Annotated in this window: 110 protein-coding genes and 2 riboswitches (1 of these 112 running past the window's edge); of the genes, 17 read left to right on the top strand and 93 right to left on the bottom strand. The window is 53.0% G+C overall.

Annotation, left to right across the window (positions count from 1 at the left end):
* Positions 1-63: 63 nt before the first annotated feature.
* The 9 genes from glpK to ACULM0_RS02310 all read right to left on the bottom strand — a co-directional run bounded on the left by glpK (position 64) and on the right by ACULM0_RS02310 (position 9,615).
* On the bottom strand, positions 64-1,560 hold the full coding sequence (gene glpK / locus ACULM0_RS02270; RefSeq protein ID WP_463678840.1) for a glycerol kinase GlpK: 1,497 nt from the start codon (positions 1,558-1,560) through the stop codon (positions 64-66).
* A gap of 41 nt (positions 1,561-1,601) precedes the next feature.
* Positions 1,602-1,934, bottom strand: coding sequence for a Lin0368 family putative glycerol transporter subunit (locus ACULM0_RS02275; protein ID WP_463678841.1), 333 nt, complete (start codon positions 1,932-1,934; stop codon positions 1,602-1,604).
* 14 nt (positions 1,935-1,948) lie between these two features.
* Complete coding sequence (locus ACULM0_RS02280; protein WP_463678842.1) at positions 1,949-2,296, bottom strand: Lin0368 family putative glycerol transporter subunit; 348 nt, start codon at positions 2,294-2,296, stop codon at positions 1,949-1,951.
* An 18-nt stretch (positions 2,297-2,314) separates the two neighbouring features.
* A complete protein-coding gene (locus ACULM0_RS02285) occupies positions 2,315-2,881 on the bottom strand; it encodes a glycerol-3-phosphate responsive antiterminator (protein ID WP_463678843.1) in 567 nt (188 codons plus the stop codon).
* Between the two features lie 678 nt (positions 2,882-3,559).
* Positions 3,560-4,723 carry a M20 family metallopeptidase gene (locus ACULM0_RS02290; RefSeq protein WP_463678844.1) on the bottom strand — a complete coding sequence of 388 codons (1,164 nt, stop codon included), beginning with the start codon at positions 4,721-4,723 and terminating at the stop codon, positions 3,560-3,562.
* A complete protein-coding gene (locus tag ACULM0_RS02295; protein WP_463678845.1) occupies positions 4,692-6,092 on the bottom strand; it encodes an N-acyl-D-amino-acid deacylase family protein in 1,401 nt (466 codons plus the stop codon). The genes ACULM0_RS02290 and ACULM0_RS02295 overlap by 32 nt, the downstream gene beginning before the upstream one ends.
* Before the next feature lie 62 nt (positions 6,093-6,154).
* Positions 6,155-7,333 carry a M20 family metallopeptidase gene (locus ACULM0_RS02300; RefSeq protein WP_463678846.1) on the bottom strand — a complete coding sequence of 393 codons (1,179 nt, stop codon included), beginning with the start codon at positions 7,331-7,333 and terminating at the stop codon, positions 6,155-6,157.
* A gap of 3 nt (positions 7,334-7,336) precedes the next feature.
* Positions 7,337-8,743 carry a YfcC family protein gene (locus tag ACULM0_RS02305; protein ID WP_463678847.1) on the bottom strand — a complete coding sequence of 469 codons (1,407 nt, stop codon included), beginning with the start codon at positions 8,741-8,743 and terminating at the stop codon, positions 7,337-7,339.
* A 119-nt stretch (positions 8,744-8,862) separates the two neighbouring features.
* The gene (locus ACULM0_RS02310) at positions 8,863-9,615 is read right to left on the bottom strand and encodes an IclR family transcriptional regulator (protein ID WP_463678848.1); all 753 of its coding nucleotides are present in this window, start codon (positions 9,613-9,615) and stop codon (positions 8,863-8,865) included.
* A 316-nt stretch (positions 9,616-9,931) separates the two neighbouring features.
* On the opposite strand from ACULM0_RS02310, the gene ACULM0_RS02315 reads away from it, so the two are divergent.
* Complete coding sequence (locus ACULM0_RS02315; protein ID WP_463678849.1) at positions 9,932-10,177, top strand: hypothetical protein; 246 nt, start codon at positions 9,932-9,934, stop codon at positions 10,175-10,177.
* 68 nt (positions 10,178-10,245) lie between these two features.
* Here ACULM0_RS02315 and ACULM0_RS02320 read toward each other — a convergent pair whose 3' ends face one another.
* On the bottom strand, positions 10,246-10,611 hold the full coding sequence (locus ACULM0_RS02320; RefSeq protein WP_463678850.1) for a helix-turn-helix domain-containing protein: 366 nt from the start codon (positions 10,609-10,611) through the stop codon (positions 10,246-10,248).
* 136 nt (positions 10,612-10,747) lie between these two features.
* Between ACULM0_RS02320 and ACULM0_RS02325 the strand changes: the two genes are divergently transcribed.
* Positions 10,748-10,945 (top strand): helix-turn-helix domain-containing protein, encoded by a 198-nt coding sequence (locus ACULM0_RS02325; protein ID WP_463678851.1) that lies wholly within the window; start codon positions 10,748-10,750, stop codon positions 10,943-10,945.
* Positions 10,946-11,015: 70 nt separating this feature from the next.
* Here ACULM0_RS02325 and ACULM0_RS02330 read toward each other — a convergent pair whose 3' ends face one another.
* A complete protein-coding gene (locus ACULM0_RS02330; protein WP_463678852.1) occupies positions 11,016-11,939 on the bottom strand; it encodes an N-acetyltransferase family protein in 924 nt (307 codons plus the stop codon).
* Positions 11,940-12,057: 118 nt separating this feature from the next.
* Positions 12,058-12,255: a cold shock domain-containing protein gene (locus tag ACULM0_RS02335; RefSeq protein ID WP_463678853.1), complete on the bottom strand. Its 198-nt coding sequence runs from the start codon at positions 12,253-12,255 to the stop codon at positions 12,058-12,060.
* A gap of 363 nt (positions 12,256-12,618) precedes the next feature.
* Between ACULM0_RS02335 and sdaAB the strand changes: the two genes are divergently transcribed.
* The 3 genes from sdaAB (at position 12,619) to ACULM0_RS02350 (ending at position 15,607) form a co-directional block, all read left to right on the top strand.
* On the top strand, positions 12,619-13,290 hold the full coding sequence (sdaAB, locus tag ACULM0_RS02340) for an L-serine ammonia-lyase, iron-sulfur-dependent subunit beta (protein WP_463678854.1): 672 nt from the start codon (positions 12,619-12,621) through the stop codon (positions 13,288-13,290).
* Between the two features lie 9 nt (positions 13,291-13,299).
* Positions 13,300-14,169 carry an L-serine ammonia-lyase, iron-sulfur-dependent, subunit alpha gene (gene sdaAA / locus ACULM0_RS02345; RefSeq protein WP_463678855.1) on the top strand — a complete coding sequence of 290 codons (870 nt, stop codon included), beginning with the start codon at positions 13,300-13,302 and terminating at the stop codon, positions 14,167-14,169.
* Between the two features lie 247 nt (positions 14,170-14,416).
* Positions 14,417-15,607 carry an anaerobic nitric oxide reductase flavorubredoxin gene (locus ACULM0_RS02350; protein ID WP_463678856.1) on the top strand — a complete coding sequence of 397 codons (1,191 nt, stop codon included), beginning with the start codon at positions 14,417-14,419 and terminating at the stop codon, positions 15,605-15,607.
* A gap of 71 nt (positions 15,608-15,678) precedes the next feature.
* On the opposite strand, the gene ACULM0_RS02355 is transcribed toward ACULM0_RS02350, so the two are convergent.
* The 6 genes from ACULM0_RS02355 to ACULM0_RS02380 all read right to left on the bottom strand — a co-directional run bounded on the left by ACULM0_RS02355 (position 15,679) and on the right by ACULM0_RS02380 (position 20,468).
* Positions 15,679-16,167, bottom strand: a complete 489-nt coding sequence (locus tag ACULM0_RS02355; RefSeq protein ID WP_463678857.1) for a YtxH domain-containing protein — start codon at positions 16,165-16,167, stop codon at positions 15,679-15,681.
* A gap of 75 nt (positions 16,168-16,242) precedes the next feature.
* Positions 16,243-17,028: a MerR family transcriptional regulator gene (locus ACULM0_RS02360; protein ID WP_463678858.1), complete on the bottom strand. Its 786-nt coding sequence runs from the start codon at positions 17,026-17,028 to the stop codon at positions 16,243-16,245.
* Positions 17,029-17,043: 15 nt separating this feature from the next.
* Positions 17,044-17,958 carry an aldo/keto reductase gene (locus ACULM0_RS02365; RefSeq protein WP_463678859.1) on the bottom strand — a complete coding sequence of 305 codons (915 nt, stop codon included), beginning with the start codon at positions 17,956-17,958 and terminating at the stop codon, positions 17,044-17,046.
* Complete coding sequence (locus tag ACULM0_RS02370; RefSeq protein ID WP_463678860.1) at positions 17,958-18,752, bottom strand: MBL fold metallo-hydrolase; 795 nt, start codon at positions 18,750-18,752, stop codon at positions 17,958-17,960. The genes ACULM0_RS02365 and ACULM0_RS02370 overlap by 1 nt, the downstream gene beginning before the upstream one ends.
* A 31-nt stretch (positions 18,753-18,783) precedes the next feature.
* Entirely contained in the window at positions 18,784-19,185 is a 402-nt protein-coding gene (locus ACULM0_RS02375; protein WP_463678861.1) for a DUF2177 family protein, read from the bottom strand.
* A 71-nt stretch (positions 19,186-19,256) separates the two neighbouring features.
* Complete coding sequence (locus ACULM0_RS02380; RefSeq protein ID WP_463678862.1) at positions 19,257-20,468, bottom strand: GNAT family N-acetyltransferase; 1,212 nt, start codon at positions 20,466-20,468, stop codon at positions 19,257-19,259.
* A gap of 146 nt (positions 20,469-20,614) precedes the next feature.
* Between ACULM0_RS02380 and ACULM0_RS02385 the strand changes: the two genes are divergently transcribed.
* Entirely contained in the window at positions 20,615-21,538 is a 924-nt protein-coding gene (locus ACULM0_RS02385; RefSeq protein ID WP_463678863.1) for a DMT family transporter, read from the top strand.
* A 61-nt stretch (positions 21,539-21,599) separates the two neighbouring features.
* On the opposite strand, the gene ACULM0_RS02390 is transcribed toward ACULM0_RS02385, so the two are convergent.
* The gene (locus tag ACULM0_RS02390) at positions 21,600-22,028 is read right to left on the bottom strand and encodes a ParB/Srx family N-terminal domain-containing protein (protein WP_463678864.1); all 429 of its coding nucleotides are present in this window, start codon (positions 22,026-22,028) and stop codon (positions 21,600-21,602) included.
* Between the two features lie 112 nt (positions 22,029-22,140).
* Here ACULM0_RS02390 and ACULM0_RS02395 point away from each other — a divergent pair, with 112 nt between their 5' ends.
* A complete protein-coding gene (locus ACULM0_RS02395) occupies positions 22,141-22,422 on the top strand; it encodes a hypothetical protein (protein ID WP_463678865.1) in 282 nt (93 codons plus the stop codon).
* A 3-nt stretch (positions 22,423-22,425) separates the two neighbouring features.
* Here ACULM0_RS02395 and ACULM0_RS02400 read toward each other — a convergent pair whose 3' ends face one another.
* The 24 genes from ACULM0_RS02400 to ACULM0_RS02515 form a co-directional block, all read right to left on the bottom strand.
* Positions 22,426-23,463 (bottom strand): ADP-ribosylglycohydrolase family protein, encoded by a 1,038-nt coding sequence (locus tag ACULM0_RS02400; protein WP_463678866.1) that lies wholly within the window; start codon positions 23,461-23,463, stop codon positions 22,426-22,428.
* Between the two features lie 80 nt (positions 23,464-23,543).
* Positions 23,544-24,392, bottom strand: coding sequence for a DUF6544 family protein (locus ACULM0_RS02405; protein ID WP_463678867.1), 849 nt, complete (start codon positions 24,390-24,392; stop codon positions 23,544-23,546).
* Between the two features lie 25 nt (positions 24,393-24,417).
* Positions 24,418-24,810, bottom strand: a complete 393-nt coding sequence (locus ACULM0_RS02410) for an FMN-binding protein (protein ID WP_463678868.1) — start codon at positions 24,808-24,810, stop codon at positions 24,418-24,420.
* Positions 24,807-25,394, bottom strand: coding sequence for a TetR/AcrR family transcriptional regulator (locus ACULM0_RS02415; RefSeq protein ID WP_463678869.1), 588 nt, complete (start codon positions 25,392-25,394; stop codon positions 24,807-24,809). Before ACULM0_RS02415 ends, ACULM0_RS02410 begins: the two co-directional genes overlap by 4 nt.
* Positions 25,395-25,516: 122 nt before the next feature.
* Positions 25,517-27,742: a glycosyl hydrolase family 65 domain-containing protein gene (locus ACULM0_RS02420; protein ID WP_463678870.1), complete on the bottom strand. Its 2,226-nt coding sequence runs from the start codon at positions 27,740-27,742 to the stop codon at positions 25,517-25,519.
* Between the two features lie 163 nt (positions 27,743-27,905).
* Positions 27,906-28,913, bottom strand: a complete 1,008-nt coding sequence (locus ACULM0_RS02425; protein WP_463678871.1) for a LacI family DNA-binding transcriptional regulator — start codon at positions 28,911-28,913, stop codon at positions 27,906-27,908.
* A gap of 78 nt (positions 28,914-28,991) precedes the next feature.
* Positions 28,992-30,923 (bottom strand): HD-GYP domain-containing protein, encoded by a 1,932-nt coding sequence (locus ACULM0_RS02430; protein WP_463678872.1) that lies wholly within the window; start codon positions 30,921-30,923, stop codon positions 28,992-28,994.
* Positions 30,916-31,386, bottom strand: a complete 471-nt coding sequence (locus tag ACULM0_RS02435; RefSeq protein WP_463678873.1) for a ferritin family protein — start codon at positions 31,384-31,386, stop codon at positions 30,916-30,918. The genes ACULM0_RS02430 and ACULM0_RS02435 overlap by 8 nt, the downstream gene beginning before the upstream one ends.
* A 116-nt stretch (positions 31,387-31,502) precedes the next feature.
* Complete coding sequence (locus ACULM0_RS02440) at positions 31,503-32,828, bottom strand: GrpB family protein (RefSeq protein ID WP_463678874.1); 1,326 nt, start codon at positions 32,826-32,828, stop codon at positions 31,503-31,505.
* Entirely contained in the window at positions 32,821-33,330 is a 510-nt protein-coding gene (locus tag ACULM0_RS02445) for a nitroreductase family protein (protein WP_463678875.1), read from the bottom strand. The genes ACULM0_RS02440 and ACULM0_RS02445 overlap by 8 nt, the downstream gene beginning before the upstream one ends.
* Positions 33,331-33,412: 82 nt before the next feature.
* Positions 33,413-33,667 (bottom strand): MoaD-like domain-containing protein, encoded by a 255-nt coding sequence (locus tag ACULM0_RS02450; RefSeq protein WP_463678876.1) that lies wholly within the window; start codon positions 33,665-33,667, stop codon positions 33,413-33,415.
* A complete protein-coding gene (locus tag ACULM0_RS02455) occupies positions 33,652-34,143 on the bottom strand; it encodes a MogA/MoaB family molybdenum cofactor biosynthesis protein (RefSeq protein ID WP_463679844.1) in 492 nt (163 codons plus the stop codon). The genes ACULM0_RS02450 and ACULM0_RS02455 overlap by 16 nt, the downstream gene beginning before the upstream one ends.
* Positions 34,140-34,589, bottom strand: a complete 450-nt coding sequence (locus ACULM0_RS02460) for an MOSC domain-containing protein (RefSeq protein ID WP_463678877.1) — start codon at positions 34,587-34,589, stop codon at positions 34,140-34,142. Before ACULM0_RS02460 ends, ACULM0_RS02455 begins: the two co-directional genes overlap by 4 nt.
* Complete coding sequence (gene moaC / locus ACULM0_RS02465) at positions 34,582-35,067, bottom strand: cyclic pyranopterin monophosphate synthase MoaC (RefSeq protein ID WP_463678878.1); 486 nt, start codon at positions 35,065-35,067, stop codon at positions 34,582-34,584. The genes ACULM0_RS02460 and moaC overlap by 8 nt, the downstream gene beginning before the upstream one ends.
* 1 nt (position 35,068) lies before the next feature.
* Positions 35,069-36,025, bottom strand: coding sequence for a GTP 3',8-cyclase MoaA (moaA, locus tag ACULM0_RS02470; RefSeq protein WP_463678879.1), 957 nt, complete (start codon positions 36,023-36,025; stop codon positions 35,069-35,071).
* A complete protein-coding gene (locus tag ACULM0_RS02475) occupies positions 36,025-37,923 on the bottom strand; it encodes a molybdopterin biosynthesis protein (protein ID WP_463678880.1) in 1,899 nt (632 codons plus the stop codon). Before ACULM0_RS02475 ends, moaA begins: the two co-directional genes overlap by 1 nt.
* Positions 37,920-39,155 carry a molybdopterin molybdotransferase MoeA gene (locus ACULM0_RS02480; protein WP_463678881.1) on the bottom strand — a complete coding sequence of 412 codons (1,236 nt, stop codon included), beginning with the start codon at positions 39,153-39,155 and terminating at the stop codon, positions 37,920-37,922. Before ACULM0_RS02480 ends, ACULM0_RS02475 begins: the two co-directional genes overlap by 4 nt.
* A gap of 2 nt (positions 39,156-39,157) precedes the next feature.
* On the bottom strand, positions 39,158-39,826 hold the full coding sequence (locus ACULM0_RS02485; RefSeq protein ID WP_463678882.1) for an ATP-binding cassette domain-containing protein: 669 nt from the start codon (positions 39,824-39,826) through the stop codon (positions 39,158-39,160).
* Entirely contained in the window at positions 39,823-40,515 is a 693-nt protein-coding gene (locus tag ACULM0_RS02490) for an ABC transporter permease (RefSeq protein WP_463678883.1), read from the bottom strand. Before ACULM0_RS02490 ends, ACULM0_RS02485 begins: the two co-directional genes overlap by 4 nt.
* An 18-nt stretch (positions 40,516-40,533) precedes the next feature.
* Positions 40,534-41,340, bottom strand: coding sequence for an ABC transporter substrate-binding protein (locus ACULM0_RS02495; protein WP_463678884.1), 807 nt, complete (start codon positions 41,338-41,340; stop codon positions 40,534-40,536).
* Between the two features lie 31 nt (positions 41,341-41,371).
* A riboswitch (molybdenum cofactor riboswitch) is annotated at positions 41,372-41,484 on the bottom strand.
* A gap of 86 nt (positions 41,485-41,570) precedes the next feature.
* Positions 41,571-41,691, bottom strand: a riboswitch (molybdenum cofactor riboswitch).
* Between the two features lie 3 nt (positions 41,692-41,694).
* Entirely contained in the window at positions 41,695-42,369 is a 675-nt protein-coding gene (locus ACULM0_RS02500; protein ID WP_463678885.1) for a HesA/MoeB/ThiF family protein, read from the bottom strand.
* A complete protein-coding gene (locus ACULM0_RS02505; RefSeq protein ID WP_463678886.1) occupies positions 42,370-42,594 on the bottom strand; it encodes a MoaD/ThiS family protein in 225 nt (74 codons plus the stop codon).
* A 32-nt stretch (positions 42,595-42,626) separates the two neighbouring features.
* Positions 42,627-44,417 carry an aldehyde ferredoxin oxidoreductase family protein gene (locus ACULM0_RS02510; protein WP_463679845.1) on the bottom strand — a complete coding sequence of 597 codons (1,791 nt, stop codon included), beginning with the start codon at positions 44,415-44,417 and terminating at the stop codon, positions 42,627-42,629.
* A 166-nt stretch (positions 44,418-44,583) separates the two neighbouring features.
* Positions 44,584-46,467 (bottom strand): sigma-54-dependent Fis family transcriptional regulator, encoded by a 1,884-nt coding sequence (locus tag ACULM0_RS02515; RefSeq protein ID WP_463678887.1) that lies wholly within the window; start codon positions 46,465-46,467, stop codon positions 44,584-44,586.
* A 274-nt stretch (positions 46,468-46,741) separates the two neighbouring features.
* Here ACULM0_RS02515 and ACULM0_RS02520 point away from each other — a divergent pair, with 274 nt between their 5' ends.
* On the top strand, positions 46,742-46,894 hold the full coding sequence (locus tag ACULM0_RS02520) for a CDIF630_02480 family spore surface protein (protein ID WP_463678888.1): 153 nt from the start codon (positions 46,742-46,744) through the stop codon (positions 46,892-46,894).
* Positions 46,895-46,941: 47 nt separating this feature from the next.
* Here ACULM0_RS02520 and ACULM0_RS02525 read toward each other — a convergent pair whose 3' ends face one another.
* On the bottom strand, positions 46,942-47,781 hold the full coding sequence (locus ACULM0_RS02525) for a pirin family protein (protein WP_463678889.1): 840 nt from the start codon (positions 47,779-47,781) through the stop codon (positions 46,942-46,944).
* A 207-nt stretch (positions 47,782-47,988) separates the two neighbouring features.
* Between ACULM0_RS02525 and ACULM0_RS02530 the strand changes: the two genes are divergently transcribed.
* Positions 47,989-48,858 carry a methyltransferase domain-containing protein gene (locus ACULM0_RS02530; protein ID WP_463678890.1) on the top strand — a complete coding sequence of 290 codons (870 nt, stop codon included), beginning with the start codon at positions 47,989-47,991 and terminating at the stop codon, positions 48,856-48,858.
* A gap of 41 nt (positions 48,859-48,899) precedes the next feature.
* On the opposite strand, the gene prxU is transcribed toward ACULM0_RS02530, so the two are convergent.
* From prxU to ACULM0_RS02610, 16 genes are all read right to left on the bottom strand, one after another.
* Entirely contained in the window at positions 48,900-49,616 is a 717-nt protein-coding gene (gene prxU / locus ACULM0_RS02535) for a thioredoxin-dependent peroxiredoxin (protein WP_463678891.1), read from the bottom strand.
* A gap of 109 nt (positions 49,617-49,725) precedes the next feature.
* Entirely contained in the window at positions 49,726-50,811 is a 1,086-nt protein-coding gene (locus ACULM0_RS02540) for a bifunctional chorismate mutase/prephenate dehydratase (RefSeq protein WP_463678892.1), read from the bottom strand.
* Entirely contained in the window at positions 50,792-52,063 is a 1,272-nt protein-coding gene (gene aroA, locus ACULM0_RS02545) for a 3-phosphoshikimate 1-carboxyvinyltransferase (RefSeq protein WP_463678893.1), read from the bottom strand. The genes ACULM0_RS02540 and aroA overlap by 20 nt, the downstream gene beginning before the upstream one ends.
* Positions 52,060-53,142, bottom strand: coding sequence for a prephenate dehydrogenase/arogenate dehydrogenase family protein (locus ACULM0_RS02550; protein ID WP_463678894.1), 1,083 nt, complete (start codon positions 53,140-53,142; stop codon positions 52,060-52,062). The genes aroA and ACULM0_RS02550 overlap by 4 nt, the downstream gene beginning before the upstream one ends.
* On the bottom strand, positions 53,129-54,130 hold the full coding sequence (gene aroF / locus ACULM0_RS02555) for a 3-deoxy-7-phosphoheptulonate synthase (RefSeq protein ID WP_463678895.1): 1,002 nt from the start codon (positions 54,128-54,130) through the stop codon (positions 53,129-53,131). Before aroF ends, ACULM0_RS02550 begins: the two co-directional genes overlap by 14 nt.
* A 129-nt stretch (positions 54,131-54,259) precedes the next feature.
* Positions 54,260-54,424 (bottom strand): hypothetical protein, encoded by a 165-nt coding sequence (locus ACULM0_RS02560; RefSeq protein ID WP_463678896.1) that lies wholly within the window; start codon positions 54,422-54,424, stop codon positions 54,260-54,262.
* 196 nt (positions 54,425-54,620) lie between these two features.
* Entirely contained in the window at positions 54,621-55,784 is a 1,164-nt protein-coding gene (locus ACULM0_RS02565) for a sensor histidine kinase (RefSeq protein ID WP_463678897.1), read from the bottom strand.
* A complete protein-coding gene (locus ACULM0_RS02570; RefSeq protein WP_463678898.1) occupies positions 55,772-56,851 on the bottom strand; it encodes a cobalamin B12-binding domain-containing protein in 1,080 nt (359 codons plus the stop codon). The genes ACULM0_RS02565 and ACULM0_RS02570 overlap by 13 nt, the downstream gene beginning before the upstream one ends.
* Positions 56,852-56,934: 83 nt before the next feature.
* Positions 56,935-58,386 (bottom strand): S-layer homology domain-containing protein, encoded by a 1,452-nt coding sequence (locus ACULM0_RS02575; RefSeq protein WP_463678899.1) that lies wholly within the window; start codon positions 58,384-58,386, stop codon positions 56,935-56,937.
* A gap of 106 nt (positions 58,387-58,492) precedes the next feature.
* Positions 58,493-59,260: a nitroreductase family protein gene (locus ACULM0_RS02580; protein ID WP_463678900.1), complete on the bottom strand. Its 768-nt coding sequence runs from the start codon at positions 59,258-59,260 to the stop codon at positions 58,493-58,495.
* A 413-nt stretch (positions 59,261-59,673) separates the two neighbouring features.
* Entirely contained in the window at positions 59,674-60,072 is a 399-nt protein-coding gene (locus ACULM0_RS02585; RefSeq protein WP_463678901.1) for a response regulator, read from the bottom strand.
* A 198-nt stretch (positions 60,073-60,270) separates the two neighbouring features.
* Complete coding sequence (locus ACULM0_RS02590) at positions 60,271-60,936, bottom strand: M15 family metallopeptidase (protein ID WP_463678902.1); 666 nt, start codon at positions 60,934-60,936, stop codon at positions 60,271-60,273.
* A 74-nt stretch (positions 60,937-61,010) separates the two neighbouring features.
* Positions 61,011-62,042: a GGDEF domain-containing response regulator gene (locus tag ACULM0_RS02595; protein WP_463678903.1), complete on the bottom strand. Its 1,032-nt coding sequence runs from the start codon at positions 62,040-62,042 to the stop codon at positions 61,011-61,013.
* Positions 62,039-62,626, bottom strand: a complete 588-nt coding sequence (locus ACULM0_RS02600) for a chemotaxis protein CheB (protein WP_463678904.1) — start codon at positions 62,624-62,626, stop codon at positions 62,039-62,041. Before ACULM0_RS02600 ends, ACULM0_RS02595 begins: the two co-directional genes overlap by 4 nt.
* A complete protein-coding gene (locus ACULM0_RS02605; RefSeq protein WP_463678905.1) occupies positions 62,626-63,468 on the bottom strand; it encodes a CheR family methyltransferase in 843 nt (280 codons plus the stop codon). The genes ACULM0_RS02600 and ACULM0_RS02605 overlap by 1 nt, the downstream gene beginning before the upstream one ends.
* Positions 63,465-67,274, bottom strand: coding sequence for a hybrid sensor histidine kinase/response regulator (locus ACULM0_RS02610; RefSeq protein ID WP_463678906.1), 3,810 nt, complete (start codon positions 67,272-67,274; stop codon positions 63,465-63,467). Before ACULM0_RS02610 ends, ACULM0_RS02605 begins: the two co-directional genes overlap by 4 nt.
* 1,075 nt (positions 67,275-68,349) lie before the next feature.
* Here ACULM0_RS02610 and ACULM0_RS02615 point away from each other — a divergent pair.
* The gene (locus tag ACULM0_RS02615) at positions 68,350-68,787 is read left to right on the top strand and encodes a DUF6431 domain-containing protein (protein WP_463678907.1); all 438 of its coding nucleotides are present in this window, start codon (positions 68,350-68,352) and stop codon (positions 68,785-68,787) included.
* A gap of 281 nt (positions 68,788-69,068) precedes the next feature.
* Here ACULM0_RS02615 and ACULM0_RS02620 read toward each other — a convergent pair whose 3' ends face one another.
* The 3 genes from ACULM0_RS02620 to ACULM0_RS02630 all read right to left on the bottom strand — a co-directional run bounded on the left by ACULM0_RS02620 (position 69,069) and on the right by ACULM0_RS02630 (position 74,154).
* Complete coding sequence (locus tag ACULM0_RS02620; RefSeq protein WP_463678908.1) at positions 69,069-70,544, bottom strand: Na+/H+ antiporter NhaC family protein; 1,476 nt, start codon at positions 70,542-70,544, stop codon at positions 69,069-69,071.
* Between the two features lie 184 nt (positions 70,545-70,728).
* Entirely contained in the window at positions 70,729-72,114 is a 1,386-nt protein-coding gene (locus tag ACULM0_RS02625) for a sigma-54-dependent transcriptional regulator (RefSeq protein ID WP_463678909.1), read from the bottom strand.
* Between the two features lie 60 nt (positions 72,115-72,174).
* Positions 72,175-74,154, bottom strand: a complete 1,980-nt coding sequence (locus ACULM0_RS02630; RefSeq protein WP_463678910.1) for a transporter substrate-binding domain-containing protein — start codon at positions 74,152-74,154, stop codon at positions 72,175-72,177.
* Between the two features lie 313 nt (positions 74,155-74,467).
* Between ACULM0_RS02630 and tnpB the strand changes: the two genes are divergently transcribed.
* Both tnpB and ACULM0_RS02640 read left to right on the top strand, forming a co-directional pair.
* Entirely contained in the window at positions 74,468-75,619 is a 1,152-nt protein-coding gene (gene tnpB, locus ACULM0_RS02635) for an IS200/IS605 family element RNA-guided endonuclease TnpB (RefSeq protein ID WP_463678911.1), read from the top strand.
* A 438-nt stretch (positions 75,620-76,057) separates the two neighbouring features.
* Entirely contained in the window at positions 76,058-76,198 is a 141-nt protein-coding gene (locus tag ACULM0_RS02640) for a hypothetical protein (RefSeq protein ID WP_463678912.1), read from the top strand.
* Between the two features lie 513 nt (positions 76,199-76,711).
* Here the strand turns inward: ACULM0_RS02640 and ACULM0_RS02645 are convergent.
* The 5 genes from ACULM0_RS02645 to carA form a co-directional block, all read right to left on the bottom strand.
* Positions 76,712-76,906 carry a YwbE family protein gene (locus ACULM0_RS02645; protein ID WP_463678913.1) on the bottom strand — a complete coding sequence of 65 codons (195 nt, stop codon included), beginning with the start codon at positions 76,904-76,906 and terminating at the stop codon, positions 76,712-76,714.
* Between the two features lie 4 nt (positions 76,907-76,910).
* Positions 76,911-77,489: a hypothetical protein gene (locus tag ACULM0_RS02650; protein ID WP_463678914.1), complete on the bottom strand. Its 579-nt coding sequence runs from the start codon at positions 77,487-77,489 to the stop codon at positions 76,911-76,913.
* 20 nt (positions 77,490-77,509) lie between these two features.
* On the bottom strand, positions 77,510-77,929 hold the full coding sequence (locus ACULM0_RS02655) for a hypothetical protein (RefSeq protein ID WP_463678915.1): 420 nt from the start codon (positions 77,927-77,929) through the stop codon (positions 77,510-77,512).
* A 568-nt stretch (positions 77,930-78,497) separates the two neighbouring features.
* Complete coding sequence (gene carB / locus ACULM0_RS02660; RefSeq protein WP_463678916.1) at positions 78,498-81,686, bottom strand: carbamoyl-phosphate synthase large subunit; 3,189 nt, start codon at positions 81,684-81,686, stop codon at positions 78,498-78,500.
* Positions 81,668-82,744, bottom strand: a complete 1,077-nt coding sequence (carA, locus tag ACULM0_RS02665) for a glutamine-hydrolyzing carbamoyl-phosphate synthase small subunit (protein WP_463678917.1) — start codon at positions 82,742-82,744, stop codon at positions 81,668-81,670. Before carA ends, carB begins: the two co-directional genes overlap by 19 nt.
* A gap of 349 nt (positions 82,745-83,093) precedes the next feature.
* Here carA and ACULM0_RS02670 point away from each other — a divergent pair, with 349 nt between their 5' ends.
* Positions 83,094-84,548 (top strand): helicase HerA-like domain-containing protein, encoded by a 1,455-nt coding sequence (locus ACULM0_RS02670; protein ID WP_463678918.1) that lies wholly within the window; start codon positions 83,094-83,096, stop codon positions 84,546-84,548.
* A 60-nt stretch (positions 84,549-84,608) separates the two neighbouring features.
* On the opposite strand, the gene ACULM0_RS02675 is transcribed toward ACULM0_RS02670, so the two are convergent.
* Positions 84,609-85,829, bottom strand: coding sequence for a DEAD/DEAH box helicase (locus ACULM0_RS02675; RefSeq protein WP_463678919.1), 1,221 nt, complete (start codon positions 85,827-85,829; stop codon positions 84,609-84,611).
* A gap of 395 nt (positions 85,830-86,224) precedes the next feature.
* On the opposite strand from ACULM0_RS02675, the gene ACULM0_RS02680 reads away from it, so the two are divergent.
* On the top strand, positions 86,225-87,097 hold the full coding sequence (locus tag ACULM0_RS02680; RefSeq protein WP_463678920.1) for a universal stress protein: 873 nt from the start codon (positions 86,225-86,227) through the stop codon (positions 87,095-87,097).
* A gap of 67 nt (positions 87,098-87,164) precedes the next feature.
* Here the strand turns inward: ACULM0_RS02680 and ACULM0_RS02685 are convergent, their stop codons facing one another.
* Complete coding sequence (locus tag ACULM0_RS02685; protein ID WP_463678921.1) at positions 87,165-87,812, bottom strand: DUF6199 family natural product biosynthesis protein; 648 nt, start codon at positions 87,810-87,812, stop codon at positions 87,165-87,167.
* Complete coding sequence (locus tag ACULM0_RS02690; protein WP_463678922.1) at positions 87,809-88,210, bottom strand: FxsA family protein; 402 nt, start codon at positions 88,208-88,210, stop codon at positions 87,809-87,811. The genes ACULM0_RS02685 and ACULM0_RS02690 overlap by 4 nt, the downstream gene beginning before the upstream one ends.
* Positions 88,211-88,316: 106 nt before the next feature.
* Here ACULM0_RS02690 and ACULM0_RS02695 point away from each other — a divergent pair, with 106 nt between their 5' ends.
* A complete protein-coding gene (locus ACULM0_RS02695) occupies positions 88,317-91,322 on the top strand; it encodes an HD domain-containing phosphohydrolase (RefSeq protein WP_463678923.1) in 3,006 nt (1,001 codons plus the stop codon).
* Positions 91,323-91,369: 47 nt separating this feature from the next.
* On the opposite strand, the gene ACULM0_RS02700 is transcribed toward ACULM0_RS02695, so the two are convergent.
* The gene (locus ACULM0_RS02700) at positions 91,370-92,542 is read right to left on the bottom strand and encodes an MFS transporter (RefSeq protein WP_463678924.1); all 1,173 of its coding nucleotides are present in this window, start codon (positions 92,540-92,542) and stop codon (positions 91,370-91,372) included.
* Positions 92,543-92,923: 381 nt separating this feature from the next.
* Here ACULM0_RS02700 and ACULM0_RS02705 point away from each other — a divergent pair, with 381 nt between their 5' ends.
* Positions 92,924-95,311 carry a beta-glucosidase gene (locus ACULM0_RS02705; RefSeq protein WP_463678925.1) on the top strand — a complete coding sequence of 796 codons (2,388 nt, stop codon included), beginning with the start codon at positions 92,924-92,926 and terminating at the stop codon, positions 95,309-95,311.
* Positions 95,312-95,325: 14 nt separating this feature from the next.
* Here ACULM0_RS02705 and ACULM0_RS02710 read toward each other — a convergent pair whose 3' ends face one another.
* The 14 genes from ACULM0_RS02710 to ACULM0_RS02775 form a co-directional block, all read right to left on the bottom strand.
* The gene (locus ACULM0_RS02710; RefSeq protein WP_463678926.1) at positions 95,326-95,643 is read right to left on the bottom strand and encodes a phosphoribosyl-ATP pyrophosphohydrolase; all 318 of its coding nucleotides are present in this window, start codon (positions 95,641-95,643) and stop codon (positions 95,326-95,328) included.
* A 176-nt stretch (positions 95,644-95,819) separates the two neighbouring features.
* The gene (locus ACULM0_RS02715; protein ID WP_463678927.1) at positions 95,820-97,868 is read right to left on the bottom strand and encodes a putative bifunctional diguanylate cyclase/phosphodiesterase; all 2,049 of its coding nucleotides are present in this window, start codon (positions 97,866-97,868) and stop codon (positions 95,820-95,822) included.
* Positions 97,869-97,974: 106 nt separating this feature from the next.
* Positions 97,975-99,987, bottom strand: a complete 2,013-nt coding sequence (locus ACULM0_RS02720; protein WP_463678928.1) for a methyl-accepting chemotaxis protein — start codon at positions 99,985-99,987, stop codon at positions 97,975-97,977.
* 453 nt (positions 99,988-100,440) lie between these two features.
* Entirely contained in the window at positions 100,441-101,076 is a 636-nt protein-coding gene (locus ACULM0_RS02725) for a lactate utilization protein (RefSeq protein ID WP_463678929.1), read from the bottom strand.
* A gap of 21 nt (positions 101,077-101,097) precedes the next feature.
* Positions 101,098-101,247 carry a hypothetical protein gene (locus ACULM0_RS02730; protein WP_463678930.1) on the bottom strand — a complete coding sequence of 50 codons (150 nt, stop codon included), beginning with the start codon at positions 101,245-101,247 and terminating at the stop codon, positions 101,098-101,100.
* The gene (locus ACULM0_RS02735) at positions 101,234-102,298 is read right to left on the bottom strand and encodes a DmpA family aminopeptidase (protein ID WP_463678931.1); all 1,065 of its coding nucleotides are present in this window, start codon (positions 102,296-102,298) and stop codon (positions 101,234-101,236) included. The genes ACULM0_RS02730 and ACULM0_RS02735 overlap by 14 nt, the downstream gene beginning before the upstream one ends.
* Before the next feature lie 96 nt (positions 102,299-102,394).
* Positions 102,395-102,961 carry an isochorismatase family protein gene (locus ACULM0_RS02740; protein WP_463678932.1) on the bottom strand — a complete coding sequence of 189 codons (567 nt, stop codon included), beginning with the start codon at positions 102,959-102,961 and terminating at the stop codon, positions 102,395-102,397.
* Complete coding sequence (locus tag ACULM0_RS02745; protein ID WP_463678933.1) at positions 102,948-104,063, bottom strand: GNAT family N-acetyltransferase; 1,116 nt, start codon at positions 104,061-104,063, stop codon at positions 102,948-102,950. The genes ACULM0_RS02740 and ACULM0_RS02745 overlap by 14 nt, the downstream gene beginning before the upstream one ends.
* Positions 104,064-104,091: 28 nt before the next feature.
* A complete protein-coding gene (locus tag ACULM0_RS02750; protein ID WP_463678934.1) occupies positions 104,092-104,550 on the bottom strand; it encodes a DUF1801 domain-containing protein in 459 nt (152 codons plus the stop codon).
* 32 nt (positions 104,551-104,582) lie between these two features.
* On the bottom strand, positions 104,583-105,977 hold the full coding sequence (locus ACULM0_RS02755; protein ID WP_463678935.1) for a dihydrolipoyl dehydrogenase family protein: 1,395 nt from the start codon (positions 105,975-105,977) through the stop codon (positions 104,583-104,585).
* A 97-nt stretch (positions 105,978-106,074) separates the two neighbouring features.
* A complete protein-coding gene (locus ACULM0_RS02760) occupies positions 106,075-106,248 on the bottom strand; it encodes a DUF6440 family protein (RefSeq protein WP_463678936.1) in 174 nt (57 codons plus the stop codon).
* A gap of 12 nt (positions 106,249-106,260) precedes the next feature.
* A complete protein-coding gene (locus ACULM0_RS02765; RefSeq protein WP_463678937.1) occupies positions 106,261-106,866 on the bottom strand; it encodes a GNAT family N-acetyltransferase in 606 nt (201 codons plus the stop codon).
* Positions 106,863-107,276 (bottom strand): GNAT family N-acetyltransferase, encoded by a 414-nt coding sequence (locus tag ACULM0_RS02770; protein ID WP_463678938.1) that lies wholly within the window; start codon positions 107,274-107,276, stop codon positions 106,863-106,865. Before ACULM0_RS02770 ends, ACULM0_RS02765 begins: the two co-directional genes overlap by 4 nt.
* A complete protein-coding gene (locus tag ACULM0_RS02775) occupies positions 107,273-107,956 on the bottom strand; it encodes an MBL fold metallo-hydrolase (RefSeq protein WP_463678939.1) in 684 nt (227 codons plus the stop codon). Before ACULM0_RS02775 ends, ACULM0_RS02770 begins: the two co-directional genes overlap by 4 nt.
* Before the next feature lie 305 nt (positions 107,957-108,261).
* Here ACULM0_RS02775 and ACULM0_RS02780 point away from each other — a divergent pair, with 305 nt between their 5' ends.
* Positions 108,262-108,651 carry a hypothetical protein gene (locus ACULM0_RS02780; RefSeq protein ID WP_463678940.1) on the top strand — a complete coding sequence of 130 codons (390 nt, stop codon included), beginning with the start codon at positions 108,262-108,264 and terminating at the stop codon, positions 108,649-108,651.
* A gap of 105 nt (positions 108,652-108,756) precedes the next feature.
* Here the strand turns inward: ACULM0_RS02780 and ACULM0_RS02785 are convergent, their stop codons facing one another.
* The 7 genes from ACULM0_RS02785 to ACULM0_RS02815 form a co-directional block, all read right to left on the bottom strand.
* A complete protein-coding gene (locus tag ACULM0_RS02785) occupies positions 108,757-109,359 on the bottom strand; it encodes a TetR/AcrR family transcriptional regulator (protein ID WP_463678941.1) in 603 nt (200 codons plus the stop codon).
* Positions 109,360-109,461: 102 nt separating this feature from the next.
* On the bottom strand, positions 109,462-110,280 hold the full coding sequence (locus tag ACULM0_RS02790) for an alpha/beta fold hydrolase (protein WP_463678942.1): 819 nt from the start codon (positions 110,278-110,280) through the stop codon (positions 109,462-109,464).
* Between the two features lie 3 nt (positions 110,281-110,283).
* A complete protein-coding gene (locus ACULM0_RS02795; protein WP_463678943.1) occupies positions 110,284-111,597 on the bottom strand; it encodes an acetyl-CoA hydrolase/transferase family protein in 1,314 nt (437 codons plus the stop codon).
* Between the two features lie 79 nt (positions 111,598-111,676).
* Positions 111,677-112,945 (bottom strand): ABC transporter substrate-binding protein, encoded by a 1,269-nt coding sequence (locus ACULM0_RS02800; RefSeq protein WP_463678944.1) that lies wholly within the window; start codon positions 112,943-112,945, stop codon positions 111,677-111,679.
* Positions 112,946-113,069: 124 nt separating this feature from the next.
* Positions 113,070-113,795, bottom strand: a complete 726-nt coding sequence (locus ACULM0_RS02805; RefSeq protein WP_463678945.1) for an ABC transporter ATP-binding protein — start codon at positions 113,793-113,795, stop codon at positions 113,070-113,072.
* The gene (locus ACULM0_RS02810; protein ID WP_463678946.1) at positions 113,796-114,599 is read right to left on the bottom strand and encodes an ABC transporter ATP-binding protein; all 804 of its coding nucleotides are present in this window, start codon (positions 114,597-114,599) and stop codon (positions 113,796-113,798) included. It lies immediately after the preceding gene.
* Positions 114,596-115,343: the 3' portion of a branched-chain amino acid ABC transporter permease gene (locus tag ACULM0_RS02815; RefSeq protein WP_463678947.1), read on the bottom strand. 248 nt of this gene lie beyond the right edge of the window; 748 of the gene's 996 nt are visible here — the last part of the coding sequence; the start codon falls outside the window, past its right edge; the stop codon is at positions 114,596-114,598. The genes ACULM0_RS02810 and ACULM0_RS02815 overlap by 4 nt, the downstream gene beginning before the upstream one ends.

Below are 115,343 nucleotides of genomic sequence, written 5' to 3' on the forward strand. Positions count from 1 at the left end.
TTCATTATATCAAGCTGGGAAAACATTTGCAAGCCAAATTTTTAGGTGAAAGTTACCGTTGGCTTACTTTTCCCATCCTTTTGAACATGCGACAGCCTTCTGCCAACCGGCGTATTTTGCATGGCGATCGTCATCGGACATCGATGCATCGAAGGTGCGGTCGATTGCCCACATTTGCTTGATCTCATCTGTGGACTTCCAGAAGCCCACAGCGAGTCCCGCGAGGAAAGCCGCTCCGAGAGCCGTCGTTTCGGTTACCATGGGGCGATAGACCGGAACACCCAAGATATCCGACTGGAACTGCATTAGGAAATTGTTAGCAACGGCACCGCCGTCTACCTTGAGCGTTTCGAGATCGATACCCGAGTCATTCTGCATAGCCTCGAGTACGTCGCGTGTTTGGTAAGCCATGGACTCGAGTGTCGCGCGAATGATGTGGTTGCGATTCGCACCGCGGGTCAGACCAACGATCGTACCGCGCGCGTACATATCCCAGTAAGGAGCGCCCAGACCAGCGAAAGCGGGCACAACGTAGACACCGTTTGTATCCTCTACTTTTGAAGCGAAGTACTCTGTGTCGGATGCATCGGAAACCATCTTGAGTTCGTCTCGGAGCCACTGAACAGCTGCGCCTGCGATAAAGATTGAGCCCTCGAGTGCGTATTCCACCTTACCATCGAGACCCCAGGCAATCGTCGTGAGCAAGCCGTGGTCAGAAGTGACCATTTTTTCGCCCGTGTTCATCAACATGAAACAGCCCGTGCCGTAAGTGTTCTTCGCCATTCCTGGTTCGAAACAAGCCTGTCCGAAGAGTGCGGCCTGCTGATCACCTGCGATACCCGCGATCGGGATCATAGCCCCGCCGAAGGTCTGCTCATCCGTGTGTCCGTAGACGGCTGAAGACGGCTTTACCTCCGGGAGCATGGCGGCGGGAATTCCGAGTTCACCGAGGATCTTCTCATCCCACTTCAGCTCTTTGATGTTGAAGAGCATCGTTCTCGAAGCGTTCGAGTAGTCCGTCACGTGCACTTTGCCACGCGTCAGATTGTAGATCAACCAAGTGTCGATATTTCCGAAGAGCAAATCTCCCTTTTCAGCCTTTTCACGGGCGCCTTCCACGTTGTCCAGGATCCACTTGACCTTGGTGCCACTGAAATAAGCATCCACCACGAGACCCGTGTTCTTCTTGATGTATTCTTCCAGACCACGCTCTTTCAGATCGTCGCAGATATCGGCCGTACGGCGGCACTGCCAAACGATGGCGTTGTAAACGGGTTTGCCCGTGTTCTTATCCCAAACCACTGTGGTCTCTCGCTGGTTGGTGATTCCGATCGCGGCGATCTCCTGCGGGCGGATATCGGCCATCTCGAGTACTTGGCGGGCCACACCTGACTGGGTTCCCCAAATTTCCATTGCATCGTGCTCGACCCAACCTGCCTTGGGGTAAAACTGGGTGAACTCCTGCTGGGCTGTTTTCACGATCTGTCCATCTTTAGTGAAAATAATTGCTCTAGATGATGTGGTCCCTTGGTCGAGTGCTAAGATATACTTCTTTTCCATTTGTTGTACTCCTCCTTCAATTCGTTAAAGTCAGTAGATGATTAACCCAAATGCGAAAGAATGAAGCCACCGATAACACCACCGAGAGCAGCGTAACCGGCATTAATGAGACCTTTACCAAAGTGATCCTTCGAGATAGCCGATGCAAAGAAGAGACCTGCACCTGCTGCCCAGGCCATATCCACCCAAGCGCCGGTCTGCACGATCATACCCACACCATGGTTCAAAGCCCATGAGGTTCCCACGATGAAGCCTGCTGCCAACCAACCACCGAGTCCGCCGTAATCATTGGCCAGTTTACCCCACAGCAGTCGAATGAGAAATGGAAAGATAAAAGCGCCACTGAACGTAGTAATTGCTGCTGAAAATGTCATATTCATTCCCTCCCTTAAGCCTTGATGACGTGACGTTCCATAAGTACAGCTGCGTATCCTCCAACAATGCCGCCGAGCATCACGACGAGAAGTGTAGGGATAGCGTCGATGCCCACCTGGATACCGCTTCTGAAGATGGGTGCCATGGTTCCTGCTACACCGATGCCGAGGGCCATATCCACCCAAGCGCCATCGTTATTATGAATGCCGATAAAGTGATTGAGATACCACATGGTACTGATGATGGCAAAACCTGCGAACCAGCCGCCGCCGATACCATATTCTGTGGCGAAAGCACCCCAAACACTCATTACGAAAATACCTGCGATTGCTGCGCCGAGAATTGTTCCTAAATGTTTCACCGGTACACCTCCATAGTTTTACAACTTCCATACCTCTCGATTCGTAGAGGAAACGCCTACTGCGCCAGCTTTCAAAGCCGCCATGACCTCATTCTTCTCCTTGATCAACCCGCCGGTGATCACCGGAATGTGAACGGTGCCGGCAATCTCAGCCGTTACCTTGTTCATGATACCGGGAAGAAGTTCCACAGCATCGGGTCGATTTTCTTTTAAAGACCTGATGCCCGTATCCAGACTGAGGGAGTCGAGAACGAATAATCTCTGAACCACAAAGACTTTTCTTTTCCTGGCGTGCTTCACAAGACTAGCTCTTGTGGTGATGATGCCATCGACCGGAATCAGATCCAATAGATAATCCAGACCCACCGCATCTTTCGAAAGACCGTCCATAAGATCGAAATGGATAAATACATGCTTCTCTCTCGCGTGGATTCGCTCCACAACCTCTTTAAGATTGAGAATCGTACCCGCGAGCAGAAAGATGATTTGACAGTCCGACGCAAGTGCTTCGTCGAGATTCTCCAGATTCTTGATTGCCGCGATGATCGGATGTTCATGGACCCCTTGAATCAATAAATTCCCCATGATGACCTCCTGCCTTACTATTACGCAAATGACATGCCAACTTAAAAACGTTGCAAAATGACCTTAGGCAAATGTTTTCTTGATGATTTTTATCAAGCGATGATGTCAATCGCTCTCCCTCTGATGGTATTCGACAGCGAGATTCAGAATATTCTCAAGTTTATGCGATGGAATTTGAGCGTCAGTATTATTTTAGCACAATTTGAAATCCAAGTTACATGGTTACGAAAAAAAGACGTACATTGAACTACACATGACTAAAGTTACGAGTGTGCGGACGCTAGATCATCAAGAAAAGCGCACGTGATCGTCTTTTGTATACTCTCTAATCGTCGTCAGCATATGCCCCGCCCCAGCTGTTGACTGAGAGCCAAAAAAACACAAAAAAATATACGCCCCTAAGGACGTATATGGCGGAGCGAGAATCGGGTAACTTCGTTACTAGCGATCCTAAACGGTACTCAAGCTAAACTCTACCTAATTTAAGCTTTACTGCCGATTGAAACTTCACTTCACTCAGTTTAAACCATTCACATACTAATACTTTACGATTCTCTGCGAACGACCAAAGCGCTGGGTTACCTAATTCTTTGGTAAAGCTACCGATTCTCTCCGCCTGTGAGGAGCTTTCGATCTCTCCTCACTCATTAAATACCCAGCGCTTCTCTTCTTAAACACTTATTCTGAATGATCAAGAAATTCTTTCTTAACGGCTTTCAGTCGACCGGGATGCACCATCAGATCATAACCTGTCTTGGCGAGTGATGCTACCGTGCGCACCGCCTCCTCCATTGCGTAATCCGTTAATGTGGCTGCAGCGAACTCTACCGTATGGCCAGTCAGGCTCTCTTTGGAGATGGGGAAGTAGGGATGGATCGTCGGACAGAAATGACTCACGTTCCCCGCATCGAGGGAACCATAGCTCGAACGGGCTTCATTGACTGCCTCAGCACCAAAGTACAAGAGATTCTCTGTATAAAGGTCCGAAAGGGCCTCATTGGTGATCAGATTGTCATAGGAAGACTCGTAGTGTGAAATTTCCAGCTCACAACCCGTACCGAGCGCTGCTCCCTTCGCACAATTCTTCACCTTTTCCACTAGCTCCAGCAGGTAGACTTTCGTAGCAGCGCGCACGTAAAACTGACTGATCGTCAAATCGGGTACCACATTGGCCGCTCGGCCACCTTCTGTGATCACACCGTGGACCCTCGCATCGTCCTGCATATGCTCCCGTAGGGCGTTGATCATATTGAAGGTCGATATCGCCGCGTCCAGTGCATTGACTCCCTTGTGTGGATGTGAAGCGGCATGGGCCGTTTTACCCGTGAACTGAAACTGGATCGCCTGCATGGCCAGGGACTTTCCACTTTTGAAGTGGCCGTCGGCAGGATGGGCCACCATGGCCACGTCAATATCGTCGAAGGCTCCACCTTCGACCATTTCCACTTTGCCCCCACTCGTTTCCTCGGCAGGCGTTCCCAAAACAACGACCCGTCCGCCTTGGTCACCCATGATCTTTGAGAGCAGAATGCCCGAGAAAGTGCTCACTGTGCCCAGCAGATTGTGGCCACAACCATGTCCGATCCCGGGTAGCGCATCGTACTCCGAGAGATAGGCGACGGTCGGACCGGGTTTGCCAGAATTGTATGTCGCGCGGAAAGCCGTTTCCAAACCCATGTAGGGCTGCTCCACATCAAAACCGTGGGCTTCTAACACCTCGCGGTGGGCCTGCGAGGAATACTCTTCCTGGTGACCCAGCTCGGGATGCTCATAAATCCTCCGGCTGAGCGCTTCCATTTCAGGTTTCAGTTCACTCTGTAGTGCGTTGATCTGTTCTTTCATAACGGCCGTCCTTTCTTCGTCTGAGCGGACCACCTAATCTGGCCCGAATGATTTCATTGTGTTTTACCGCCACCTGTCCACCGATCAGTACCCGGTCGATACCCACCGGTGGGGCCGTCGGAGCATCAAAGGTAGCACCATCTCGTACCGTGTTGGGATCGAAGAGCACCACATCAGCATCAGCGCCGGGCGTCAGGCGTCCCTTGCGCTCCAACCCGAAACGATCGGCAGGCAGGCGCGTCATCTTGTAAAGCGCTTCTTCAAGACTTAATACGCCCCGCTCTATCGCGTAGTGGCCTAACACCCGTGGAAAGGTGCCTGCACCCCTGGGGTGGCCTTGACCCGATCGATAGAGCCCATCACTCGCTACACTGACAAAAGGTGCCTGCAGACAGAGGGCCACATCGGTCTCGAGCATCACATGGGCGACCACGAGCATTTCGGGATGCTCGGCGCGAACCTTCTCAAAAAGCGCCCGATCGCAACGCTGACCGGCATAAGGGGCTTCGGTGAGCGCAATGGCCTCAGGTCCAACACCCCATCGCTCGAAACACCCCTCATCAAAGACTGCCGATCCGATATAGGTGGAAAAGGCTGCGTAGGGATAACAATCAACGGCCACGTCCACACCCGCATCACGAGCTGCCTGTATGAGGTCCAGCGCCTCGCCCATCATCCCGAAGGCCGTACAGCTTCCGAGGTGGGAAATCTGCATGGGCAGCTGCATGTCCCTAGACAAACGGATCAGTTCGCGCACGGAGTCGAGCCCGGCGTCGGCGTCACTTCGAAAATGTGCCGACAGGTAAAGGCCACTCCCCTCGAGGCCCCTTAATAGCTTGGTCATCTCTTCATAGGGGATCCCTGGAGAGTACTCGAGACCAAAGGACAAGCCGATAGCCCCGAGGCCTATGGACTCGGACAGCAGTCTGCGCATCTTCTCAATCTCTTCATCGGTGGCCGCTCGGTAGCGATCTTGAATACCCACCTGTTCTCGAAGGTAATTGTGCCCGATGAAGGTCGCGTACTGGATGGGTGAACCGTTCTCCTCAATAGCCTCCAAAAAGGAGGCCACGGACTGTCGATTGTTCCCGCAGTTGCCTGCAATCGCAGTGGTGACACCCATGCGGACCATCTTCTCCGCGATATCAAAAACCAGTGCACCTTCCCTGTACCCCAGTACCTCTTCGTGCATGTGTACATCGACGAACCCTGGTGCCACTATGAGTCCCGATGCATCGATCCGCTCGACGTTCTCCGGTACCTCCCCACGCTCTTCGATCACACGCCCCTTCTCGATCCATAGGTCTTTACGGACCAACTCTTTCGCAGAGCCGTCGTACAACAGCCCCTTTTCAATGATCGTTACCATCTGACCACCTCCTGTAGGTGAAAAAAAAAGAAAACCGGGGCCACTCGAACCCCGGTATGTTGTTATCTGCAGAATGCTTCGGCCACGTCGCGATAGACCGCCACCATCGCATGGAGATCGGCAATCGGTACACGTTCGTCCTCCGTATGCGAGTAAGCGATCCTACCGGGTCCCGCAACCACCGTGGGAATCTTGGCGAAGTGTGAAAGGAGTGCTGCATCGGTCCAGCCCCGATCGGTGGTCAAAACGGGCTCACGTCCGATCACTCGAGTCATGGCCTTGACAAGACAGGTCACAATCTCTGCATCCGGCGCCGTGTTGAGGTATACATGATCGAGGGTCAGCATATTATTTGGCATTCGGGAGAGTGTAGCTTCGAAGGTCGGGTCCCTCTCTTTCATCCCATCCAAGATCTCCTGATACTCCGCAAGGACCGTCTGGACACTTTCCCCAGGAATATAACGCCGGTCAATCTCGATACGACAGTGATCGGCTACGGAGCTCGGTTGTGTTCCACCTTCGATCCGCCCGAAATTCATCACCGATCGACCCATCGTTGGATGGGATCTGGTGGACAGTTCCGGCTGGAGGTTAGTCTCGATCTCCGAAATGACACCTGCGGCTTTGGAGATCGCGTTGACCCCCAAGTGGGGCATGCCACCGTGGGCCGCCACGCCTTGGATATCGATAGCGAGCCACTCGAGTCCACGGTGCCCGATGGCATAGGCGTCGCCGGAAGGTTCTCCGACGATCGCACCATCTGCTGTGAATCCCGATTTCACGAGATACTCCGTTCCTTCGGATCGTTCCTCTTCGCCTATGACCCCACTGAAGACGACATCACCTTTCAGCGGGACGTTCCGGCGCTTGAGATCGCCCATCGCCACAAGCATGGCGGCGATGGCCCCTTTCATATCATTGGCTCCGCGACCCCAGATGCAACCGTCTCTGATCTCGGCTGCAAAGGGATCGATGGTCATTCGGTAAGGTGGCACCGTGTCCGTGTGTCCGTTGAAGAGTAGTGTCTTACCACCACCGGTACCCTTGAGTCGTACCATCACATTGGGACGCTCCCCTTCGACCTCGATGCATTCTGCATCGAGACCCAGGGTATCACGGGCATACGCTTCAATAAAGAGAGCCACCTCCCTTTCACGACAGGCTACATCCTTATGACTAGGTCGTCTGACGAGCTCTTGGGTCAGTACCGTCACCTCTCGCTTAAGCGCACCACTGATCATGACTTAGAAAGGTCCGTAGTTAATCATATTGGCAACGATCAAAATGACTGAACCAACGATCAACCAGATGACCATCAGGGGCCAGAGAAACTTGACCCATTTCTCATAACTGATCTTAGCCACGGAGAGTACACCCATGAGGGCGGCTGACGTGGGGATAATCGAGTTGGTGAAACCATCACCAAGCTGGTAAGCCGTTACGGCAACCTGACGATTCACACCGATCAGATCCGAGAGCGGTGCCATGATAGGCATCGTCGCAGCAGCCTGTCCGGAGCCCGATGGAATGAAGAAGTTGATAACTACCTGCACGGCATACATGCCGAGTACAGAGATGGAACTCGGTAGGGTCTGAATACTTGCGGCCAGACCGTTGATGATCGAGTCGACGATAAATCCATCCTGCATCACGACGAGAATACCGCGCGCGATACCAACGACCAAGGCACCGAACACGATACCACGGGCGCCCGCAACAAATTCCTGGGCAATTTTCGTCGGTCCAAGTTTGCCGAGGAAACCACCGATGATTCCCATAGCGAGAAAGGTGCTAGCAATCTCCGTGATGTACCATCCCGCGTTGAATACGCCCCAGATGATGAAACCAAAACCCACGGCGACATCGAGGAGCACCAGGTAGTGTTGGCTTTCAAGTTTAGGAATATCAGAAAGGTCGATGATCATGTGTTTTTCCTCTTGTTCAAGAGCATAGACGATAGATTGCGATGGATCGGCCTTGACTTTTGACGCGTAGCGCATCACGTAAGCCGTGGTGATGACCAACATGACCACGAGGATCACCAATCGGAAGGTCATCCCGGAGAAAAGCGGCAGTTCCGCTATCCCTTGTGCCACACCAACGGTGAAAGGATTCATGAAGCCCGAGGTGAACCCACAGGCAGCACCGAGGGTGATCATAGCCGTTCCCGTGATCGCATCGTATCCCAGCGCACGCGCCAGTGCAATACCAATGGGGACGAAAACTATGGCCTCTTCGGCTAGACCGAATGTACCACCGGCGATCGAAAAGATGACCAAGAATACCGGGATCATAAGCGTTTCTTTCCCTTTCATGGCCAAGGCTGTTTTGGCGATACCACCCTCGATAGCTCCTGTGGCCGTGATGATTTGGAAAGCCCCGCCCACGATAAAGATAAAGAACACGATGCTCGAGGCTGCGTTCATACCCTTGGGCACCGATTGGAAGAGATCAAAGAAACTGGTCGGGTTCGACTCTACTTCATGGAAAGAATCGGCAGCAACGACGTTTCTCCCAGTGTTTGGATCTTCAACCCGGTCGAACTCACCTGCTGGTACAATGTACGTGAGTACCGACATGATCATGATAACGATAAATAAGATGACGTAAGTATGCGGTACTTTGAAGATTTTCTTCTTACCTTCACTCAATTTGAATACCTCCCTACTTTCACCCACCGGTCTCGGCGGGTAGCGATTGACAGACCTCTTCTGAACCCGGTCTGGTGGGTCTTTTACCCCTCTTTCGAGTCACCTCCTTCTTAGCAAATTTATGGCATCAACCGACGAATACGTTCGGCACCATCCATTAGTTCCCCCAGGATGTTGTCGATCAACTCATCGGTGAGCGTCTCTTTGATTGCAGCGGCGGCCACGCTACCGACCACCCGTCCCTCCCTGTTCCGTACGGGCACGCCGATCCCGAAAGCCCCGATCATATTCTCCTCATCGCTGATCGCATACCCTTTCTCCCGGATCTTAGCGTACTCCCTGAGTAGCTCATCGGGATCGGTGATGGTATGGCTGGTTCGCGGTGTCAGGTCCGCCGTGCGAACCAAACGTTCGAGCTCAGCGTAAGGTTCGTAAAAAGCCATGATAGATTTTCCATAGGCCCCGCAGTGGATGGGATAGTAGGTCCCTGGTCGATACCCCAAGCGAAAGGGAATATGGCTCTCCACTTCGAAGACATTGATAATCTGGGTACCCTCTAACTTTGAGAATCCTACGGAGACCCTGATCTTTTTCGCCACATCATTCAAGACGTAGTTGGCATAGACACTGAAATGATCGCGGTTGATGTACGCGGCACCGATGTGATAGGCCTCCGGGCCGATCGCGTACAATTTGGTCTCGGGATTTTGCAAGACGAGATTCTCCTGGATGAGGTTGGCCAGCAATCTGTGCGTTGTCGAACGATTGATCGCCAACACTTCAGCCAATTCCTTGGCCGTCCTACCTTCGTCATGGTTTGAAAGATCTTTGAGTATATCGATTGCCTTTTCAAGAGCATTTCGCTTCATCATTCGGGACTCCTTCGTTTTGTTCATAATATGGACAATTGTTCGTTATTTGAACTCATATAGGTGATATTCGACATAACTTTCTAAACTCCTTCTTTTTTTCTGAATTTTTTAAAAATATTTTTTTGAAATCTCCCCTTGTAACACCCCGCTTCACACCCCCACATCTTGTACGCTCCCAAAGACAAAACCACCATATATCCGCTCCATTTGTAATATTCCCATAAATATGCTATAATGGTGTCAACCCTTTCGCGCGCTAATGAGCAAGAAAGCGTGAGGTTTGACGAATACAGCTGAATGGAATAAGGAGGCTTTCATGGCTAGACTGCCTAGAAAAAGTACAGCGACCTTTACCCGATCCGATGTTCACGAGTATGATTTCCCATCGTTACACGAGCAGATCATCATCAAGGAAACCCGCGGACGGAAGAAACGCCGGATCGTAGGAACCGTTCATCAGGTCTACGATAATTTTATTTCGGTTCAATTGAAGGGTAAGGAAATCTACGAAAGTTTTTTGAAGGTTGACTTTATGACAGGTCGTCTTGAACTGATTTCATAACACTAAAAAAACCCACCGCCATGGCGGTGGGTTTCTTCATGGGGGTAATACCACCGCATGATAAATAATTAATCATTTTCGTTCAAAAAAAAGCCTTCCTCTAACAGGGCAGCATAACGCATCAAGCGTTTCTGTCCCCCTTCATCGAGCGAGCGATAGAGGGTGATCAAATGGGCTTCCGCCTGACTAACGTCACCGTAAGCCCCAGGGGATTCCCGCGCCACAAGCTTCACATCGCCTCCATAGAGAAACCAGTCGACAGGCGCATCGTAACAAAGGCCCAACCGGTTCAACGCCTTAGCGGAGGGCTGGTAGCGATTGTTTTCGATATCACTGAGGTTTCCCGTGGAAAGGCCCGTCTGCTCCTTCACTTGACTCAAGGTCAATCCTGACGCCTTTCTAGCCGCTTTTATTCTTTCGCCGATGGTCGACATGTCATCACCTTCTTCGGATAATCGAGATTTTATATGACTACATCTTGATATTATCGGATATCTGAGATATTATTATGGAGATTCATGGATTATTTTTCTAGATTTTCAACCGATAACCCACTCAGGAGGACTCCACATGATCAAGCGAAAGCTGACTCCCTTCGGCGCGAAGGTGAAAGATCGCCTCATCGAACGTAACATGACCCAGAAGGACCTGGCTGAACAAGTGGGTACCTCAGCGGTCTACTTGAGCATGGTATTGCACGGTCAACGCTCCGGCAGAAAATACCTTCAATCGATCTGTGAGATCTTGGATCTCGAGATGCCCGATTAAGAATTAATCATATTGTATCAAATCCAGCCACCGATTGCACGCTCTAGGGCGTTTCAACCGGTGGCTATTTTTATAACCGCTGGTCAAAATGACGGATGAGCTCATAACTAACAGGCTCGAAATACCGCAAAAAGAACCGCCGGCCTCCTTTGTTAGCCGTTCGCACGGTGACGCTCACACGCTTGAAACCGGACTCCGATGCTTCGCGAATCAGCCGACGGATCAAAAAGTCGCCGATTCCTGCCTCCCTGTGACCCATGTGGGTAAAGATCATGAAAACCCCCAGCGTCTCTTCATCCTCGAGCAGGACAGAACCGCGATCCGGTGAGGAAATAGCTTGAACCGAGGCGATGACCCGATCGTCACGCTCCACGACATAGCCCAATTTCATTTTCTTTTGCATTTGCTCATAGGGCTTGCGATCCACCAGCTGGTAGACTGGTGAAGCACTTAAGTAATGAAGAAAGGCAGTCAGTTGATCATCAAGAACCGGGCGATCAGACCTTGTGATCGGTCGAAAATGCAATTCTTGAGGTGTTGGCACCAGGTCTTTTGTCGTTCTCGTCACGCCATCCATCTGCCGGATACCATACTCATAGCGAATGAAATGATCGATCAGTCGCTGATCGTCCACGATCATACGGACGGCATGTTCACGAAAACCCTCGGCCACCCATTTGCGCGTGATGGCCTTGTACATGACATCGTAAATCGCCACCGCTTCCTCACCATCTGCGCCGTGTGCCCACTCTGGAGTCAAGATCCCGCGGCGGCCTGAGGCCAAGCCCTCCACTGCCATGCCCATCATATAACCGACGATGCGATTTTGATCACGTACAATCACGCCTTTCCCGTGTTTCAGCGCATAACGCTGTAAGGCCACGATCAGCTCCGCATTGAGAAACCTCCTGGGCAGGTAGTTTCTTTCCTTCAACACCTTCCGATAATGCGCAAGAAATAATTCCGCCGTTTCCGGAAGGTGAGATAACGCCATTTCCTGAGCACTCCACTTAGACTTTGGCACGCTGACATCCCCCTCTCTTCTATATGAGAAGATACCCAATCTACGCATAAAAAAAAGCACCGGATAATCCGGTGCTTCTTAATTCGTCTTAAACAGGTGTCACATCTTCAGCTTGAGGGCCTTTAGCGCCTTCAGTTACTTCAAATGTTACAGCTTCGCCTTCTTCTAAAGATTTGAAGCCAGGCTTGTTGATCTTAGAGAAGTGTACGAACACGTCGTTGCCGTCTTCAGCTTGGATGAAACCAAAGCCTTTTTCAGCGTTGAACCATTTTACGGTACCTTTCATGATTTTGCCTCCTTTACTTATTCATTTACTACATTACTCAGAGGAAATCATGGAGCTCCGACGTGCTTCTAACAGATCTTCACTATGTTTCCTTGATGAAATGAGCTTACAAGTAGAGTATACAGGTAATCGATCACTTTGGCAAGTGTTATTTTCAAACACTCCTTTAGCTCTCCGCCTACGCTGTTCTCTTGCTCTCAGTTACTTACTATATAGCAGTTCATCACATAAGTCCAGTCTTTTCGCTATGAAAACGTTCCCTATTACTCCACTAGCCGTGAAAGTGTTGCACCGCTTGCACTGAGGTGCTAAGATACTGTTATTCGTATACAGATTACTATTCATGCTCCAAAGGAGGAAGTCATGACACACTTTGGTTTATTTGATATTTTAGGCCCCGTGATGATCGGTCCTTCTAGTTCCCACACAGCGGGAGCCGCGAGAATCGGTTTTATCGCCAGACGCTTGTTCGGGCGTCAGCCCGAACAAGCGATTCTCACGCTTCATGGCTCCTTCGCCAAGACCTATAAGGGACATGGTACAGACAAAGCACTGGTCGGCGGTCTCCTTGGGTTCATGCCCGACGATCCACGGATCCGAGATGCCGAACAACATGCAAAAGCGCACAACTTCACCTTTGAATTCGTCTGCACCGACCTCGGGGAGGTACATCCCAATACAGTGAAAGTTCATATGTCCGATGCACAAGGACAAATGGAGATTATCGGATCCTCCATAGGAGGCGGGCGTGTGAATATCATCAAGATCAACACGACGGATGTCCTCTTCACCGGTGACTACGCGACGCTGATCACCAAACATGAAGATCGTCCCGGTATGGTCGCCCGTATCACCACTCTGATCGCCGAGCACCAGATTAACATCGCAACCCTCAGTGTCTTTCGCAATGACCGTGGTAAGCGAGCAAGACTTATACTGGAGTCCGATGATACGATTCCAGCTACTGTCCTAGAAGCCCTCGGGTGTCTCGAGTACGTAGTGGAAGTCAAATACCTGCCTAAGATGGAACGATAGGGGGACACTATGCATAAGAACCTAGCGGAGATTCGCGCTTACTGTCAATCGAATAACATGAGCTTTTCAAGCTACAGCCTACAGATTGAAAAAGATAGCAGCGATATGTCGATGGCTCAGATCCATTCCCTCCTTGACGAGCGCTTTGATGTCATGATGGGCTCTATCGAAGAAGGACTCGAGCGGCAGACTGCCGGCAAGATCATCGGTGGCGATGCCCAACGCGTGATGAAACGCGCCCAGGCCGGCCTCAGTCTCGGCGGAGAACTCCTCGGCCGGGCGACAGCCTACGCTTTGGCCGTCATGGAGCTTAACGTATCCATGGGTCGGATCGTCGCCTGCCCGACGGCGGGCTCCTCCGGCGTCTTACCCGCTGTCCTAAAAAGCCTGACGGACAAACTGGATGTGGATCGCCGACAAATTCGAGAAGCGCTCTTGACTGCAGGTCTCATCGGCATGGTAATCGGCCGCAACGCCTCTCTCTCGGGCGCTGACGGTGGTTGTCAAGCCGAGGTTGGCTCTGCCTCGGCTATGGCCGCTGCGGCGGCCGTGGTGCTTTCTGGGGGGTCTGACGACCAAGTCGCTCATGCCGCCGCCATCTGCCTGAAGAATCTCATGGGTCTTGTCTGTGACCCGGTGGCCGGACTTGTGGAGGTACCCTGCGCAAAACGCAATACGATCGGAACGGCCAATGCCCTGATCGCCGCCGATATGGCCTTGGCGGACGTCCCCAGCTATATCCCTTTCGATGAGGTGGTCGCGGCCATGCATCGGGTCGGTCGCCAGATGCCCGCGTCCCTGAGGGAAACCGCCGAAGGAGGCATCGCGATCACACCCACGGCAAAACGATTCGAAAACCGAATTTTTCAGACGCTTTGATGATTGATCGCCCGCACACTCACGACGAAAGTCACGAGTATGCGGGCGATCTGTCGTTCAACGCAGAAGATGTATCCTACACGGACATATTGGGGCTAGCATGAGAATACCGCAGTGCAGGCAATGTTTTTTCCTCACAGCCGATCATGACGGTTTCCGTTAGATGAAATTTTGTGATGCATGTCACGGTGTCCTTTGGATCATGCGTGGTATACTCAGACCAACAAAAGGAGAAAGGAGATGTCGTATGGCTAGAAAAATTACTGAACACATTTCATGGGTGGGTAAAATCGACTGGGATCTGAGAACTTTCCACGGAGAGGAATACTCCACCCACAGAGGATCCTCCTACAACAGTTTCTTAATCAGAGATGAAAAAGTTGCGTTGATCGACACAGTCTGGATGCCCCATGACGATGATTTCGTTGCATCTTTGAAAAAAGAAATTGATCTCGACAAGATCGACTACATCATCGCCAACCATTCGGAGGTCGACCACTCCGGTGCACTGCCAAAGATCATGCGTGAAATCCCGGATACCCCGATTTACTGTACAAAGAACGGGGCACGCATCTTGAAAGCCCACTATCATCAGGACTGGAACTTTGTCATCGTGAAGACCGGCGACACCTTGGATTTGGGCGAAGGACAACTGGTATTTGTCGAAGCACCGATGCTTCATTGGCCTGACAGTATGTTTGAATACTACACGGCCGACGAAGTGCTTTTCACGAACGACGCCTTCGGTCAGCATTACGCCACCGAGCATCTCTTCAATGACAAGGTAGATGAGGCGGAACTCTACCAAGAAGCGCTCAAGTACTACGCCAATATCCTAACACCCTTCAGTCCGCTTGTTACAAAGAAAATCGAGGAAGTACTTTCGTTCGAATTACCCGTGCAGATGATTTTACCCTCTCATGGTGTTCTCTGGCGAGAAAACCCCACACAGATTGTCGAATCCTACCTCAAGTGGGCAGACGGCTACGCGGAAGACCAGATCACAATCCTGTACGACACCATGTGGGATGCCACGCGTACGATGGCAGAGGAAATCGCCGCCGGCATCCGTGAGATCAATCCTGAGGTCACCGTCAAACTGTACAATGTGGGTAAGACAGACAAAAACGACGTGATCACAGAGGTCTTCAAGGCCAAAATGGTCTTGGTGGGTTCCTCGACGATTAACAAGGGCATATTATCCGGTATGGCAGGAGTCCTGGAAATCATCGAGGGACTTTCCTTCAAAAAGAAAAACGGAGCCGCCTTCGGTAGCTACGGTTGGAGCGGGGAAGGCCTGAAGATTCTGACCGAACGGCTCGAGAAAGCTGGCATCGGCGTCATCGACGAAGGCCTGCGCCTCCTCTGGCAACCCGATGAAGACCAGAAGGAAGCCTGCCGCGCTATGGGTCGACGCGTAGCCAAGCAACTGACCTGATCCAAGAGATCCACTTGCACACCTAAAAGAGCGTGGTCGCCTAGGCGACCACGCTCTTTATCATACTTACGTTATTTCTTGGCCTTTTCGACATCTTCTTTCACGTCGTCAGCCGTTTTTTTAGTAGTTTTCTTCACGTCTTCTGAGGCCTTCTTGACCGATGATTTAACATCTTCGGCGCCCTCTTTCACGTCTTCGGCTACTTCCTTTGAAACTTCTTCCACATCTTCAGCTACCGCTTCTGCTTCTTTTTTCTTGCCTTCAATCAGTTCGGAAGCCTTTGACTTGAGTTCAACACCTTTTTCCTTCAGGTTCTCACCCTTGGCCTTGACGTCTTCAGCTGCACTTTCGGCCGCATCTTTCACTCGGTCTACACCCTCACCAACGGTCTCCTTCACATCACCGCGTAACTCTTTGCCTGATTTCGGTGCCGTGAACAGTGCTGTGACACCGGCGATCAAACTACCGACAGCAAAGCCTTTACCCACATTTTTAGCCGTCTCAATCTTTTGCTTGCGTTCATGCTCTTTTTTCTTCTTCTCAATCATTTTTAACAACATGCAATCACTCCTTTGTCCGAAATTCGTTTCATCTAATTGATATCCAAGTATAGGGAGCTTTAAACAGAGACTTCCCTATCCCTTGACCAGTACTTGTAATTCCGTGATCGCAGGCTCTACACCCAGCCTCCCATCCCGAGTCACATGGTAAACCTCTAGAATGGGTCCCGCCTGCCTGTAGTCGTTGCGAGAGAGCCACCCCTGGAGCGCCTTATGTGCCTCGCTCTCAAGAGCTTCCTGATCACCTTCAAACATGAGAGACGCATAAAGCCCGCCCTGCAGTTTCAAAAGATGTTTAGAAGCCATAGGGATGTTCTGGCTCAATTCAAACCCGAACTTCATGTACTTAGCCCCCTCTACAATCGCCATCTTAACACCCTTGTGGATATACCTGCGCCGGTAGGCCAAACGGGTCAACTCATGATAGGCCTCGCTAAAAGTCGTCTCTCCTGCCGTTAAGAAGAAAAGGTAGCGTTCTTCGAATAATTTCAGATGCACCGGGTGAAAAACGCCATCACCATACGTACCGTAGGTACTGATCAGTCCGTTGAGTTGTCGTTCGACCTTTCGCAGCTCCTCCATTTTTTGCTCGACCTCTTGCTTTTTCTGGTAGACCAACCCGAGGAGTCCTCCCTCTTCCTCTTGATCCATCGCCTCCTTGATCGACTCCGGAGAAAAGGAGAGGCCTTTTAAGGCATTGACCAGGAGGAGGCGTTCCATCTCTTCCACACCAAAGGCTTCTTCGCGATCATCAATCACCGCGGGTTCAATGAGTCCCCCCTCACGGTATCGTTCGAGTGTTTTGAGTGGTAAATCGCAAATATTCGCCAGTTGTCCTTTCGTCAGTAGATTTCGTTTCATGAGATGACAATCCTCCTAGGGTAGCGGATGCCCAGCGGCAGCCGTCCAGAGACCGTACCACTCATCTCTGCTGAGTCGACAATCGATTGCGCGACAAGATCGGTGAATGCGATTCGGATCCGTTGACCCGATTATCGGTCTGATCTCTTGCGGATGTGCCAACAACCAGGCGAGAACAATCGCCTCGACCGAGCAGTCTTTCGCCTCGGCAAGTGCCCTGATCCTCTTGACCGCCGCAAGATCGTTCAATGAAGCGTCCGCACCGGTATAACGTCCCTGTGCCGAAGATCCCCAGGCCTGCAGTTCGATCCCTTCCCTCTCGCAATAGGGTAAGGTTCCCGGTGAGAAGTGAATCGGATGACTAGGCCGCTGGTTGAATAAAAGTGTGGTCTCCACGAATCCACGGTGGGCAAGACTCATCTCGAGCTGCAGAGCCTGTGGGCGCAAACCGGTGAGCGCCGTAAACCGTTCCATTTGATACTCATCCATATTTGAAAAACCCATGGATCGGATCCATCCCATGGCCAACAATTTTTTCAAGGTGGCACCCAGACCCTTCATGTCCGTTAAGACGTCGGGTCGATGGAGAATGAGACGATCCAGGTAATCGGTCCCCAACCTTTTCAGACTGCCCTCCACGGCAGCCAGCAAGTGTTTCTCAGAAAAATCGTATCGCTTCTCCACGATGATACCGGCTTTTGACTGCAAAAAGACCTCGGATCGCTCGATATTTTCGCTCTTCAGATAGCGACCGAGCAAACGTTCCGATCGTCCCTCCTGGTAGATATCCGCCAGATCGAAGAATCGGATTCCCTCCCCGAGTACAGCGTCAAGGGTCGCCGAGGTACGACGTTCATCTTCTTTCGTCAAGGGGCCCTTCCCCCAACCACCGAGCCCCATTGTGCCGTAAATCAGACCTTGAAATTCCATCAGAATCCCTCCCAGTTTAATGCCATACCACTGAATAGGGTCTCCACGGGCATCTCGAGATGACGTCTCATTTCTTCGATCACCCTGTCATCGGTACAGTGTCCCGTGTAAAGATGCTGGACCCCTCGCTCTTCTAGGGCGTCGGTGGTCCACTTCGCCCGTTCATCCCATTGCAACAGGTGAAACCCACCCACTACAGCGACGAAGTCCTTCCTATGCGTCACCTCCATGGCATAATCGAGCATATTGATCAGGCCCGCATGTGCGCATCCCGTCAATAGGACCAAGCCTTCGGAGGTCCTCATGACCATGGCGGAATCATCAGGCATCATGTCTGTCCGTCCCTCACCATTGACAAAAGCCTCCGATGGTTGTTCCTGCTCGTGGCGACGAGGGATCTCCCCGAGAAACAGCAACTCCTGGTTGATCCAGTAGGGTTCTTTGCGAAAAAGACAATCGAAATCTTGTTTTAAGCGTACGGGGGGATAGGCGAGTCCATTGGTCGATCCATCGCGTCGTCTGAACTTGCCATCGAGTGCCTTGGGATGGCAGAGGAGCCGTTTGCCCTTCAATCGCCCAAGGCCGCCCGTATGGTCCCAGTGACCATGACTGAGGGTCACGAGATCCACATGATCTAGGTCTTTGCCCAGCCGCTCGGCGTTTCTCGCAAAAGCGCCAGATGCGCCGGTGTCGAAAAGCACAGAATGGATGCCCTCGACCAAAAAGGCCAAACCGTGTTCCGATTCCATCGGTTCCTTTGCATGGTTTTCCATCAGGACCGTCAGTTGTATCATATGTCTCTCCTATCTCTCGTCCGCTGTCTGTTTACCAACCAAAGTAACTAATGATGCCATAGGCAATCGAGGTGGTGCTCGCCGCCAGTACCGTTCCCCAGCTGATATCCACGATCACCAGCTTGAACGGCCATCCCTCGAGGGTGGCTAGGTTGGTCAGATCGTAGGTCGCATAGGTGATCATACCGAAAAAGCCACCCAGTAGCAGGGCCTTGCTGAGCGACTCACTCCGTAGCGCGGGCAAGAGGGCGAAAACCATGATGCCCACGATGTACAGGCCGTAAAAAATGAGGGCTGCCGGCCAGTTCACCTGCTCGGCCATCAGGGGCCCCAACTGCTTCCTGTAAAAACCTCTTGCCACAACGCCCAGCCAGACCAGATCGATCGACATGAAAACAACAAAAGCAACGACCCATATTCTCAAGTAGCTCATATCCTTCAACTTCCTTTCTGCTATTTATTCTCCATTATATCATGAATCACCCAGCCGTTTGATGATGGCCCTCAGAAGCGCGTTAGACATACCGGTTGCTCCAGTCCCAGCGCCCTGTCGATGCGCCGGAGGACACCGGATGAGGTCGTCTCCAATCGGCCATAGTTTTCCAATGATTCCAGGCGGACGGCCCCGTGATAAAATCGCGAGAACTCCGCCAGATCCATGCGAATCTCCACCTCAGAACCCACACCCTCCAATCGGGCTTCTATGGGTGTGCTCTCCCGAGGTATGTCGACAACAAAGCGCACAGGGGGTCCCTCGTATCCCCTAAGGGCATCTAATGCTCCCTGGACATCGAGGACACGGTAACTGATGCCAAGGCCCTCTCTGGCCATCATGTGGGTGATCATGGGCATCATCCTGTGAGCACCCGCGAACTCGATATCCTCGAGCAGGTGGTGGAAATCCGGGGAAAAATCACCAATAGCCACGCGTTCGGTCTGGTCCGCCTGAGACGATAGAAAATCGACCATTGCGAGACGCGATGCCGGTGTCTTGTGCAGCTGTTCCTTGACCACGAGGGTCTGGTCCCGTAGGTAGTGTCCCCCCTTGGCCTCCATGGAGAAGGTAAAGTAGCCGATAAGGTCCCCGTCTAATTCGATCACAAGACGTCTATCGATGGTATCGGCGAAGAGTTGTTTCTGCATCATGCCAGGGTTCCCGATCATTCCGTTTCGCTTTTCCGCCAGATCCGCGTAGAGCGCCATCACCCTGGGCTCATCCCTCTTTTCGAAACGGCGGATGAATTTCTTAAGCCCCGTTTTTCGAAAGTGAAGCGGGTTAACGTAGAAGTGGTGATAGGGTGTGCCTGTGCCGAAGCCAAAGGCACGGTAAAACTGGTGCCTGAAGGGATAGAGAAGCATGGTTTTGACCCCGCGCTGCTTTGCAGAGGTGATCATCTCTCCAATGAGGAAGCGGGCGACGCCTTCTTTTTTTCTCGTGAGATCAACCGCTAGAGACCCTAGACCCACCGCCGGGACAAAGCGACCATGTAGATTCAGTTCGAGATCGTACTGCACGCCTGTACCCACGAGGGCTTCCCCATCATAGACTCCTAATAAAGTGCTCTCCAATGATGTGATCACTCCCCTGAAACGTTCTATCACTTTCTCTCTCACGTCTTCCGATTCCTCGTAGAAAGACGGGTATGCCTGCATCTCTAGTCGCGCGACGCGCTCGAGTGCACCTTCATCCAGGGGAATGACTTTAAACTTTTCCATGGCAAGACTCCTTTCCCAACGACAATAATTCCTGGGCTCTCAAATGTAGGGTTCTCCTTATCCCATTTGTACCACTAGAGCTGGTTCTGAATCTTATCTCGTGCTACAATAACAACATCTTGGTTACTCGAAAGGATGAATCTACCATGTCATCAAAGAAGACCTATCTGCTCATGTTGATCGGCACATTCTTCTGGGCAGGCGCTTTTATCGCCGGAAAATTTGGCGTCGCGACCATGAGTCCTGTGCTTCTCACCTATTTCAGACTGCTTATCGCGGCCGCCATCCTGTACCCCATCGTGGCCAAAAGAGAAAAGAATCTCCTACTGCTCGATCGGGCCGGCTGGCGAAAAGCCCTGGCCACGGGTCTCGTGGGTATGATCGGTTATCATCTGTTCTTCTTTACCGCGCTACGGTACACGAGCGCTACGAAGGCTTCTGTGATCAATGCCATTAATCCGCTGCTCACAGCCGTTCTCGCTGCTCTCTTACTGGGTGAAGTCATTCCACAAAGGAAACGACTTTTCATTCTAACCGCTTTCGTGGGTGTTCTCCTGACCATTACGGGATGGCAACCTTTGATCTTGTTAAGCGAAAGACCCAATATCGGTGATCTTCTCATGCTCTGCGGTACCTCAGCATGGGCATTTTACGGCATCCTTGTCAAGCGAGCTCTGGTCGATCGTTCGGCCCTGACCTTCACCGCCGCCACCTTTTTATCGGCCGTGATCCTGCTCACACCCTTTGCTATCTTTGAAATGACTGCACCGGGTTTCGAATGGCCAGATCCCCTGGCCTGGTGGGCAGTCCTGTACATGGCCATCTTTCCCACTGTGATTGGTTACTCCATCCAGCAGGTGGCCATCTCTTCAATCGGTCCCTCGCGCACAGCCCTGTTCATTAACCTCGTCCCCTTTTTCTCCATGCTCTTGGCCTTTCTCATGCTGGGTGAGACCATCGATCCGTTGAATCTGGCCAGCGGTCTTGTAATCGTCACTTCTGTCGTCCTCTTCTTGAGGCGTAAACCTATCCTGGGTAAAGGCTTGCAGATCCGCGCAAAAAAAGCGTGACCCCGGGGTCGATCGACCTCAAAGTCACGCCTTCGCTGCTAAATGGCAACAGGGTGTTACACTATGCTCTTTTTAATCTTTCTCTCTTCTCGTGATGATTATGGTAATGGACAAAAGCCTCGTGGGCTTCTAGTGTTGTCATGAAATGGGCGTGAATCGCAGCAGGTACTTTATAGGCCAGGATCCGCTCCCGCTCCATTCGAGATGCCTTGGACAGGCGATGCTGCCCGTCGATCACCACGTACTCCCCGGGGTATAGTTCCGCTAGGATCACGGGTGACAAGACGTTGACCTGCTCCATATGCTGTTCATCGACCTGTAGATAGGGGTGCATATAGCGTTCCACCCGAACAAAACGCAAGTAGCGCAGGGCGAACACTTGCCTCAGGTACTGCTTGAGAGCTGTGATGTGCCATTCGTAGGGACCGATGGCCAAGTACTCCTGACCGGCCTGTAGAGGAATCGGTGAGAAAGCTCTTTTCTTAATCATATATATCAAACTCACTCTCTATTCAAATAGAATGAGGTAAGTATATAATAAGCCAGGCCTTTTGTCATCTTTTTTGTCGAATTCTGTCGACCATTCTCATCAAGGAGGAGTTATGAAGAGAACGATACCCCCGATCATCGCCATACTCGTGGCCTTCTACATTTTTTACCCGCTCGCCCAGTTGTATGTCTTCGATCAATCGGTCGTCGAGCTACCGATGACCTCTTATTACCTCGTCCGTGTTCCCGAGTCGTCGAATGAAGTCGCCGTCTTCTCTCGCTACATGGAAGAACGAGGTTTCGAGCAGATTACCCAACTGGGCGGACTCCACCGATACCAGCGAGGCCAAGAGATTCTTTCGGTGACCAACAACCAGCTCAAGACGATGCCCTGACCCTTAGTGGTCAGGGTATTTTTTCATCCATTCCATTGTCATGCCGAATCCTTGTTCCAGATCATCAGCCAGTTCAACCAGCAGTGCCTGTTCCTCGAGTCGATCCAACCATGGACCGATTCCTTCGATTGCAACCCCACCCGCGCCCAATAATCCGCCGGTCATTGCTCCCATCAGAGCGCTGTCTCCATCAGCATTCACGGCCATAAGGAATTTTTCCCTCAGGGAAACCTGGCGCTCGCTACAGTAATAGGCATAGAGAAGGGGGGCCACACGCTCCACACGTCTCCGTAGACGTTTCTCGACCCTTCTCGGTCCACCGTCGCTCTTGACGATCTTCATTCCCTTCTCCAAATGGTCGTGCAAGCGGTCACCACGCTCATCTTCTTTCAAGATCCCCAGGGCCTTGCCAAAGGCTTGCTCTCCACTGGTTGTCTTCCGTCTGCAGGCGATGAGGAGCGCAAAAAAGCCAGTGAGACAACAAGCATAATCATCAGCTGTCGTGAGTCCAGCCACTCCCTTACCATAGCGATAGGCTTCTTTGCCTTCAAGACATAGCCCCACGCCCATCGCCCGGGGAACGAGGGATCCCTCTGCATCGGAATTCCCGGAGGCCTTGAACTGAAGGGCAACTTCACGCGATAACAACAGTCGGCCCTCGGCTGTGGAAAACCCCCTGTGGTCGTATAGGGCCTCCGCTTCGAGCAAACAGCCGTCGTAGACATAATTGTAATCGTAAGTCTTCGGGTACCCTTGGGTGTACAATCCGCGAAGGTAGGCAAGGTAAATCATTTTCAAAAGATCGGCCTTACGATTGTGGACGCAGCGTGAGCGGTAGCGTAGGAGGGCCTCCACGGTAAAGATCTGGGCCTTTGTCAAGTCGGACCAAATAGCTCCTTTCTCTTTCCTAAAGTATAGCTTCTCGACTCCCAGATCCCCGTACTTTTTCTTCAATTTTCTGTAACTGTGCTTGCCCGCTGGTGATCCCAAAGCATCCCCCAGGGCGAATAGCAATAGGCAGTTTCTGCGTTTGTTCTCCACGATTCACTCCTTTCCCCCGATGATTTATTATACCATATTTTTCCATATAAGTGCAACAGAAGACCCGCCACTCGGCGGGTCTACCATTTTTCAGGTCTGTTCACCTCAACATCGGTTACCGTGACGTGGAACCAATCATAAGGACCTTCGGGTAACTGCCAGATCACCACAGCCTTTGAAGGGAGGTAGTAGTCACCGTACTGCCGGTAATCTGATACGGGAATCTCCCAGGGGCGCAACTCGCTGCCTTCTTCTGTCACCATGAACCGAAGGGTTCGAAAGGAGTCCACAAGTCCCGTTTCCGCGTTAAAATAGAACCGACCCGAAACGGTGACGCCCCCGTAAGACATCGTGGCCTTGGCCGTGGTCGCATCCTCGGCCTCCCAGGTGATGTATGGGGAGATGGCCGCGGTGGGGACCCATACCAGCTCACCGAGATACCGCTGCATGCTCCCCTCATCGATCTCTTGCCCCCTGCTATCGACGGCTTTGAAGAGACTCAGGGGCTTGATCAACATGTGTCCACGACCTTCGGTAAAGAGGTCGCGACCCGAGATATGAATCCCCGGGGCCGCCTTGATTTGCGCCTGCCAAAGGAATCCGGGCGCCTCCGTCCGGTCGTATTGATCGGCTGTCGCTTCCAGCCAGCGGCCGTCGGGTTTCAACTTCATCTGAATGTCTTGTTTGATCCGCACCGACCGTATCACAGGCGACCCCACCACACCACTCGCGCGCAACCACCGCTGGACCGGTTCAGGTAGGTCCTGGAGTTCAGTTTCCGAAACGCGCGTGAGTTCTCCCATGGAACCCGAGAAGAAATCTTCGATCTCCCTTTCTACCTGCCGTTCGAACTGCGACTTGGCAACCGTTGATAGGATCAGAATGAATACTAGTAGTGCGATCACTCCACCGAACAGAATTTGCAACATCAGTTTCCCCCTCCTTTGTCCTCTTCTACTTTTCATCGGCCTTCTCCACTGCATCTACGATGGCGTACATCAGCGCCTTGCTACTGGCCGTGGCGCCCGACACCACATCGACGGACAATCGGTTCGTCTCGATCACGCGGTCAAGTACCAGCTCCGCTCCTTTTCCAAATCCGTGCTCGTGATGCAACAACACAATATCCGTCACTCGCTCCGATCCAATGGTCACGACCAGTTCCACTGCAAGGTAAGGGTCCAGTACGTACTCACCCGTATACGACCCATCCTCAAGACCGGTCATGGACATGACGGGGAGCGGTAGTTTCTCGACCCGCTCGTTGAAGCCTCTGAGCTGAAAGGCAAACACTGCACCGATCACCAATAGCAACAATAACAACAGCAACAGTCCTTGCTTCTTCATTGGACATCGATCTCCCACTTCACCAAACGATCGAGTTCCCTCAACACCTGGTTTCTCAACATACTGTAGTGCCGGTATCCCCTTCCGGAGAAATAAAAAAGGAGTTTTCCATGGAGCGACGAGCCCAAGAGCTCCGCAATTTCTTCGGGCCTTCCAACGAGCTTGGCGCCCGCATCTTCGCACGCTTCGATCAGACCGACCATCGTCCGTGTGATCGCCGGTACCGCCGGTTCACTCTGTACCTTGGGCACCGGATGGACCATCGCTAGATGAAATCGACGCGGATGCATCTCAAAATAATCGAGGTAGGCCTCGATCCCCAGAACCAGTTTCGCTCTAGGAGCCCGTTCTTCTTCGGTCCTTTCTACGATCACCATGTGAAGCTCTTCTAGGGTTTCAATCATGGCAGCAAGAATTAATTCGTTCATATCTGAGAAGTAATTGTAGAGCGTGGCATAAGAGTAGCCAGCCCTCGTGCCCACTTTTCTGGCGGACAAGGAGGCCACCCCTCCCTCATCGATCAGATCTCGCGCCGCGGCCACAAAGTAACGCGCCCTTCCTGTGGGCCCCCTCGGATCCTTCATCTATAACAACCTCCAATTTTTAACGATGTTCATTATGTTAACAGTGTTAATTTTAATATATCATCCTCTATCTAAATGTCAAGAGCAATAATAAGAAAAGATGCCTGTGTAGGCATCTTTTCTTATAGTTTCAGTTGCTCCCTCTCCATCAGCGGATACGATCGAGCTTCATAAACCAAGGCCAAGGGTTCGGACCCCTTCTCCAGGACCGTGATCTCCTGTCCACGATGGCTCAGGGACAAGTACAGGTGGTAATCTCTGAAACGTAGCTTGAACGAAATGGTCTCCCACTGCTCGGGCAAACGCGGTGAAAGCGCGATTGCGTTGTGTCCAAAGGTCACACCGGCGAAGCCATAGACCATCATTTGCCAGAGTGCACCGCAGGCAGCCGTGTGGATCCCACCGATAAAGGTACCTCCGCTAATGGCTTTGTTCGTGTTGAGCAGATCGATCGTAGCAGACTTCCTGAAATAGCGGTAGCTTTCCTCGTCGTAACCGATTTGACTGGCGATGATACTGTACATGGAAGGGCTCAGGGAGGAACCGTGTTCTGTCAACGGCTCATAGTAATCGTAGTTGGCCTTGACGATCTGGGTATCGTATTCATCGTGCAGGACCATCATCTGGATGACATCCGCCTGTTTGATCACCTGTGTGAAGACAGCGATCCCATTGGGCCAGCCCCAGTACTCTCCCGGATCCTGGAGACGCTCTTTCAAAGCGGACGGTGCAATCCGCTCGAGATCAAAATAACCGTCGAACTGTTCGATTACGCCCTGGCCATCGGGCCTTCTGAGAAAGAGATGATCGCGCATATCCTGCCAGACCTCGATCTCCCTTTCCGTCAGCCCCACCTTCTCTTCAATCTCCTGCAGGCGACCTGCCGATTCTTGACGCATACGTTCGTAAACGTAGAGTGCCTTGTCGAGAACAAAGTGCGCTTGCTTGTTCGTGAACACATTGTTGTCCACATTCTCATGGTACTCATCGGGCCCGAGCAAGCGTATATACTCGTAGCGCGATCGATCCACATTATAGTGAGCCCTCGACATCAGGAAAACGGCGATTTCAAAGAGCATCTCTGCTCCTTTTTCCACGATAAAAGACCAGTCTCCCGTCGCTTCGTAGTATTGCCACAATGCATAGCCGATATCCGGGGAGATGTGAATCTGCCAGTCGTTGAAGTGGTTGCGGATCTTTCGGCCGCTGAGCACGTCTATGAAGAAGAAATCCGGACACAGCTCCACACCTTTACGCCCACTGATCCAGGGATAGAAGGCACCGCGGTAACCCAATTTCTCAGCTTTCTCCTTAGCACCCGCTAGTGTATTGACCCGATAGGACAAGATGTTTTTGACCACTTTGGGGTTCGTATAGAGAAACATAGGGGCATTGAAAATCTCCTGATCCCAGAAGGCAGCCCCTTGGTAGGCCTGACAGGACAGGCCGCGGGCACCGATGGGCAATTCCTTATGAACTGGTGTGGCAATGATGTTGTGGTAGAGATTGAAACGGACGAGAACCTGGTCCACAACATCGCCCGTCAGGGTGATGTTATACAGGTCCCAGTAGTCGCCCCAGGCCTTCTCCTGTTCTCCGTAGAGGGCATCATAGCCGTCTTCGGCGGCCTTCCGTAGCAGATTAATGGTCGAAGCCCTGGGGTCCTCCACATCGTTACTCGTAAAGATAGCCGCATATTGTTCGATCGCTACCGTCGCACCGGTGTGCACATCAATCTGGGCCGTCTGCAAGAAGCCACCCTCCACTTCCGTCGCTTTTCCGCTCCAAGAGGTCTTTGTACCGACCACAATAACCGTTTGCTCCTCGCGGGTGACCGCCGTGGCCAGAAGCAAATCACCCTCCTGCTCATAGGTCAACGACGCGAAATGATCGCCATTCAAACTCCACACATCGCCATCGATACCGCCAGTGAGGTGAATCTGTCCACCGGCTTCCGAAGAGACCTCGAGTCGCATGGTCAGCAACTCTTTTCTCTTCAGACTGGAGAACTTCTCTTCGCGAATACGAACCCCATTGCGATAGGTAAGATCCGATCCGTAGACCCCTCGTTTCAGATCCATGGTCCGCTCATAAGCAGTGGGATTTGAAGTAAGCGGACTATAACGGTGGCTCTGATCATGCAACTGGAGGAAGAGACCATTGGGCACATTGCAGAGCTCACGCCATTTCCCATCGGCATTATCATAGGTATCCGTCACGATACAGGCCGTAAACTGACCTTTTCGATAATCCGGAAAGGTCCCACGATAACCAAGGTACCCGTTGCCCAATAGAAAATTACTCCCCGACGTGATAATCTGCTCGCGATCGAAGCAGGTCTCGATCAACTGCCAGCCATCTCGTGTTTGTAACGTCTCGTTGATTTTCATAGGCTAGCGGTGGCCAGCGCACCATGGTCCCCATCGCACGGGTGCCCACCGTATTCACATCCTTTCTTTCACATTCGTTGGTCTTTGGCCCCGAGGCGAACTTGCATCCGGACCAAGGTGTTCAGGTCGAAGACCTGAGCACAAGGGTGTAGGCAAGCTGTTTTTCCTCGACCGGCCGTCTTTTTTCTCTCATTCGGGCAATCAAAAGCCGAACGCCCTGTCTTCCCATCTCCTTTCGGTGTTGTTCGACGGTCGTTAGCGCGGGCACTGTGTAGGCGCCGATTTCCAGTCCATCGAAACCCGCGATGGCCAGCTCATCAGGTACCTGCAAACCGAGGTCGGCAGCCGCCCGTATGGCACCGATCGCCATAGAGTCCGACGTAGCAAAAATGGCGTCGGGTGCATCCGCCTGAGAAAGCAATATCTTCGCAGCGCGGTATCCTGAAGCCAGCGTATGATCGCCGCTGGCGAGCCACGTGGGATTCTCCGTGATGCCCGCCTTGTCGAGCGCCTGTCGATAGCCTGTGCGACGCGCCACATCGGTATTCGGATCCCCACATCGACCTGTGATCAGACCGATCTTTCGATAGCCCCGCCCGATCAGATGCTCCGTCATCTCTCGGGCAGCCGCCTGATTGTCAATGGAGACGCGGTCGACAAAGGGCACTTCGGTCAGCGTTGCCGTGGACAACAAACAGGTGGGGCAAGCGATGCTCTCCAAACCCACTCCTACGGCTTCATCTACAGCGGTGCCCATGAAAAGCAAACCATCGATGTTCTGGTTCCGCATGAGCTGAATCTGCCGATCGAATCGATCCAACTGGCCATCCAGATGTGCAAAAAGCAGTCCGTAACCCGCCCGTTCGGCCTCTTCCTCGATCCCCGACAGTACGTCCGTGTAAAAGGGATTATTAAAATTCATCACCAAGACCCCTAGGGTTCTCGTCTCGTTGGTCTTCAGACTCCTGGCTTGTTGATTCGGCCTGTAATCCAATTTTCGCATGGCATCCAAGACCCTGGCACGCTTCTCGTCACTCACGTTGGGTTGATTGTTCAAGACGCGCGAGGTGGTCCCCAGACCCACGCCGGCCTCCCGGGCGACATCCTTGATCCCAATTTTCTTTGCCATGATATCCCCTTTCTTTGGAAACGTTTCCAACCACCTTCATCATAGCCCCCTCAACGTCAAGTGTCAAGGGGGCTATGGTTAGTGATTCTCACAAAAAATCGCGCGAATTTTTTCTTTCTCTTCTATAAACACGCTGACGAGCACGGGGTCCAGGTGATTACCAGCCGATTCGCCTATGATCGCCAGTGATTTGTCGAATCCGAAGGCGGGTTTGTAAACGCGCTCGGACGTGAGCGCATCGAAGACATCGGAAATCGCCACAATCCGTGCCGCGAGCGGGATCGATTCTCCCGCGAGGCCATCCGGGTAGCCACTTCCATCCCACCGCTCGTGGTGATGGCGGGTGATCTCCTCCGCCATCCGGTAAAAATCTGGATTGAACCCCTGAAGTCCCTCGCGCAGGGAGGTAAAGATGTCCGCGCCTTCGGCCGCATGGGTCTTCATGATTTCCCACTCCTCGGGATCCAGCTTTCCAGGCTTCTTCAAAATCTGATCGGGTATAGCCACCTTGCCAATATCGTGTACCGAGGCGTGGCGCTCAAGATTCTTTACGAAGTCCGAGTCGATCCGATAGTTCTCCTCATGATGGTGGCGAAGTGCCTCGGCGATCACTACGGAATAACGGACCATTCTCAGAATGTGACCACCGGTCTCATTGTCCTTCTTGTCCACTAGCTCAGCAAAGGTATTGGTGATCTTTGAGAAGATTGTTTTCACCAGGTAAGACTTATCAAGGAGCGGGGCCAGCTCGTAGGCCACTTTCTCCGCGATGCGCAAATCGCCGGCACCAAAGGCATCGACCTGTCGTGAGCTAAAGAACAGCAAACCGAATGTCGTCTCCTCCATCACGAGCGGCACCACGATATTCGACCGGACACCCTCTTCCACGATCAGCGACATGGACTGGCTATCCGGTTTCTTTTCGAAGTTACTGACAAGATCACGGGTGATCAAAGCCTCCCGCGAGTGGATGGTACGGGTGAGACTCGTCTCATCAAAGGAAACTGAAAAACCCGGTCCCAATAGGATCTCCCCGTAGTTCGTTACCCCGTGCTCTGCCATGATCCGGCGCTGCTTGTGATCGACAAAGGCGATGCCAATCCGGTCCACCGGAAGTGTCGGGCGGATGCTGTGAAAAAGATCCTCGATCACTTCGTCCATCAGATAGCCACGGGAGGCGATCACCTTGATCTTGGTGACAAGTCGCCTCTCCTCCAGGATGCGGTGCACCAAGTCAACGATTTCCTTCTCCTCGGCGAAAAAGGCGGTCATCTTCGGCAGGTGTTCTCTCTGGAAATCCTGATCGTCCAGCATGCGAAAGCCCTCGAGAATAAATCGAAAATCAATCCGCATGAACTTCACGAGCAGTACGGCCAGAAAGGAGAGGAGTATGAACAGAAAGTAGAAGAGTCCGTTCACGAGTCCAATGTAATCGCGCTTGGTGCGCACGTCGATCCGGTCGTACTGTTCACCCAGCTGATCGATGCCGATCTCGAGACTACCATGCATCTTGGATAGCGTTCCAGGATCGATTTCCAGATCTTCAAAGGAAGGGGGATAGATCGAACGCACCTGGGTTTCTAGCCCCACGATGGCCTCGCGAAGCACCAGAACCCGATCGTTTAAAATAATCAGTTCATCCTCGTACGCCCCACGATGATTGAGCAGCGAGACCGCCATTTCTCTCGATAGATGATCCAGCGTCGACCGCATCATGAGCAACTGGCCCAGTAGATTCTCCCGGTTTCTGCCGTAGGCCTCCGACAGCGAGGCGAACCTTTCTTGATCATCGCGCGATAGATCCGGCCGTTGAGTTGCCAGGTTATCGAGCACGCGAAGCGGGAGGGTGCTCGCTACATAGTCTTTGTCTAGTTCGTCGATCCGCGTACCCATCGAATCCAGCTCAATGTTCACCTTGGCCACGAAGAAATGATTGTAACCCACTGTGAGCACCAAAAGCAAAAGCACAGAGGCCACCACCAGGATGACCAGATTCTTCACACTACGCACGCTCTGGCCTCCTGCGCCTCAGAATCCCGTCCAAATGGTCCACATGGCTCTCTTCTTCTTTCACGATATCATCAAGCCGTTCGAGTAGCTCCTCTTGACCCTTCCGCTCCCGAAACAAATCACGCAAGCGGATGACCAGCGCCAGGTTCTCACGCTCGAGATCGACGGCGAACGATAGGAAGGTTTCGATCGTGCTTGGCGGGGATTCGAGCGTCGGTTGAAAACGTGAAAGCAATTGGCTCGTCTTATGGTAGAGATCTAGTGGGACATCGCTGTGTGCATAGGACACCATCATCTGCCTGTACAATTTTTGATGTCTGCGCTCTTCGGCGGCGAGCACCAGGGCCAGGGTCTTCAAGTCCCGCTCGATCTTTTCGGTTTGTGCGAACATATGGTAAAACGAAGTGGCTCTTTCCTCCACCCGTATAATCATCTTAAATACATCTTCAGTCGTGTACAACATGGATCCATCCTTTCAGGGTCTAATGTTATCATTATACACGAAGCTGTTCCTAGAAAACAAGAAAACCGGAGATGCCGTTCACCCGCACCTCCGATCTCCCACGCAATACAATTTTTCTATTGAAAGTGACTGCGCTTTCTCACGATCTTTTCGATCAAACGTCTCTGTTTCCCACACACCACAGGATCCAGGCGGAAGTACAGGCTACCGAGTAAACGCTTGATATTCTCTTCGCGGTATTGTTTCTGAGGGTAGGATAACTCGTCGCTTACACCCGCGAATTCATCCAGCCAGCGAAAGAACATCCCGTCATCGAGTTTACCCGCTGTGCGCAAACGGAACACACCGCTGACAATTCGATCTGATTCTTCATTGATCAGCACATGGGTCTCATTAGAGAAGTGATGGGTAATCGCAGCCAGAATCCGCTCGACATCTTCTTTCTCGAGGTTCTTGAGTCCGGACAATGCTCCAATGGCATCACCGCCATGGGCGATGCTATGTGCCCAGCCGTAGGCCGCATCGTAGCCACGACGATCGACTTCGCCTTCGAAGTAATGAAGCACTGCCGCCACGAGTCCTTTTTCCTCGCTAACAGTCAGAATCGATGCGGTTGTCGCTAATCCGATTATTTCCGTGAGCAGCAAGAGGGAGAAAGAACGGCGGAACACAGCCTCCTCCTCTGCTTCCCCCAACCCATGTAAAAGGTAACCGCTGCCACAGAGCTTTCTCGCGAGCTCCTTTACGTAGGTATCCGGTAACAGACCCCTTTCGATCAATGTCCCCACAACAGGGTAGACCATCCCATCGCGAAGCTCAGGGTCCAGACTCCCGATAAAGGGTAAGATGTCTTCTGCCAGACCAACCGCTTCCTCTCCCTCGGGTAGTGGTAGACATTCTGCCACTAAGGGTTGGAGTCTGCGCCGCACCTTTTCTTCCATCCAAGCGAGTGCCTCCTTCTCCACGCGAGAGATCCAAGCTTGCTTTCCCGCACAGTAGGCCTCGATATCCTCTGGATACTGGGCGGCCAGGGTTTTCTTCAGATCGGCGTAGGTCTTTGCCTCCTCGGGGTGTGCCCTCAAGAAGTCCCTGAAGGCTAGGTGCCTGAGTACATGGGGGTCACCATCGACGAATACATGGAGGTGATGCGTCCGCTCTTTCACCCCCTTGATGAAGAAACGCCTCCCTAAGATACCGTAGGGTCCCATGGCTTTGTAGCCGAGGGTCTTTAGGTCTTCCTCCAGCTCTTTCTCTTTTGAAAAATCATACACAGTGAGCATCAGATCGATCACCGGTTTTGCCTCGAGTCCCGGTACTGAGGTGCTACCGATGTGGTGGAGGGATAAAAAGAGCTCCTGAACGCACGAGATGATCCGCTCCTCCTCCTCCCGAAATGCCTCTACCCAGCCATGTTGATAGGGAACAACACGGACTCTACGCATGGGACCATTTTTCTTGGTGGATCCGTCTTTCATCGTAGCGATCTGGGACTGTTTTCTTCTCTGCAGGGTGACCGATTGACAGGAGGGAGAAGGGCCTATAGGCCGATGGAATCTCGAGAATATCGCGAATTCGTTCCATCCGTTCTGTGAAAGGAGCCACGCCCAGCCAGACGCCCCCGAGACCTTCCTCGGCAACGGCGAGCAGCATATTTTCCGTCGCAGCGGCGCAATCCTGTTGCCACACCTCCGGATACTTCAGTCCCTCTTCCCCGGCCACCACACAGATGGCCAGTGGCGCTTCTTTGAGCATCCCTGCGTAGGGGCTCATCTTCGAAAGCGCATCGAGGCGTTCACGTTCCGTCACGACGACGAAGTGCCAGGGACGTTGGTTCCCCGCAGAGGGAGCTTGCATCCCTGCAGCCAGAATTCGACGGATCACTTCCTCCTCCACCCACATTTCTTGGTATCGGCGGATGCTTCTTCTCTTTTCAAAAATGGTCATGAAATCACCCTTCCTTTCTACGCTTATCATACCAAAGTTCGGTGCTACGAAGGTTGTAGAGGGGTACGATTTAAGATTAATCTCACCCTCCCATGCGCAGAAAACACTGACGGAAGTTTTCCGCCAGCGTTTCGATGAGAGGGTCCTTGGCCTTTAGGGAGATCCTCAGCTCCGTAATGGAAAAAGATCCGAGCGGGGCGCAGCGCTCCGACAGGATCTCCCCAGTGAAATCTGGATGGACAAATCGTCCGTCTATCTTCTCCGCGCCCTGTTTCAAGAAGTAATCGACCACTTGACGACGGGCGATTCCCCTCAGTTCGATCACGATCTCGCGCATTCCGAAGCCTCTCCCGTCAAGATGTCCAAACCGTGTGCCATGGGATCGAGAATTAGGTCGAGGCACTCGCGCACCGCCTTGGGACTCCCAGGTAAGTTCACGATCAGTGTGCCGGCCCTCAGACCAGCGGTCGCCCTGGACAGCATCGCCCGTGGTGTAATCGCCATGCTCAGCGCTCTCATGGCCTCGGGGATTCCAGGCACCAGTCGTTCTACGACAGAGAGCGTCGCCTCGGGGGTCACATCTCGACGCGAAAAGCCCGTGCCGCCGGTTGTCAAAATCAAATCCACCTGGTGTTCATCTGATAGTTCACACATAGCAGCCGCCAAAAGCTCCTTTTCATCGGGCAGGATCCTGCTGTCTACAATAGTATACCCACGCTCTTGGAGCATCGTGGCAATGATTTTGCCGCTCTCATCTGCCCGTTCACCACGCGATCCTTTGTCGCTCGCTACGATGATCGCCGCTCGCATCAGAGACTCTCTCCCATGATCTCGATGGCATCGCCTACTACGATCTCTCCGGTTACGATCACACGCGTGAAAATTCCTTCGCGCGGCATAATGCACTGGCCTACCTGCTGCTTGATCGCACACCCTTCATGGCATTCTTTACCGATCTGAGTCACCTCGTGTACGGTGCTACCGATCTTCAATCGGGTGCCCACGGGCAGGTTGTGAAGGATCAGGCCCTCTGTGGTCAGGTTCTCGGCAAATTTTCCCGAACACAATCCCTCCACTCCCTGTTCACGCATTTTTTGGACACTCTCCTCAGCCAATAGGCTCACCTGCCGATGCCATTTTCCTGCATGGGCATCACCCTCGAGCCCATGTCCCTCGATAAACCGACCCTTATCGATTGGGGTCTTGATCACGCCTTTTTTCTCTGAAATATTGATTGCCTTGACCCATCCCTTACTCATGCTCATCCCTCCTGTAGTGGCCGCTTTTGCCGCCTTCTTTCTCTAGTAACTGTATACGCTCGATGACCATCCCACGATCAATCGCCTTCACCATGTCATAGATCGTCAGGGCCGCTGTGCTCACAGCCGTCAGCGCCTCCATTTCCACACCGGTCTTCCCTTCAGTTCTCACGCGGGCCTCGATGCGAATGCGCGCTTCTTCCAGGTCAGTCTCAAAAAGCAGATCCACTCCCGTCAGCATCAAGGGATGGCACATGGGGATCAAATCGGAGGTTCGCTTGGCACCCATCACACCGGCCACCTGGGCTACGCTGATGACATCTCCCTTTTTGAGTCCACCCTCCACAATGCGTCGAAGGGTCTCGGGTGCCATGCGCAACCACGCCTCAGCCACCGCCATGCGCTTCGTCTCTTTCTTTTCCCCTACCTCTACCATCGTGGGTAGGCCCCGCTCATTAAAATGCGTGAGTGAATCCATTCTAACCTCCGATCTTGTACATGTCTCGTGTAATGGGCACAAAGCCAGGGTCGTCAATGAGATGACGTTCCGGCTTATCCAGTATGGCGCGCGCCAGAGACCACCGGATCTCCTCTATATCGCCCACTGCCTTGGCAATGTTGATCTCTCGGTTATCGTGGAGGCAGGGCTTCAACCGGCCATCGGCCGTCAGGCGGATTCTGTTGCATGTTGCGCAGAAGTGATCGGAAATCGGGTCGATCAATCCCACTCGTCCCGTGCCATCTTTTTTCTCATAGTAGCGCGCTGGGCCGTCGCCCACAGAGTCAGAGGCCACAAGGTCCTCCCGTCCGTCGAGTAAGGCCTTGCCAGATAGGAAGCGATCGACGGACCATGACGCGGCCTCTCCGATAGGCATGAGTTCGATAAATCGCACCTCTACACCGTCTCGCGAGAAGGCGATGAATCGGTCGATCTCGTCATCATTGAATCCCTTGATCAGCACCGTGTTGATTTTGACAGGTGTCAGACCTGCCTTTTTCGCCGCCTCGATACCATTGAGGGCATCCTCCAGATGGCCTCCCCGCGTCATGGCCTCATAACGCATAGGATGAAGGCTATCTAGACTGATGTTCACCCGATCCAGACCGGCATCGGCCAATTCATCGGCATAGCGAGCCAGGAGAATCGCGTTTGTCGTCATCGAGAGAGTGCTGATGCCCGGAATCGATTTCACGCGTCGCACGAAATCCACGATCCCCTTTCTCACCAGCGGTTCCCCTCCTGTGATCCGCACCTTTTCGATACCCATCTTAGCGGCCTCTTCGACAATTTCACATAGCGCTTCGTAGGACAGGATACCCTCGTGCTCTTTCTTCTCGATTCCTTCAGCCGGCATACAGTAGCGGCACCTTAAGTTACACAGATCCGTTACGGAGAGTCTCAAGTAATTGATCTTCCTTCCGATACGATCTTTCATCAGTCACTTCCCCCAATCCTTTCTACGGTGATCTCATCGAGTCGATAGCCACCGATTGTATCGAGCCGTGCTGCAAAAGCATCGCTTTTCATCACAGCTAACAGGCGGTCGATCCTTTCTTCTTTTAGATCCTCGCACCGCAGGACGAAGTCATAATCCTCTTCCGCGACCGGTATGAACCTTAGACCATAGCGCAAAGCCACGCTCTTGATTCCGAGTCCGACGTCGGCTTGTCCCGACTGGACGGATAAACCCACGGCCGTATGGGTGGTCAGAACAAGATCACCGGTGGCAGCTTCACTACGATCGATCTCCCCGCTCTTCAACAAATGATCGAGAAGCACACGGGTACCGGCGCCCCGTTGCCGATTGGCAAAGCGAAGTGTTTTGCGTGCAAGATCTGTGATACCGCTGATCTTTTCTTCGAGATCCTCGCGGACGTACAGACCCTGTTCCCGCTTGATCCCACGGATCAGACAAAAGCCTTCCCCAAGGTACTTCTTGACCGCCTCCCGGTTGTATGTCCCCTGCTCAGGATCGAGCAGGTGGATACCGGCCAGGTTTGCCTCCCCGCGCTTCATGGCCATGATCCCGCCCATGGAGCCCACATGGGTGGCATTCAAAGCATAGGGGTTCATCAGTTCGGAGAGCTCATCGATCAAAATATCGTGGGAACCCATCACCAAGAGCTGGTGGTCGATCTGATCGATCGGCCTGAGGAGGGTGATTGTCACCTCTGTCCCCTGCTCGATTCCTTCGGAGGCGAGCGGGACCACGAGGACCCCATCGGCTCGCATCAGGCTCATCGTGGAACCCGCTCCTCGGTCGAGGGGCGTGGCCAGCAGTCTGCCATTGACCCGTCCTAGTTTCACGCGGACATACTCGCGATGCTTCAGGGACGAATGCACGCGTCGGGTCAACGTTGCCCGTACATCTTCTTCAGGTGGTAGCTCACTGTTCGATAGGGCTGCAATTATCGGTCGGGCGAAGAGACGGAATGCCAGGTAGCAGGAAACGGGATACCCCGGCAGGCCCAGGATGGCCGCTCCTCCCACCTTCCCGAGCATCACGGGTTTTCCGGGTTTGATCGCAACACCATGGAAGACCAGGTCGCCCAGCTCTTCGATCACCGATGCAGTGTAGTCCTCTGTACCGGCCGACGAACCGGCGTTTACGATCACAAGATCGCTCCTTTCCAGTGCTCGCTGCAGGGATTGCCTCAAAATCACCGGGTCATCGGCAACGGCCTCGAGTCTGTCCACCGTTGCCCCTTCTCTTAGCGCCAACGCCTCGAGCATTGGACCATTTCCATCTAGAATCTCCCCCGGGGCCACGTCGGTACCCGCGGGACGGATCTCGTTGCCCGTTGGGATCACTGTGACATGGGGTTTCTTGTACACGGTAAGATGGGTGATCCCCCCGGCCACGAGAGCCCCGATGGATTCTGGTGTCACTCGCTGGTTCGAAGGTAGGATCAAATCACCCTCAGCCATATCCTCCCCGGCCAAACGAACGTGTTGCCAGGGATGGGCCCGGCTGATAATGACGAAGTAGCCGTCGCCATCACGGGTTACATCTTCAATCATCACCACGGCGTCGCATGCCTCGGGGAGCACGTCACCCGTGTCCACGACGTGGGCGTCGATACCCGGGCTCAGACGCAGAGGGTTTCGCTCGTGCACATCCTCCGTAAGGGATGCCCGCAGAGCGATGCCATCCATGGCCGATGCGTGGTAATGGGGGTTCGACCGTTTGGCGTAGACAGCTTCTGCCGTCAATCTGCCGAGGGCCTCTCCCAGCGGTAGTATTTCCGTCCGACGTCCACCGCCAAAGGTCTCATTGATCTTAACCAGTGCCTCATCATGGGTCAGTGTCTTCAAATAGATGCGTCTCTTCATCGTTCATCTCCTCCGAATAGTGTGACCCAGAGCTGATCACCCTGTGCGATTCCTTCCTGCGACTTCGGTATGACCGTGTAACCGTCGGCTTCCGCTAGCAGGGAAACCATACCCGATTTTCCGCGGACCGGGTAGGCAACCATCTGTCCCGCCTCTTCCTCCAGTTGAACCGTGACGTAGGCATCTCGCCCATGATTGGTATGATCGTTAAAAGCTGCCGTCGCCACCATGCTGATTTTCGACCGCTCACGGTGAAAGAAAAGCCGCTGGATCATGGGAGCCACCACAGCCTCGAAGGCGATCAGACAACTCGCAGGATGACCGGGCAGACCGATGATCGGTTTGTCTCCCATCCCAGCTCCTAGCGTGGGTTTACCGGGCTTGATGGCGGCCCCATGAAAGAGAACACCGGGAGGGCCCAGGCGATCGAGCACTTCTGACGTGTGGTCCTTGGTGCCCACGGAACTTCCCCCGGAAAGCAGAACGAGGTCCGATCGTTCTAGCAGGTCGCGGAGGGTCTTCTCCAACACCTCTGGATGATCCTCCGCATGGGTGGTCATGGTGATCACACAGCCCTCTGCTTCTAAAAACGCGGCCAGCATCGGGCTGTTGGCATCTCGCACTTGTCCCGGTTCCAGCGTGCTCTCGACGGGTACGACCTCGTCACCGGTGGATAGGAGCCCCACTTTGGGCTTTTTGTACACCCATAGCGCCGTGATACCCAGACCTGCGAGTAGACCGATGTGCTGGGGACGAATTCTCGTCCCGACGGCCAGCACCTCTGCGCCGGCCTTCACGTCATCTCCCCTCATGATCACATTGTCCCTCGCCTGCAGGGGGGCGAGCACTGCCACTTCGTCGCCGAAAAGTTGTGCATCCTCGATCATGGCCACTGCGTCGGCTCCCTTCGGGAGTGCGCCTCCGGTGGGGATGTATAGGGTCTCTTCTTCACCCACCGTCTCCTCTGTCACGGTGCCCATGGATAGGCTCCCCTTGAGACTAAAGAGGGCCGGTAGCGCTTCAGATGCTCCTTGGCAGGAGGCTGCCTTCACAGCGTAACCATCCACGGTCGACCGATCGAATCCCGGAATATCCTCCGGTGCCTGGATCGGCCGCGATGTGTAGCGACCCACCGCATGATAGAGGGAGATCTGTTCTTCCCTCACCTCGTCCTTACGAAAATGATGTTCTAGAATCGCTGCTATCTGTTGTGTCGTTTGTACTGTCAGCATGATTACCTCCATAGCACGAGATGTTTGTGTTGTTTTCCATGGTCCGTAATGCCCTGTCTCTCCAGCAGCAGGTGTCTACTGCCGATTCTTTCGGCCTGGTGCATGTGGTGGGTAACGGCGATGACCGTACAACCCGTTCGCTCCTGATGGGACAGGAGTGCACTTTCAATGGCTTCGGTGGTCGTGGGGTCCGCATTGGCCGTTGGTTCATCGAGCAGTAGCAGATCGGGCTCAAAGACGATAGCTCGGGCGAAGGCCACTTTCTGTGCTTCACCGGAGGAGAGCCGTCGGTTACTCTTGTGACTGAGATCCGTGATCTGAAGCTCTTCCATTACACGCTGGACGCGCTTCTTTCGATCCGTTTGCCCAACACCCCTGAGCTTAAGCGGTAGTGCGATGCTGTCGAAACAACTCATGTCCAGGCGGTGCGCCTGGGGACCCACATAGGTCACCCTGCGGCGTATCGTATCGTCGATCGTCTGTTCATCGTACGCGATAGACCCATCGTCTGCTTCCTCTAGTCCGGCGATCATACGCAGCAACGTGGTCTTCCCTACGCCATTGGGTCCCACAAGCGTGTGGATCTTCCCCCCCTCGAAAGCGATGTAACCGATATCAATCACGAGGCGATCACCTTTGGTTTTCTTAAGATTTCGGATGTTAATGTTCATGTCCTATCACCCAATCGGATGTGTATCAATACATTGATGATCAATGAGAGCGTCAGGAGAATCAGACCCATGGCGATCGCACGTTCATATTCTCCCATGCTCTGGTGCATGGCGATGTAGGTTGTCATCACCCGTGTGTGGTGCTGGATGTTGCCCCCGACGATCATGACTGCACCCACCTCACTGATGGCCCTGCCGAATCCTGTGGTGACGGCGATCCCGATGGTTTTTTTAAACTCCCTGATCATCAAGAACAGACGTTGTCTGCCGATGGCACCGAGGGTTACGGCCACATCCTTTACTTCTTGCCCGTGTTCCGATACGGACTGGTAGATGATTCCCAGGATAATCGGTGTGATCAAAAGCGTCTGGGCGATGACCATCGCCTCGATACTGAAAAGTAGCGATAAGGAGCCCAGTGGTCCTCTTCGTGAAAGAACAAGCGCTACGGTGAGACCCACGACAACGGGCGGCAGTCCCATCAGGGCATGGAGCAAATGTCCAAAATGTTTTTTGCCCTTGAACTGCGCGAGCCCAAGACCTACACCAGTGGGTACGGCGATAGCCGTACCCAACAATGTAGATAAACCGGAGACCACAACGCTTCGCCACAAGATGTTCATGATCTCAGCGTCGGCCGAGAGAATCAACACGATAGCTTCCTTGATCCCTTGCCAGATATAAATCAATGTGGTCCCCCCTACTATTTACTCTGCGCTCGGGAAGAATAAGGACTGTCCGAAAGACGCCTTGCCGAATGCTTCGATTTGTGTTTGCACTTCTTCCGATGTGATCCAGGTGACAAATGCTTCTGCAGCTTCAGCATTGACCTCAGGATGCAAGTCGCTCGAGACGGGAAGGACGCCGTAAGGGTTGAACAACCTTTCATCACCGTCATAAACGATTGTCATGTCCAGATTGTCCTGCATACTCAGATACGTAGCACGATCCGACATCGTGTAGCCTTCCATTTCATCGGCCATGAGAAGCACATCGCCCATCCCTTTTCCAGCCGACAGGTAGTCCGCCCATTCGGGTGTGACGGCGAGGGATGCCCAGAGGCTCATTTCTTTCTTGTGTGTACCGGAGTTGTCGCCGCGTGAGACGAAGGTCAGCTCATCCTCCTGGATGGAGCTGAGGGCCTCTTCCAGAGATTCGTATGTACCCGCTCCCTCGGGGCCAAGGATCACGAAATCGTTGTACATGACATCAGCGCGATAGGGTGCATACCCTTCTTCTACCATCAGGTCCTCGTCGGGACGGGCATGAACGAGCAGAACGTCCGCTTCGCCATCTCTACCCATTTGCAGCGCGTTGCCCGTTCCTACTGCGACAGTCTTCACCGTGTAACCGCTGGTAGCTTCGAAGTCCGGTAGAATCTCGGCGAGCAGACCGCTGTTTTCCGTCGAGGTGGTCGTTGCCAGGATCAATTCTTCATCGGCCGGAGAACTGCAGGCTGTCGCCGTGAGTAAAACCACTAGTATCAATCCTAGGATCACATTTTTCTTCAACATCTTATTTCCTCCTGTAAGTAGCATCCAATCTATGGACGCTCATCCTTTCCAAAGTGGGAGGCGATCTCCTTTCGAAGGGTCGCCCATCGGTCTGGCAGCCATGACCAACGCTTTAGGTCGACAGACTCGGAACCAGGTGTGCATGGTCTTTCGATGAACCTTTCGATCCACGGTTTTTTCGGTGATTTCTTATCTTGATAGTAGGTTGAAAAAATAGCAGACACCATGAAAGGTATCTGCTAGAGGATTTCCTTTCCAAAGTGGGAGGCAATCTCCTTTCGAAAGATCACCCATCGGCTTGCAAACCATGGCCTGGGCGTTAGGTCTGCAAACTCGGAATCATGTGATGAAGTTTTATAGGGAGAAGATTGTCATTTCCATCTCGAAAAGATCGATGTGTAGAATCCGCCTAGAGAGAAGTGTCCCTTTTCCAGCCAGTATTTTTACCACTTCTGCCACTTGAAGGGATGCGATGGTGGCCGGTGAAAAGGATGGATTCCCGGTCCCTGTCTCTACGCCATGATCGGCGCCTTCAGGGTACACGTGATCCAAGGTCCGATCACCAGGCAGAATAGTTGTCACTTGACCCCACCAACCGGCGATCGCCCCGTGAACCAAGGGAATCTGTGTCTCCTCAGCCGCACGTTGTAGGATCTTCCGCGTTGGGATGTCATCGAGACAATCCACCACAACCTGATGACCTTCGAGAAAGGTCGTTGCATTCTTTGCATCGAGGTTCATGTAAACGGGTTCGAGCTCGACCTCGCTATTGATCAGCTGAACGCGACGTGCTGCTTCGAGCACCTTGACTTCGCCGATATTCTCCTCCGTCGCTAGGATCTGACGATTGAGATTCGTCTCATCAAAGGTATCCCCATCCATAACCGTCAGGTGTCCGACACCGAGACGCGCAAGCATCTCGATGACGTAACCACCCAATCCGCCGGATCCGATAACGAGAACCCGCGCGTTTTTTAGCTTCACTTGTTCTTCAGTGGTCAGGATGCCATTGCGATCATATCGTTGCAATCAACCACCTCCCACCGGTGGGAACACCGAGAGGTAGTCTCCCGGCTCTAGGTGCGAATCGAGTGCTCCGGTACGTCCATTGATCAGTAGGATCGCCACTTCTTCCTTTGGAATACCGAGACGATCGATCAGTTCGGCCGGTGTAACACCCGCTTCGGCCTCAAGCTCCACGCGCTTCCCACGATCCTTACGGAGAGTAGCGAAGAGACGGATTTCTACCTTCACGTGTTGTTCCTCCTTTGGCGTTTAGAGATAACTTATACGTTCAATTTGCTGAGCGTTTCTTCCGTTGGAATACCCTCGACTGACCAACCGCGAACACTGTAGTACTCCGGTAGCATCTGATCGAGTTTGGTAACCCAACCCTTAGATGGTCCCGAGGTAATCGGCTCTTCTAACAGACGCTTGGGTAAGGTATCTTGAGAAGGATCGACCCCTGACTCCAGGTTGAACATCTTCTCGAGGTTCCAGATGCGATCCCCAGATTCTAAGATTGTATCTCCCGTGTGTTCCGTACCACAGACAGCATTGAGCAGTTCCGCGTAGTCGTCGGCACCCAGTGCAAAGGAAGTGAACAGGCACAGGCCCATCGAGTCGATAGTAGCGGTCAGATCTTGGAAGATCTTCGTCCAAGTGGCCTTTCCTTCGAGCGAGAAACGATCGAGACTCTGTGGAAGCGCCAGGATCTCAGGAGAGATCAGATATCCGCGTACGTGACAACCGCCGCGATTCGACGTAGCATATTGGAGACCTTGTCCCTGGATACCACGTGGATCGTAAGCGGGCAGCTCTTGTTTCTTGACGCTCATAGACAGTTCCGGTACACCGTAAGATTCACAGAGACGGTAGGAACCATCGCTCATCTTGTCTCCGAAGCCTTCGCGAAGACCCATGCGCTTGACCCATTCGACAATGGCTTTCTCATCGCCAAACTTCAGCGAAAGACCCTCGAGATCTTCTTCTTTGATAAAGCCTTTCTGGAACAACTCCATGGCCGCAGCGATCGTCGTACCGGCCGAGATTGTATCGAGACCCATCTCATTACACCAGTAGTTCGCCTTGATCACGGAGGCGAGATCTCCCACACCACAATCGGCACCGAAAGCCCAGATTGTTTCGTACTCAGGTCCACCGCTCTCGATGCCATCCACCTTCGTGCGACGACCACAGGCGATCGGACAACGGTAACAGCCTTCACGTTTGATCAGGTATTTATCGGCAAGCGTCTCGCCACTGATGGCTTCAGCATGTTCGTACTCGGACGTCTGGAAGTTGTCCTTAGGAAATACACCGTTCTCATTGATGATGTTCACGAGGACAGCTGTACCGTATGCGGGAAGTCCCTGGCCCGTCACGCCGTTTTCCTTGATCTTTTTCAACGACTCGGAGAAGATCTTCTTCAGACCCTCTGGATCGGCGATCTCAACCGTTCCGGTCCCGTTGACGGCTATTGCCTTCAGGTTCTTCGAACCCATGACTGCACCGACGCCAGAACGTCCTGCGGCGCGGTCCTTATCGTTCATAATCGCGGCCATGCGCGAGAGTTTTTCACCGGCAGGTCCGATCGTCAAGACCTTGGTCTTGGCTCCGTGTACATCCACCAGAAGATCCGTAGTTTCCGAGACAACTTTACCCCAGAGATTCGAGGCATCCTTGATTTCCACTTGATCATCCACGATATTGAGGTAAACGGGTTTGTCCGATTTACCTTCCACAATAATGTGATCGTACCCGGCGTGCTTCAGCGCTGCACCCCAGAAGCCACCTGAGTTTGAAGAAGCGACGGTGTCGGTAAGCGGTGATTTTGTGATCACCATGTAACGACCACCCGTGGGTGTAGGTGTACCGGTGAGTGGACCTGTAGCAACGATCAGCTTGTTCTCTGGACTGAGTGCATCGATCTTGGGATCGATCTCATCCATCAACACCTTCGAAGCAAATCCTCTTCCCCCAATGTACCTTGCCGCTAGGGCTGCGTCGAGCTCTTCGACGCTAGTTGTGCCTTCAGTGAGATTCACGCGTAAGATTTTCCCTTGGTAACCAAACATCATTAACATCCTCCTTTTCTCAACCTACCCCCTATATGTGCAACATCGATGCCAAGTAAGAACATTCTGAAAATACAACGTGTGTAGCCCTGCTCATTTGCGCTATGTTCCATTTGAGAACAACGAAGGAGCGCTAAAAGCGCTCCATAATCGAACAGTGTTCCTTTTAAGAACAATCTATATCGTATTTGCTCATCTTGCGGTAGAGTGTGTTACGTCCAACACCCAAAATTCTGGCTGTTTCCGAAACATTGAAATCACAAGTACGGAGCATATCGCGAATATAATGATGTTCTACTTCCTCTAGACTCATCAGCGGTGCAGAGGACATGTGCCCCGATGCAGGCCGATCCGTAGAGGACTTGAGGTCCACAGGGATACGCTCGGTGTTGATCATCAGCTCGACAAAATTCTCCAGCTCACGCACGTTACCAGGCCACTCGTAGGCCATTAGGTGCTCCATGATCTTGTGTGGAATCGGGATCGGCTTCTTATTCAGCTTCTTACTGATCTTCTCCACGAAGTAATCGATCAAGAGAGGAATGTCCAGGGCTCTTTCCCTGAGGGATGGCAGGTGGATAGGCAGAACGTTCAGCCGATAGTACAGGTCGAGTCTGAAGTTTCCTCGCTCCACCTCCTTGGCCAGATCCTTATTCGTCGCTGCGATCAGTCGCACGTTCACGGGAATCACTTCATTGCCGCCCACCCGCGTGACGATACCCTCTTGGATCACACGGAGCAGTCTTGTCTGCATATCCAGGCGCATCTCTCCGATCTCATCGAGGAACAAGGTCCCTCCGTCTGCAATTTCAAATTTACCCGGCTGCCCACCGGTCTTGGCACCAGTGAAAGCGCCTTCTTCATAACCGAAAAGTTCGGATTCGATCAGATTCCTCGGGATCGACGCACAGTTGACCACAAGAAAATTCTCATCTTTCCTGGCGCTCTGATTTTGGATCGCATGGGCAAAAACTTCTTTGCCGGTGCCGCTTTCTCCAGTGATCAAGATCGTCGAACGGCTGTCCGCTACCTTCTTCGAAAAACGAATGGCCTCTAAGATAGCCGGCGATTTTCCTATGATTTTATCGAAGGTGTAAATCGCACGGCGACCGACGATTTGGTTGGCCATTTTCCTGACTTTCTTGACATCACGGAAGACAAAGATCAATGCATTGATCTTTCTACCATCGCGCACGGGATAAGCACTGACATTATAATGATGGACATTGATCTTGGCACTAACGGTTACCTCTTCGCCCGGAAAAAGATCATCCTTCAAACACTGTGTCCTGATTTCTTCGAAACGTCCGACGAGGTCCCCTAAATTCTTCTTGATCAATTCCTTCTCTTGGTATCCAAACATTTTCTGGACCACTTTGTTCACGGTACGTATCTGCCCCTCTAGATCGCAGGCCACAATCCCTGCGCCGATGGCATCCATCAGGGTACTGATGAAATGATGACGCTCTTGGAGTACCATGTTCTTTTCCTCGAGCACTAGGTGGTTCTCAATGGCATGAACAGCTGAAACGACCATACCCAGCGTATGTGCGTGGACACTTCCCTCGTTCCCCGTCATATCCAGAGATCCAATGATCTTGCCCTGCGGATTTCGGATTACCGCGCCGCTACAGGTCCAACGGTGGTAGGCCTTGATGAAGTGTTCATCTCCCGTGACCTGTAGCGCCACACCTTCCGCCAATGCGGTTCCCATGGCATTCGTGCCTATATGCTCCTCGCTCATGTAGGCGCCCGGCACCATCTTCAGATCCTGGGCACGTCCCATGTTCTCAGGATCACCTACGATGTACAGGATACACCCCTCCTCATCCGTCAAGATCAAGAAGAAGTTGGTTCCCTTAACGAACTTGTAAAGCTCATCAATGCAAGGTCGGGCACTATCGATCAACCACTGATTCCGCTTCAGGTGTTCGGCCAGCTCTTCCTCGGAAAGTATCAGACCTGAAAATTCACGTTCGTTATCCACCCCAAACTGTCGACATCGGTCGTGTGACCTGGTGATCATGGGTGAAAAGACTTTCTGTTGCATCTAGTTCACTCCCCTTATCTACGTGCGATACTGCTCGCCTCTCGCCAATTTCTTTGCCCCTGGGATTGAAACGGCTCACTTTTCACATTACGTTAATTGTAGTTAGTATAGCAAACATTGGCACGGAATGATATCGATTTCCCAGGATTCACATCGATACTTTTTTAACATTTTCTAGTGGAATCATTCGAATGACCGCCCCCCATACCAATTGACACATGTTATCATTTGTGCTATAATTATCTTAATAAACTACTTTCAAGGAGGCTCACAAATGAAAAAATCAATTGATAAGAAGAAGCTCGGCGACACAAGCACGGAAGCTTGGGCTGATCAAGAAAAACTCAAGAAGGAAACCAACGTGAACATCCCCTCCGAACAGGCAGTTGAGGATGCGAAAGAATGGGTAGAAGAAAACGAAAAATAAGCTAAAAAGGACCGCGGTCATGGGATCGCGGTCCTTTTCTCTTATTTCTATTTTTTTACAAAGGTCCCGCGATCTAAATCATCAAAGGCCTGCTGGAGCTCATCCCTAGTGTTCATTACGATGGGTCCACCCCAGGCTATCGGTTCGTTGAGTGGTCGTGCGGCCATCAGAAGACATCTCAAACCTTCTGCTGAGGAAAAACGCACCCGATCCCCCTTCTCCAGTAAAATCCCCCTGGCCGAATCCGTTGTATAGGTCTTACCCTCGTCAAAGGTGATCTGCCCCTCAAGAAGCAACAGCAACACTGTGTCCTCCGTCGGAAGAATGTACTCAAAAACACCCGATGGAGACAGGGTGATATCGAGATACACGGGGTCGACAAAAGTACCCGAGACAGGCCCCTTCTTTCCTTTGTACGTACCGCACAATACCCGCACCAGCTCGTCTTCTCCCTCGTAGATGACGAGATCCTCCACTGTGATATCCCGGTATGTCGGTTCTGTCATCTTATCTTCTCGGGGGAGATTCAACCAAAGCTGGCATCCATTGAGATAATCCGAGGGAATCGGCATCTCCTGGTGCAAGATACCACCACCAGCGGTCATCCACTGGCAACCCATGGGTTCGATCACGCCCTCGTTGCCGAGACTATCACGGTGCTCCAACTGCCCGGCGAGCAGATACGTGATCGTCTCGATCCCCCTGTGCGGATGCCAGGGGAAACCCTTCCGGTATTCTTCGGGATCTGTGGAATCAAAGTAATCGAGCAACAAGAAGGGATCGAGCTCCTCCACGTCGCGATGACCGATCACGCGGGTTAAATGGACGCCGGCTCCATCGATGGAGGCCTGGCCGTTGTAAATATTTTTCACTTTTCTCGTCTGCATGTACTCATCACCTTCCTCCTTTCACCTGTACCCCGATCTGTGCCTTGAATCCCAAGGAGGTGCAAAAATTTGTTATACTTGTAAGCGTAGAATCATGTGTGAGCTGTTTATATGAAATCCAAAGAAGAAAACAGTGCCCTATCTCACGACTGAAGTCACGAGTGTGCGGGCACTAAAGCACCAAAGCGAGAGAGAGGATTGAGTTATATGTCCACGGCTATCGGAAAAAAACGAGAACGGGCGGCCATCGCATGGCGGTCCCTGGACGGGGCCTTGAGTTGTCCCCATTGCGGGTCGTCCATTTCACTGACCACGGCAGCGGCCGTCTGTAGCGCCGGTCATGCCTTTGACCTGTCTCGAAAAGGAACCTTGCATCTGCTCGCTTCCCCCCATCAAACGCAGTATGATCGCGCGCTCTTCTTATCACGAGAGCGGATTATCGCCACGGGTCTCTACGACCGGGTCCTCGACACCCTCGCGGACGAAATCTCCTGTTCGAGCGAAGTCCCCCTTCGGCTGGTCGATGCCGGTTGCGGAGAAGGTTCCCACCTCCGACGGTTAAAAACACGCATTCCACCCAAGCAAGAGCCCATCTGCGTGGGAGTCGACATCGCTAAAGCGGGAATCGAAATCGCTGGCACCGGTGAGCCCGACGTCCTCTTCGCCGTCGCCGACCTGGCCAAACTCCCCTTCGCCGACGGCTCCTTCGGGGCCATTATCAATTTTCTATCACCTGCGAACTACAACAGTTTCCGTCGTGTGCTCACGAATAGCGGTAGACTGTACAAAGTGGTCCCCGGTCCAGATTACCTACATGAAATCCGCGTGGCCCGATCGGAAACAACCGAGGGACACTATCGTAACGACGCGGTAATCGAACAGTTCCAGGGACAGATGGAGCTTGCCAAGCAGATTCATCTCAACTACACCTTCCCTTTGGAAGTAGCGCGACTTGAAGACCTCGTGCGTATGACACCCTTGGGCTGGCACGATGATGGGCAGGTGACCGAGCGACTGAAGGAAGCATACGGAGGATCGATCACCATTGACCTGACCATTCTGATCGGGGAATCATAAGAAGAAGAGCGGTGCCGCGGCACCGCTCTTCTTCTTATGATCTATTCGTCGAAGGCTTCAGAAACCTTCCACTCTTTCCACACGTTTCCCACGAGGTCGGGGCCGGGCCTTAACGTCTTCTTGCCGGGTTTCCAACCGGCAGGTGTTGCCTCTGTGCCCTTCTTCTCGCGCACGAGCTGGAAGGCCTGTAACTGTCTTCTCGTCTCCGCTACGTTTCTTCCTACCGGCGGAGTAAGCACTTCGTAACCTTGAACGATGCCATCGGGATCGATGATGAAACGCCCTCGCGTCTCAACGCCTCCCTCTTCATCGTAAATACCGTAGCTTGTTCCGACACTACCGCCGGAATCCGAGAGCATGGGGAATGGCACCCCACCCTCAACCATCTTTGAAAGTTCATGCTCATTCCACATTTTGTGGACGAATACACTGTCTACGCTCACTGACAACACTTCGCAACCTAAAGCCTTTAGGTCGTTGTATTCGGCGGCTACCGCCGAAACTTCAGTCGCTCAGACGAATGTAAAATCACCTGGGTAGAAACACAGGAGTACCCATTTCCCCTTGAACTCCGACAAACTGATGTTCACGAACTCACCATTGTAAAATGCGGGCAGCGTGAAATCAGGAGCCGGCTTACCGACTTTGATCATGGAACGCTTCGCCTCCTTCACCTCCACCGTCTGGACTGCCGACGGTGCTTCCTCTGTCTTTTTAACCGCTGGTCTTTGACATCCTGGTTTAAAAGGTTCGGGCATCTGCACTCACCTCCTCGTGAGAACCTCATGGTATCAATACCCATATTTCTCAAGAGTGAATCGGCAGGCGCATGGCATTAGCCTAGGGATTACCAATTGATCACCTCGATCATTTAACCCGCGAATAACGACCGAGCACTTGGAAGGCAGCTGTCTCACGTCGGACCTTGGCCAGCGTCCGCTCGAGAGTGCCCTCTTCTGAGCATCCCTCGATGTCCACGAAAAAATGATACCCGAAATCTTCGTGCTTGTTTGGTCGAGAAGCGATGTGGCTCAGGTTGAGGTTGCCCTCGGAAAAGAGCGAGAGGATATTGGCAAGAGCACCCGGTTTATGCGGCGTTTCAAATACTGCCGTTACTTTCTCCCCCTCCTCTTTTTGCTCTCGACTGATGATGATGAACCGGGTCCTGTTCGCCACTCGGTCTTGGATAGGACCCGCGATCAGCTCCAGCCCATGGGTTTTCGCCGCATGGGGGCTGCCGATCGCCGCGGTATCGCTGCACCCGATCTCAGCCGCCTTTCGGACAGCAGCGTCGGTACTGGCCATCGATAGGTGGTCGGCGTGTAAATGCTCCTTCAAGTAGGCCTCGCACTGGGCGAAACCCTGGGGATGCGAGTAAATTGTCCGTAGGGACTTTGGATCCGCCCCCTTCTTGCCGATCAGATAGTGAAGAATCGGCCGGTAAATCTCCCCGACGATATGAACCTCACGGTCGACGAGCAAATCGTACACCTCATCAATGTTTCCCGTCGTGGAATTCTCAATGGGCAGGACGGCCTCATCGAGTTCGCCAGAGGCAACGCGATCGATCAGGTCGCAGAAATGGTCGGCACCGACGAGCGCCGCACCCTCCGGGTAGATGGCTCGTGCCGCCTCGTCGGAGTGTGATCCCTCGCCACCGAGGTAGCCCACTGACTTCCTACCCTCGCGCTGACGTTGGTGCTGGCGACTAAGGGTGAATAGCTGTCCGTAGAGCGACAGAATCATCCCTCGTCTTTGCTCGTGCTGTACAGTTGAGGCGATTCGCTCCCGGATGGATGCCTCCCGGTTTTCATCGGTTATGGTCAGATGGTGTCGGCTCTTGTGCTCGCCGATATGCTCAACCAGTTGAAGGCGCCGATCCATCAGCTTGATGATTTGATCGTCGATGCTATCGATGGCAGTCCGTAGCTGCTCAAGCTTCTTCTCTGGCATACACGTCACCTCCTAAGGCTATGTAGTCGTTAAAAAAGGTCGGGTAGGATTTGGACACGGCTTCACTTCCGTGAATGCGCACAGGATCCTCCGAACGCGTGGCAGCGATAGCCAGTGCCATGACGATGCGGTGATCATTCCACCCTGACACCTCGCCCCCCTGCAGCCGATCGACACCATGGATCACGAGACCCTCGGCTTGCTCTTCGATCCGTGCTCCGAGCTTATTAAGCTCCGTGGAAATGGCCCTGAGCCTATCGGATTCTTTGATCCTCACACGAGCAGCTCCCACGATCGTCGTGACACCCTTGGAAAAGGTAGCGAGCACTGCGAGAATCGGTACGAGATCGGGGCACTGGCTCACATCGATCTGACACCCGACGGGTGTCGTGGGCTCAGCCCAAAGAGCCTCGGCCGATCGGTGGATCCGCACCCCGGCCGCTTCCAGGATCTCTAAGATCCTGCGGTCTGCCTGCGCCGAGTTCTCGTCCAAACCGCGGAGTTTTAAATCAGAGCCCAGAGCACCGGCCACGAGATAGAAAGCTGCCTGGGAGTAATCCGCGTCAGCCGACACTGCTTGTGGGCGGTACTGCTGTCCACCGGGGATAAAGAAACTGCGGTTACTGTCCCTTTCGACCGTGATGCCAAAGGTTTCCAGCGTTTGGAGCGTTAAGGCCACATAGTCCGCTGACTCCAGGTCCGTAGTCAGGACGATTCTACTGTCCCCTTCCAGTAGGGGGAGTGTAAAAAGGAGCCCAGAAATAAACTGGCTGCTGACATCCCCTGTCATCGAATAGATGCCGGGAGACAATCGTCCCTCCACCGTAAAGGGCAGCTCTCCACCGCTCTCATAGGCGATATGCTTCTCATCAAAGAGCGTTTTGTAGACCGATAGGGGACGTAGGGAAAGCCCGGGGCTACCCGTAAAGGTCACCGGGCCCGACACCAGACCTCCTAGCGGAAGGAGGAATCGGATCGTCGAGCCGGACTCCCGGCAGTCGAGGGCCTTCGATGGAAGCAAAAGGTCCCGTCTGCCCGTGACTCGAGGGCAAGAGAGCGTACCCTGCACCTCGACACCGAAGCCCTCAAGTACATCTCTTGTCGCCTCCGTATCCTCGGAGACCAGCAGGTTCTCCAGATGAGACGTTCCATCGCCAAGCGCCGCGGCGATCAGCAGACGATGGCTGACACTCTTCGAAGGGGGAACGTCGATGGTTCCTTTGAGTTTCCTTGGTCGTATGGTGGTGATCACTGGCTCTCCTCCTTTTCGTCGAACAGTTGCCGGGCCGCCCGATAGGCTTCATCGTCGTAGAAACCGATTTTCAAAACCCCTGGGACGCCTTCGCGGACGTGCAGAATCTCGATGTCGGCTATATTGATCCCCGCATCGGCCAGGCGACCGGTGACCTGTGCGATACCGCCGGGCGTATCCACCAGATCCACGTGAATCGCGCGGTCACCCATGAGCGTATCCTTAGCCCCCTTTGGAATCGCCTCGCGCAGCTCGCTAGCACGCTGCAAGAATCGACCGAGTCCATCCGGAGATCCCTCCGTCAGGAGCCTTTCCACCTGGTCGAGCAGACACCGGTGTTCATCGATGGCCGTGAGAATCTCTTTCTCATTATAACGCAAGATGTGGCGCCATAGCACGGGATTACCCGAGGCGATCCGCGTCGTATCTCGAAAGCCCCCGCCGACGTAATAATCCGCACTGCCTTCGAGCTGGTGAACGAGCAGGGTCGCCATCAGGTGGGGGAGATGGCTCGTGCGGGCCACGATAGCATCGTGCTCAGCAGCATCCAGGCGGACACCCTTAGCACCGATAAAGGCAACGAACTGCTCGAGGGTAGCGCTTGCTTCCTCCTGGTCTTGTGTACCCGTGAGGAAATAGTAGGCGTTCTCAAACAAATGGGCGCGTGCGGCACCAAATCCCGAGTTCTCCGACCCTGCCATAGGGTGTCCACCGACAAAACGTCGGTGCGAGAGGTGCTTTTCGGCCAGGCTATGGGGCCATACTTTCACGCTTCCCACATCGGTAATCAGGGCTGTTTCCTTTGTGAGACGACCGAGCATGGAGAAAACCTCATCGTAGCACTGCAGCGGTACGGCAACGATCACCAGATCGGCCGCGGCCACCATCTCCTCGAGGGAGGCTTCCGAAGACTCGATGGCACCGATGGCCTCCGCGGACCCTTGGGCCTCCGCATTCAGGTCGTAACCCAGCACCCGACCCCCGAAGCCATTCTTTTTTAGGGCCATTGCCAGGGATCCGCCGATCACACCGAGCCCCCAGATCAAGATTGTTACCTTGTTCTCATCAAAGGACTGCATGCAAACGTCTCACAGATTCGGCTAGTTGGTTGAAGTTCTCGGGCTTAAGCGATTGCTGGCCATCGGAAAGCGCGTGCTCCGGATCATGGTGGACCTCGATCATAAGACCATCGGCGCCGATGGCCACGGCCGCTCGCGAGAGTGGTGCCACCAGAGACCATTTTCCCGTAGCGTGGCTTGGATCGATGATGATCGGGAGATGACTGAGCTCTTTGATCGCCGACACGGTCACCAGATCGATGGTGTTCCGTGTGTAGGTCTCGAAGGTGCGGATTCCCCGTTCACACAAGATGACGTTGGGATTGCCCTCGGACATGATGTACTCTGCAGACATGAGCAGGTCTTCGATCGTCGCGGCCATCCCCCGCTTCAAGAGAACAGGTTTGTCCTGCTGACCGGCGCGTTTGAGCAGGGAAAAGTTCTGCATGTTTCTGGCTCCAATCTGAAGGATATCCGCGTATCGGGCGACCACATCGAAATCATCGGTGCTCATGACTTCGGTCACAATTGGAAGGCCGGTCTCTTCGCTCGCCTTCGCGAGGAGTTTGAGACCCTCTTCCCCGAGTCCCTGGAAGCTGTAGGGGGAGGTCCTGGGTTTGAAGGCTCCCCCGCGCAGGAAGGTCGCACCCGAGGCCTTGACAGCCCTTGCGATGGTCATCAGCTGTTCCTCATTCTCAACCGAGCAAGGACCCGCGATCATCGCCAGGTTCCCACCCCCGATACGGTGACCACGGATATCGATCACCGTGTCCTGCGGGTGGAAAGAGCGACTGGCCAGCTTAAAGGGTTCCTGGACCTTCATAACCTTCTTGACCAAGTGATGGGCCCTCATGTGATCGATATCGATCTTGGTTGTGTCGCCGATGATCCCCAATACATCGAGTCGTTCGCTACCTGCATCCTTCACCGTAAAACCCTCTTCCTCGAGCTCTTTGACAAAAGCAATTTTTTCCTCTTCTGTAGCCTTCTTTTCCATAACGATAATCATATCGCATCCTCCTTTTTTGTTGTCCCCTTAACCTTCGATTCGCGCTTTCACCCAATAAAAAAGAGGCTCCCCTTCTCTAAGAAAGGAAACCCCCTTTAAGCTTCATCATTTGATGGACGGAATATCGCCTCACCAACCGAAATCAGGTGTTCTTCTTTCAAAAGTGCTGAGAAGTGGTTCTTTATGATGGCATGTGAAAAAGCCGGCGCTAAAATAAGCATAGCCCAGGCTAAAATAATCATATGCAAAATAAGAACTCATGGTGACCTCTTGCATCATTTTTTTAATCATCATGACGTCGTCCCCTCACTTTTGAATAATCTGTAATAATTGATATTGAGTATACTGTATCTCACCCTATGGGTCAACCCCCCTATAGGAGGTCTTATGATTCTAAGGCAGATCCACTGTTTCACCGACGAAAATAGACGGGAAATCGTTTTTTGAATTTTATAAAAATTTCACAAGGACTCTCGATCCTTTGGCTTTGCTATGGCCTGAACCTGTGAAGATGCACTGTGAAGAGCGACCCCTTGCCAAGTTGACTCCTTGCCTCGATTCGTCCATCCACTTGTTCGAGCAGTTCTCGAGAAAGTACCAGACCCAGTCCGAGCCCTTTCTCTCCGCGCACCCCACGTTCGCTGTTGTCCGGGGCGATAGCAAACAAGCCCTGGAGTCTTTCCTCTGTCATACCCACACCACTGTCGCTCACCGTGATCTCTACTCCCTCTTCGCGATCACGGGCCGATATCTGGATACGTCCTCCCGCTGGGGTGAACTTGATTGCATTCGACACTAGGTTGCGGAGGACCGTTTCCAGCACGCGTTCATCGGCTTCGGCGTACGGCTCACCCTCACAGGAGACCCTTAACTGGAGATGCTCACGCTTCACTATGGAACCGAAGTGTGATGCCATGCGGTCTATCATGTCGCTCACGGCTACCGGCACTCTCCTGATTGCACCATCCTCATGGGTGAATTTGTACCAGAGCGTCAGGTCCGTCAGGAGATCAAGGGTCTGTCCGCCCAACTGTCGGATACTCGCGATCAAGCCCATCTCCAGTATCTCGCTATAGGTCGTTTCCCCGAGTTCAAGCAAGGACACCAGGTCCATCATGCCGGCGATCGGAGAGCGTAGATCATGGCTAAGCAGGGAGAACAACCGGTCCTTCATCGCAATCGTCTCTTCCAGCCTCGCGTTTAACACCCGTTGCTGGTCGAGAAGCCGCGAGATCTCGGCGTTCTTCTGCATCACCTCGCGCTTGGCATTGATCACCTCGTTGTTGAGGCTGCTCATCTCGTCCAAGTGGCGGTGCATGTCCTTTTCAAGCGTGGCACGGTCTCCTTCCAGTCGCTTTCTCTCATCAAAACCTATGATCGTCACCTGGCCTCCCTCCTGTTTGCCGATGCATTGGAAAACCTTCTTTCTTTGCCCATCGGTAGTCATCACAAGGGTTCCGAGCACGTGCCTCTGGTTTTGTTTGAGCGCCAGTCTGAAGTCAAAGAATGAGGTCAAGCCCTCAGGGTCGATTATCGCGGCCAAGGATTTTCCCTCGGTTTTATGCCATTCACAACAAGGATCTTCTTGAACTGCCAGGACAACAAGCTCTTCATCACACAGGAGGACAAAGGCCTGATGCGCTATCCTTCCCATCCAACTCCCTCCTTTGCTGTCGTTGTTTCGAACAAGCGAAGAACCGCTTCAAATTCACCGGCCGATCCATCCGCACCCACCTTACGGTATAGCTCGGAATCGATGATGAAGGGATACCCTCCGACCAAAATCGGTATGTACGGGAGCTCTTCATGCAATCTCCGGATCATTGCTTTTAGCTTGGGCAGATGATAGGCCATGGTGCAGGATAGGGCTATGGCATCCACGGCTTTCTCACGCGCCAAATCCGCTAGTCCCCGGCCTGGCGTATTGGCGCCCAAGTAATAGGTGTGCCAGCCACTCGCCTCCATATAATCACAGACCATCCGCATGCCCATCTCATGCAGTTCACCACCCACGCAGGCACCGATCATACTCTTGTCCTTTTTCGGCGTGGCAAGCAACTCATCGTAGAGCAAGGACATGATGAACTGGGTGGCCGCTGTAGCGAGGTGTTCTTGTCCCACTGTAATTTCTCTGCGGTGCCACAGTTCCCCCAAGTTGATTTGAAAGGGATGAAAGACATAGCGGTAGAGCGCCTTGATCGGTACACCCTCGGCAAGAGCCCTGCGGATCACGCCGGTGGCCTTCGGGCGATCGGCGGCGAGCAGGGCCTCCCCATAAGCGGTCAAGATATCCTGATGCGGTGTATTCAGTCGTAGGGCCGCGTCCCCGGTCTCCCTCTTTGCGAGATGCACCAAACCTTCATCAATCCACTTCAGGAGCCCGTCGGCCAGCACCGCCTCGCAAGTGCCCTCGCTTTTCATTTGACCGAGATACGTGGCAATCGCGCGGTATGAACCCGTTAGCGTGTGCGCGGGAAGTCCCCTATAGTGGAACAGATCCTCGGCCCACTCCAGGTATTTGTGAAAAATTGACTTGCTCCCTTCCTCGTAAGAAGTGAGGAGGTAGTCCAGGTTGCTCGTTGTATTCTCGAGAGCACGTGCGTACTCCTGATCCTCTAGGGACTCAAAGGCCGGATATTGTTTGTGCTGGAGTGCAACGAGGGCCCGCGCGAGTAGCGCCTTGTCCCGTCGCAGTGATGCCACGTCATGATAATCGGTCATGATACAACCGCCCCTTTCTCTTTACATATCCCATCTAGTGTACCAGACCTTTTACAAAAGAAAAAGATGCCCCGGAAGGCATCTTAGAATTTTAGAAAATTTTGTCCGTAGTATACACCGTAATCGCCACCGAAACAAACACCGGTGCCCAGGGCTTCGTAGTCACCCACCAGGTTCGTCTGGTGTCCCGGTGAGTTGACCCATCCGATAAAGGCCGCGAAGGCATCAACCTGGCCAGCTGCGATATTCTCACCAGCGCCGCGGTAGGTGATTCCCTCTGCCTTGAGACGGTCGAATGGATCCGTCCCCTCCGGTGAGACGTGAGCGAAGTAGCTCCGCGCCGCCATATCCGCCGCATGAGCTTCGACAACGGCTGAGGCCGCAGCGTGTGCCCGCAGGGTATTCAGCCCACGATGGCGCCTATAGGTGTTCGTTAGATCAAGAATTTGTTTTGAATAGTCCTCGGCGAGTGTCGCGGATCGTTCACCGTAATAGCCATTGAGCTGTCGCTCCCAGGCGCCATCGATGATTTTCATCCCGATGATCTTATCCTGCTCTTCATACAGACTCACGTAGTCGCCATCCACTGTGTAGAGGGACAATCCAGGACCCCAATCATAGCGATAATGAACATTTCCGCGGGTGATCGTGCTTACCTTCTCCGCCGCCAGTCGGTCTTCCGTGAGGGCGCCCTCGGCTGTTGTCATCTCACCATACAGCGTCATCAGGGCGACGACTTCACCATCATCCATACCGATGGCATAAAAGGCTGCCCCGGTGTAGATCCACCAATCGAAACCGTAGGGACTCACGTCCACGCGGTCGGGATCACCCAGGCTGGTCACCACCTGGTCCTCCATATCACCGAGCTGCAGGCCTCCAACGCGTAGGGACTCCGCAGGCATTTTTTCCGGAAGAACCGTTTCATCGGCGAGAAATTTCGCCAGTACCGTGGCGGATTCGGCGCGTGTTAGGGCGCCTAGGGGGCGATAGCATCCGTCGGGGTAGCCCGAGAGATAACCCAGGGCCATGGCCCCAGCAACCGCTTCACGATAGAGTGGTGTCACCTCGTCAAAATCCAGCGGCGCCTGCACCTCTTTGTCGACAGAGGACTCTACGGACTGAAGTTGGTGTAGGTTCACCAGCACACCGGCCATTTCTTGCCGCGTCATGGGTTCATCGAGCGCTTCACGCGATAGACTGACCAGAGCAGTGCCCTCGAACAACCCCTTCTTCTCGGCCAAATCCACAATTGGACCGGCCCAATAGCTCCCACTTGCAGCGACGGGGAGACTTTCGCCCATGACCTTGAGGGACATGGCCGTAAACTCGGCCCGCGTGGTAGTCGTATCCGGTCTAAAGGTACCATCGGGATAACCCGATAGCACCCCTCCTCTCACGAGTGTATCGATCGCAGACTCGCCCCAATGTCCCTCGATATCCGTCAGTCCAAAGGTCCCGATAACGGGCGTGGTGACGAGCACCAGCACCAATAAGAAGGTGGTGACCTTACGGTTCCAATCTATTCTCTTCACTTGATTACCTCTCTTTGCATTCTTCTCGTTGACATAATACCATCAGAACCATTGTATGTCATCCTTACAAAAGAGTGAATCCCCGTGGACCATCTGTCATATTTTTTTAATCAAAAGAAGGGTTTGCAACAAAATCCCGGTACATCTTCTCGATGGATCTTCTCATCTCCTCGTGAAAGGTCGATGCGATCTTGCGATCGTAGAAAGCCAGTGCGCGATTGGTATAGCCAGCGGGCGGTGAACTGTTCTCAAATCGATCGTAGCATGCCAGAATCTCCTCGTCGTTCAGATCCCTGTACCGCTCTTCAAAGACCACGAACCTGCGATCAAACCGCTCCCGAGGCGCTGGCTGCTCGTCGTGATGGCCCATCACGAGTAGGGTGAGCGGAAAGGTGTGCTCGGGTAGGTCGAAGAGATCCCTGTGGACCTCGACCTGCTCCATGATATCCCCTATGTAGCAACTACCTATACCCATTGATTCGGCAGCGATCACCGCATTTTGCGCAGCGATCAACCCATCTTGTATGGCCAAGGTGAAATCAGCAGCGTCTGGACCTGTGTATCGTTGCCCTCTTTCACGTTCGAAAGCTTCGGCGCCCTTTAATCGGAAATAGCGATCCCAACGCCGGAAGTCGCCCACAAACAAAAGACCCACGTCGGCAGACGCAATAAAGGGTTGATCGTCACAGGTTTCGGACAGTTTGGCCAGCATCTCGCGTTCGCGGATGACAATGACAGAGTAGAGCATCATATTACCGGCCGTAGGGGCCCTGAGGGCCGCTTCGATCACTCGATCGAGTTCATCCGGTGTGATGGGCTCCGCGTTAAACCGCCTGATGCTGGTGCGTTGGGCGATGAGTTGCAGGGTATCCATAGTATTTCTCCTTTCGATTACCATATTTGAAGCGACAACGACTGACAACAGATCTACTAAGAAGAGAAGCGGTACCTCAGCAGACGCTTCTGACTGGTCTGCACGCATGAATGAGGTAACCACCTTGCTGGGGACTTAGTGATGTCTAGGCCTATTGCCCGGCTAAATCAAATGCTACTTCGGTATTGACGATCACAAGGACCTTGGAAACCGCCGTACAACTTTCTACGAAGACCTTGAAATCTTCTTCACGACGTGGCTCGGCGAAGGGCTCGCGTTACAATTTCAAATTAGTGATGACCGGGGCCGATCTTACCTGGGACCGTTCAGGAACCAACAAAACAGATGATTCCAAATAAAGACGACCGTCTCCCGACGGTCGTCTTCTCCCATGGGAATCTCTTGCCGCGGGGTCATCCTTCGATCAGGTCCAGACTCACCATGATCTCTCTGAATTTTTCTAGGTCGATCGGCTTCCATGCGTAGGCGTGGCAACCGTACTCATAAGACTCCATCACCGTCTTCTTATCATTGATCGCCGAGGTCATGATGACTTTCACGCGATCCTCGTCTGGTAAATCCCGCTTCGTCTCAATTGCCCGGATCTCCTTGAGGACCTTCAGACCATCTAGTTTCGGCATCATGATATCCAGACAGATCAAATCAAAGGGCGATTCATCTTCAAGTGCCTGTTTATACAAGGTGACGGTTTCTGCACCGTCTACCGCAATGTCACAATCACCGTAAATCGACAAAAATTTCTTCATAAAGAAACGACTTGTCATGTCGTCTTCAGCAATCAAAATGCGCATGTTCTACCTCCTACTGGAGCGCCGGGTATGCTGTAGCCAGAGCTAACACTTGCTCCTCTTGCGAAACCCAGACGCCGTGATCCACACGATTCTGCCTGCTTGGCGCTCGTGTGCTCGCAACATGTTGGATATTTACCCATCGAAGGCTAGCTTAAGCGAGCGGTCGTTCTTTTTCAGTGTTTGAACGACAACTTTTTTCTAGAAAAGCCCTGTAATCTGGTGGTGGTCGGGTTCGAGATCCATAGGACCGACTTTCAGCTGTGTTTCCACATCATCAAAATGCCACCACTCATCTTCGAAAATGCGAAAGCCCACCGACGTCATTACCTCTTGCATCATAGCGAGATTTTCCAGTTGGCGCTCCGTGTAGATTTCCGGGTGCTCCGGGAAGGCATCGGAACGATCGCTGAGATCGAGATAGTAGGACGGCATTTTCAACTCTTCACCCGTATCGAGGTGTTCGAGAGTCACATCGAGAGCAGTGCCTTTTTGATGGTCACTCTCCCCCACCCTGGCCACGTACACATTGTCAAACTCAATATCCGATAGTTTGTTGACAATCGCATAATGCTCCCGCAACCTACGCTGCATCTCATAAGAGCGGTAGGCCTCGATGATTTTCAGACGCACATGATGCTCCCGCATAAAGCGTTCATTGGCCCTTCTGATTTTCTTGATCGTTGCCACCCTTGCGAGCGCACGTCTGTAGAGCTTGAGCCTGCGGTAACTGACAGCACCACCGTCAAGGGCCCATCTTCTCTCTGTATTGTTCTTTAGATCTACGGCGATATTCGGTACCGCTCGTTTGATCGGCACCAGGGCATCGTCCGGAAGGCCGGAGAGATCCAGATAGTATTTTCTCATGATTTCACCTCTGTTATCGCTCTTTTGTATGTCTCGGGGGTCATTGTATCATGTCCACCCGAACGAAGGAAGGGTCAATCGCGAGCTTCTCTCGGCTCGTGTGGTTCCCTGACCTCACCCAGCGCAACTTCTCTGCCCACACACCGGTTGCGACCGGAACGCTTCGCTTCGTACATGAGCCTGTCGGCCAGATCCACCAGCATTTCCGGTTCATCGCCCATCTGGGGCACCGTGGTTACCACGCCCATACTCACGGTCACACGTCCAAAATTTTCATTGTAAGCGTGTTCCAGATTCAGGTCGTCAAACTGTGACTGGATACGCTCTGCCACCTCCATGGCCCCCTCGTAGGTCGTGTTCGGCAGTACCACGATGAACTCTTCACCACCGTACCTGCCTACGAAATCCTCAGGTCGGTAAAGCGTTTCCCTCGCGTTTTTCGCAAGCTGTCGAAGCACTTCATCACCGGCTATGTGGCCGTAATGGTCATTATAGTTCTTGAAGTGATCGATATCGAACAAGATCACGGAGAGATCCAGTTGGTAGCGCATGCAGTTTCCGAAGTGTCCTGCCAAGAGCTGCTCTACTCCCCGGCGGTTGTAAATTTTCGTGAGCGGGTCCTCTAGGGAAATCGACTCCAGCGCTTCTTTTTCTTCTCTCATTTCAGAGAGTTCTCTGACCTTTCGCTCGAGGTCGATCCGCTGTCTTTCGATGGTACGCCGCTGACGGTAGAGGTCACAGAAGACACGGACCTTGCTCTTCAGGACGATCGGATCCACCGGTTTGAAGAGATAGTCCACCGCCCCTACTTCGTACCCTCGAAAGACAGACTTCTTTTCCTTGGAAATCGCCGTCACGAAAACAATCGGAATCCGGCGGGTTTTCTTGATGCCCCTGAGTAGTTCTGCCGTTTCAAAGCCGTCCATGCCGGGCATCTGCACATCCATCAGGATCAGTGCGAAATCATGGTCCACACAAAGGGCCAGCGCCTCGTCACCGGAAAACGCCTTGACGATCACCACGGGTTCCTCGGACAGGATGCTCTCGATCACGAGATGGTTCTCTTTTCGATCATCGACCACTAAAATCTCTACAGTCTCTCTCATCCTTCTTCTCCTTTGTCTTCCGGTGGATGTGTGTTCAACCATTCGGTGATGGCTTCGATCGACAGGATCATCTGGGGATCCGCACGACCGATAGCAGCACGTGGCATGATTTCTACTAGGGCTTCCTCTGGATCCTGCACGATGCACATACCACCGAGATCGTGCAGGTGCTTTAAACCAGAGGCTCCGTCGCTATTGGCGCCCGTCAAAATGATTCCGACTGTTCTTTCGAAAAACGCTTCGGCTGCCGTCTCGAAGGTCACGTTTACCGAGGGTCTAGCGTAGCATACCCGCTCATCGCTCGAAAGCGATAAGCTGTGGTCACGCTCGACCAGCAGGTGGTAATTCGGTGGGGCCACGTACACGGTGTTCTCCTCGATTTTTACCTTATCAACCGCTTCTAAGACTATGAGCTCCGCCGCTCTCCCGAGAATCTCGGGCAGTTGATTTTCCTGATGTGGACTCACATGTAAGATGAGTACCACCGCTCGGCCTTGAGCTGGTCGCAAACCTTCGATCAACCGGGTCGCTGCCTGGACACCCCCCGCCGATGCACCGATACAAACCAGTTGGCTTATGACCATCAGGCATCCCCTTTTCTACGGTATAGGCTCTGGGATTCATCGAGCACCTCAAAATGTGAGGCTTCCCTGGAGATCCGTATCGACTCCTTCAGACCGAGTCCGAGCACACCTCCGGTGGCCAAACTCTCCCGAAAAAGGCCGAATACTTGATCCTGGAGTTCCCTGTTGAAATAGATCAAGACGTTGCGACAGAAGATTGCCGACATCTCACCAAAAGTGCCATCGGTCACCAGATTGTGGGTGTCGAAGACAATGTGCTCCTTCAACCCCTCATCAAACATCACGTGATCGTACCGTAGCGTATAATAATCGCTCAGGGAGCCCGTACCACCGGCCTCATGATAATTCGTCGTGTACTGCTTGATCTTCTCAAGCGGGTAGACGCCCTCCCGCGCCTTGGTCACGAGATGCTCATTGTAATCCGTGGCATAGAGTGTCGTGTCAGCCAATAAGCCCTCTTCGGCCAGCAGGATGGCGAGGCCATAGACCTCTTCTCCAGTTGCGCATCCTGCCACCCAAATCTTTCGCCCTTTTGCCCGGTGGGGCAACCGACCCAACTGTCGTCGCAGCGCTCGGAAAAAGGTGGGATCTCGGAACATCTCCGTCACGGGTACCACCAAGTGGTCGAGCAACCGTCGGAAAACCTGCTCGTCGTTCAGGATGGCGTGTTGGTAGGCGCCAAAATCCGCATATGGCTCTAGGTTGAGGGCATGCCTAAGCCTTCTCGTCATGTGAGCACGTGCGTAATTTCTCAGATCGTGTCCATAACGACGCCAGAGCCCTTCCAAAAGCAGATCGATTTCAATCTGTTCCACCCCCAAACGCTCCTTCTCATCGCTCATGATAACCACACCTTCATCGTCGCCACGAGCTGTTCAACAGCAACGGGCTTGGTCAGATAGTCGTCGGCACCAGCCTCAAGGGCACGCTTTCGATCCTCTTGCATCGTCTTGGCACTTAGCGCCAAGATCGGCATATGTCCTTTCCCTTCCTTTTTTCTGATTTCCACGAGCGTTTGTAGGCCATCTTTTTTCGGCATCATCATATCGATCAACAGAAGGTCTACCGGATGGTGATCAAGCAAGTCTAGCGCCTCGTACCCATCACTCGCCGTATGAACGGTCATCCCCATGCCCTCGAGTAGATGCATCATCGCGAACAGGTTCCGCTCATCATCGTCTACGACCAGGACACTCCGGCCTTCCAGGTGTTCCCGGGAGACAGTCCCTTCAACCTTTCTACCCAGGCTCTTCAAAAACAGAACCACCTCGTTCATCATACGCTTATGCCTGTCGGCTTTCGTCATCTTCCCAGCCTTATCGATCGCTTCCTCGAAGATCCGCTCCTCTTCCACCCCAGAAGCATAGAGTACAATCGGTAGCGAAGCATGACCCGCATCATCCAGGCGCTTGACAAGGGTGAGCGCCGATGGCTCGTCGAGCGAGCGATCGATAATCAGCACTTCGGCTCCACGATTTTTCAGGATTTCGAACATTTCCTCACCAGTTTCCACACGGGTGAGCACGCAGTCCCCGAGTTTTTCGAAATCGGCAAAAGTCTCACCCTCACAGTCACCCACGACCAGCAGCCGGGTCTGCTCATCGGGTCTTACCGTCTCGACGGCGGCTAGGGTGCGGTAGACATCCTTGATCTGTAACGGCGGCCGCAGAATCTCCGTGATTCGATCGGACCGCCTCGGGGATTGCCCAGCGAGCAGGTGAAGGGGCACACCGGTCTGGTCGAGCACTCGCTCGATCTTGTGCTGAAAGGCATCCGGGGTCGCATCGGAAACATTGGGATCGAGAAGGATCGCTCGCGGCAATACCTTTTCTAGGTACGCCATGGACTCCTGGGCTCCTGAGAAGGATTGTGCTGTCATATTCTGTTGCACGATCGCCTCGAGAATCGCTGACTGCAGGTCCTCATCGTGCGTCACGACCAACAGCTCATCTACCGGCTTCAGTTCCCCAGGCCTCTGCTCTTCCACTTTCTCGAGATGGAGGGGTCTAGAAGGTGCATTTTCCAAGGTCTCGCTCTGCGCTACAAAGGGTAGGATCAAGGTGAAGAGACTCCCCTTTTCGGAGGATTTTTTCAACATCAGGTGACCGCCCAACCGTTCCGCCAGCTGGCGGCTGATCGCCAGTCCCAGACCCGTACCCCCGTATTCACGGCTTGTCGTTCCGTCGGTCTGGCGGAAGGCATCGAAAACCAGCTGTCGTTTATCCTCGGGTATCCCGATGCCCGTATCCTCCACATCCACGGCAAAGTATCGCTTGGGGTTCAAGGCCAATTCCTCCCCTTCATGCCCGGCCACTGGACGGATTCCCAGGGTAACGGTCCCGTGCTTCGTGAATTTGATAGCATTGGACAGGAGGTTTTTGACGATTTGACTGATACGGTATTGATCCAGGGCTACGGTCTCCGGGAGACCCTCCGCTAAAAAGGCATTGAACCGCAGGTGATGAACCTCGGCCATAGGCCCAAAGAGCCGTTCGTGATCCAGTAAGAACTGGGATAATTGAAAGGGTTCATGAACAAACTCCACTTTTCCCGCTTCAATCTTTGATAGGTCGAGCACATCGTCGATCATGCGCAATAAGTCGCGACCCGAACGGTGGATCGTCTCTGCAAACTCCCCTTCCTTTGCCGTCAGGGCATCTTGACTCCCCTTGTTCATCAAGAGTTCGGAAAGAACGAGGATACTGTTCAACGGTGTTCGCAACTCGTGGCTCATGTTTGCGAAAAATTCCGTACGATGGCGATTGGCTTCCTCAAGCGCCACTTTCTTATCGAGCACTTCCTGATAGACGTCCAGCAGCTCCCGATTCTTTTGGTCGAGGACCCATTGCTGTTCCTCGAGTCTCTTGCTCCTGGCTCCCAGCTCCTCATTGGACACGCGCAACTCTTCTTGCTGTGCAAGAAGTTCGTTTTCCGATGCCATTAGACTCTGTGCCTGCTGTTCAAGCTCTTCATTGTTCTGACGGAGCTCTTCCTGCTGTTGCTGTAGTCGCTCCGCCTGACGGGTCGTACGATCCAAGAGCCACTTCATCTCCTCCGATAAAAAGACCGTGTGCAACACATCACCGATCTCTTCTACCGCTTTCTCTAGGGTGTCCCTCTCCTCCTCTGACCAGGCTTTCAAGCGTCCGATCTCGATGAGACCATTCGGGCTGTCCTCGTACAGAGTTGGTTGAAGCGTTAGATATGGCGCCAACCCAGCGCCTGTGCCGGTTGAAAAAGCCGTCGTCATCACCTCGGTCGTCTCCAGGTATCTCCCTTGACCCTGGTCGATCGTGATGCCCAGAAGGCCCTCTCCTGGGCGAATGATCTCCTCGGGACACTCGGGTACCCCGTATCGCGACACAAGGCGGTAATCCCCCTCGTGGGTCACGAGATAGAAGGCTCCACTCACACCTTCGAAGTGATCCACCACCTGTTCGAGAAGCACACGGATCAAGGCGTCGAGGTCCATCTCGCGGCGCATGGTATCGTTCAACTCGTGCTGAAGGGTGACCACTTTTGCGCGGTGCTCGGCTTCACTGAAGAGCGCTTGAATCCTGTCCATAAAACGATTGAAGGCTCTCGACATGTCGCCAATCTCATCTTGCAGACGCGTGGACAACCGAAAGGTCGCATGAGCGTTACCCGAGGCAATCGCATCGAACTCCCGCGTCAAGGTGCCGATAGGGTCCAGGATCTGACGGGAGAGCCCGCGCGCCACCAAGAGGGCTGTGCCGATGGCGAGGGCTGCCATCAGACCCATCATGAGCCCTTTGGTACGCATTTGTCCGGAAGCCGCTGAGAGGAGGTCAGCGGACTCGATGCCAATCGATGCATTGATTGCACCGATGAGCGCAGAAACCTGTTCTCCGGTCGTGCCCATGCGAGCGACCAGATTGTTGTAGATCCGCGCCTGGTTGTGATAAAGATGCATGCCCTGATCATAATCAGCCATCAGGAGCCGCACCTGGGTGTAACGGTCGGTACCCCCTACGCGATCCGCCAAGGGACCCACCCCTGCGATCTGCACCATGAAGGCATCGAAGTGCTCGCGAAAGAGGGCGTAGGATGTAGCTCCCTGCGTCTCCACGTAGGAAGTGGCATAACGCCTTGCCAACAACAGCTCGATCTCGGCCGTGTGAACCCGTCGGAACATCTCGAGGTGTTCAGCGGCTAATGCTACTTCTGAAAGGGCCCCGAGCTCCGTCACGAGGAGGTCCCCTTTTTCTGTCAGCTCTCCCGATACCGCCAACAGTTCCCTTCCCAGTACAGTCAACTCACCGAATCGACGGTTGTAGAGGGAGAGCAAGCTGTGGATATCTTCCATATGTCGAAGTCTGGACGGATTGTCAGTCAAACTCTCGAAGCTGTCGACGAGACGATCAATTGTGAACTGTGCATCCCCCTCTGTGGTGGGTAGCTCCCCTATGGCCTGGTATGTGCGAAAGGCCAGCCGGTTCTCGAGGAAAGTCGTTTCCAGCCTTGCTGCAATCTCCGACTCTTGACTGAGTCTGTCGAGTCGCGTCATCTGTGCTTCGTTGCGACGGAAACCCAAGAGACCGATGCCCAGCGCCGCGCTCATCAGCAGGATGACGATCATAAATCCAATTGTAATCTTCGTCCTCAGCGTGGTCTTTCTTAAAAGCATGCTGCCCTACCCCCCTATATCCACAATTCCTGTTTCGATGGTTTTCTCCTATTGTAACAATTATCGGTGAAACTAGCGACTTTTTTCCAGAATCGATGGGCATGTAAACAGGACCAGTCTTCGCCACACTTCCATAGAGAAGGTGGTCGACGGGTCCTGTAACACGCGAAGGTACTTCAGCTTATCTAATACCGAGCTACATTCTCTGCAAGGAGACGATAGAGCTTGGGGATGATCTTGGTCACCTCGGGAAGGTAGACTCGTTCTCCCATTTGTTGCACCTGTTTCCCGGCGAGATCGACAGTAGACAGGGGGGTTATCAATTTGGCCAGGGCTTTCACCAGAATGTCGTACAGGTCGCGCGGTAGAACCCGACTGGATAAAGACGCCCGCTTTCCATACGAATCCGAACAGTTGAAAATAGAAGGAATCAGCCATGCCCGATAGGTAATCGCTGTGAGGAGCGACGCCAGCTCCCTGTCGGAAGTATCCGATTGTTCGGGTACCTCAAAGCAGCCCCTACACTACAAGCTTAAGAAGCATGACCTGAATCTCAAACTATAAAACTAGCGTAACATGCAGGTAATCGGGTAGGAGGGAGAATAGCATAATTCTCCCGACCTCCCACACCACCGCAATTACCGTACGGTATACGGCGGTTCCATAGATTTATACTCTTACAGTTTTGTAGTAATCGGAAAAGAATAGATATCCTGCTTCTCTCAGCAGGTTCTCTGTGATGCAGCAACTTAAGATTTGGCTACCGGCTACATGCCGGTAGCCTTTTCTCGTGTTCGCATATTTTATCGCGTTGTAGTGATTGTAGCCCAGTTGCCTTAACCGGCGTTACCTCGTTGTTTCTGCTCTCATGATTTGACTTTGCCTTGCTCTGTGGCATTGTCCAGGAGCAGACATTTTTGCTCTCTTGTGCTGCCGCAATCGGCATAGTAATCTATTATCAGTAATGATTAACTGGTAATGAGGTGAAAAAAGAAAACACCACTTCACAAGGACCCTCTGGCAAGATTGTCCCTCGTAAAGTGGTGTTCCAAAACCATGATAATGATATCACTCTATGAGGTTGAGCACAATCCTGAAATTGATACTTTTCGTTAGGAGTAAAGAGCTTTTACCATGCCCCATTTGCGGAGGCTACATGAAGGTCGGAGATACAAGAAATCGAAAGTGCATCATGGACAATGGAGAGCGCCGAACGTACAGAATCAGAAGGCTTCGCTGCATGGAGTGCGGTCTGATCCATCAAGAGCTACCTGACTTCATGATGCCTTTCAAACACTATGAATCGAAAGTGATCGAGAAGGAAATCGATGGTGGTCAGGATCATTGTCCAGCGCCACCTACCACGCGTCAGCGCTGGTTACTTTTCTCTCGGTCTTTCAGTAAAGTGGCAGAGGCCATTTTGCAACGTTCATGGTACTCCGATTATCTTAAGACCCCCCCGGGTAAGAACTCAATTTTTCGCTCCACCTATCTGCCACATCTACGTTGTTGATTCTGATTAGTTATGGGACTTCAGTTTGGAAACCTTATCCATCAACCTGCGCCAAATGTGCTTTCTGATCGTCAGACCAGAGATTTTTCGCCGGCTTCCTTCAGATTACCCGTCACCAGGGACACCCTTGTCTTAAGCTATGCACTTCCCACTACTAGGGTGTGCTCGGGACTTTCACCCGTTAAATTACGCCCACGCCGGGCGCACCAAAAATTGTAGACAGAGCTTGCTTGAGCAAGCTCTGTCTACTTATTGACCGAGAATAGAGAGCAAGGTGTCTATCATTCGGTAGTCTTTAGTTCAACTAACTTCTTAATCCCTTCATCATCAAAATCTGCGATCGTGCGACCCTTCATATTATCTTCTCGTCCTACACCTAAAATGGTACTACCGATCATCACAACGAGCATAGCAATCGCATAGAAGACGAAGGGGGTCACTTCCATTGCAGTCAAGGGATGTGCACTTCCTTGTGTGAACCCAATGGTATAGATGATCGCAGGTGTCCACGGTAAGGAATAAACCAGCGTACACGATGTGGCGTCCAGGAGGTTGGCTGTTCTGTAAGGACTAATACCATGTTTTCTAGAAAGCGGTTTCGCAAAGGAAGCGCCTATGGCAAGGATGGCCGGTGCATTGAGCCCCATCAGTGCGGATAGCGTGATAGTCATCCCCATGATGGAGAATTCAGCACCCCTGGCAGTACTAGCAACGCGGCCCAGTGACTTTAACAGTTTCACATCCCCTTCTCCATCTCTCATGATTGCAATGGAGCCGAAGAGTAAGATCGCGAGTAGCACAACTTGCATCATGCTACTGATTCCAGTGTAAACAAGACCATCCACAGTTCTGTCTAGACCAGAACCGGATACACGGAACAGAGCTTGTTGCGTTACACCCGCAGCCGGATCAACTTGCAAGAAATCAAATAGATTAAATACAACGCCCGTGAGCCCTGCGAGTACAGAACCCATAGTCGTGGCGATGATGATGTCGCCAGACTTTATGGCGATCCAGATGGTGAGCGCAACAGGAATTAGCATTACCAGCGTAATCGGATCGTAGGCGATCTCGCCAACAGCAGCTGTGCTCCCTGCATGGGTCATACCATAGGCGACAATACCCACGACAGTCATTGTAGCTGCGATCAATGCATACTTCAGGCGTGATTTCACAACACCTGGGACATCGACTCCCTGAGATGTCGCAGAGCAGATCGTCGTATCCGACACCGGAGCTAGGTTATCTCCAAATGCGCCGCCTGATACAATTGCACCTGCTAACAATGCCGGGTGCGCACCTAGAGCAACACCCGCAGGATAAAGAACGCCCATGCCTGCTGCGATTGTTCCGAAACCAGTTCCTGAAGCTGTTGCAAATACTGCTGATGTGACGAACGAAACGACCACGAATAATGTGCCTCCGATCCCCAGCGACGCAGCTGATCCGGCGAGGCCCATGGCCAGACCAGATTCTCTCAGAATCCTTGAGAATACACCTGCGAAAATCCAGCATACAACCGGTATGATCGCTTCTCTACTGGCCATGCCATCAATAATTGTCGTACTAAACTGTTTTTTGTCTTTCGCAAAGAAAAACGAAACCACAAGTGCCATAAACGCGGGTATCCAAAGTGCGCCATTGGAAATTGAGCCCCATACAAATGTTGTTTGTACGATAAGTACGAGGAATACGATGAATGGGATAAAAGACATCCATTCTCCGCCATAAAACTCTAACTTCTCTTTTTTGATCATAAAGACCCTCCTATCAAAATAATATATGAATTCCGACATCACATTATATGGCAATCTTCGTGCCAATTATTTTTAGATAATTTTGATCGGAATTGGTCGTGATTCCGTCCGAAATCTTTAAAAAACAAAAATCTGCTACGCACTTTTCTTCCAGGTAGGAAGAGAAATGCATAGCAGAAGACTACTATCTTTTTGAATCGGCTTTCAAGTCATACTCGACTAATTTGTTAAACAACTGTCTGCGACTCAAGCCGATTTGCTTAGCCGTTTGCGTGATGTTGTTGTCATTCATGCGAAGTGCCTTACTGATGTATTTTATTTCAAACTGCCTCTTTGCCTCTCGATATTCGGGGATCGCCCGTTCAACGGCACTATCCGTCGGATGCGCTTCCACCTCAAACCGAACTAGATCAGGCGTCATTTCATCTAGGCGTAAAACGCCATCTCTAGAGAACACAACGAGACGCTCGATGATATTCTTTAGTTCCCTTATGTTGCCCGGGTAATGATAGTTCATTAGCGCATGCTCTGTACCTGGTTCAATTCCACATACCTTTTTTTTCATTTCTTGGCTGTAACGTTTGATAAAAAATTGGATCATATCCTTCAGATCCTCTTTTCGTTCTCTAAGCGGGGGAATTTCGATTTGCACGGTATTGATTCGATAGAAGAAATCTTCTCTGAACCGTCCATTCTTAATCTCCTCAAATAGTACCTTGTTTGTTGCTGAGATCAGTCGAAAATTGATGTGGATTTGCTTATTGGACCCGATTCGCTCAACATATCTATTATCTAGGACCCTCAGTAATTTCACCTGGATATCCAGACGCAGATCCCCGATCTCGTCGAGAAAAAGGGTCCCACCGTGCGCTTCCTCTAGCCGTCCAATCCGCATAGCTGTGGCTCCTGTAAATGCCCCTTTTTCATGCCCAAACAATTCAGACTCGAGAACCGTTTCCGATATAGCTTGGCAGTTAACAGGCAAAAGAATCTCATTTGATCTTGCGCTTTTTTCATGGATCCACTTAGCAAAGATCTCTTTTCCAACACCTGATTCTCCAGTGAGCAGAACGTTGCAATCGGACTGACCGAGTGATTCCACTAGATCGAGAATACGCTGCATTCTAGGATTCTTGGATCGCGTTATAAAGAGTGAATCGCTGGATTTAACATCTGCAATACTCTTCTCTGTTTCAAAATGCACCAGGCGCTTAGCCTTTTCAATTTCTGCGATGAGCGCCTGTGGATCATGGCTCTTGATGAAGTAACCAAGGGCGCCGTTCTTCATCGCCTCTACGGCTCCGCTTACACTTCCGTAACCTGTTACAATAATCACTTCGACCCGACTTCCATAGAGTTCTTTTGTCCTCTTCAACAGGACCATGCCATCATCACCCGGCATCAGAATATCTGATAAAACGATAGGATAATACTCCTGTTCCAGTGCCATCAGAGCCTCGTCCGTACAGGAGGCTTCCGTTACGAGGAAACCTTTGTCTTCTAGCAGCATTCTGTATGTCTCCCGGTATTCCATCTCATCATCAACGATTAGGATTTTTGTGTATTCCATGGTTTCCTCCTGATGTCTACCCTCTTCAAACACGGTCTTTACTTTCTAGAACCATTCTACCTATCTGGGGATGGAAATCTCGAACATCGTCCGAGCGTCATCACTTTTTCTTAGAGTCAATTTCCCTCCCAGTTTTTTAGCTTCGTTGTAAGCAATATACAAGCCCAGGCCAGTACCTGATCCCACGGCCTTCGTCGTATAGAAGGGATTGAAAATATTTTCCGCTTCCTCTTCTTGAATCCCGCAACCTGAGTCGATGACTTGAATCTGTATCGTTTCTTGACCATCATACACGTGAATGGCTATGTTCCCCTCTTCTTCGATCGCATCAATCGCATTGGAAATTAGGTTGATCAGTATGTGCCTCAAGGACTCAGCATTTGATGTCACCTCGACCTCCTCGGGACATACCAAGTTGAAACTAATTTTTCGCTTTGACATGGGCTTATTCTCCAGTGCCACGATTTTTACGATGAGCTCTTTAAGATGAATCTTCCGCATCTCATTGTTGGTAAGTCTTGAGAATTCAAGGAGATTATCTATGGTTCGACTTGCTCGATCTACGGCACTGTTAATGAGTTCGAAGGATCGGATCGACCGATCGTCCTCTACTCGAGATTCTAGAATAAAACTCTGGTTTCTGATGATCCCCAGAGGATTTCTTATTTCATGGGCCATGCCTGCAGCCAACTGACCGATTGCAGCCATCTTGTTCGCTTGAAGCATCTGCCTTTCAGAGGTCTTTTCTGTCGTCATGTTCTGAATGATCAAGAGTAAATTCTTCATTTCTACATCCGCATTTCGAAGGGGGTAGATACGAACGAGATAATAGTGATTCGATTTCACCAGCTCTCGCGTGATGGATTCCCCGGTGTGTTGGGCGTACTTAATCATTTCATCAACCGACGTATAATCAAATGCCTCGAGTATAGTTCGAACTGGACACTGTAGGGTCTCCTCCTTACCACTTTCGAGAAAATTCAAAAACGACTGGTTGATGTTGACCACCTTGAAATCGAGGTCGATCAATGCAATATACTCTGCCATCCCGTCAAAAGTAATCTGCAAATCGTTCCTACTGTTGATCAGCTCAAACGTCCGCTTCTCCACTTCTTTTTTTAGGGATTTGTTCCATAGTGTCATAGAGATCAGAATCATTCCGATCAGACTGATGGAGACCACTAAGAGCCTGAGTAACAATACGTAATCGGGGGTTTGTACAATCGGGGTTGATATGCCGAACCATTTCTGCTGAATACGCTCAAGTTGTTCTGTTTTCGCAAGTGCGGCAATACCCTTGTTGATGACGGGCACCAGTTCTCTCTTGGCTTTTGGGATCCCGAGGACGACTTCATTATCATACAAAGCACCTCTGGCGATATGTAGCAAATGGTTGCTCTTCTTCTCGTTGATCTGGTAAAGAATAACAGGTTCATCACCGGCGACAGCATCCACCTCTCCATCCAGAAGCAAGTCGAGGGCGCTGCTCACATCGGATACGGTAACGATTTGAATTTGTGGATAATGGGTGAGCAGAAACTCATTGACGTAGTCGCCTTCCTGTGTGGCAAAGCGTAGGACACCCAGTTCTTCTAACCGAAGATGAGGATCTTTCGACACCACGACGCCTCGCAAATTATATATGGACTGCGTGAAAACAAAATTCTTTTTCCGTTCCTCACTAATGAACATATCACATAAATCCGTAGTTCCAGAAGACAACTCGCTCAGCGCTTCATCCCAGGGCAACGGATGCATTTCTATCGGTGTTTCTAACTGTAAAGACAATAAGTTCATATAATCGACTGCTACACCTTTGTACTGACCATCGGCTGGATCAACAAATCGAAGAGGTGGTGCGTTGTTATCTGCAGCATAAATCAGGGGCCAATGGTCTACAAGGAGCTGACGTTCCTCTTCCGATAGCATCGCCCCATCCCACCTACCAAAGGTCACACCCTTTTCAATGAATACTACACTCGAAACGAGGAGTACTACTGCTGATAAAATTAGAACCTGCCACCATCGATTCATTTTCATGATTACTCCTTCAATAGCTGTGCATTAATCCACTACGTTGATCTAAGATAAATCTAACGCAAAAACACTTCCAATATTTCAGACTCCCCGTCATCTGATCATCACGATTTTATTATACGGCAACTTACTCCATTGGCATACCGAATTTACAATAAGAAACCGTCATTTTCGATTGAAAAGTGGTTCTTTATGCAATAAGCGAGAACACCCGTGACTTTAGTCGTGGGATGAACCTGTGGACTTTGACCTAGAGTCACTGATAAACTAAAAATGAACATATATTCTCATAAATTCTTTACAAGAAGGTGGTTTTTTGTTAAAGCATAAGGCGTACAAGTTCAGAATCTATCCTGACAACGCTCAAAAAGAACAGATCGCAAAGACAATCGGCTGTAGTCGATACATCTTCAATCACTTCCTGAGCGAATGGGAAACCGCCTACAAAACCACCGGCAAAGGATTAACTCGCAGCATTTGTTCGAGTCAGCTTCCTTCGCTTAAGAAAGAGCTCTCCTGGCTAAAGGAACCTGATGCCATTGCTCTTCAAGCGTCAATTATAAACCTCCAAGATGCCTATACACGGTTTTTCAAAGGAGAATCAAAACATCCACGGTTCAAGAGCAAGAAAAATCCCGTCCAGTCTTACAAAACAAAATTCACCAATAACAACATCGAAGTCAAAGGCAACCGCCTCAAGCTTCCGAAACTGGGTTGGGTGAAGTTCGCCAAAAGCCGGGAGGTTGAAGGGCGGATCATGAATGCTACCGTCCGCAGAAATGCTGCGAACAAGCATTTTGTTTCAATTCTTTGCGAAGTCGACATTGAGCCATTAAAAAAGATGGGTTCTTCTGTTGGCATTGACCTTGGACTGAAGGATTTTGCCATTCTTTCCGACGGAACGGTCTATGACAACCCTAAATTCTTTCGCTCACTCGAGAAAAAATTAGCTAAAGAACAGCGCATTCTTTCTCGCAGAAAAGAGCGAGCGAAAAAAGAGAGACGGAAACTGTCCGAAGCGAAGAATTATCAAAAGCAGAAGCGAAAAGTATCTCTCCTTCACGAGAGAATTAGAAACAAACGTGAGGACTACCTTCATAAGCTTTCAACCGAGATCGTCAAAAACCACGATGTGATCGGCCTAGAAGATCTTCACGTAAAAGGTATGGTGAAGAACAAAAAACTTTCGAAGGCAATCTCCGAAGCAAGTTGGGGACTTTTCCGCGAAATGCTCGAGTACAAAACAGACTGGTATAGAAAGACCGTAGTAAAAGTTGCCCGTAATTTCCCTTCAAGCCAGCTCTGTTCATCATGCGGATACAGAAACAAAGCCGTCAAAGATCTCTCCGTGAGAACATGGACATGCCCTGAATGTGGCACCGCTCATGACCGAGATGTTAACGCAAGCATGAATCTTCAAACCGAAGCCTTACGGCTTCTAACCGTGGGGACCACGGGGCTAGCCTAATAAACAACTGCCCGTTAGGGCGGTCTTCCTAGGAATCTTGGCACTTCAATGCCGAGTAGTTCAATACAAGTCATTTCGCTCTCTCGATAACGAGATCAATCGATGAAAGTACTGTTCGTCACATCAATAGAGCTATCAAGTCGGGTATTGGGCCCTCACATCAGCCCTTATAAGACACAAGTTTTCTGTCGATCAACCTCATGAGCACTTCAGTCTTTGGACTGAGGTGATTTCCATGGATTCCAGGTGCCGATCTAATATGTAAAGGTCCATGATAATTCCCAATTCCACGCACCTTTTTGATGAGCTCATCGTAGCTGAAGTGATAGGTCTTCTGAGTATAGGCGAGCGGGTATTCTTCGAGGGTCAGCGCTCCGACCGGGACAAAAAAGCAGCACCTCACTCGCAAGATCCTTGCGCGTGATCGCGCAGGAGATATTGTCGAAGGGATTTGGTGTGACCTTTGGCACAGCGTTACTGAAGGCCGTGAGCACTATGTCCAGAAGGATCTTCTACCCACTCGTCGAGACGCTCGTGCTCTATGATAATCTCAACTATGATAAGGATCAACTGAACTGAACCATGGAACCGATACCACAACCCTTTAAATTCTCAAGGTTCTGAGGGGAAGTGATTTGATCTGATCGTGAATGATACCGTATCAGCCTCTTCTTCCCTAGATCTCATTAATACTCTCCAGAGCCTGCCCGATCACCACATCATCGATGTCATGGATGGTCGCATCTACACACCGCCAGTAAGAGCTGACTTGCGAGTTCCGACAGGGTATGGTTCATCAGGCCCTCTGATGTGGATCATCGGTGTAGGATCCCCTTGAGCATAGTCGTCTACGCAACTAGCGAATCGTCCAGGAGAATCTTCAAAGAGCCACGACGGGAGCGTGGACCTGGCAATCCAGGTGGCACCCTTGTCAACAAAGGATGCGAAGACCTCTGAGTTGCGGAAGTATCCGATTGTTCGGGTACCTCAAAGCAGCCCCTACACTACAAGCTTAAGAAGCATGACCTGCACTTAATATCTAGAGCCCCCGATCGCGAACGATCGAGGGCTCTCATCTAGCCGTGGACATGTCTATCCCATAATTTCTTTCACACGACCTACCGTGCCGTCCTCCAACCGCACCTTGATGCCGTGGGGGTGGCTCGGTGATTTCGTGAGCAGTTTCTCTACAGTACCTTCCGTGAGCTTACCCGTACGCTGGTCCTGTTTCTGGACGACGCGCACGCGCGTGCCTACCTTGATTTGACTTCTCTTTTGATGGTCCATTGTATCATTCGCTTCCTTTCTTTTTTCTGTTTCTAATGTATAGCCAACGACCCAAGAGGAGAAAGATAATCGCCACCAGGATCATCGGTCCGAAGATCACGATCATGAACATCGTTCCATAGCTGGGTCTGTACAGCATCACCGAAAGGCCCAGGGGGATCAGCAAGAGCCAAGCGGTCTTTCTTCTCTTGTAAAGGCTCAGTAGCAAAACCAAGAGCAGAAGAGATGCACCCCCAGCGATCAGGTTGTTTATCCCCCTGCGGTTGGTGCCGAAGGGTAGGCCCGATTTTTTTGCATAGGACAGGACCCAGGTCTCCGCAGGCAGGTTCTCGTACGTGCCCCGTTGGAGCGTTTCCGATACGCTGTCGAGGGGAATCGAGCTATCAAGGGCGAACGCCGATGGGTGCTCGACCTCCAGCACAGTCTGCGTCTGTCCTTCGAAGAAGGCTGCTGGTGAGAGGAAGTACACCTGTGCCTGGATCCTGTTGATCACCTCATCGCGATTGAAGTAGGCGGCCCTTGCTTTGAAACGGATCTCCAGGGTGTGATGTTCTCCACCTGCGAGCCAAATCGTGAAGGGCACGACGCTAGCCTCGTCTCCCATCACTTCGACAGGGTCGTCGAAAGTACGTCCGTCGATTGGATCACGAAAGAGAATCTGCTCATCGTGGTTCCAGTTGGCGATCTGGCCCTTTCCGGAAAAAGGCTCGCCCGCCGTGATTTTTTACCATCGAGGGCGACGGTGAACGCTTCTGGTACTCCGGCGTGCATGAAATACAAAAGCAGCTCACGGTCCATCTGCTCTAGGTTCTCCAGTTCATAAATCACATGTACAGCGGCCACATCCGACCGGGCCTCCTGAAGGGTGTATCGAATGTGGGCACGATGCAGGGCTACACCGTTCTTCCCATCGAAAACCACCACCCCGGACTCTCCGTCCCAGACGGGAGGAGCAGCGTTTGAGAAAACGGGACTCGACAGCAGACCTATGAGTAGGATCCATAGGATCCCGATCCTTCTCATCTTCATCACCTCTCTTGTACCTATAGTATAACAGATACACAGGGTATCCGTTTGAGCGCACTTAAACAGACAATATGAAAAGCCAAAATAGACGCCTTGTAGAACCAACGGCCCTGAAAGCGCCTTCGTGATGAGACGCTTGTCGTCCGCACTCACTTGACTTTCTCGTGAGTGCGACAAATATGTACTTTGCACACAAGCGATGCATCCATTGCAAAAAGGAGCACACTTTTTTAATGCGGGGGACTATCTTAGCCGCTGGCTTTCTTCCCGTCTAGCACGGCAAAAAACTTCCCCCTGGTCTGCCAACGGGGCCATGGTTTTCCCGGCAGACAAGGGATGATGTCCGTCTGTCTTCCTATCACCGCTCCGAATGGTCCCTTTTCCCGTGACTACGTAGAAAAGCACGTGTACCGACACACCGTGTGGTTGTACAGGATCCCCCACACGAAGCTCGTGGTTCAATTCTCCCTAACTCCTGAAAAACAACCCGTTGTCTTCCGAATACCACACTCATTATCATGCAAAGCAAAAGGAACCCGGTCAAACGGGTTCCTTTTCTTCATTTTCAAACCAACGATTGGAGTGAGTAGACCTCGAGATCAGACTCCGGTATCTTCAATCGGGCGATCTCCAGGAGCGCCCGGAGCGTATCCAGATTGGTCAGGCAGAGGAGGTTCTTCTCTAGGGCCGCCCTTCGGATTCTGAAGCCATCGCGCGTTGCATCTTTGCCCTTGCTTGGGAGGTTGACCACCAGGTCGACCATCCCCTTTCGAATCACCGCGAGCACATCGTGGTCTCCACCGATCTTATCGACCACAGCGGCCGGGATCCCCTGCTGTTTTAGATAATCTGCTGTTCCAGCGGTCGCCAGGAGCCTGTAGCCCATGTCCACCAGCTGGCGGGCATAGATTGCCGCTTCTTCTTTGGTCGGGTCGGATACTGAGTAGAGCACCGTACCGCCAGGTGGTAGATGGACGCCCGCGGATAAGAAACCCTTCTGAAGGGCCAGGTCCCTCGTCTTCTCGATGGCCAGGACCTCACCGGTGGATTTCATTTCAGGCCCCAGGGCTGTGTCCGTCTGCGGTATCTTCTCCATGGAGAAGACCGGTACCTTGACAGCGTAAAAAGATTTTTCCGGATAGAGCCCACTACCATAGCCCATATCCGCCAGGTCTTCTCCCAGCATGATCCGTGTCGCCAGGCTCACCATGGGCACGCCCGTGACCTTGCTGAGGAAGGGAACCGTACGCGACGCGCGCGGGTTGACCTCAATCACATAGAGTTCTCCCTCGGCTAAGATCATCTGGATATTCAGAAAGCCCACGATCCCGATGGCTTCCGCCAAACGTTCGGTGTAGGACAGAATCGTCTCCTTTAACCCATCGTTGAGGCTGGTCGCCGGATAGATGGCCGTGCTATCCCCGCTGTGTACACCGGCACGCTCGAGATGCTCTGTGATGCCGGGCACGAGCAGGGTCTTGCCGTCATAGAGCCCATCGATCTCGATTTCCAGACCCGTGAGGTAGCGGTCGATCAAAACGGTGTGCCCCGGAGCCCTGGCGAAGGATTTATCCAGATAGCTCTTGAGCGTCAACTCATCGTAAACGATCTCCATCCCCTCACCTCCGAGGACGAAGCTGGGTCTAACTACCAGAGGAAAGCCCAGGTCTTTTGCCGCGGTAATCCCCTCTTCTGTTTGTACAACGGAGGTTCCCTTCGGTCTGGGAATCTCACACTGGGTCAAGATGGTGTCGAAGGTCGCGCGATCCTCGGCCGCACGCATGGCCGGAGCTTTGGTGCCCAAAATCTCGATTCCCTCTGCTTCACAGAAATCCACGAGACGGATGGCGGTCTGCCCGCCGTACTGGAGGATCACACCCTCGGGCTTCTCCTTCTCTACAATCCCGAGGAGATCCTCTCCGGTGATCGGGTCGAAATACAGCTTATCCGAAAGGTCGAAATCCGTGCTCACCGTTTCAGGGTTGTTGTTGAGGATCAGCGCCTCATAACCCAGCTCGGCTAGTGCCATGACCCCGTGGACCGAACAGTAGTCGAACTCCACCCCTTGACCGATGCGGATAGGTCCGGATCCTACCACCAGAACCTTCTTGCGATCGGAAACCGTCACCTCGTCATGTAAGTCGTAGGTAGCGTAGTGGTAGTTTGAGGTCGCCTCAAACTCTCCTGCGCAGGTATCTACCGTCTTGTGAACCGGTAGGATCCCCATCGCCTTTCGCCTTGCGTGAACGTCGCTCGCCGTCGTCTGGTACCAACGCGCCAGCGTCTCGTCGGCGAATCCGACTTTCTTCAGGTAGCGTAGGCGATCGGTATCGATTCCAGACCATGGGCGTCCGATCTCTTCCTTCTCGATAGCCACGAGACCCTGGATCTTGTGGAGGAAGAAAGGATCGACAGTCGTCAACTCATTCAGTTCCTCCACACTGAAGTCCCGTCGCAGGGCTTCAGCGATCAAGAAGAGACGCTCGTCATCGGCCAATTTGATCCGCGCGATCAGCTCCTCTCGCGTCAGCGTGTCGATGCCCGGCATGGAAAGATCCGATCTCGTGCCCTCGAGAGAACGAATACCCTTGAGCAGAGCAGATTCAAAGCTGTTCCCGATGGCCATCACTTCTCCGGTGGCCATCATGGTGGTGCCCAACGTGCGTTTCTCGCTTCCCAGCTTCTCAAAGGGCCACTTGGGCATCTTGATCACGCAGTAATCGAGGGTCGGTTCGAAACACGCCATGGTCTTACCCGTGACATCGTTCGTAATCTCATCGAGTCCGTAGCCGAGGGCGATCTTGGTGGCCACCTTGGCGATGGGATATCCCGTGGCCTTGGAGGCAAGTGCCGACGAGCGGCTCACCCGGGGGTTCACTTCGATGAGATAGTACTGGAAGCTATCGGGATCGAGTGCAATCTGCACGTTACAACCGCCGATGATCTCCAGGGCCTCCACGATATCTAGGGAGGCCTTGCGAAGCATCTGGTACTCTCGGTCGCTCAGCGTCTGCGAGGGTGCCACGACGATGCTATCCCCCGTGTGGATGCCAACTGGATCCACATTTTCCATGTTGCAAACGGCAATGGCGTTTCCCTTGCCGTCGCGGATCATCTCGTACTCGATCTCTTTCCATCCCCTGATGCTCTTCTCGATCAGCACCTGACTGACGGGGCTTGCGGCCAGACCTCTTCCCGCCACAGACAACAGCTCTTCCGCGTCATCGGCAAAACCGCCACCGGTGCCGCCCATGGTAAAGGCTGGGCGCACGACCACAGGATACCCGATACGATCGGCCGCTTCTTTGGCTGTGGCTAAATCTCCGGCCACATAACTCTCGATGACCGGTTGACCGATGGCTTCCATAGCCTTCTTGAACAGATCCCGGTCCTCGGCACGTTCGATCGATTTGGGGTTGGTACCGATCAGTTCCACGCCGAATCTCTCGAGTACCCCTTCGTGCGAGAGCGCCACCGCCAGGTTGAGGGCAATCTGTCCTCCCATCCCGGCGAGCAGCGCATCTGGTCTTTCCTTCTCGATGATCTTCTCGATAAAGGGCACGGTGAGCGGTTCGAAGTACACCGCGTCGGCATAGGTTGTATCGGTCATGATCGTGGCGGGGTTCGAGTTGACCAAGATCACCTCGAGCCCCTCTTCTTTTAGCACCTTGCAGGCCTGCGTGCCAGAGTAATCGAACTCTGCCGCTTGGCCGATGATAATCGGTCCCGATCCGATTACGAGCACTTTTCGCATGTCACCACCCCTTTCACCAGGTTGTAGAAGGCATCGAAGAGATAGACCGAATCACCGGGGCCAGGGCTGGCCTCCGGGTGGTACTGTACGCTGAAGATCGGCAGATCTCGATGCTTGATTCCCTCTACTGTTCCATCGTTCAAATTGCGGTGAGTGATCAAGAGGTGCGCGGGGAGGCTTTTTTCGACAATGTGGTAGCCGTGGTTCTGGCTGGTGATCACCACGCGACCGGTCTCTAGATCTTTGACGGGGTGGTTGGAACCACGGTGGCCGAAGACCATCTTCTCAGTGGTCGCGCCGTAGGCATGGGCCAAGAGCTGGTGACCAAGACAGATGCCAAAGGTCGGCAGTTTGCTCGAGAGCACGCGTACGTGATTCACGACTTCCTCCAGGTGGGCTGGATCCCCAGGACCGTTTGAGAGAAAGAGACCGTCAGGGCCGTAGGACATAACCTCGGCCACCGAGGCGTCCGCAGGAAAAACGCGCAGCGAGAAGCCTCTTGCCTGAAGGGCCGTCAGGATGTTCCCCTTGATTCCAAAATCAAGCACCGCCACCTTGATTGGCCCTCCCGGTAGATCATAAGCCTTCGGAGTAGTCACCTGATAGACGGCTCCGGCATTGTCGAAAGGCAGTGGAGACCACTTTGCAGGGCTACCCTTGACGATCATACCGGGCATGGCCCCGTGGTGTCTGATGTGTCTGGTGAGGGCGCGTGTATCGATACCCTCGAGACCCAGGATCCCATGTTTCTTGAAGTAATCCCCCAGAGTACCCGTTCCACGCCAGTTCGAATAATGGTGGGTCAGTTCTCTCACGACAAACCCCTTGACCGTGGGACCACCCGACTGGTGATCCTCTGTGTTGATCCCATAGTTTCCCATGAGCGGGTAAGTCATCACAACAATCTGTCCATGGTACGAGGGGTCTGTCAATACTTCTTGGTAACCTGTCATCCCAGTATTAAAAACCACCTCGCCAAGGCTCGCATTGGTGGTATCACCAAAAACAAACCCCTCAAAGGTGGTCCCGTCCTCAAGTAACAAATATCCTTTTTCCATATCTTCCACTCCTTCACATTCTGCGTCTCCCGGACGCGGTTAAATCATGACGAGCCCTCTGACCTTATAGGTCAAATTGCCTTATGATAGCATGCCGGAAGAGAAAAATCAAGCGTACCATTTCGGATGTTTATACGCAGTTTTGTATATTTATTAATATAATCGCATATATTTCCCTTTTGCGCAAGTAGAAAACGTTTTCTACTTGATCTTTTCCAGCACTTTCTTACAAACAATGTGCCTTCTGACGCCTGCATATTTTTTAATGGTGACCTTCCGGGCGTATCCTGTCCTAACGGGGGTATACTCCCAGTAGAAACACAGAGAAAACCGCAAAGGAGGCAGCGCGATGTCACAACCCATTCTAGTTGGTGTCAGCGACCAACCACTTTATCTGCTCCCCCAGATGGCCAATCGCCACGGATTGATCGCGGGAGCGACGGGAACCGGCAAAACGATTACGCTGAAGGGATTGGCAGAATCCTTCAGCGAACAAGGAATTCCCGTGTTCATTGCCGATATCAAAGGTGACCTGTCAGGGACCGCTGTACCGGGAACGACAGGCCCGAAGCTTGTGGAACGCATCGAGAAAATGAATCTTTCGCCCTTTACCTACCAAGGCTATCCCTTGGTATTCTGGGATCTCTACGGAGAAAAGGGTCACCCCATCCGCACGACGCTCTCGGAAATGGGCCCCCTGCTTCTTTCCCGTCTGCTCTCCTTGAATGACACACAGACCGGCGTGATGCACATCCTCTTCCGTGCGGCCGATGAACGTGGACTGCTCATGGTCGATCTCAAGGATCTCAAGAGCCTGATTGCCTTTGCCACGGAGCACACCAGTGAACTCTCCAGTGCCTACGGGCACATGACCAAGCAGTCGCTCGGCGCCATTTCCAGGAGTCTTTTATCCCTTGAAGAGCAGGGCCTCGATTTATTCTTCGGGGAACCAGACCTACAGATCAACGATTTTATCCGACACGATGATTCGGGCCGAGGTATTATTAACTGCCTCGCAGCGGACCGACTCTTCCTTTCCCCGGGCCTTTATGCTACCTTCCTACTCTGGCTACTCTCTGAACTCTATGAGAACTTACCGGAGGTGGGAGATCAGCCACAACCGGAGATGGTCTTCTTCTTCGACGAAGCCCACCTACTCTTCAAAGACATGCCCACGATCCTGTACGATAAATTGCATTTGATCATCCGACTGATCCGCTCGAAGGGCGTCGGGATCTATTTTTGCACGCAAAATCCTGTCGATCTACCGGATGAGATCCTCGGCCAACTGGGCAATAGGATCCAGCATGCCCTGCGCGCCTATTCACCTAGGGAGCTGAGGGCGCTGCGAGCAGCAGCAGACACCTTTCGACCCAATCCCGCGATCAACGTGGAAGAAGAACTCACCACGCTTGGTGTCGGGGAGGCGCTGGTGAGTTTCCTCGATACAAAGGGAATTCCCTCCATCGTTCACAGGGCTTTGATTGTACCACCGCACAGTCGGATGGGCCCCTTGACCCCTACTGAACGCGCTATGTGGATCGCCGGTTCCTGGGCCGCCGGAAAGTACGACCAACGGGTCGATCGGCACTCTGCCCACGAGATACTGGCAGCCCAGGCAGAGGCCGCGGCCATGCCACCCCATGTCCCAGCACAAGAAACGAAGAGGTCCACCAACCGAACGACGCGCAAGCGCAAAACAGATTCTTCCTTCGATCGTCTGTTGAAATCCGCCGCTTCATCGGTGGGACGGCAGATCGGCAACCAGATTATGCGCGGGATACTAGGCTCGATGAAAAGATAAAGGGTAAAAAACGCAAAAAAAAAAAGAGGACGCGTGAGCGTCCTCTTTGATCAGGTGAACCTAGGATGTCTTTCGACGGCTGTTCGTCGTCCGACCCTGTCCACTTCTATTGCCTTTGTAGTTTCCGTGACGCTTTCGTCCGTTACCGCGGTTTGACCGCGTGGCAGATGTTAGCTTGTCGGATCCCTCGATGGGCATACCGATCGTTTTTTCGATCGTACGGAGCATCGCGTGGTCACCAGGGGCGATCAATGTGATGGCCTCCCCCTTCTGTCCGGCACGACCCGTACGGCCGATCCGGTGGATGTAACTCTCGGCATCCCCGGGGATGTCGTAGTTGTACACATGCGTGATGCCGTCGATATCGAGCCCACGGGCCACGACATCCGTCGCAACAAGAATCTGAACGCGGCTCTTGCGGAAGGCCTTCAGGGCACGCTCTCGCTTGGCCTGGGTCAGGTCCCCGTGAATTTCCTCGGCACGGATGCCCTTGAGGTTCAGTGCCTTGCCCAGCGCCTTTGTGCGTCGCTTCGTACGACAGAACACGATAGCCATGAAGGGGTTATCGTTCTTTATCGCCTGCATCAATGCCTCTTGTTTCATCCGATCAGAGGTTTCAATGACACGTTGGTCGATGGTGTCGAGGGTCACGTTCTTACCCTTCGCTTCGATCTCCTCTGGAGCGTTCATGTAACGCTTCGAGAGCGAGCGGATAGGTGCAGGCATCGTGGCCGAGAAGAACAGGGTCTGACGGCTATCGGGTGTCTGCTTGATGATCTTCTCCACGTCGGGGAGAAAACCCATGTGCAGCATCTGATCTGCTTCATCGAGCACCAGTGTGGAGAGCTTCGACAAGTTCAACGTTCCACGGTTCAAGTGATCGAGCAGTCGACCAGGTGTCCCCACGACGATCTGAACGCCACGTCGGAGTTTCTTGATCTGTCCGTCGATTCCCTGACCACCGTAAACAGCCAGTACCTGGCCACCACCGGCCTGAGTCAGTTTCTGCGCTTCTTTTGTGATCTGAAGGGCCAGCTCACGTGTCGGTGTGATGATGAGCGCTTGCACGCTTCTGTCTTTCACATCGAGTTTCTCCATGATCGGAAGCATGAAGGCGAAGGTTTTACCCGTTCCCGTCTGTGCCTGTGCGATCAAATCCTTGCCCTCGAGAAGATGCGGAATGCTCTTCTCCTGGATAGGCGTGGGTTCTACAATCCGGTTGCGCTGGAGTACGCTCCCAAGTTTTTCGTTCAGTCCGAGTGCTACAAATGCATTGTTCATCAAAATAGAAATTTCCTTTCATATGTCGCTAAAAGCTTCAAAAATTGGTTGCGTCGTCAAGCGTACCGGGGTGGATCGTCAACGGTTTCTCAAAAGATCAGCGAGTCTCTTATCGTTTTCATCGCATAAAAAAACGGCTTCCGTTCACATTGATCCCCCGGTCCCCATTGATAGGGGCACGCTTGGATGAACAAAAGCACAACTTCATACAATGATAGCACACCATGGTCTGTCCGTCACGTATTCTTTTTAGTACAATCGCACTTCTTTTTCCTTGTTTCGAAATGAACCCCTTGTGCGCCGGCCGGTTAACATAACAAGTTCTGGGTATATATTCATTGACAGAGACCGCCGATGCACTGCACCCACGGTGGTCTTTCGAAGGAGGGAATACCATGTTTGAAAAACTGATCGTAGCAACCGATCTATCCCCGGCATCACTGGCGCTAACCAGATCGCTGGGGGCACTGAAGCCCAAGGGTGCGCGTCACTGTCTGCTCCTCTATTGTTTTGGACTGCATCGAACGGGCTCCTTCGCACTTTCTTATGCGATGGATGTGGTCGAGTCCAGTCTCACCAAGCACCGCGAGATTCTCGAGGCCGAGGGCTTCGATGTGGAGACTCGCATCCTGCCCGGCGTCATGAAGCAGGAGATCGATCGCATCGCGGTCGATGAATCCTATGATCTGATTGTCGTTGGCGATCGAGCCCACACGCTCACGGGAGAGGCATACTTCAATGGCCTCGCTTACGAGTTGATTCACCACGCGAGACGCCCGGTCATGGTCGTGCGCCTCGAGGAGAAGAAGGAAGAAGAAAAGATCCACGTCCGTGCCAGGGGGAATCTATCCGGTCACCTGCTCTTCCCAACAGACTTCTCGGATAACGCTCACCATGCCTTTCGTCGACTGAAGGAACTGATCACACCAGAACTCGAACGGGTCACGCTTCTTCACATCGTCGATGAGGCCACGGCAAAACAAGATAGCACCCCCGACAGTAGTACCATGGTCAAAGAGGCTGAAGAGCGCCTCGCTGCACTGAAGATCGCCTTAAGCAAGGAGGCCGATGTACCAGTGGCCATCAAGGTCGTCACCGGTCATCCCACGGGAGAAATCTTGGATTTTCTCGCGAAGGAGCAGGTCGACCTCGTGGTCATGGGTAGCCAGGGCCATGGTTTCCTGAGAGACCTATTCTTGGGAAGCGTCAGTCACAACATTGCGCGACACGCACCCTGTTCGGTGCTCCTCATCCCTGCGGAACGATAAGACTTCTCGGGATGAAAGGACCACCCGTCTTCACGACGAGTGGTCCTTTTCTTCATCGGTCAACCGACTAAGTGATCAGGGCAAAACCTACCCCCAAGCACAGGAATCCGAGGCCACCGACGGCGTGAGTGAAGTAGAAAAAGGGCGTCGGCTTCCCACCCTTCTCGTGAAGATCACGCGAGAGATGCCAGAAGGTCTCGGGAAAGAAGAGGTAGGCCGATCCCACGGCCGTGAAAATCAGATTGAAGACCAAAGACAAGAACAAGCCTTCATCCCCCCGCTCGTCGATCTTACGCGTGAGTTCCATCACCAATCGTCCCTCTACCGTGTCGGTCCTCTTGGCCGTCACAGGATACCGATCGACGAAATCTCCCGATCGGTACACGCTATAGGCAGCGTTCTCCGCATCATACTCCCGTCGGAGCGCCAATCCTTCGGACCGGATTGTCACCTCATGGAAACGACCGTTCTCGCTTCGATCCTCACCAGGCAGTGCATAGAAGGGCTGCCCCTCTTCCGTTTCGAAGACATATCGGTCCTCTTCCCAGCCCCTGTATACATAGGTCGTCCCATCCACGTAGACCTGTCTTTCCTGTCGGTCTTCGCTCACGCTGATCATGGCGCCGATGAAAAAGAAGAATAGAAGAAAATATAGAAATGCCCGTCCAGCACCGAAACGTTCTTTCCACCTTGCTATCCTTCTGAAGAGAATCATTGATGCTCTCTAAATTGATGCGTCGGTGTGATCCGGTCGGTAGCCATCTCCTTCATCGTGGTCACGTACCAGCGGCGGGTCACAGGTAGGATCAGGCTAAATCCCACCACGTCGGTAATCAGACCGGGGGTGACGAGCAGAAGACCCCCGATGAGCACGCAGAGCCCATGCAGCAACTGGTCCGTCGGGACACGTCCGTAAGACAGGTCCGCTTGGATGGCACGATAGACCGCCACGCCTTCACCCTTGGCTAGATAGGCCCCGATGGCACCTGTGATCAGTACGATGGCGATAGCGGTGCCCGCCGACGTCATCTCCGCCAGCTTCATGAGCAGATAAAGCTCCACGAAGGGCGTGATGGTAAAGAGAAGAAAGAGTTTTTTAAACAAGTGTTTCATAAGCGCTTCACATCCTTTGTTTCATTGTAACAAACTCGTATGCAAAAGATATGAAGAAACTAAGAACATTTCATCATCGCGATCCCAGAAAAGAACGGAGGTCCCAATGGATCAGACGAGGTTAGAAGAAGGTCCTATGCTCGATCAGGTAGACATTGCCTACGCGCTCCACGAACTGAAGATCCATCCGACCACGGGGATCGAAACCCTTAGAATCCTATCCTGCAACGAACGTTTCGCTCAGCTCACGGATACACCCAAGGACCAGATACCAGGCAAATGCATCGACGAACTGCTCAGCGCTCGTGATGCAGGGGATGAGAGCTGGTTATCTCTCTTCCAAGAAGCCATGGAACAGAGGACTCCCGTGGCCTTCGAACGTCATGTCCATAGCTCCGATCGTCACTTTCGGATTCTCATTCACCAATTGGCACCACATCTGTTCACCACCTTGTTCGAAGAAATCACCGACCGCTATCTCATGGTTGATCTCTCCCGTCATCTCCTCGAGGTGACGGACCTCTCCTTTGACTATATCACCGAGCAGATTCGCCGGTTGTCAGGGGCCCGGTACGCCGCCTTTAACCAGTTTGAGAGGGATGGAGCCCACTTTTCCACCCGTGCTTTGGCCGGCTCTACCGAACACCTGAGAAGGATCAGCTCCTTGCTCGGGATCCCCCTTGTCGGCAGACGTTGGGAACACGATCCCTACCGCCTGGAACTACTGAAGAGAGAAGGCCTGGTGGTGCTCCCCACCCTAGAGGACCTCTCCAATGGCGAACTTTCCCGTCATACGATGGCGGTCGTTGCCAAAACGCTGGGTATCGGGTCTGTCGCACTGCTCCGGGTGGCCATCCACGGGGACATCCTTGGGGACTTCACCCTGTTATTCGGAAGAGATGTAGTGTTGAAAAACCAGAGGTTGATCATGACGCTCACCTCAGAAATCGCCTTGCGCCTTGAAATCGATCGCAAACACGATCGTCTCGAGAAAAGTCGCGAGCGCTACGCATCCCTTGCCTCGGAGGCGCCCGTGGGCATCGCCGTGATCGATACCATCGGTCAGATCCGATACCTCAACCAGAAGTTCATGGGCATTCTGACCGCTTACGATCCTAAGGCTGGTATTCCGGACAATCTCATCCACTACCCTCCCTTCGTCAAGGAGGGCCTTGCCGACGCCCTGCAGCACACGATGACGTCTCAGGAGACAACCATACAGGAATTCTCCTATCCCTCTGCCGAGAAGCGCATCCTCTACCTCCGCGTACACGTGAGTGCTGAGCTGCTCGAGAATCGCGTGACAGGAGCGCGGCTGATCGTAGACGATCTCACGGATCGCTACGAGGCCGAAAAACGTCTCTTGGCAAGCGAAAACAACTTCCGACATTTTTTCGAAAACAGCAGGGACTTGGTCGTCGTCTCCGATCTCTCCGGTTATATACTGAAGAGCAACGATACCGCCATAGATCGGCTCGGCTACAGTGCAGAAGAACTGGAGACCATGCAGCTAATTGATCTGCATCCCCCTTCTGCCCATACTGAGGCTGAAGCTTTAATCGATCACTTGCTCGCCGGAGAAAGAGATACCTGCCCGCTCCCCCTCATCACAGCGCAGGGGTATACCCTGCCTGCGGAGATACAGGCCTGGCGTGGACAATGGTCTGATGAAGAGTGTCTTTTCATCGTAGCAAAGGATCTGTCCTCAGAACAAGCGGCCCTTCAGAAGTTCAACCGCTTTTTCGAGAACAACCCGGCGCTCATGACCGTAAGCCTCCTGCCAGAGGGCAAGATCACAGAAGCCAACGCCTCCTTTTATGAAAAGACAGGATTCACACCCGATGAAATCATCGGGCACGCAACGAAAGACCTCGCCCTCTTCGCAGGAGACCAGACCGATGAGATCATCCATTCCCGCCTGGCCTCAAGTGAGGCGATTCATCATCTGCCCGTCAGACTGCGTACGAAGGAAGGTGATTTGCTCGAGGGTCTGTATTCCGCGGAGCGTATCGATAGCCAGGGGGAAAGCCTCCTCCTCTCCGTTTTCGTGGATATCACGGAGCTGAAAGAATCACAGGCGGCCATCACGCACCTCAGCTACCATGATCAGCTCACGGGCCTGTACAATCGACGATTTTTCGAAGAAGAAATGGCCCGATTGAACACCGCTCGTTCCTACCCCCTGTCGTTGATGATGATCGATGTGAACGGCCTGAAGCTAATCAACGATGCCTTCGGTCACAAACACGGCGATGACATGTTGATCGCTGTCGCCGACACACTGCGGGATGAGTGCCGTGCAGATGAGATCATCTCTCGGATCAGCGGAGATGAGTTCGTCCTCTTGCTACCCAAGACACCCCCCGCTGGTGCGGCCCACATCGCCTCGCGAATCAAAGAACGGCTGTTGGAAATCAATGTCCTAGGCCTTCCGATTTCTGTTGCCATCGGTCACGCTACGAAACGTGATGCGGAGCTCGAGTTGATCGCCCTGTTCAACCGGGCCGAAGAAGCGATGTATCAAGACAAACTGGCTCACGGGAGCAGCCACCGTTACCGGACCGTCGGTTTCATCCTGGCGACACTCTACCGCAAGCATCCAGAGGAAAAAGCCCACGCGAAGCGCGTCGGTCGTCTGGCCCAGGAGTTCGCCTTATATCTGGGCCTCCACCGAGAACACGCCGAGCTGCTGCAGATGGCCGGCACCGTTCATGACATCGGCAAGATCATTTTACCCGCCGAGATCCTCGACAAAAAAACAGCCCTCACACCCGAAGAAAAGCGACTGATGCACCGTCATCCCGAGGTCGGCTATCAGATTCTGCGCTCCGTCGACCACTACGCCCCTCTCGCCCCCATCGTCCTCACGCACCATGAGCGCTGGGATGGTACGGGTTATCCCGGTAAGTCCTCGGGTGAGCAGATTCCAAAGGATGCTCGGATCCTGATGATCTGCGAGGTCTACGACAAAATCACCCATGAGCGCTTCGACATGCCGCCGATGACCGAAGAAGAGGCCCTGGCTTTTCTTGCCGAAGGCGCAGGCGGTCATTTCGATCCGGAGCTGGTGACGGCTTTTATCCGGTGGAAACAAGAAGACACTCCAGAATAGAGATAAAGACGCGTGCGCGATCCTATCGATCGTTCACGCGTCCTCTCTTATGCGTTCTTTGTCTGTCTTCTCCAGTTGATCAAGGCCAGCACCATGGCGATCGACGCCATAATCAGGAAGGCCGCCGGTAGAGAATAGGCTTGGCCAATCCAACCCACCAGGGGAAAAAGCACGATCATGAAGAGGCTGAAGACCATGCTCGAGAAGGAAAGTACTGTAGCCCGTTGATCACTGGGAATCAGCCGATTCAAGTAATCACTCAAAGCAACATAGAGAAGGCTCTCCATGACAAAGAGGATCAGAAAGAACACATGGGGCCAGGGACTGAGGGCCACACCCCCCAACGCCAGTGCCACGAGAAAGGGGGCCATCGTCAGAATCTTACGTTCACCCAGGTACTGCTCGATCGTCGGTGCCTTCAGGGCGATGAGCGCTGCCCCCAGGGAAGAAACGGCGTAGAGCATTCCGATGGAAGCCTCCCCCGATCCAAGACCCTTGAGGTAGTTCTGCATATAGTAGAAAAGGGTTGTCGTGAAGACAGCGATGCCCTGGGTGAATCCGATCAGGAAGGCGACGCGGGGCGTCACGCGGATGACGGCCAGACTCGCTTTGATCTGTTCGGAAAAGGAAGGGTGCCTCTCACCCGCTTTGCGAATCGGAGGCTCCTCAAACCGAAAGGACCAGAGGAAGGCGAGTGCAGCAAAGACCAGGGTCCACCGGAAGGCCATGGGATAGCTGGTCTGTGCCAGCATACCCCCGACCAGGAAAGAGGTCGTCGACGCCAATTGATAGAAGACTTCTTTCTTACCCGCGACAGCCATGTAGGCGTCGTTCGTCCCCACGGCCTTCATGGAGTCGTAAATCAAAGCTTCTCCCGCTCCAGACTCCAGATTATAGGAGAGAGCGGTCAAAACAAAGGATAGGGCAAATCCGAAAAAATGCTCCGCCGTGAACAGCATCCAGACGCTGATCAGTGACAACAGACGGCCCAAGGTCCGGCTGGTGCGCCGTCCGAAAACGTCTGCGACCACACCGGTTGGTACTTCCATGGAAAATGAGGTCATGTGAAAAATCGTCTCCAGAAGACCCAATTGGACCAGGCTCATCCCCTTGTGGGCCAGATACAACATCCAGATCCCCCGGGTCAGGTCGACATTGGCCAGTAATGTATACAGATAATCCCGAGGAACATTTCGCTCGAGGTTTTTTTCTATGATCATGATAGATCGTCTCCTTTCGTAGATCGCACGATGCACAAGCGATGCCCGCCCGCCACGTCCATACGTCTTTCAACCGAAATGAGACAAAAAAATACCCGGGCTCTCGCCCGGGCCTGCGTTCTTTTCAATATAGAACGGTAGCTCTCAGATCAAGTGCCAAAATTTGTCACATGGATTTGGACGCACGAACCCCTTGGTCGTGACGATCGTACCCGTGACATTTTGGCGTGTGGCTAAAAAGCCGATCCATTTGCTCATGAGAACCTCCTCGTTCTTCTCCATTCATTTTACGAAATTTTCCGCCACTGCGCAAGAGCCCGGCGCATTTTTTGAAAAAACGCACGCCAAAAGGGTATCCATAGAGAAAAGGAGGTGAAAACCTTGACCCATACCGATCAACAGACCATCACCACCCTGCTCCTACAAATGACACTCGATGAAAAAATCCGTATGCTTTCCGGTCGTGATTTCTGGAGCACCGAGACCCTCGAGCATCTCGCGATCCCCTCGATCACGCTTACAGATGGTCCGCACGGAATCCGCAAACAGCCCGGCACCGCGGATCACCTTGGGCAAAACCCCAGTCTGCCGGCCACTTGTTTTCCCACCGCCAGTACCCTCGCCTGTAGTTTCGATCCAGTATTGGCAAGAGATATCGGTGGGGCCATGGCCACCGAAGCGCTAGCGCTCGGCGTATCGGTCATCTTGGGTCCGGGGATCAACCTCAAACGAAGCCCCCTCTGCGGTAGGAATTTTGAATACTTTTCAGAAGATCCCCTCCTTACAGCCCAGATGGCCATCGGCATGATCGACGGCATACAGGAGCAGGGTGTGGCCGCGTGTCCAAAACACTTCGCCGTCAACAACCAGGAAACCCGACGCATGACCATCGATGCCATCGTCGATGAGCAGACCCTCCGCGATGTCTACCTCCGCCCGTTTCAGCTGGTGATCGAAAAGGCGCAACCCGCTTGTCTGATGACCGCCTACAACCGGATCAACGGCCACTATGCATCCGAACATCCGATCCTCCTCAAGTCCATCCTGCGCCAGGAGTGGGACTACGACGGTGTCGTCCTCTCCGATTGGGGAGGGACCAGCGATCGGGTCAAGGCCCTTCTCGCTGGGCTCGATCTCGAGATGCCCGGAAGCGATGGCTTCCACGACGTTGAGATCGATCGTGCCGTCAAAGAAGGAATCCTAGACGAAGCCGTGATCGATGGTAGCATCAGGCGATTGCTTCGTCTGGCGGGCCATACCGCACCGCTTGAAGCTTCCGAACGGCCTCCGCACACCGGTCATCACGAACTGGCCAGACGTGCCGCGGTCGAGAGCATTGTCCTGGCCAAGAACGATCGACAGCTGCTGCCGATCACCGGTGACAAGCCGATCGCTGTCATCGGTGCCATGGCCATCGCCCCCCGCTACCAAGGCGCGGGGAGTTCCAAGATCAACCCCATGCAGCTAGACCAACCCTTGGACGCCTTGAAAAAGGCCGGGCTTGACGTCACCTACGCACCAGGCTACCGGCTCGATCGCGATAAGAAAGACGCCGAGCAAACCACGCGAGCCCTCCGATTGGCCGCCGAGCGAGACTTGGTGCTCTTTTTCTGCGGCCTGCCGGATCATTACGAATCAGAAGGCTTTGATCGAAAACACCTCCTTCTTCCGACGAACCAGATCCAGCTTCTCGAGGCCCTTCTAGAGGTTAATCCCAACACAGTGGTTCTCTACTTGGGCGGCGGACCCGTCGCGACGGATTGGATCGACCGCGTCCACACCCTGATGATCCTGTACCTAGGTGGTGAGGCCTTGGGATCCGCTCTGGCGGACCTGATTACCGGTCGTGAGAATCCCAGCGGCCGTCTCGCCGAGACTTGGTTCCGTCAGTTGAGTGACATCCCTTCCACCGCCCACTTTCCCGGCGGACGCGATCGGGTCCACTACCGGGAAGGGCCCTATATCGGCTACGCCGGTGCAAGGGAAGAAGTGTGTTTTTCCTTCGGTCATGGCCTCTCCTACACCACTTTTTCCCATGGAAAACCTCTTTACAGAGACCGCGGGGCTAGCAGGTCTGTGTTGCTGACGGTCGAGAACACAGGAGTCCGACGCGGAAGCGAATCCCTTTTGCTCTTTGCCCGGCAACTGACAAGCAGGGGCTATGGATTCCCGCGCCAGCTCGTGGGGTTTCAGAAGACGAGACTCGATGTCGGGGCGTCCGCAGAAGTAGAGATCCAGCTCGCCGAAGACGCCTTCCATCGCTACGACCCCTCCTCTGGTCAGCGGATCGAGGCCGGTGGCAGGTACCTACTCGAGGTGGGCGGTCATCGACTGGAGATCCTGCACCCCGGACCGGAACTCATCACCTCCACCGACGCGGCCCTCGCCGAGTGGATACGATCACCTGGTGATGGGTCGGTTCCCGACCCACTCTTTGAAGAGATGTTGGGCCGCAAGCCACCCCCTTTAACGGAGAAACGTCATGGTTCCTTCGACGAGAATACCCTCCTTCAGGACATTGGGGTCACCCCCTTCGGGCGGTTACTCAGAGGACTCGTACATTTTGCGATGTTGCTCGCTGTCTCAGGGAGTCTCCACACCCGGCGGATGCTGTCGGCCATGGCCATGGACCTCCCCCTTCGCTCCCTGGGGCTCATGGGAGGGGCGTTCTTCACCCAGCGCCGTCTGCAGGGCATCATCGATCTTTTAAACGGAAAACAATTGGCTGGGTGGGGTAAAATTCTTTTCACAAAGCCTCCACGCAGATAGGAGAAGACGGCAAACTAGTCTTCTATGACCCGCTCGAGGAGCAAGCGACGTTCGAATCCCCCGCGTCGCTGCTCCTTTTTTGAGCGTCGCATTTCCAGGGAAATCTGGTCTTCGCCCTCGAGGGCCAGTAGGGCCAAGATCACCTCGTACAAGTCAGCAAGCTCTTCCGGATCCCCGGATGCTTCATACTCTGCCAGCTCTTCGTGGAGCTTCTCGATGAGCTTTTCTCGATAGGTCTTTTCATCGAGCTCGTGGATCACGCAACGTTTCCCATCCGCCTCGATGATCTCGGGGATGCGGTCACGAACGAGCTTGTGATAGTGTTTGATCATCTGCTACCTCCCTTTCGCTCTACTTTCTTCATAAGTATCCACTGCACGTTAATCTGCGCATCAAGTTTTGGAGATTCTTCCCCAACTGAAGTAAGGGGCCTTCTCGCCTTATCTGTAAAAAGAAGGTCGTCCGGTTTCGGGCAACCTTCTTTTTCCTCATGTAGTGTATCCCTTCTCTACTCCAACCGCATGAACCGGTGCTCTTTACACACACCTTCCAGGGTGCCGGGTCTCGCGAGGAAATAGCCCTGACCGATGGGACAGCCTTCGTTCTGAAGAATTGCTAACTGTTCCTTGGTCTCAACGCCTTCAGCCACAACGGCATAGCCCAGGTCACGACATAGGGCCAGTAAATTCTTAATGATCATCCGATCCATCTGTGATTCCGTGACTTTCCCCACGTAACTGCGGTCCAGTTTGACCTGGGAGATTGGCAGTTGTCTCAAGTACGTGAGGGAAGAGTAACCAGTACCAAAATCATCGAGGGCAATCCCGACACCCAGTGCACGCAGTCTGCCCACGCGGACGATGGCATAGTCCACATCACCAAAGAGAGCGGTCTCTGTGATTTCAAAGACAATTGTCTCTGGATCCACCGCATAGGCCACGAGCAATTTTTCCACCTTGCGCACCAGTTCTGGGTCCATCAGGGTTCGGGCCGAGAGGTTGATGGATACCTTGAGGCCTCCAAATCCCTTATGCTCCAGCTCTCGTTTGGCCCTAAATGCATGCTCGATCACCCATAGGTCAACAGCGAGAATCTGCCCTGTTTCCTCTGCTATAGAAATGAACTCATCCGGTCGTAGGGACCCAAGTTCCGCATGATCCCAGCGAACGAGCACTTCTAATCCCACGGGGCGATCATGATCTTGGATATCGAAATAGGGCTGGTAGATCAAATGGAAGCCATCTTCAACCAGTGCACGATCGATCTCGCGTATCACTTGCATACGCTTGGACTGACGAAGCGATAGAGATTCGGAAAAGAGAACGCAGTTGTTCTTACCCCTAGACTTTGCCTCGTTGAGCGCCATATCGGCATTCCGAAACAGATCGATGGCATTCTGCCCATCTTCAGGGTGTTTTGTCACACCGAAACTACAGCTCAGGGTCTTTTCTTCTTTATCGAGAACGACGGCTGAGCAGAGAGATGACCTAAGACGCAGAACCTGGCTCTCGATGCTCTCGTGGGTAAAGGGTTTCCTGAAGAGTATGCCAAATTCATCGCCTCCCATGCGGGAAATCAGATTCGGCGAGAGCACCGTAGACTTCAATCGGTCGGCGACAGCCTGTAAGAACTTGTCACCGGCAGCGTGTCCCAGATGATCGTTGATGCTTTTGAAGTTATCGATATCGAGAAAGATCAGCGAGAAGGGTTCCCTGCGCTCCACACAGGCCCGCACTTCGATTTCCATCAAGCGTCGATTCCCTAGCACCGTCAAATAATCCGAGTAGGCCATATGCTCTACATTCTTCATCATACGGTTTTGCTGGGTGATGTCCGTGCCCACGGTCAGGTAATAGGTTTCTCCCAAGGTATTGGTCAGTTTACGGGTATTCAAGATCGTGTCGACCGAACCGCCGTCTTTTGTCAAGAGCTGGAGTTCCCAATTCACTAAGTCCCGCTGATCGATTTGATACTGCAGGCGATCGATGATACGAGACCGGTCTTTCACATGAAGAAAAAACGGGACCACAGCCCGCCAGCTCTTGCCGATGAGCTCTTCAGATGGATAACCGTAAAGCCGTTCTCCAAAGGCATTGAGCGAAGTCAAGTGACCCCGCTCATTCCACGTGGCGAACAGGATCGGCGCAGCGTCCACGAGGTGCTCCGCCAGATGCTTCTCTCGGAAGAGATGGGTCTGTGTTTCCTCCAGCGTTGCGTTTGCTTCTTCCAGCTCAGCATGTGTATCACTGAGGTCGCGATAAGAAGTGCGCAAACGCTCGATATAGTCGGCAATGATTCGCCCCTGTCGATAGACCAGCCCGTAGACGAGAAGCGTGGTGATCCCAACATAGAACCAACCTTTGAGGGTTTGCGCCTGTTGCACGCGCTCCGCATCCCCCAAGAGAAATAAAAGCAAACGATCGGTCAAGAGAATCCACAGAAAACCAAAAATAAAATACTTCACAGCAATGGCCTGTGCTTCGGAACGAGGGGGCAAGCCGGACGTAGTGTACTTCACTTTCGCTCCTCTTTCTTCACTATAGGTCTTCTCTTTCATCCGATTCGCTCCTTTCCTCTTATGCCACCTTTACGCCACCTGATGATTATTCTTCCATTATAACAAAAAGCCCGTCCGAGGGACGAGCTTTTCCAACATTTTGCACTTATACCTTGAAACGATCGATAGCGCTAGAAAGCTCCAGACCGATTTGGTTCAGATCCTGCGCAGCCTTGGCCACTTCCTCCACAGCATGCGTCTGTTGATCCATTGAAGCGCTCACCTCCTGAGAAGCGGCGGCGGTCTCCTCCGATACGGCCGAGATGTTCCCGATGCTCACGACAAACCGCTCGCGGTCTTCATCCACTTCCTGTACCGCAGCACCGATGAGCATGATCTTATCGGCGATTTGCTCGTAGGCCCTTCGGATGGATCCGAAGGCTACCACCACATCGTGGACGGCCGTGTCCTGTTGCTCAGCGAGCCGCTTCAGGGTTCCCATGCTGGACACAGAAGCGCTACCGTCGGAGCGGATGTGCCCCACGATCACACGGACGCGATCGGCCGATTCGGCCGATTCTTCCGCCAGTTTGCGGATTTCCTCCGCCACCACGGCAAAGCCACGTCCGTGTTCTCCGGCACGTGCCGCTTCGATTGATGCGTTGAGCGCGAGCAGATTCGTCTGCTCACTGATCGACGCGATAGCATCTAGAATGCCACCGATGGCTTCCGTCCGCTCGTTGAGCTGAAGGATCGCGCGCTCGATATCAGCATTGGCCGCCATGGCTTCCTTGTTTTTCTCAGCCAAGTTCTCTACAGACCCGATACCCTCTTGGTAAGCGTAATCCGTTTCTTCTGTGATGGTGAGCATCTCTCCGGTCGTCTGACCGAGCGTCATAAAGCGTTGGGACAGGCTATCGGCGATGCGGGCACCGTGTTCAGCATCGCCCGCCTGGTCCTGGGCACCCCGGGCGATTTCGTCTACAGAGTGAGCAACCTCATCGGCCGAGGCGCTGACCTCTTCACTGGTGGCCGCTAGATTCTCCGATGCATCGGCCAGGCTCGTCGCCACGCGCTTGATCTCACCCACCAGTTTTCCCAGTTCAGCGATTGTTTCGTCGAAATAACGGCTCAGCGTACCGATCTCGTCATCCGAATCAATGGCGCTACGCACATCCAGGTCACCGGTGCGCGCCTGCCGCATCGTCTCCACAAGACGGTCGATCTGTCTCTTGAAGCGACGCGTGAACACCTGGACGAGAAAGACAGAAAGGGCGATAGTAGCGAGCGATACTAAGAAAATAAGCATCAGCACCCGCATCAGGTCCCTGTTGATCTCCTCGTAGTAAAGGCTTGATACTACGATCCAGTTCAGGCTCTCGATCCGGCTGATCGCCCCATATTTCTTCTCCAGGGTACCGTCTTCTTCTTCTTCTGCAAAATCAACGCCCGCTTCGTTTCCGCTGGCCAGTGCCTCTTCGAGTTCCGGGATCGAAAGACCCTTGCCGATCAACGTCGCATCGGGGTGGGTCATGATCGTCCCCATGCGGTCCACGACCATGGGGAAACCGCGCTCACCAATGCGAAAATCTCTCGTCTGCGCATTAAGTGTGTCCAGGGTGAGATCGGCAGCGACAACACCGACGAATCGGCCCGCCGGATCGTAGACCGGTTGGCAGGCCGAGATCATCATCTGATCCACCGTATCGTCGAAATAGGGATCCGTCCAAATAAAAGATCCGGCCTCCTTGGCCGCAAGGTACCAATCCCTTACCCTCGGGTCGTAGCCCGGGCCGAGATCGTCATCGGGCTTCATGAGCATCCGGCCGTCCTCGGTCCCCATGTAGAGGTAAAAAATCCCCGGGTTCTGGTTGACAAAACCTTCGAAGGTAGCGAGCAGCTCCTGCTCAGCGGTCTCATCCGACATGATTTGGCGCAGTTCCCCCTGCTGGCCCAGTGCGCGGACGATTCCCTCGTATCCCGCCAAGTAGTTGTCGATGGAAATGGCAATCTGATCGCTGAGGTCCTCTGCAGCTTGTATCCGCTGACTTTTGATCAGCTCCGAGACACGCCAATAGACGCCAGCGCCCACGAGCGTTTGCGCGAGTACCACCACCCCGATCAAGAGCCACAGGATTCGGCTCGCCAAACTCTTGTTTCTTTTCTTCATATTCTTCATTTTTTTCCCCCCATTAAATGCATCACTTTTATATCGTATCACGAAATACTTTAGCATACATGCCTGATAAAAATTCAAAAATCATCGTACAGTTGATGGAATATGCCGGAATATGACAAAAAAATAAAACCCAGTGCTTAAAAGCACCGGGAGATTTTGAAGGATTCTGTTAACGGGTACATTTCAGGCCACAGCTGATGGAAACAGCGCATGGGTCTGCCAAGGGAACGCAGAGGAATACCGTTAGACGCTAGGGATGCTGGTATGACCCTCTGCTTGGACGACGGTCAAGAGGAATGACCTGTTTTCTGAGACGTCCCCTGCTATTCTCTTTCGTATCACTTCCTCCGTCTGACAGAGGGCTACCGCAGGATGGACAAAAGCTCGCTTCGGTGTTTATCAGCCGCGTGCCACACTCCGTCTACCCCTCGTTGCCAGTCGACAGCACCCCGTCTACAATCCCAGTTCCTCATCGATCAACACCACGTGGATTCGACCCTGCGGGAAAGATTTCTCCGTGATCGTCCACACATTGCAGATCCTATCAGGGCTTGCACAATCGCTACAAATGCCTGTAACGCGACAGGGGGTGCTGAGCCCTGGATGTCGGATCGCGTTCTTGACTGCCGTTTCGTTTTTCACGCGGTCCATCGCACACTCAAGATCAGGGACGATTTTATTCTTTCCCATGAAAAGGACCACGGTCTTCGGCCCAAAGGCGATGGCGGCCACGCGATTGCCAACCATATCCAGGTTCACAATCTGCCCGTTTTCGGTCAGGGCGTTGCTACCGGTGAGAAAGAGATCTGCCAAAAGCGCACGTCTGCGGTTCTCTATAATCGTCGGCCGGTCGAGAAACGCATTGAAAGTCTCGATGAAGGTAAGGTCCTCACGATTCCTCAGCTGCTCCAGAACGCCCGTGGCCATCATGGTCTCCGAATCAGCCCAGGATACGACTTGGTGGTGGTCGGGATCAAGTACTCTCTCAAAAAAAAGTTCAGCTGCTTCCTGCCGATCTTTGGTTCTGTGTACGTGAAAACCGTTGCGCCGCAGCGCATCGATGGTCCGCAAGATCTTCTGTTCTTCCATTCGCACTTCTCCCCTTCAGTTCTAAGTAGGGCGCTGCTCTAGTAGCGCTTCGAGCCCAGTGATTTTTCTATTCTGTTCCGAAGAGCACAACACCTTCCGTTCCGTGGGCACCTGCACCTCCGCTGTAAGCAGTCGGATATCCAGCTTATGAGCATTTTCAAAAGTTGCCACGTGGGTTCTCCCCGAAAGCTTCAGTGTATCCTTTTTCCTGCAAACGGTCGCGAAGGGACAAACGCTTATGTCCCGCGCGACCTTCTAGACTTTCGGCCACCACCAGCGCGTTCAGAACGGCCTCTTCCGTGGCCTCAATCACCCCTCGAAAGGCCAGGTCCATCCTGTCTTCAGCGAGCACCCGCCAGGTGTAGGTCGTGCTCTCGGGCCAGTGTTGACTTCTATTAGCCGTCGAGAATCCGATGACCACATCACCGCTCCCGTTGCCGAGATAAGAACCCGTACGGCCGAGCCCGACCACGGCCCTTCGTGCCATGCGGCCGAGCTGACGTTCGGAGACTGGCAGATCCGTACCGAGAAGGATGATGATCGACCCCTTGTCCACCTCTCCTTCACTGAAGAGCGCTCGACCCACGGGGCGTCCACCCACGATCAGATCGGGGCCTTCTCCGAAGTTCGAGAGCACCAAGATCCCAATATGAAAAATTTCATCTCCGACCTCAACCCTTCTGGAAGAGGTGCCGATGCCGCCCTTCAGACCATAGCTCGACATACCGGTCCCGGCACCCACGCACCCCTCTTCCGTGTGTTCCTCCGCAGCCTCCACCGCTTTCACGACGAGCGGGTCGATCGGCACGTCGGCTTTAAAATCATGCAAGTAACTATCGTTGCATTCGCAAACCACGGGATTGACCGTTCCGGTTTTCCTGCCGATCTCTGGATTTTCCGCCATAGACAAGCGGATCGATGCATCGGCCACGGCACCGACGTAACGGGTGCTGCAGAGGAGAATCGGACTCTCGATCGTCCCCAGCTCATCGATCTGCATCAAACCGAGACTCTTGCCGTAGCCGTTGATCACATGGGTCACAGCCAGAACCTTCTCGCGAAAGAGATTCCCAGCGTGGGGCAAGACGGCCGTTACCCCCGTTCGGACATCTTCTCCTATTGCAGCGGCGTGGCCAACGCTCACCCCCGGCACATCGGTCATCGCATTCTCAGGACCCGTCGGTAGCCGACCGATCTCGATCCCCATATCCCTTACACGCATCACATCGCCCCCATCGCTTTCTTTCTAGCATACCACAATAAAGGAAGGGGAAGAAAAGCAGATCGTCAGGCGATCTCAGTCTCCTTCCCCGGTTTGTCAAATGATCTGTACACCACGGTCGCTCATGGTTCTCCGTGCGCGGTCGCCACCGGCGACGGTGACGGCCCGGGTGGCCTCGGCCACGAGAATGGCATCCAATCTAGCGTCCAAGGCATCGAGGACCGTGGATAGGACGCAGACGTCCTCGGCCAAACCAGTGACGATCAGTCGCTTCACACCCATCCGCGCCAAGAGTTCTTTCAACCCCGTTCCATCGAAGGCTGAGTTCTGGTCCCGATCGAAGCGTGTACCCTTCGTCACCACAATCGCCGCTTCCGGAAGTTGAAGATCCGGGTGAAAGGCAGCGCCATTTGAGTCCTGTAGGCAGTGTACGGGCCATGATCCGCCGCTTTCTTCGAAACTTGGGTGTTCCCGAGGGTGCCAGTCTCGGGAGGCGATGATCGGTACATCTGATGCCGCGGCCGCGGCAATCAGCTCGTTGGTAATGGGCACCACCCGATCCCCACCGGGAATCGCCAGCGCGCCGCCGGGACAGAAGTCCACCTGTACGTCCACGATCAACAATGCATCGCTTCTTTTAAAAGCAAAGTCATCTATTTTCATGCTCGTCACCTCCTCTTGGTCCTCGTTTCAGAGAATAGACCAACTGCAGATCCCGTGGATCTGCCTCCGCCAGTTCTCTGATTACCTCCACCGCCTCCCGACAACCGAGGGCTCGGTAAAATGCAATCGTCTCTTCAGCAGAACCCGCACAAATATAAAGATGATCAGCACCCAGCTCTTTCGCCGCTTCAGCTAAGTAATCGAAAAGCCTTCGTCCGATGCCCATTCCCCTGCTCTCACGACTGATGAAAAGTTGGTCGAGCAGAGCGTACCGGTTGTGCTCACCGTACAGCTCACCCTTGATCGTTCCGAATCCTTTCATGATTCCCTCGCGATCCAGTGCGCCGATGGCCACGCCACCTTTCGAAACGGCATCGACAAATCCCATCCGGTGTGCTTCTTCTCCATTGGGCCAAGTTGGATCCTCGTAGTCGATCCGTACCAACTGTCTCACACCATCGATCTCTCGCCACGCGCGTCCGATGGTCTGAGAAGCATCGATGACATCCATCTTCCCAACATCCGACGACTGCAAGCGACTGTAGTGCGGCGGCTGGTACATTTCGCGATAGAGCACCAACTGACGGTCATAGGGTTCTAAAGCAACTTGCTCCGGAGAGCGCCACGGTGCATCGAGGCATCCGTGCTTGAGGTAAAACCCCGTTGACTCCACTGAGGAGTGTGCAGAAATATAGAGGCCCTCCGCCTCCGGATCCAACCTTTCCAGCGCATCTTCAAGGAGCATCGTGCCAACTCCCTTACCCCTATGGTCACGTGAAACGTGACAGTAGTAAAGCTGTCGGAATTCCCCCTTGGGTCCCAGCTCTTTACTGACCGTAGCGGCAAAACCCACGATCCGGTCATCTGCCCGCACCATTGTCACGCGCCCACCGCCAGCGTCAATAGCCCTTAGTCTATTGGTGATTATCGCGATTTCCTGCGATGTCCAATCTTCCTCGAAAACACAAGTTTTCTCTACCCAGTTTCCCTTTTCCTCGCGCCACACGCGCTCCACCTTCTGATAACGCCGGAAGGATGCTAAATCTTCTTCGCGGATGTTCGCCACCTGTTTTACGATATAGTTATGCTTCGATGTACTCAATATGCATCCTCCTGATCGCTCAGATCGCCTATTTTTTCGTTATAACCCGCTCGTAGGCCTCGATATAAGCGGCCACACTCACCTGTTCGCACAGTTCACCGATCAAGCTGAGCACCTTCTCATCCACCGCTTTGAAGCGCAGACAGCTTTTGCCCATATTGGGTTTCTTGCCGAAGCGCTCCCGATAGATTTCACGGTACCACTCTTCCACTTCCGGGAAGAGTCCCAGTGCCATGTGGTAGACCGAAACGTACTGTTTCTGATTGGCCAAAGCGAAAAAGGGCAGCGGTTCCTCGGGGTTCACGTGATACCCTGCCGGGTACCGCTCGTGAGGAATCGCATAGCCAATCATACCGTTGGCCATCCCTTCCTCCACTCCATCTGGAAGGTGACGTCGCATCACATCGCGCAGTGCGGCGATCATCGGCCGCCGCTTTTCATCCAAGGACTCCATGTACGCTTCGATCGTTTTGATTTTATTATCCATAACCCACCCCGTTTCTCTTGATCTGATTTTTCTTATCCCAGAAGAGCGCCCAGTTTACCTTGTGATGCCATGCGCATCATCCATTTCTCTGCAACGTTTTTGTTGAGGACCGACAGTGTGGGGAAAGCGTGTTGTGTCATCAGGATCTCCATGAGACCCAGTTGATGTTGCATGGCCAGTGTCCACTCGCCGATTAGCTCCGAAGCCTGTTCCCCGACGACGGTCGCACCGTAGATCCGTCCGCTGTCGTCGGTCACGACCTTGACGAAGCCCTCCGGTGCCCCGTCGGTGACAGCCCTGGCGTAGGTGGCATAGAGTTCCTTGATCACGTACACCTCGAAACCCGCCCTTTTTGCCGCGCTCTCCGTATAACCCACTTGGGCAACCTCCGGGTCTGAATAGACCGCCGTCGGCACAACATACCGGTCGCGCTCGAGATGTTCTGGTTCCTTCTGGCTCATGGCCTGCATCAGGGAGATCATGGCCTGGTGCATGGCAGCGTGGGTGAGGAGCCATTTTCCGTTCACATCTCCTACGGCGTAAACATGACGTTGGTTGGTCCGGTTATAGGCATCTACCAGAACGCCCGACTTATCGTAGTGGATCTTGGCCGCCTCGAGATCAAGTCCCTCGAGTGCTGGTCTTCTCCCGGCGGCTACGAGCAACTTATCGGAGGTAAAGGTGCCGGCCTCCGTCACCGTGATGATTTGCCCATCCTTTTCCTCTACGGACCGGATGGTCGTACCGTTGAAGAAGGCGATGCCTTCTTCCGTAAAACGTTCCTCTAGCACGGCGGCCGCCTCCGCATCTTCTGAAGGGAGCAGGTGATCGTCCATATGCACGATCGTCACCTCGCTACCAAGACGGTTGAAAGCCTGGGCCATCTCCACACCGATGACCCCACCACCGATGATGGTCAGTGTCCCAGGGATCTCTTTCAGATCGAACACATTGACATTCGTGAGGTACTCCACCCGATCGATACCCTCGATGGGAGGGATCATGGGGGTCGTTCCAGTGGCGATAAAAATCAGATTGGCTATGTACCGCTCACCATCGACCAAAACGGTCTTCTCATCGATGAAAGTGGCCGGGCCCTTCCCAAGCAGCACATCTGCCGACTCAAAGCGGGCCATGAGCGGTGCGCCCGTTTGCGAAGCCACCCGTTCCCTGACAATGGCCAAGGGATCCTTAACCTCGACCTCTTCCTCTAGAAAAAGTCCGAAGGCCGATAGTTTCGCCGCATCTCTTTTCATCTTGGCCGCTTTCAACAGCGCCTTCGACGGGATGCACCCCACGTTGAGGCACTCACCACCCACTTTTTCCCGTTCGATTCCAAGTACCTTCAGGCCCAGTTTGCTCCCCATGCCCACGGCCGTCATCCCTGCGGGACCCATGCCGATGACAATCAGATCATAGTTCTTCATGCGTCTCCTCCTTCACACCATTATCCGTTTCATGGATTATATACCCGAAAGCGGTGTGTTCATGAGAAAAACCCACGGCTTGTGGGTTTTTGCCTATTCAGCGCACGTGGGTGATGATGGGTTTCCCCTCCCGATCCACCAAAACCGTCAACCCTGCTCCGTATCCTTCGGATACGAAGAGGTAGTTCACGCCGGTCTCAGTGTCCACGATCACACGAACTGACCGGAGTAGTCCTTCTTTCTCCTCAACCACAAATCTCTTTTCAGCCATTACAAAACCTCCCTATGCACCCTCTATCGTTCCGTGCCAGATCATGTGCGGCGCATCTTCTCCCCAGTAGCCGGGGATAATCACCGCCGGCTCACCCAACCGCTGCTTCCAGTAGACCTGGGCGTATCCGTAACCACTGTCCAGCACATAGCTCCTGTGTCCACATCGCTTGAGATCTTCCTCGGCCAGTGTCAATAGGATCTTGCCAATACCGCGCCGTTGGTAAGTGGGTAAAATGAACACCGTCCCAATCTCCATGGTCTCGGCATAACGCCCTTCGGAGAGCTCACGGATCAAATGGCCGGGTGGTCCCCACTCGATGGTGGCCACAATTTTACCCGCCCATCGCAGGACATAGAAGTGGCCCTCTTGCCGGTCACCCGAGAGCACTTTGTTGAGCAATATCCTTTTTTCAGCAATCAAGTCCGGGACCGCTGGATGATCGGCACCCAACCCCTCCCTTTCGAAGTTCGATCGGATCACCTCCGTGAAGAGGGCGTGTAGTTCCGCTCGGTCTTCTTCTGTGGGAAGGTGGATTTCCAATGCCTGTAGCCTGGAACCGGACACCTGTGCTTTAAAACGTTCCCTCAGTTCCATAAGATCATTTCTTCTATTCAAGTATCTTCCTCCCTCGGTCTTAGCATCAGCCGGTCCGGTGCCGACCGAAAGCCATAACGTGCATATAAGCTGTGGGCATCCTTTGTAGCGAGCACGCCCAGGCAATCGCTATACTTAGGTTCCTTCAAAATATAACGCATCAGGGCCTTGCCCAATCCCTTTCCGCGGTGCCCCTCGTCTACGATTACATCGCAGAGCCAGAAGACCGTCGCATGATCGCTCAGGACCCGCGCAAAAGCCACGAGACGCCCCCCTGACTTCAACCCGTACAGATCACTTGCCTCCATCGAGGCAGCTATCCTTTCGGGCGTTCGCTCGGATGCCCAATAGGACTGGGACAAGAGGGCCGCCACCGCTTCAACAGAAAAGGCATCTGCTTCCGTTGTCAGGGTATAACCTTCTGGCATCATGTCCTTCCACCCTCCTTCTTATGCACGTGCTTCTGGAATCGATCGGCATCGATGGGACGTCCGTGTCCTGGTAAGTATGCCTTGACACCCAGGGTGCTCAGTTTCTGCCAGGTGTCCAGAAGCTTCTGCTCCTCTTCTGCAAAAGGAGGATAGAAGGACCAGGGCACCACGTGAAAGAGCGTGTCGCCCACGATGCAAAACCCTTCCTTTAAATGGACGGACGCGGAACCCGGTGTGTGTCCGGGGGTATGGATCACTCGCCCCTTCACGCCGTAGGGGGCGAGATCAAAGTCCACATCGAAGGTTATCTCCGCCTCAACCGCTTGGAAGGTCCCTCCCCCGGGTAGTCTGTTCGCCAGGTGCGACAGAAGACGCGTGAAGAAATGGGTCCCCTTGGGAAAAGGAGTACTGCCGCGTGCGAGGGCCTCCTTTTCCAGACGATGGACCAGCACCGGCGCCCTGGACCGATCCCGAATGTCTTTGAGCGCCCCCACGTGATCGTAGTGCACATGGGTCACGATAATCAGCGATAGATCCTCGAGACCGAACCCTTCGGCCACGATGGCCTTCTCAATCTCTTTAGCGTGCCGTGGATGTACACCGGCATCCACCAGAATCACGCGAGTTCCCTCAAAAATCAGGTAGGCATTCACTTGCCCTAGTCGCATGCCTTTGATCATTCCGATCACCTCCCAGCCTTCCCTTTTCTTCTATTATACCGCCTACCGTCCTCCAAGGTGGTGAGAATTGTCCGCGATCGCTCGATTTAAGAAAAACCACTGTTAGCTTATAGTGGATGAATCGACCGATGCAAAGGAAGGAGCGACCTTTTTTAAAGCACTTACATTCGAAACGAGAGGCGTTTGAGCACACACTAGCTCAGTGCAAGAGAGTCCAAAGAACCCCACGCGCCTTCATCGCAAAAGACTGGCTTGCTTTGTACCTGTGTAGTATGCTATGTATAGAATGATTTGGGGGTAATGCCATGAAAAAAAGATTTTTGTTCGGCGTGGTGGCGATTGCATGTATGCTACTTATGACAGTTCTGATTCACAATCGATCCAAACCGATTGCGATGATTAAAGATTCGAAAAGTATCAATGCCATCACCGTGAATGATCAGAAGATTGTAGATGAAATGATCGTGAGTGAGCTGATAGATTTACTACAGGAATATATGGTGGTTGAGACAAGCAATCCATTTCCAATGGCAACAGACAAAATAGATATTGAAATCGATTATACTGATCAGCATAAACCGAAGCATATTATTTTGGGAGAAGTCAACATCATATATGAATCCGCTGATGAAAAGGTATACAGAATCATTGACGCTGAACAATTGCAGCTTGAGATAAAAAAATATTTAGAATGACTATCATTGATGATTTAGCGCCCGCACACTCACGACTGAAGTCACGAGTGTGCGGGCGCTAAATCATCAAAAAGGCGCATCCCAGCAGGGTGCGCCTTGGTTCATTTATTTGGTGAAGAGTCCCTTCTGTAGGATCTTCATGGTTTCATCGACGATAAAATCGAAATCTGGCTCCTCATCTTCATCGAACATCACGTACTTGAGCCCCACGAAGTTCGAGACCCCCATGAGGAGGTAGCTCATCACGGTCAGATCTGCATCGATGACCTCTTCCGCCTCACGCGCCTGTTCGAGACCCGTACGATAACGTTCGGAAAAGGATTCGTAGTAGTCAACGAAAAGGGACTTGTCGATGTAGAGGGATTCCCAGATGATGTTGTAAACGTGCTTGTGCTCGTGAATATACTCGAAATAGGCCCTCAGGCCGATGCGTTCTTTTTCAGCCCGCGTCTTGTAGGGATTAGCAGCCACTGCAATCGCCTTGCGAATGTCGTGGCTGTAGCTGAGCAGGAGGTACTTGTAGAGCGTATACTTGTCTTTGAAATAAATGTAGAAAGTCCCAGGAGCCACGTCAGCCGCCGTCGTGATATCCACGATCGACGTACCGTGGTACCCCTTCTCGTAGAAAATCAGTTCAGCCGCGCGCATGATCCGATCCATGGTCTTCTGACCACGTTTTGTTTTCGGGATGTTGACATTATGCTCCATGGGACACCCTTCTCCTGTTCTATGGTCTTGTTTTCGCGTGTGAATCCGGCACCTATTTTATCACAAGCCCTCTCATTATGAAAGAAGATTCAAGTCACGAGATCATAGTACACTTAAAGTCACGTCAAGAGCATTGACGAAACCAAGGGTCAATGTGGCAAAGAGCCCGGGCTTTTCGTACATCGAAGCATGACCGGCACCCGGCAGGATGATGTGTTCCGCCGCCGGCATCAACCTGGCAATCAGGACTTGCTCGGCCTTGGGCGTGATGACATCCTCCTCGCTGGAAACCACCAGGGTTGGGATCTCAATGGCCGCCAGCGAAGGCGTCACATCGTGGTCCTCGGCACTTTTCGTCAGTCGGATCATCCTGCCGATGAAGTCCATGTCGGAAAACACCGATTCGACGAGCAGCTCCTGTCTTTTCTTCATCCAGTCGTGGTTTTTCGTGTAGAATCCTGGGGAGTAGATCACGGGGATGGTCGTGAGGTAATAATGTAGGGGATTCGACGCGCTGAGGTTCCACGCATCGCCGATGTCCTTCAGCCAAGGAGTCGTGCGCGCCGCTGTATTGAAGAGTACGAGACGGTCCACCCGGTGGGTGTGATCGACGGCAAAGCGCAGGGCCACCTCCCCGCCGTAGGAAATTCCCACGAGGTTCACAGTAGCCAGCTCCAAATGATCGAGAAGCGCTTTGAGCATGGATACTTGCAGAGCCTGCGTGTAAGGCCTATCCATAGCCCCCGATTGGCCCTGATCAATAAAATCCACAAGGATCAACCGATTGTTCTGGGAAAAGGATGCGACAAAAAGGTCCCAGCTTTTCGTGGACATCATGATCCCGTTCAAAAGAACAAGGGGACGCCCTTTCCCATGCTCTTCAAAATAGATGTCCTGGTCTTGAAATCGAAAGACAGCCATGGCTTATCTCCTGTGCGTCAGGCCGAGACTAAAGGCCTGTTCCCAGAGCTCCTCACGGAACTTGGGGTGGGCGATAGCGATCAAACGCTCGATCCGCTCCCTCACGTTGGTCCCCCTGAGCTCCGCGACTCCGTACTCCGTGACCACGCGATCCACATCGTTACGGGAGAGCGTCACAATGGCCCCGCGCTTGAGCATGGGTACGATCTTGGAGATTTCCTCCCGCTCACCCGTCTCCGGATTGCGGACCATCGCCGTGGAGTAGAGGGCGATGAAGCTCCTACCGTTTTTGGCGATTTGAGCCCCGACGGCTGTGTCGGCCTGTCCGCCGGTTCCGGAGAACTGAACGGGTCCGATGGACTCGGAGCAGACCTGGCCCGAGAGATCGACCTCCATCGATGTATTGATGGATACCATATTGTCGTTTTGACCGATTACGTAAGGATCATTGACGTAATGGCCGTCGAGCACCATCACAGAAGGGTTATCGTCGAGAAAATCGTAAAGCTTTTGATTGCCCAGGGCAAAGGTGCACACGACTTTACCCGGATGCAGATTTTTTTTCTTCCCAGTGATAACACCAGCCTCGATCAGATCGACCATCCCTGAGGTCAGCATCTCCGTGTGGATGCCCAGGTCCTTCTTATCGAAAAGCGCCGCGGCCACGGCGTTGGGGATACCACCGATGCCCAGCTGAAGGGTATCGCCATCCTTTATCTGTTCGGCGATGTAAGCACCGATCTTCAGGTCTTTCTCGTTCGGTGGTACGTCGGGCAGGGTGGGCACATCGTAATCCACCTCGATCAGATAATCCACCTCGCTCACGTGGAGCTCCACATCTCCAAAGGTACGGGGATACTTCTCGTTGATCTCCAGGATCACGACTTCCGCCGCCTCGATCATTCTTTTCTCGTAGGTGTTCGACACACTGAGAGAAATGTAGCCGTGTTTATCCGGAACGGTCGCCGCGCCCACGTAGATCCTGGGCTTGACATGCGCCAAACGCTTGGTACCTGCCAGATGCAGGTGATTGGGGATGAACTGTACGTTGCCGTGGGGAAAGGCTTTGCGCAGTCCCGGCGAGAAGAACCAGCCGTCGATCGCTAGGGTCTCCTTGTACGCTTCCTTGAGAAACTCTCCCTTCGCAAGGGACAGACAGTTGGTGATGGTCACCTGTGCCACGCGTCCTTTTAGCCTGTGAACAGCCTCCATGAAGGCTTTGGCCTCCGCGGCACCCAGTCCCGTGACGATCTGGTCCTCCGAACGCACCAGTTCGAGAGCCTGTTCCACTGTGATGCATTTTTCCTGATAGGACATTGGATTCCTCCGTTTCTTCTGTCTCGATATAAAGAGAAAGGACGGGATGGCCCGCCCTTCTTAAATGGTGCAACCGTTGCTACTCGTTTCCGAGGAGCTCGTCCATGGAGCGCAGGCCATCCTCTACAATCCACTCACCCTCAAGATTCTCATGAGATACTTTGGACAGGTTCATTTCCTGTGTACCCGCTCTCATGCCACCTTCGTAAGAAATCTGTCCACCGAAGGGGTTTTGGATGGGTGCTTCTTCCATGGCGTCCATGAAAGCTTCCCATGTGAGCGTACCGTCCACGCGCTTGAGACCTTCTACGAAGAAGTGTCCGGCGATCCAGCCGGTCATAGCGTACACATTGTCGGCGTACTCTGGAGTTTGCTCTGCGTACAGTTCGAGTGCCTGGGCGCGTTCTCCTTCGAAGGATACCCAACCAAGACCGTAAACATCAAATTTTCCTGCGATTTCATTCACCATAGAAGCCGCAATGACAGGAGATACATTCACATAGGTCGTGATGACGTCCACGTTCACATTCTGAGCCGCGAGTTCTTTCACAATTGTGGGGATGGTCGCCTGGATAGCTGCTCCGAGGATAAAGTCCACATCGGCGTTCTTGATGCTCGTCACGGCTGAGGAAACGTCCGTGGCACCGGCTGTCACCTGCTCGGCCACAAGTTCCACCCCAAGCTCTTCGGCTTTTGCCTGGGCACCGGCATAGAGGTCTTTTCCTGCGTCGTCGTTGGTGTAAATCACGCCGAGTTTCTCCGCACCGAAGTCACCCACCGCGCGTGCTACCATGATCTGTCCTTCCGTCTTGTAGATCGGTTGAACGGGGAAGATCCCACGCTCGCGACCGGTTGCGTTATCATTGTAGAGTTGTCCAATACCCGTGGCGAAGTACACTGCCGGGATACCGTAGTCCTTGACATCTTCGATCGTTGCGCCAACGACGGGCGTCCCGAAGTGGCCCACGAGGGCAAAGATCTCTTCATCTTCCACAAGCTGGCTCAGTGCTGCGCGACCTTTGACGGGATCGAACTCATCATCCGTATGTACGAACTCAATCTGTCGACCGTTCACGCCACCTTGTTCGTTGATCATTTCGAAATAGGATACGATCCCGGCATTGAAGGGTACTCCTACTGGAGCGTAGGCGCCGGATGTGGCCGCCGAGTTACCGACTTTAATCGTATCTTCGGTGACCCCTTGTGCTGGCTCTTCTGAAGGTGCTTCAGCTGCCGGAGCATCGGAGCCATCGGCGGGTGCTTCGGATTCGGTACCCGCATCGGTGCCGCAGGCGGCCAGCGAGAATGTCATGACGATGGCGAGTAATAGAGCGATCGTTCTTTTCATGTGTGTTTCCTCCTCAAATTGAATGGTCGACGGCTGATCCGTCGAAGGTGTTTGTGCCGATGATCCGGCATGTTGACATCTATCACTTCTTCACCCGGCAAAGGGCGATGAAACGAGAAGAAGGTTAATGCTTGCCGAGATAGGCCTCAACGAGTTTCGGATCATTGGCCAGGGTGGCCGCTTCACCGGACATCCCGATGTTTCCGAGCTCAATCACGTAGGCGTAATCGGCGATCTTTAGCGTCTGGGCTGCATTCTGTTCTACGATGACCACCGTTGTGCCCTCGCTGGCAATTTCCTTCACGATATGCATGATATCCTGGACAATCAAGGGGGCTAGACCCAATGACGGTTCGTCGAGTAAAAGCACCTTGGGCGCACTCATCAGGGCCCTGGCAATGGCCAGCATCTGCTGTTCCCCACCGGACAAGGTAGAGGAAATCTGTCTCTTCCGCTCTTCGAGGACGGGAAAATAACGGTAGACGCGTTCGAAGCTGTTCTTGATCGCTTTCTTGTCACGCTGCGTGAAGGCCCCGACCTTTAGATTTTCCTCGACGGTCAGTTCTTTGAACACCGCACGCCCCTCAGGTGATTGGCTGATGCCCAGGGCGGCGATTTTCTCCGCCTCTTTCCCAAGGATCTCCTCTCCGTATAGTTTGATCGATCCCTTGGCATCCTCCACGAGTCCAGAGATTGTGCGGAGGGTTGTGCTCTTCCCCGCTCCATTGGCACCGAGTAGGGCCACTACGGATCCATCGGGTACATCGATGTCGATTCCCTTCAGTGCCTGGATGGCACCGTAGTTCACTTGCAGACCACGAATCGCGAGGGCAAGATTCTTCTCAGACATTTACTCCACCCCCAGGTAGGCTTTTTGAACGGCCTCGTTCTGCTGGATTTCCTTCGGTGTCCCGATGGCAAGCCTTTTACCGAAGTTGATGGCACAGATGCGGTCGCAGACATCCATCACGAGCCGCATGTCGTGCTCGACCAAGAGGATCGAACAGTCGAACTGATCCCGAATCTCCCGGATCAATCTGGCCAGCTCTAGCGTTTCCGTATCGTTGAGACCTGCCGCCGGCTCATCTAAGATGATCAGCTTCGGTCGTGACATCAGGGTACGTGCCAACTCAATCTTTTTCAGGATGCCGTAGGGTTGCCCTCCCGCCGGCTGGTCCTTGAGATGATCGAGATGCAGTACAGAGAGGATTCGGATCGCCTCCTTCTCATATTTTTTCTCTTCCTTCCGCGCCCGGGGCAGACGAAGCGCCTGCTCGAGGGTCGAGGCCTTGAAGTCGATGTGCGCACCGATCAACACGTTGTCGATAATCGAGAGTTCTTTGATCAACTCAACGTTCTGGAAGGTGCGGACGAGCCCGAGGCGAATGATCTTGTGGACCGGAAGATCTGTCAGACTGTGTATCCTTTGATCACCCGCTTCGAACAAGATGCTACCGACATCGGGTTTGTAAAACTGCGTGATGCAATTGAAGACCGTGGTCTTACCGGCACCGTTGGGACCGATCAGACCATAAACCTCTTTCTTTTTGATATCAAAGGAGAGGTCATCGACGGCCTTAAGACCACCGAAGGCGATAGACAGGTTCTCCACCTTCATCACCAGGTCCTCCGGAAGATGCAGTGTCTGGCTCATCTCGCGTCACCTCCCTTGGTCAGCTTTCGTGCCAGGCGTTTGAAATCGCTCCCGATGCGGATCAGACCGTTGGGATAGAACATGATGACCACGATAATCAGTACGCCGTTGAACACATAGGAAAGGTTCTCGAAGTAGGGTATCTGCTTTAGGAACAGATCCGGTACCGCGAAGACCACGAAGGCCCCAAGCACCGTTCCATAAATCGAGCGCATTCCGCCGATGACGATCATGGCCAGAAAGTCCAGGGACAGCTTGAGCGTCCAACTGGCCGGGTAGGTGAACTTGACAAAGTGTACGTAGAGGACACCCGCCACGCTAGCGAACATCGTGGCTAGTGCAAAGGCCGTCAGACGATACCTGAGCAAATTGACGCCCATGGCCTGGGAGGCGGCCTCGCTACCCCGCATGGCGTTGAGCGCTCTTCCGAGATAGCCGTTCATCAGGTTATAGGTGATCATCATGATGATCACCAGCACAAAGACAATGAACAGATAGGTAGTGGATCGATCCAACTCCAACACGCCGAAGAGCGTGGGGTAGTTAGCCGACTTACCGCTGAATCCCCCGGTAAACTGGTCGAATTCCTCGAAGGTCTTTCGCAAGATCTCTGAGACCGCTAGCGTCGCAATGGCCAAGTAATAGCCCTCGATACGAAGGGAGACGAGTCCGACGAGCACACCGACGATCGTGGGAAAGATGATGGCGGCGAGCAGGGCGACTTCAAAGGGCCAACCGAGGTCC

It is taken from the genome of Halotolerantifilum yawarlongkerapense (assembly GCF_054506745.1).

Bases quoted from the DNA above. Each gene is read 5' to 3' on its own strand.
- glpK (WP_463678840.1), bottom strand. From the start codon at position 1,560: ATGGAAAAGAAGTATATCTTAGCACTCGACCAAGGGACCACATCATCT.
- ACULM0_RS02275 (WP_463678841.1), bottom strand. From the start codon at position 1,934: ATGACATTTTCAGCAGCAATTACTACGTTCAGTGGCGCTTTTATCTTT.
- ACULM0_RS02285 (WP_463678843.1), bottom strand. From the start codon at position 2,881: ATGGGGAATTTATTGATTCAAGGGGTCCATGAACATCCGATCATCGCG.
- ACULM0_RS02290 (WP_463678844.1), bottom strand. From the start codon at position 4,723: ATGAAAGAACAGATCAACGCACTACAGAGTGAACTGAAACCTGAAATG.
- ACULM0_RS02295 (WP_463678845.1), bottom strand. From the start codon at position 6,092: ATGGTAACGATCATTGAAAAGGGGCTGTTGTACGACGGCTCTGCGAAA.
- ACULM0_RS02300 (WP_463678846.1), bottom strand. From the start codon at position 7,333: ATGATCAGTGGTGCGCTTAAGCGAGAGGTGACGGTACTGACCCAAGAG.
- ACULM0_RS02310 (WP_463678848.1), bottom strand. From the start codon at position 9,615: ATGATGAAGCGAAATGCTCTTGAAAAGGCAATCGATATACTCAAAGAT.
- ACULM0_RS02315 (WP_463678849.1), top strand. From the start codon at position 9,932: ATGGCTAGACTGCCTAGAAAAAGTACAGCGACCTTTACCCGATCCGAT.
- ACULM0_RS02320 (WP_463678850.1), bottom strand. From the start codon at position 10,611: ATGTCGACCATCGGCGAAAGAATAAAAGCGGCTAGAAAGGCGTCAGGA.
- ACULM0_RS02325 (WP_463678851.1), top strand. From the start codon at position 10,748: ATGATCAAGCGAAAGCTGACTCCCTTCGGCGCGAAGGTGAAAGATCGC.
- ACULM0_RS02330 (WP_463678852.1), bottom strand. From the start codon at position 11,939: ATGGCGTTATCTCACCTTCCGGAAACGGCGGAATTATTTCTTGCGCAT.
- ACULM0_RS02335 (WP_463678853.1), bottom strand. From the start codon at position 12,255: ATGAAAGGTACCGTAAAATGGTTCAACGCTGAAAAAGGCTTTGGTTTC.
- sdaAB (WP_463678854.1), top strand. From the start codon at position 12,619: ATGACACACTTTGGTTTATTTGATATTTTAGGCCCCGTGATGATCGGT.
- sdaAA (WP_463678855.1), top strand. From the start codon at position 13,300: ATGCATAAGAACCTAGCGGAGATTCGCGCTTACTGTCAATCGAATAAC.
- ACULM0_RS02350 (WP_463678856.1), top strand. From the start codon at position 14,417: ATGGCTAGAAAAATTACTGAACACATTTCATGGGTGGGTAAAATCGAC.
- ACULM0_RS02355 (WP_463678857.1), bottom strand. From the start codon at position 16,167: ATGTTGTTAAAAATGATTGAGAAGAAGAAAAAAGAGCATGAACGCAAG.
- ACULM0_RS02360 (WP_463678858.1), bottom strand. From the start codon at position 17,028: ATGAAACGAAATCTACTGACGAAAGGACAACTGGCGAATATTTGCGAT.
- ACULM0_RS02365 (WP_463678859.1), bottom strand. From the start codon at position 17,958: ATGGAATTTCAAGGTCTGATTTACGGCACAATGGGGCTCGGTGGTTGG.
- ACULM0_RS02370 (WP_463678860.1), bottom strand. From the start codon at position 18,752: ATGATACAACTGACGGTCCTGATGGAAAACCATGCAAAGGAACCGATG.
- ACULM0_RS02375 (WP_463678861.1), bottom strand. From the start codon at position 19,185: ATGAGCTACTTGAGAATATGGGTCGTTGCTTTTGTTGTTTTCATGTCG.
- ACULM0_RS02380 (WP_463678862.1), bottom strand. From the start codon at position 20,468: ATGGAAAAGTTTAAAGTCATTCCCCTGGATGAAGGTGCACTCGAGCGC.
- ACULM0_RS02385 (WP_463678863.1), top strand. From the start codon at position 20,615: ATGTCATCAAAGAAGACCTATCTGCTCATGTTGATCGGCACATTCTTC.
- ACULM0_RS02390 (WP_463678864.1), bottom strand. From the start codon at position 22,028: ATGATTAAGAAAAGAGCTTTCTCACCGATTCCTCTACAGGCCGGTCAG.
- ACULM0_RS02395 (WP_463678865.1), top strand. From the start codon at position 22,141: ATGAAGAGAACGATACCCCCGATCATCGCCATACTCGTGGCCTTCTAC.
- ACULM0_RS02405 (WP_463678867.1), bottom strand. From the start codon at position 24,392: ATGTTGCAAATTCTGTTCGGTGGAGTGATCGCACTACTAGTATTCATT.
- ACULM0_RS02410 (WP_463678868.1), bottom strand. From the start codon at position 24,810: ATGAAGAAGCAAGGACTGTTGCTGTTGTTATTGTTGCTATTGGTGATC.
- ACULM0_RS02415 (WP_463678869.1), bottom strand. From the start codon at position 25,394: ATGAAGGATCCGAGGGGGCCCACAGGAAGGGCGCGTTACTTTGTGGCC.
- ACULM0_RS02425 (WP_463678871.1), bottom strand. From the start codon at position 28,913: ATGGCAAAGAAAATTGGGATCAAGGATGTCGCCCGGGAGGCCGGCGTG.
- ACULM0_RS02435 (WP_463678873.1), bottom strand. From the start codon at position 31,386: ATGTTGTACACGACTGAAGATGTATTTAAGATGATTATACGGGTGGAG.
- ACULM0_RS02440 (WP_463678874.1), bottom strand. From the start codon at position 32,828: ATGCGTAGAGTCCGTGTTGTTCCCTATCAACATGGCTGGGTAGAGGCA.
- ACULM0_RS02445 (WP_463678875.1), bottom strand. From the start codon at position 33,330: ATGACCATTTTTGAAAAGAGAAGAAGCATCCGCCGATACCAAGAAATG.
- ACULM0_RS02450 (WP_463678876.1), bottom strand. From the start codon at position 33,667: ATGCGCGAGATCGTGATCGAACTGAGGGGAATCGCCCGTCGTCAAGTG.
- ACULM0_RS02460 (WP_463678877.1), bottom strand. From the start codon at position 34,589: ATGAGTAAGGGATGGGTCAAGGCAATCAATATTTCAGAGAAAAAAGGC.
- moaC (WP_463678878.1), bottom strand. From the start codon at position 35,067: ATGGATTCACTCACGCATTTTAATGAGCGGGGCCTACCCACGATGGTA.
- moaA (WP_463678879.1), bottom strand. From the start codon at position 36,025: ATGAAAGATCGTATCGGAAGGAAGATCAATTACTTGAGACTCTCCGTA.
- ACULM0_RS02475 (WP_463678880.1), bottom strand. From the start codon at position 37,923: ATGAAGAGACGCATCTATTTGAAGACACTGACCCATGATGAGGCACTG.
- ACULM0_RS02480 (WP_463678881.1), bottom strand. From the start codon at position 39,155: ATGCTGACAGTACAAACGACACAACAGATAGCAGCGATTCTAGAACAT.
- ACULM0_RS02485 (WP_463678882.1), bottom strand. From the start codon at position 39,826: ATGAACATTAACATCCGAAATCTTAAGAAAACCAAAGGTGATCGCCTC.
- ACULM0_RS02495 (WP_463678884.1), bottom strand. From the start codon at position 41,340: ATGTTGAAGAAAAATGTGATCCTAGGATTGATACTAGTGGTTTTACTC.
- ACULM0_RS02510 (WP_463679845.1), bottom strand. From the start codon at position 44,417: ATGTTTGGTTACCAAGGGAAAATCTTACGCGTGAATCTCACTGAAGGC.
- ACULM0_RS02515 (WP_463678887.1), bottom strand. From the start codon at position 46,467: ATGCAACAGAAAGTCTTTTCACCCATGATCACCAGGTCACACGACCGA.
- ACULM0_RS02520 (WP_463678888.1), top strand. From the start codon at position 46,742: ATGAAAAAATCAATTGATAAGAAGAAGCTCGGCGACACAAGCACGGAA.
- ACULM0_RS02525 (WP_463678889.1), bottom strand. From the start codon at position 47,781: ATGCAGACGAGAAAAGTGAAAAATATTTACAACGGCCAGGCCTCCATC.
- ACULM0_RS02530 (WP_463678890.1), top strand. From the start codon at position 47,989: ATGTCCACGGCTATCGGAAAAAAACGAGAACGGGCGGCCATCGCATGG.
- ACULM0_RS02540 (WP_463678892.1), bottom strand. From the start codon at position 50,811: ATGCCAGAGAAGAAGCTTGAGCAGCTACGGACTGCCATCGATAGCATC.
- ACULM0_RS02550 (WP_463678894.1), bottom strand. From the start codon at position 53,142: ATGCAGTCCTTTGATGAGAACAAGGTAACAATCTTGATCTGGGGGCTC.
- aroF (WP_463678895.1), bottom strand. From the start codon at position 54,130: ATGATTATCGTTATGGAAAAGAAGGCTACAGAAGAGGAAAAAATTGCT.
- ACULM0_RS02560 (WP_463678896.1), bottom strand. From the start codon at position 54,424: ATGATGATTAAAAAAATGATGCAAGAGGTCACCATGAGTTCTTATTTT.
- ACULM0_RS02565 (WP_463678897.1), bottom strand. From the start codon at position 55,784: ATGGGAAGGATAGCGCATCAGGCCTTTGTCCTCCTGTGTGATGAAGAG.
- ACULM0_RS02570 (WP_463678898.1), bottom strand. From the start codon at position 56,851: ATGACCGATTATCATGACGTGGCATCACTGCGACGGGACAAGGCGCTA.
- ACULM0_RS02580 (WP_463678900.1), bottom strand. From the start codon at position 59,260: ATGGATACCCTGCAACTCATCGCCCAACGCACCAGCATCAGGCGGTTT.
- ACULM0_RS02585 (WP_463678901.1), bottom strand. From the start codon at position 60,072: ATGCGCATTTTGATTGCTGAAGACGACATGACAAGTCGTTTCTTTATG.
- ACULM0_RS02590 (WP_463678902.1), bottom strand. From the start codon at position 60,936: ATGAGAAAATACTATCTGGATCTCTCCGGCCTTCCGGACGATGCCCTG.
- ACULM0_RS02595 (WP_463678903.1), bottom strand. From the start codon at position 62,042: ATGAGAGAGACTGTAGAGATTTTAGTGGTCGATGATCGAAAAGAGAAC.
- ACULM0_RS02600 (WP_463678904.1), bottom strand. From the start codon at position 62,626: ATGGTCATAAGCCAACTGGTTTGTATCGGTGCATCGGCGGGGGGTGTC.
- ACULM0_RS02605 (WP_463678905.1), bottom strand. From the start codon at position 63,468: ATGAGCGATGAGAAGGAGCGTTTGGGGGTGGAACAGATTGAAATCGAT.
- ACULM0_RS02610 (WP_463678906.1), bottom strand. From the start codon at position 67,274: ATGCTTTTAAGAAAGACCACGCTGAGGACGAAGATTACAATTGGATTT.
- ACULM0_RS02615 (WP_463678907.1), top strand. From the start codon at position 68,350: ATGAGGTTGAGCACAATCCTGAAATTGATACTTTTCGTTAGGAGTAAA.
- ACULM0_RS02620 (WP_463678908.1), bottom strand. From the start codon at position 70,544: ATGATCAAAAAAGAGAAGTTAGAGTTTTATGGCGGAGAATGGATGTCT.
- ACULM0_RS02625 (WP_463678909.1), bottom strand. From the start codon at position 72,114: ATGGAATACACAAAAATCCTAATCGTTGATGATGAGATGGAATACCGG.
- ACULM0_RS02630 (WP_463678910.1), bottom strand. From the start codon at position 74,154: ATGAAAATGAATCGATGGTGGCAGGTTCTAATTTTATCAGCAGTAGTA.
- ACULM0_RS02645 (WP_463678913.1), bottom strand. From the start codon at position 76,906: ATGGACCATCAAAAGAGAAGTCAAATCAAGGTAGGCACGCGCGTGCGC.
- ACULM0_RS02655 (WP_463678915.1), bottom strand. From the start codon at position 77,929: ATGAGAAGGATCGGGATCCTATGGATCCTACTCATAGGTCTGCTGTCG.
- carB (WP_463678916.1), bottom strand. From the start codon at position 81,686: ATGCGAAAAGTGCTCGTAATCGGATCGGGACCGATTATCATCGGCCAA.
- carA (WP_463678917.1), bottom strand. From the start codon at position 82,744: ATGGAAAAAGGATATTTGTTACTTGAGGACGGGACCACCTTTGAGGGG.
- ACULM0_RS02670 (WP_463678918.1), top strand. From the start codon at position 83,094: ATGTCACAACCCATTCTAGTTGGTGTCAGCGACCAACCACTTTATCTG.
- ACULM0_RS02675 (WP_463678919.1), bottom strand. From the start codon at position 85,829: ATGAACAATGCATTTGTAGCACTCGGACTGAACGAAAAACTTGGGAGC.
- ACULM0_RS02680 (WP_463678920.1), top strand. From the start codon at position 86,225: ATGTTTGAAAAACTGATCGTAGCAACCGATCTATCCCCGGCATCACTG.
- ACULM0_RS02685 (WP_463678921.1), bottom strand. From the start codon at position 87,812: ATGATTCTCTTCAGAAGGATAGCAAGGTGGAAAGAACGTTTCGGTGCT.
- ACULM0_RS02690 (WP_463678922.1), bottom strand. From the start codon at position 88,210: ATGAAACACTTGTTTAAAAAACTCTTTCTTCTCTTTACCATCACGCCC.
- ACULM0_RS02695 (WP_463678923.1), top strand. From the start codon at position 88,317: ATGGATCAGACGAGGTTAGAAGAAGGTCCTATGCTCGATCAGGTAGAC.
- ACULM0_RS02700 (WP_463678924.1), bottom strand. From the start codon at position 92,542: ATGATCATAGAAAAAAACCTCGAGCGAAATGTTCCTCGGGATTATCTG.
- ACULM0_RS02710 (WP_463678926.1), bottom strand. From the start codon at position 95,643: ATGATCAAACACTATCACAAGCTCGTTCGTGACCGCATCCCCGAGATC.
- ACULM0_RS02715 (WP_463678927.1), bottom strand. From the start codon at position 97,868: ATGAAAGAGAAGACCTATAGTGAAGAAAGAGGAGCGAAAGTGAAGTAC.
- ACULM0_RS02720 (WP_463678928.1), bottom strand. From the start codon at position 99,987: ATGAAGAATATGAAGAAAAGAAACAAGAGTTTGGCGAGCCGAATCCTG.
- ACULM0_RS02725 (WP_463678929.1), bottom strand. From the start codon at position 101,076: ATGGAAGAACAGAAGATCTTGCGGACCATCGATGCGCTGCGGCGCAAC.
- ACULM0_RS02735 (WP_463678931.1), bottom strand. From the start codon at position 102,298: ATGCGTGTAAGGGATATGGGGATCGAGATCGGTCGGCTACCGACGGGT.
- ACULM0_RS02740 (WP_463678932.1), bottom strand. From the start codon at position 102,961: ATGAAAATAGATGACTTTGCTTTTAAAAGAAGCGATGCATTGTTGATC.
- ACULM0_RS02750 (WP_463678934.1), bottom strand. From the start codon at position 104,550: ATGGATAATAAAATCAAAACGATCGAAGCGTACATGGAGTCCTTGGAT.
- ACULM0_RS02755 (WP_463678935.1), bottom strand. From the start codon at position 105,977: ATGAAGAACTATGATCTGATTGTCATCGGCATGGGTCCCGCAGGGATG.
- ACULM0_RS02760 (WP_463678936.1), bottom strand. From the start codon at position 106,248: ATGGCTGAAAAGAGATTTGTGGTTGAGGAGAAAGAAGGACTACTCCGG.
- ACULM0_RS02770 (WP_463678938.1), bottom strand. From the start codon at position 107,276: ATGATGCCAGAAGGTTATACCCTGACAACGGAAGCAGATGCCTTTTCT.
- ACULM0_RS02775 (WP_463678939.1), bottom strand. From the start codon at position 107,956: ATGATCAAAGGCATGCGACTAGGGCAAGTGAATGCCTACCTGATTTTT.
- ACULM0_RS02780 (WP_463678940.1), top strand. From the start codon at position 108,262: ATGAAAAAAAGATTTTTGTTCGGCGTGGTGGCGATTGCATGTATGCTA.
- ACULM0_RS02785 (WP_463678941.1), bottom strand. From the start codon at position 109,359: ATGGAGCATAATGTCAACATCCCGAAAACAAAACGTGGTCAGAAGACC.
- ACULM0_RS02790 (WP_463678942.1), bottom strand. From the start codon at position 110,280: ATGGCTGTCTTTCGATTTCAAGACCAGGACATCTATTTTGAAGAGCAT.
- ACULM0_RS02795 (WP_463678943.1), bottom strand. From the start codon at position 111,597: ATGTCCTATCAGGAAAAATGCATCACAGTGGAACAGGCTCTCGAACTG.
- ACULM0_RS02800 (WP_463678944.1), bottom strand. From the start codon at position 112,945: ATGAAAAGAACGATCGCTCTATTACTCGCCATCGTCATGACATTCTCG.
- ACULM0_RS02805 (WP_463678945.1), bottom strand. From the start codon at position 113,795: ATGTCTGAGAAGAATCTTGCCCTCGCGATTCGTGGTCTGCAAGTGAAC.
- ACULM0_RS02810 (WP_463678946.1), bottom strand. From the start codon at position 114,599: ATGAGCCAGACACTGCATCTTCCGGAGGACCTGGTGATGAAGGTGGAG.